Origin of the sequence: Limnohabitans sp. 103DPR2, assembly GCF_001412575.1 — a bacterium.
Lineage (GTDB): Bacteria > Pseudomonadota > Gammaproteobacteria > Burkholderiales > Burkholderiaceae_C > Limnohabitans_A.
The window spans coordinates 1,128,889-1,241,585 of record NZ_CP011834.1 but is presented as its reverse complement, the minus strand read 5'-3'; the positions used below and the strand labels follow the sequence as shown (position 1 = coordinate 1,241,585).

Annotated in this window: 113 protein-coding genes and 1 tRNA gene (2 of these 114 only partly in view); 57 read left to right on the top strand and 57 right to left on the bottom strand. The window is 53.2% G+C overall.

Annotated features, from left to right (window positions below; genetic code table 11):
- From L103DPR2_RS06145 to L103DPR2_RS06110, 8 genes are all read right to left on the bottom strand, one after another.
- Nucleotides 1–160, bottom strand: partial view of a ZIP family metal transporter gene (locus tag L103DPR2_RS06145; RefSeq protein WP_055360222.1) — the start only. The gene continues 671 nt to the left of window position 1, outside the view; only the first 160 of its 831 coding nucleotides appear in the window; it begins with the start codon at nt 158–160; the stop codon falls past the left edge of the window.
- 64 nt (nt 161–224) lie between these two features.
- Nucleotides 225–2,642, bottom strand: coding sequence for a GcvT family protein (locus L103DPR2_RS06140; RefSeq protein ID WP_055360221.1), 2,418 nt, complete (start codon nt 2,640–2,642; stop codon nt 225–227).
- An 18-nt stretch (nt 2,643–2,660) separates the two neighbouring features.
- Nucleotides 2,661–3,497, bottom strand: a complete 837-nt coding sequence (locus tag L103DPR2_RS06135) for an EamA family transporter (RefSeq protein WP_055360220.1) — start codon at nt 3,495–3,497, stop codon at nt 2,661–2,663.
- Nucleotides 3,498–3,504: 7 nt separating this feature from the next.
- Entirely contained in the window at nt 3,505–4,056 is a 552-nt protein-coding gene (locus L103DPR2_RS06130; protein WP_055360219.1) for a phosphonate degradation HD-domain oxygenase, read from the bottom strand.
- Nucleotides 4,057–4,083: 27 nt separating this feature from the next.
- Entirely contained in the window at nt 4,084–5,739 is a 1,656-nt protein-coding gene (locus L103DPR2_RS06125) for a Na/Pi cotransporter family protein (RefSeq protein WP_055360218.1), read from the bottom strand.
- A gap of 4 nt (nt 5,740–5,743) precedes the next feature.
- A complete protein-coding gene (phnY, locus tag L103DPR2_RS06120) occupies nt 5,744–7,201 on the bottom strand; it encodes a phosphonoacetaldehyde dehydrogenase (RefSeq protein ID WP_055360217.1) in 1,458 nt (485 codons plus the stop codon).
- A gap of 19 nt (nt 7,202–7,220) precedes the next feature.
- Nucleotides 7,221–8,438: a phosphonoacetate hydrolase gene (phnA, locus tag L103DPR2_RS06115; protein ID WP_055360216.1), complete on the bottom strand. Its 1,218-nt coding sequence runs from the start codon at nt 8,436–8,438 to the stop codon at nt 7,221–7,223.
- Between the two features lie 11 nt (nt 8,439–8,449).
- Nucleotides 8,450–9,184, bottom strand: coding sequence for an FCD domain-containing protein (locus L103DPR2_RS06110; RefSeq protein ID WP_055360215.1), 735 nt, complete (start codon nt 9,182–9,184; stop codon nt 8,450–8,452).
- Nucleotides 9,185–9,341: 157 nt separating this feature from the next.
- Between L103DPR2_RS06110 and L103DPR2_RS06105 the strand changes: the two genes are divergently transcribed.
- The 9 genes from L103DPR2_RS06105 to L103DPR2_RS06065 are packed head-to-tail and all read left to right on the top strand — an operon-like array spanning nt 9,342 to nt 19,835.
- On the top strand, nt 9,342–10,373 hold the full coding sequence (locus tag L103DPR2_RS06105) for a putative 2-aminoethylphosphonate ABC transporter substrate-binding protein (RefSeq protein ID WP_055360214.1): 1,032 nt from the start codon (nt 9,342–9,344) through the stop codon (nt 10,371–10,373).
- Nucleotides 10,374–10,427: 54 nt separating this feature from the next.
- Complete coding sequence (locus tag L103DPR2_RS06100; protein WP_055360213.1) at nt 10,428–11,498, top strand: putative 2-aminoethylphosphonate ABC transporter ATP-binding protein; 1,071 nt, start codon at nt 10,428–10,430, stop codon at nt 11,496–11,498.
- Nucleotides 11,499–11,505: 7 nt separating this feature from the next.
- Nucleotides 11,506–13,203 (top strand): putative 2-aminoethylphosphonate ABC transporter permease subunit, encoded by a 1,698-nt coding sequence (locus L103DPR2_RS06095; protein ID WP_055360212.1) that lies wholly within the window; start codon nt 11,506–11,508, stop codon nt 13,201–13,203.
- 50 nt (nt 13,204–13,253) lie between these two features.
- Nucleotides 13,254–14,369 (top strand): 2-aminoethylphosphonate--pyruvate transaminase, encoded by a 1,116-nt coding sequence (locus L103DPR2_RS06090; protein ID WP_055360211.1) that lies wholly within the window; start codon nt 13,254–13,256, stop codon nt 14,367–14,369.
- 36 nt (nt 14,370–14,405) lie between these two features.
- Nucleotides 14,406–15,779, top strand: a complete 1,374-nt coding sequence (locus L103DPR2_RS06085; RefSeq protein ID WP_055360210.1) for a glutamine synthetase family protein — start codon at nt 14,406–14,408, stop codon at nt 15,777–15,779.
- Nucleotides 15,780–15,805: 26 nt separating this feature from the next.
- Nucleotides 15,806–16,939: an iron-containing alcohol dehydrogenase gene (locus tag L103DPR2_RS06080; RefSeq protein WP_055360209.1), complete on the top strand. Its 1,134-nt coding sequence runs from the start codon at nt 15,806–15,808 to the stop codon at nt 16,937–16,939.
- An 18-nt stretch (nt 16,940–16,957) separates the two neighbouring features.
- Complete coding sequence (locus L103DPR2_RS06075; RefSeq protein WP_055360208.1) at nt 16,958–17,743, top strand: gamma-glutamyl-gamma-aminobutyrate hydrolase family protein; 786 nt, start codon at nt 16,958–16,960, stop codon at nt 17,741–17,743.
- Nucleotides 17,744–17,788: 45 nt separating this feature from the next.
- Entirely contained in the window at nt 17,789–19,174 is a 1,386-nt protein-coding gene (locus L103DPR2_RS06070) for an aldehyde dehydrogenase family protein (protein ID WP_055360207.1), read from the top strand.
- 1 nt (nt 19,175) lies between these two features.
- Entirely contained in the window at nt 19,176–19,835 is a 660-nt protein-coding gene (locus L103DPR2_RS06065) for an HAD family hydrolase (RefSeq protein ID WP_055360206.1), read from the top strand.
- A gap of 6 nt (nt 19,836–19,841) precedes the next feature.
- Here the strand turns inward: L103DPR2_RS06065 and L103DPR2_RS06060 are convergent, their stop codons facing one another.
- Nucleotides 19,842–20,057 carry a YgaP family membrane protein gene (locus L103DPR2_RS06060; RefSeq protein WP_055360205.1) on the bottom strand — a complete coding sequence of 72 codons (216 nt, stop codon included), beginning with the start codon at nt 20,055–20,057 and terminating at the stop codon, nt 19,842–19,844.
- Nucleotides 20,058–20,110: 53 nt separating this feature from the next.
- Entirely contained in the window at nt 20,111–20,563 is a 453-nt protein-coding gene (locus L103DPR2_RS06055) for an OsmC family protein (RefSeq protein ID WP_055360204.1), read from the bottom strand.
- Between the two features lie 176 nt (nt 20,564–20,739).
- Between L103DPR2_RS06055 and trxC the strand changes: the two genes are divergently transcribed.
- The 6 genes from trxC (at nt 20,740) to L103DPR2_RS06025 (ending at nt 24,378) form a co-directional block, all read left to right on the top strand.
- On the top strand, nt 20,740–21,174 hold the full coding sequence (gene trxC / locus L103DPR2_RS06050; protein WP_055360203.1) for a thioredoxin TrxC: 435 nt from the start codon (nt 20,740–20,742) through the stop codon (nt 21,172–21,174).
- An 89-nt stretch (nt 21,175–21,263) separates the two neighbouring features.
- On the top strand, nt 21,264–21,608 hold the full coding sequence (locus tag L103DPR2_RS06045; RefSeq protein ID WP_055360202.1) for an ArsR/SmtB family transcription factor: 345 nt from the start codon (nt 21,264–21,266) through the stop codon (nt 21,606–21,608).
- Between the two features lie 68 nt (nt 21,609–21,676).
- On the top strand, nt 21,677–22,102 hold the full coding sequence (locus tag L103DPR2_RS06040) for a DsrE family protein (RefSeq protein WP_055360201.1): 426 nt from the start codon (nt 21,677–21,679) through the stop codon (nt 22,100–22,102).
- Nucleotides 22,103–22,140: 38 nt separating this feature from the next.
- Nucleotides 22,141–22,464: a c-type cytochrome gene (locus L103DPR2_RS06035; RefSeq protein WP_231717696.1), complete on the top strand. Its 324-nt coding sequence runs from the start codon at nt 22,141–22,143 to the stop codon at nt 22,462–22,464.
- A gap of 9 nt (nt 22,465–22,473) precedes the next feature.
- A complete protein-coding gene (locus L103DPR2_RS06030) occupies nt 22,474–23,757 on the top strand; it encodes an NAD(P)/FAD-dependent oxidoreductase (RefSeq protein WP_055360199.1) in 1,284 nt (427 codons plus the stop codon).
- Nucleotides 23,758–23,766: 9 nt separating this feature from the next.
- Nucleotides 23,767–24,378 (top strand): c-type cytochrome, encoded by a 612-nt coding sequence (locus tag L103DPR2_RS06025; protein WP_055360198.1) that lies wholly within the window; start codon nt 23,767–23,769, stop codon nt 24,376–24,378.
- Between the two features lie 9 nt (nt 24,379–24,387).
- On the opposite strand, the gene L103DPR2_RS06020 is transcribed toward L103DPR2_RS06025, so the two are convergent.
- On the bottom strand, nt 24,388–25,461 hold the full coding sequence (locus L103DPR2_RS06020; protein ID WP_231717695.1) for a YeeE/YedE family protein: 1,074 nt from the start codon (nt 25,459–25,461) through the stop codon (nt 24,388–24,390).
- 104 nt (nt 25,462–25,565) lie between these two features.
- Nucleotides 25,566–26,627, bottom strand: coding sequence for a YeeE/YedE family protein (locus L103DPR2_RS06015; RefSeq protein ID WP_231717694.1), 1,062 nt, complete (start codon nt 26,625–26,627; stop codon nt 25,566–25,568).
- A gap of 127 nt (nt 26,628–26,754) precedes the next feature.
- On the opposite strand from L103DPR2_RS06015, the gene L103DPR2_RS06010 reads away from it, so the two are divergent.
- From L103DPR2_RS06010 to L103DPR2_RS05945, 14 genes are all read left to right on the top strand, one after another.
- Complete coding sequence (locus L103DPR2_RS06010; protein ID WP_231717693.1) at nt 26,755–27,264, top strand: thioredoxin fold domain-containing protein; 510 nt, start codon at nt 26,755–26,757, stop codon at nt 27,262–27,264.
- 137 nt (nt 27,265–27,401) lie between these two features.
- Nucleotides 27,402–27,716, top strand: coding sequence for a hypothetical protein (locus L103DPR2_RS06005; protein ID WP_055360197.1), 315 nt, complete (start codon nt 27,402–27,404; stop codon nt 27,714–27,716).
- A 144-nt stretch (nt 27,717–27,860) separates the two neighbouring features.
- Nucleotides 27,861–28,436: a DUF302 domain-containing protein gene (locus L103DPR2_RS06000; protein WP_055360196.1), complete on the top strand. Its 576-nt coding sequence runs from the start codon at nt 27,861–27,863 to the stop codon at nt 28,434–28,436.
- Nucleotides 28,437–28,454: 18 nt separating this feature from the next.
- On the top strand, nt 28,455–29,777 hold the full coding sequence (locus L103DPR2_RS05995; RefSeq protein ID WP_055360195.1) for an OmpP1/FadL family transporter: 1,323 nt from the start codon (nt 28,455–28,457) through the stop codon (nt 29,775–29,777).
- 185 nt (nt 29,778–29,962) lie between these two features.
- Nucleotides 29,963–31,351 (top strand): sulfite dehydrogenase, encoded by a 1,389-nt coding sequence (gene soxC / locus L103DPR2_RS05990; RefSeq protein WP_055361890.1) that lies wholly within the window; start codon nt 29,963–29,965, stop codon nt 31,349–31,351.
- The gene (locus L103DPR2_RS05985) at nt 31,335–32,429 is read left to right on the top strand and encodes a c-type cytochrome (protein WP_055360194.1); all 1,095 of its coding nucleotides are present in this window, start codon (nt 31,335–31,337) and stop codon (nt 32,427–32,429) included. Before soxC ends, L103DPR2_RS05985 begins: the two co-directional genes overlap by 17 nt.
- A gap of 85 nt (nt 32,430–32,514) precedes the next feature.
- On the top strand, nt 32,515–32,970 hold the full coding sequence (gene soxY, locus L103DPR2_RS05980) for a thiosulfate oxidation carrier protein SoxY (RefSeq protein WP_055360193.1): 456 nt from the start codon (nt 32,515–32,517) through the stop codon (nt 32,968–32,970).
- Nucleotides 32,971–33,013: 43 nt separating this feature from the next.
- The gene (gene soxZ / locus L103DPR2_RS05975) at nt 33,014–33,325 is read left to right on the top strand and encodes a thiosulfate oxidation carrier complex protein SoxZ (protein ID WP_197274912.1); all 312 of its coding nucleotides are present in this window, start codon (nt 33,014–33,016) and stop codon (nt 33,323–33,325) included.
- 78 nt (nt 33,326–33,403) lie between these two features.
- Nucleotides 33,404–34,207 carry a sulfur oxidation c-type cytochrome SoxA gene (soxA, locus tag L103DPR2_RS05970; RefSeq protein WP_055360192.1) on the top strand — a complete coding sequence of 268 codons (804 nt, stop codon included), beginning with the start codon at nt 33,404–33,406 and terminating at the stop codon, nt 34,205–34,207.
- Between the two features lie 15 nt (nt 34,208–34,222).
- Nucleotides 34,223–34,888 (top strand): sulfur oxidation c-type cytochrome SoxX, encoded by a 666-nt coding sequence (gene soxX, locus L103DPR2_RS05965; protein WP_055360191.1) that lies wholly within the window; start codon nt 34,223–34,225, stop codon nt 34,886–34,888.
- Nucleotides 34,889–34,952: 64 nt separating this feature from the next.
- On the top strand, nt 34,953–36,689 hold the full coding sequence (gene soxB, locus L103DPR2_RS05960; protein WP_055360190.1) for a thiosulfohydrolase SoxB: 1,737 nt from the start codon (nt 34,953–34,955) through the stop codon (nt 36,687–36,689).
- 13 nt (nt 36,690–36,702) lie between these two features.
- Nucleotides 36,703–37,743 (top strand): MBL fold metallo-hydrolase, encoded by a 1,041-nt coding sequence (locus L103DPR2_RS05955; protein WP_055360189.1) that lies wholly within the window; start codon nt 36,703–36,705, stop codon nt 37,741–37,743.
- Between the two features lie 75 nt (nt 37,744–37,818).
- The gene (locus L103DPR2_RS05950) at nt 37,819–38,166 is read left to right on the top strand and encodes a rhodanese-like domain-containing protein (protein WP_082466736.1); all 348 of its coding nucleotides are present in this window, start codon (nt 37,819–37,821) and stop codon (nt 38,164–38,166) included.
- Nucleotides 38,163–38,786: a class I SAM-dependent methyltransferase gene (locus L103DPR2_RS05945; RefSeq protein ID WP_055360188.1), complete on the top strand. Its 624-nt coding sequence runs from the start codon at nt 38,163–38,165 to the stop codon at nt 38,784–38,786. The genes L103DPR2_RS05950 and L103DPR2_RS05945 overlap by 4 nt, the downstream gene beginning before the upstream one ends.
- Before the next feature lie 2 nt (nt 38,787–38,788).
- On the opposite strand, the gene L103DPR2_RS05940 is transcribed toward L103DPR2_RS05945, so the two are convergent.
- Nucleotides 38,789–39,133: a carboxymuconolactone decarboxylase family protein gene (locus L103DPR2_RS05940; RefSeq protein WP_055360187.1), complete on the bottom strand. Its 345-nt coding sequence runs from the start codon at nt 39,131–39,133 to the stop codon at nt 38,789–38,791.
- 23 nt (nt 39,134–39,156) lie between these two features.
- Nucleotides 39,157–39,537 carry a rhodanese-like domain-containing protein gene (locus L103DPR2_RS05935; RefSeq protein WP_055360186.1) on the bottom strand — a complete coding sequence of 127 codons (381 nt, stop codon included), beginning with the start codon at nt 39,535–39,537 and terminating at the stop codon, nt 39,157–39,159.
- Between the two features lie 183 nt (nt 39,538–39,720).
- On the opposite strand from L103DPR2_RS05935, the gene L103DPR2_RS14210 reads away from it, so the two are divergent.
- Entirely contained in the window at nt 39,721–39,849 is a 129-nt protein-coding gene (locus L103DPR2_RS14210) for a DUF3149 domain-containing protein (RefSeq protein WP_082466735.1), read from the top strand.
- Nucleotides 39,850–39,861: 12 nt separating this feature from the next.
- Here the strand turns inward: L103DPR2_RS14210 and L103DPR2_RS05930 are convergent, their stop codons facing one another.
- The 4 genes from L103DPR2_RS05930 to polA are packed head-to-tail and all read right to left on the bottom strand — an operon-like array spanning nt 39,862 to nt 45,031.
- On the bottom strand, nt 39,862–40,566 hold the full coding sequence (locus L103DPR2_RS05930) for a Crp/Fnr family transcriptional regulator (protein ID WP_055360185.1): 705 nt from the start codon (nt 40,564–40,566) through the stop codon (nt 39,862–39,864).
- Nucleotides 40,567–40,587: 21 nt separating this feature from the next.
- A complete protein-coding gene (locus L103DPR2_RS05925; RefSeq protein ID WP_055360184.1) occupies nt 40,588–41,328 on the bottom strand; it encodes a sulfite exporter TauE/SafE family protein in 741 nt (246 codons plus the stop codon).
- A 32-nt stretch (nt 41,329–41,360) separates the two neighbouring features.
- Nucleotides 41,361–42,245, bottom strand: a complete 885-nt coding sequence (locus tag L103DPR2_RS05920; RefSeq protein ID WP_055360183.1) for an NUDIX hydrolase — start codon at nt 42,243–42,245, stop codon at nt 41,361–41,363.
- A complete protein-coding gene (gene polA / locus L103DPR2_RS05915; RefSeq protein WP_055360182.1) occupies nt 42,245–45,031 on the bottom strand; it encodes a DNA polymerase I in 2,787 nt (928 codons plus the stop codon). Before polA ends, L103DPR2_RS05920 begins: the two co-directional genes overlap by 1 nt.
- A 139-nt stretch (nt 45,032–45,170) precedes the next feature.
- Between polA and L103DPR2_RS05910 the strand changes: the two genes are divergently transcribed.
- Both L103DPR2_RS05910 and L103DPR2_RS05905 read left to right on the top strand, forming a co-directional pair.
- Nucleotides 45,171–46,127, top strand: coding sequence for a homoserine kinase (locus tag L103DPR2_RS05910; protein WP_055360181.1), 957 nt, complete (start codon nt 45,171–45,173; stop codon nt 46,125–46,127).
- Nucleotides 46,124–46,912, top strand: a complete 789-nt coding sequence (locus L103DPR2_RS05905; protein ID WP_055360180.1) for a BPSS1780 family membrane protein — start codon at nt 46,124–46,126, stop codon at nt 46,910–46,912. Before L103DPR2_RS05910 ends, L103DPR2_RS05905 begins: the two co-directional genes overlap by 4 nt.
- Nucleotides 46,913–46,955: 43 nt before the next feature.
- On the opposite strand, the gene L103DPR2_RS05900 is transcribed toward L103DPR2_RS05905, so the two are convergent.
- Nucleotides 46,956–47,432, bottom strand: a complete 477-nt coding sequence (locus L103DPR2_RS05900; RefSeq protein WP_055360179.1) for an FKBP-type peptidyl-prolyl cis-trans isomerase — start codon at nt 47,430–47,432, stop codon at nt 46,956–46,958.
- Nucleotides 47,433–47,456: 24 nt separating this feature from the next.
- Nucleotides 47,457–49,754, bottom strand: a complete 2,298-nt coding sequence (locus tag L103DPR2_RS05895; protein ID WP_055360178.1) for a UvrD-helicase domain-containing protein — start codon at nt 49,752–49,754, stop codon at nt 47,457–47,459.
- 179 nt (nt 49,755–49,933) lie between these two features.
- Between L103DPR2_RS05895 and L103DPR2_RS05890 the strand changes: the two genes are divergently transcribed.
- Together L103DPR2_RS05890 and L103DPR2_RS05885 are read left to right on the top strand one after the other, a co-directional pair.
- Nucleotides 49,934–50,911 (top strand): GMP reductase, encoded by a 978-nt coding sequence (locus L103DPR2_RS05890; RefSeq protein ID WP_055360177.1) that lies wholly within the window; start codon nt 49,934–49,936, stop codon nt 50,909–50,911.
- A gap of 142 nt (nt 50,912–51,053) precedes the next feature.
- Nucleotides 51,054–52,025, top strand: a complete 972-nt coding sequence (locus tag L103DPR2_RS05885; RefSeq protein WP_055360176.1) for a Bug family tripartite tricarboxylate transporter substrate binding protein — start codon at nt 51,054–51,056, stop codon at nt 52,023–52,025.
- A gap of 33 nt (nt 52,026–52,058) precedes the next feature.
- Here L103DPR2_RS05885 and L103DPR2_RS05880 read toward each other — a convergent pair whose 3' ends face one another.
- From L103DPR2_RS05880 to dcd, 4 genes are all read right to left on the bottom strand, one after another.
- On the bottom strand, nt 52,059–52,925 hold the full coding sequence (locus tag L103DPR2_RS05880; protein WP_055360175.1) for an alpha/beta hydrolase: 867 nt from the start codon (nt 52,923–52,925) through the stop codon (nt 52,059–52,061).
- A 12-nt stretch (nt 52,926–52,937) separates the two neighbouring features.
- The gene (locus L103DPR2_RS05875) at nt 52,938–55,136 is read right to left on the bottom strand and encodes a TonB-dependent receptor plug domain-containing protein (RefSeq protein WP_055360174.1); all 2,199 of its coding nucleotides are present in this window, start codon (nt 55,134–55,136) and stop codon (nt 52,938–52,940) included.
- Nucleotides 55,137–55,227: 91 nt separating this feature from the next.
- A complete protein-coding gene (locus L103DPR2_RS05870) occupies nt 55,228–56,709 on the bottom strand; it encodes a DEAD/DEAH box helicase (protein ID WP_055360173.1) in 1,482 nt (493 codons plus the stop codon).
- Between the two features lie 20 nt (nt 56,710–56,729).
- Nucleotides 56,730–57,299, bottom strand: coding sequence for a dCTP deaminase (gene dcd / locus L103DPR2_RS05865; RefSeq protein ID WP_055360172.1), 570 nt, complete (start codon nt 57,297–57,299; stop codon nt 56,730–56,732).
- Between the two features lie 187 nt (nt 57,300–57,486).
- On the opposite strand from dcd, the gene L103DPR2_RS05860 reads away from it, so the two are divergent.
- Nucleotides 57,487–58,458 (top strand): Bug family tripartite tricarboxylate transporter substrate binding protein, encoded by a 972-nt coding sequence (locus L103DPR2_RS05860; RefSeq protein ID WP_055360171.1) that lies wholly within the window; start codon nt 57,487–57,489, stop codon nt 58,456–58,458.
- 7 nt (nt 58,459–58,465) lie between these two features.
- On the opposite strand, the gene L103DPR2_RS05855 is transcribed toward L103DPR2_RS05860, so the two are convergent.
- On the bottom strand, nt 58,466–59,578 hold the full coding sequence (locus L103DPR2_RS05855) for a BMP family ABC transporter substrate-binding protein (protein ID WP_055360170.1): 1,113 nt from the start codon (nt 59,576–59,578) through the stop codon (nt 58,466–58,468).
- A 156-nt stretch (nt 59,579–59,734) separates the two neighbouring features.
- On the opposite strand from L103DPR2_RS05855, the gene L103DPR2_RS05850 reads away from it, so the two are divergent.
- Entirely contained in the window at nt 59,735–62,500 is a 2,766-nt protein-coding gene (locus tag L103DPR2_RS05850; protein WP_055361887.1) for a M16 family metallopeptidase, read from the top strand.
- A gap of 60 nt (nt 62,501–62,560) precedes the next feature.
- Here the strand turns inward: L103DPR2_RS05850 and L103DPR2_RS14520 are convergent, their stop codons facing one another.
- The 12 genes from L103DPR2_RS14520 to L103DPR2_RS05790 form a co-directional block, all read right to left on the bottom strand.
- On the bottom strand, nt 62,561–63,388 hold the full coding sequence (locus tag L103DPR2_RS14520) for a calcium-binding protein (protein WP_055360169.1): 828 nt from the start codon (nt 63,386–63,388) through the stop codon (nt 62,561–62,563).
- Between the two features lie 72 nt (nt 63,389–63,460).
- A complete protein-coding gene (locus L103DPR2_RS05840; RefSeq protein ID WP_197274911.1) occupies nt 63,461–64,816 on the bottom strand; it encodes an ATP-binding protein in 1,356 nt (451 codons plus the stop codon).
- A gap of 18 nt (nt 64,817–64,834) precedes the next feature.
- Entirely contained in the window at nt 64,835–65,491 is a 657-nt protein-coding gene (locus L103DPR2_RS05835; RefSeq protein WP_055360167.1) for a response regulator, read from the bottom strand.
- A 14-nt stretch (nt 65,492–65,505) separates the two neighbouring features.
- Complete coding sequence (locus tag L103DPR2_RS05830) at nt 65,506–66,183, bottom strand: cytochrome b/b6 domain-containing protein (RefSeq protein WP_055360166.1); 678 nt, start codon at nt 66,181–66,183, stop codon at nt 65,506–65,508.
- Nucleotides 66,184–66,217: 34 nt separating this feature from the next.
- Nucleotides 66,218–66,694, bottom strand: coding sequence for a diheme cytochrome c (locus L103DPR2_RS05825; RefSeq protein WP_055360165.1), 477 nt, complete (start codon nt 66,692–66,694; stop codon nt 66,218–66,220).
- On the bottom strand, nt 66,691–67,107 hold the full coding sequence (locus L103DPR2_RS05820) for a DUF1924 domain-containing protein (RefSeq protein ID WP_055360164.1): 417 nt from the start codon (nt 67,105–67,107) through the stop codon (nt 66,691–66,693). The genes L103DPR2_RS05825 and L103DPR2_RS05820 overlap by 4 nt, the downstream gene beginning before the upstream one ends.
- Before the next feature lie 123 nt (nt 67,108–67,230).
- Nucleotides 67,231–68,352 carry a BMP family ABC transporter substrate-binding protein gene (locus L103DPR2_RS05815; RefSeq protein ID WP_055360163.1) on the bottom strand — a complete coding sequence of 374 codons (1,122 nt, stop codon included), beginning with the start codon at nt 68,350–68,352 and terminating at the stop codon, nt 67,231–67,233.
- A gap of 43 nt (nt 68,353–68,395) precedes the next feature.
- Entirely contained in the window at nt 68,396–69,316 is a 921-nt protein-coding gene (locus L103DPR2_RS05810; protein ID WP_055360162.1) for an ABC transporter permease, read from the bottom strand.
- On the bottom strand, nt 69,316–70,380 hold the full coding sequence (locus L103DPR2_RS05805; RefSeq protein ID WP_055360161.1) for an ABC transporter permease: 1,065 nt from the start codon (nt 70,378–70,380) through the stop codon (nt 69,316–69,318). Before L103DPR2_RS05805 ends, L103DPR2_RS05810 begins: the two co-directional genes overlap by 1 nt.
- Entirely contained in the window at nt 70,367–71,887 is a 1,521-nt protein-coding gene (locus tag L103DPR2_RS05800; RefSeq protein WP_055360160.1) for an ABC transporter ATP-binding protein, read from the bottom strand. The genes L103DPR2_RS05805 and L103DPR2_RS05800 overlap by 14 nt, the downstream gene beginning before the upstream one ends.
- Before the next feature lie 70 nt (nt 71,888–71,957).
- Nucleotides 71,958–72,584: a Crp/Fnr family transcriptional regulator gene (locus tag L103DPR2_RS05795; RefSeq protein ID WP_055361886.1), complete on the bottom strand. Its 627-nt coding sequence runs from the start codon at nt 72,582–72,584 to the stop codon at nt 71,958–71,960.
- 55 nt (nt 72,585–72,639) lie between these two features.
- The gene (locus L103DPR2_RS05790) at nt 72,640–73,983 is read right to left on the bottom strand and encodes a glycerate kinase type-2 family protein (protein ID WP_055360159.1); all 1,344 of its coding nucleotides are present in this window, start codon (nt 73,981–73,983) and stop codon (nt 72,640–72,642) included.
- 59 nt (nt 73,984–74,042) lie between these two features.
- Here L103DPR2_RS05790 and L103DPR2_RS05785 point away from each other — a divergent pair, with 59 nt between their 5' ends.
- On the top strand, nt 74,043–75,458 hold the full coding sequence (locus tag L103DPR2_RS05785) for an 8-oxoguanine deaminase (RefSeq protein ID WP_055360158.1): 1,416 nt from the start codon (nt 74,043–74,045) through the stop codon (nt 75,456–75,458).
- Nucleotides 75,459–75,495: 37 nt separating this feature from the next.
- Here L103DPR2_RS05785 and L103DPR2_RS05780 read toward each other — a convergent pair whose 3' ends face one another.
- Together L103DPR2_RS05780 and xdhC are read right to left on the bottom strand one after the other, a co-directional pair.
- Nucleotides 75,496–76,716: a urate hydroxylase PuuD gene (locus L103DPR2_RS05780; RefSeq protein WP_055360157.1), complete on the bottom strand. Its 1,221-nt coding sequence runs from the start codon at nt 76,714–76,716 to the stop codon at nt 75,496–75,498.
- A gap of 40 nt (nt 76,717–76,756) precedes the next feature.
- Entirely contained in the window at nt 76,757–77,575 is an 819-nt protein-coding gene (gene xdhC, locus L103DPR2_RS05775; protein WP_055360156.1) for a xanthine dehydrogenase accessory protein XdhC, read from the bottom strand.
- Between the two features lie 85 nt (nt 77,576–77,660).
- Here xdhC and L103DPR2_RS05770 point away from each other — a divergent pair, with 85 nt between their 5' ends.
- Nucleotides 77,661–78,176, top strand: coding sequence for a hypothetical protein (locus tag L103DPR2_RS05770; protein ID WP_055360155.1), 516 nt, complete (start codon nt 77,661–77,663; stop codon nt 78,174–78,176).
- A gap of 6 nt (nt 78,177–78,182) precedes the next feature.
- Here the strand turns inward: L103DPR2_RS05770 and xdhB are convergent, their stop codons facing one another.
- The 3 genes from xdhB to uraH form a co-directional block, all read right to left on the bottom strand.
- A complete protein-coding gene (gene xdhB / locus L103DPR2_RS05765; protein WP_055360154.1) occupies nt 78,183–80,537 on the bottom strand; it encodes a xanthine dehydrogenase molybdopterin binding subunit in 2,355 nt (784 codons plus the stop codon).
- On the bottom strand, nt 80,538–82,013 hold the full coding sequence (gene xdhA / locus L103DPR2_RS05760) for a xanthine dehydrogenase small subunit (RefSeq protein WP_055360153.1): 1,476 nt from the start codon (nt 82,011–82,013) through the stop codon (nt 80,538–80,540).
- A 91-nt stretch (nt 82,014–82,104) separates the two neighbouring features.
- A complete protein-coding gene (gene uraH / locus L103DPR2_RS05755) occupies nt 82,105–82,458 on the bottom strand; it encodes a hydroxyisourate hydrolase (protein ID WP_055360152.1) in 354 nt (117 codons plus the stop codon).
- Between the two features lie 62 nt (nt 82,459–82,520).
- Between uraH and L103DPR2_RS05750 the strand changes: the two genes are divergently transcribed.
- The 10 genes from L103DPR2_RS05750 (at nt 82,521) to L103DPR2_RS05705 (ending at nt 93,207) form a co-directional block, all read left to right on the top strand.
- The gene (locus L103DPR2_RS05750) at nt 82,521–83,195 is read left to right on the top strand and encodes a GntR family transcriptional regulator (RefSeq protein WP_055360151.1); all 675 of its coding nucleotides are present in this window, start codon (nt 82,521–82,523) and stop codon (nt 83,193–83,195) included.
- The gene (puuE, locus tag L103DPR2_RS05745; RefSeq protein ID WP_055360150.1) at nt 83,192–84,148 is read left to right on the top strand and encodes an allantoinase PuuE; all 957 of its coding nucleotides are present in this window, start codon (nt 83,192–83,194) and stop codon (nt 84,146–84,148) included. Before L103DPR2_RS05750 ends, puuE begins: the two co-directional genes overlap by 4 nt.
- On the top strand, nt 84,145–85,908 hold the full coding sequence (gene uraD / locus L103DPR2_RS05740; RefSeq protein ID WP_055360149.1) for a 2-oxo-4-hydroxy-4-carboxy-5-ureidoimidazoline decarboxylase: 1,764 nt from the start codon (nt 84,145–84,147) through the stop codon (nt 85,906–85,908). Before puuE ends, uraD begins: the two co-directional genes overlap by 4 nt.
- 15 nt (nt 85,909–85,923) lie before the next feature.
- On the top strand, nt 85,924–87,198 hold the full coding sequence (locus tag L103DPR2_RS05735) for a M20 family metallopeptidase (protein WP_055360148.1): 1,275 nt from the start codon (nt 85,924–85,926) through the stop codon (nt 87,196–87,198).
- Between the two features lie 155 nt (nt 87,199–87,353).
- On the top strand, nt 87,354–88,388 hold the full coding sequence (locus tag L103DPR2_RS05730) for an ABC transporter substrate-binding protein (protein ID WP_055360147.1): 1,035 nt from the start codon (nt 87,354–87,356) through the stop codon (nt 88,386–88,388).
- Between the two features lie 34 nt (nt 88,389–88,422).
- Nucleotides 88,423–89,241, top strand: a complete 819-nt coding sequence (locus L103DPR2_RS05725) for an ABC transporter ATP-binding protein (RefSeq protein ID WP_055360146.1) — start codon at nt 88,423–88,425, stop codon at nt 89,239–89,241.
- An 11-nt stretch (nt 89,242–89,252) separates the two neighbouring features.
- Nucleotides 89,253–90,020, top strand: a complete 768-nt coding sequence (locus tag L103DPR2_RS05720; protein ID WP_055360145.1) for an ABC transporter permease — start codon at nt 89,253–89,255, stop codon at nt 90,018–90,020.
- A 137-nt stretch (nt 90,021–90,157) separates the two neighbouring features.
- Nucleotides 90,158–90,727: a hypothetical protein gene (locus L103DPR2_RS05715; protein WP_055360144.1), complete on the top strand. Its 570-nt coding sequence runs from the start codon at nt 90,158–90,160 to the stop codon at nt 90,725–90,727.
- Between the two features lie 11 nt (nt 90,728–90,738).
- Nucleotides 90,739–92,364 carry an ion transporter gene (locus tag L103DPR2_RS05710; RefSeq protein WP_055360143.1) on the top strand — a complete coding sequence of 542 codons (1,626 nt, stop codon included), beginning with the start codon at nt 90,739–90,741 and terminating at the stop codon, nt 92,362–92,364.
- Nucleotides 92,365–92,376: 12 nt separating this feature from the next.
- Nucleotides 92,377–93,207, top strand: coding sequence for an urease accessory protein UreD (locus L103DPR2_RS05705; protein ID WP_055360142.1), 831 nt, complete (start codon nt 92,377–92,379; stop codon nt 93,205–93,207).
- Here the strand turns inward: L103DPR2_RS05705 and urtE are convergent.
- The 5 genes from urtE to urtA form a co-directional block, all read right to left on the bottom strand.
- Nucleotides 93,204–93,911, bottom strand: coding sequence for an urea ABC transporter ATP-binding subunit UrtE (gene urtE / locus L103DPR2_RS05700; protein WP_055360141.1), 708 nt, complete (start codon nt 93,909–93,911; stop codon nt 93,204–93,206). The two genes, L103DPR2_RS05705 and urtE, sit on opposite strands and share 4 nt — an antisense overlap.
- 11 nt (nt 93,912–93,922) lie before the next feature.
- On the bottom strand, nt 93,923–94,801 hold the full coding sequence (gene urtD, locus L103DPR2_RS05695; RefSeq protein WP_055360140.1) for an urea ABC transporter ATP-binding protein UrtD: 879 nt from the start codon (nt 94,799–94,801) through the stop codon (nt 93,923–93,925).
- Nucleotides 94,798–95,916, bottom strand: coding sequence for an urea ABC transporter permease subunit UrtC (urtC, locus tag L103DPR2_RS05690; protein ID WP_055360139.1), 1,119 nt, complete (start codon nt 95,914–95,916; stop codon nt 94,798–94,800). Before urtC ends, urtD begins: the two co-directional genes overlap by 4 nt.
- Before the next feature lies 1 nt (nt 95,917).
- Nucleotides 95,918–97,465 carry an urea ABC transporter permease subunit UrtB gene (gene urtB / locus L103DPR2_RS05685; protein ID WP_156339862.1) on the bottom strand — a complete coding sequence of 516 codons (1,548 nt, stop codon included), beginning with the start codon at nt 97,463–97,465 and terminating at the stop codon, nt 95,918–95,920.
- 135 nt (nt 97,466–97,600) lie between these two features.
- Nucleotides 97,601–98,872, bottom strand: coding sequence for an urea ABC transporter substrate-binding protein (urtA, locus tag L103DPR2_RS05680; protein WP_055361884.1), 1,272 nt, complete (start codon nt 98,870–98,872; stop codon nt 97,601–97,603).
- A gap of 336 nt (nt 98,873–99,208) precedes the next feature.
- Between urtA and ureA the strand changes: the two genes are divergently transcribed.
- The 8 genes from ureA (at nt 99,209) to L103DPR2_RS05640 (ending at nt 104,721) form a co-directional block, all read left to right on the top strand.
- Nucleotides 99,209–99,511: an urease subunit gamma gene (gene ureA, locus L103DPR2_RS05675; RefSeq protein ID WP_055360138.1), complete on the top strand. Its 303-nt coding sequence runs from the start codon at nt 99,209–99,211 to the stop codon at nt 99,509–99,511.
- Between the two features lie 10 nt (nt 99,512–99,521).
- Complete coding sequence (locus L103DPR2_RS05670; protein WP_055360137.1) at nt 99,522–99,845, top strand: urease subunit beta; 324 nt, start codon at nt 99,522–99,524, stop codon at nt 99,843–99,845.
- 2 nt (nt 99,846–99,847) lie between these two features.
- On the top strand, nt 99,848–101,590 hold the full coding sequence (gene ureC / locus L103DPR2_RS05665; RefSeq protein WP_055360136.1) for an urease subunit alpha: 1,743 nt from the start codon (nt 99,848–99,850) through the stop codon (nt 101,588–101,590).
- Between the two features lie 19 nt (nt 101,591–101,609).
- Nucleotides 101,610–102,161: an urease accessory protein UreE gene (ureE, locus tag L103DPR2_RS05660; RefSeq protein ID WP_055360135.1), complete on the top strand. Its 552-nt coding sequence runs from the start codon at nt 101,610–101,612 to the stop codon at nt 102,159–102,161.
- Nucleotides 102,118–102,825 carry an urease accessory protein UreF gene (locus L103DPR2_RS05655; RefSeq protein ID WP_082466860.1) on the top strand — a complete coding sequence of 236 codons (708 nt, stop codon included), beginning with the start codon at nt 102,118–102,120 and terminating at the stop codon, nt 102,823–102,825. The genes ureE and L103DPR2_RS05655 overlap by 44 nt, the downstream gene beginning before the upstream one ends.
- Nucleotides 102,819–103,475: an urease accessory protein UreG gene (gene ureG / locus L103DPR2_RS05650; protein ID WP_055361883.1), complete on the top strand. Its 657-nt coding sequence runs from the start codon at nt 102,819–102,821 to the stop codon at nt 103,473–103,475. The genes L103DPR2_RS05655 and ureG overlap by 7 nt, the downstream gene beginning before the upstream one ends.
- 91 nt (nt 103,476–103,566) lie before the next feature.
- Nucleotides 103,567–103,654, top strand: a tRNA-Ser gene (locus L103DPR2_RS05645).
- Nucleotides 103,655–103,737: 83 nt separating this feature from the next.
- Nucleotides 103,738–104,721: a Bug family tripartite tricarboxylate transporter substrate binding protein gene (locus tag L103DPR2_RS05640; RefSeq protein WP_082466859.1), complete on the top strand. Its 984-nt coding sequence runs from the start codon at nt 103,738–103,740 to the stop codon at nt 104,719–104,721.
- A 25-nt stretch (nt 104,722–104,746) separates the two neighbouring features.
- On the opposite strand, the gene ccmI is transcribed toward L103DPR2_RS05640, so the two are convergent.
- The 10 genes from ccmI to L103DPR2_RS05590 form a co-directional block, all read right to left on the bottom strand.
- Nucleotides 104,747–106,030 carry a c-type cytochrome biogenesis protein CcmI gene (ccmI, locus tag L103DPR2_RS05635; RefSeq protein ID WP_055360133.1) on the bottom strand — a complete coding sequence of 428 codons (1,284 nt, stop codon included), beginning with the start codon at nt 106,028–106,030 and terminating at the stop codon, nt 104,747–104,749.
- A complete protein-coding gene (locus tag L103DPR2_RS05630; protein WP_231717692.1) occupies nt 106,027–106,518 on the bottom strand; it encodes a cytochrome c-type biogenesis protein in 492 nt (163 codons plus the stop codon). Before L103DPR2_RS05630 ends, ccmI begins: the two co-directional genes overlap by 4 nt.
- Before the next feature lie 18 nt (nt 106,519–106,536).
- Nucleotides 106,537–107,124 carry a DsbE family thiol:disulfide interchange protein gene (locus L103DPR2_RS05625; RefSeq protein WP_055360132.1) on the bottom strand — a complete coding sequence of 196 codons (588 nt, stop codon included), beginning with the start codon at nt 107,122–107,124 and terminating at the stop codon, nt 106,537–106,539.
- A gap of 18 nt (nt 107,125–107,142) precedes the next feature.
- On the bottom strand, nt 107,143–109,068 hold the full coding sequence (locus L103DPR2_RS05620; protein ID WP_055360131.1) for a heme lyase CcmF/NrfE family subunit: 1,926 nt from the start codon (nt 109,066–109,068) through the stop codon (nt 107,143–107,145).
- A gap of 65 nt (nt 109,069–109,133) precedes the next feature.
- Nucleotides 109,134–109,580 carry a cytochrome c maturation protein CcmE gene (gene ccmE / locus L103DPR2_RS05615; protein WP_055360130.1) on the bottom strand — a complete coding sequence of 149 codons (447 nt, stop codon included), beginning with the start codon at nt 109,578–109,580 and terminating at the stop codon, nt 109,134–109,136.
- A complete protein-coding gene (gene ccmD / locus L103DPR2_RS05610) occupies nt 109,577–109,771 on the bottom strand; it encodes a heme exporter protein CcmD (RefSeq protein ID WP_055360129.1) in 195 nt (64 codons plus the stop codon). Before ccmD ends, ccmE begins: the two co-directional genes overlap by 4 nt.
- The gene (gene ccmC, locus L103DPR2_RS05605; RefSeq protein ID WP_055361880.1) at nt 109,768–110,526 is read right to left on the bottom strand and encodes a heme ABC transporter permease CcmC; all 759 of its coding nucleotides are present in this window, start codon (nt 110,524–110,526) and stop codon (nt 109,768–109,770) included. Before ccmC ends, ccmD begins: the two co-directional genes overlap by 4 nt.
- Before the next feature lie 18 nt (nt 110,527–110,544).
- Nucleotides 110,545–111,213, bottom strand: coding sequence for a heme exporter protein CcmB (gene ccmB, locus L103DPR2_RS05600; protein WP_055360128.1), 669 nt, complete (start codon nt 111,211–111,213; stop codon nt 110,545–110,547).
- A complete protein-coding gene (gene ccmA, locus L103DPR2_RS05595; protein WP_055360127.1) occupies nt 111,210–111,824 on the bottom strand; it encodes a cytochrome c biogenesis heme-transporting ATPase CcmA in 615 nt (204 codons plus the stop codon). Before ccmA ends, ccmB begins: the two co-directional genes overlap by 4 nt.
- A gap of 81 nt (nt 111,825–111,905) precedes the next feature.
- Nucleotides 111,906–112,388, bottom strand: coding sequence for a hypothetical protein (locus tag L103DPR2_RS05590; RefSeq protein WP_055360126.1), 483 nt, complete (start codon nt 112,386–112,388; stop codon nt 111,906–111,908).
- Between the two features lie 136 nt (nt 112,389–112,524).
- On the opposite strand from L103DPR2_RS05590, the gene L103DPR2_RS05585 reads away from it, so the two are divergent.
- A protein-coding gene (locus L103DPR2_RS05585) for a xanthine dehydrogenase family protein molybdopterin-binding subunit (RefSeq protein WP_055360125.1) crosses the window boundary here: on the top strand, nt 112,525–112,697 show its 5' end (the start). The gene runs 2,167 nt beyond the window's last position; 173 of the gene's 2,340 nt are visible here — the first part of the coding sequence; the start codon lies at nt 112,525–112,527; the stop codon falls past the right edge of the window.

The window sequence follows — 112,697 nt, the reverse complement described above, 5'->3', positions numbered from 1 at the left end:
GCAACAGGTGCAAAAAGGCTGTGGCGAGCAAAGCGCCTGCAGCCAAACTGAGCATGTGCTGCGTGTAGCGGCTCACAATGCCAAAGCTGAGCCACGCCGCAAGCCACACACTGCCAATGCCAGCGGCCAAGGTGCCCAACAAAATCGCCAATAAAGTCATTCAAATTCCTACGCCCAAACATCCACAGGGGCACAGGTCAAATTATGCCTGCCCGCAACAGGCTTTAGTTGGCTTCATGAATCACCACATCAATGGGGACACCCCACAACTCGGCTTGCGCCTGCAATTGGTCAATGGGTTGGCGGGCCCAATCACCTCGGATGTAACCCAAAGCCACCATGGCCCCAGCTTCATAGCCCCAACCTGCTGAGGTAATTTCACCGACAAACTTCCCCTTCACGTTCAGGGGCTCACCACCCCATAAGTAATGTTCAGGTGATTTGGCGACGATCTTCACCAACTTCTTGTCCAAAGTTGAGTTTCCTTGTGTTTTGCGTGCAAGCAATGCTTGCTTGCCTTTGAAATCAGACATCTTGTCCAATTTGACGCCGGCCCACAAGCCAGCTTCAAAAGGCGTTTCATCAGGACCCATTTCCGCGCCCCAGGCCCTTCGCTGCCTTTCGATGCGCAACGCATCGAGGGCGTAATAACCCGCGTCACGCAAACCCAAATCGACACCTGCGCCTTGCAAGGTCAAATAAACGTGGCGCGTCATTTCAACAGGGACGTACAACTCATAACCCGGTCCGCCCACATAACTCATGCGCGCTGCGCGAACTTTGGCATGGCCCACATCCACTTCGCGTGTGTGTGCAAAAGGCAAGCTGGCTGGCGACAAATCGTCGGGGCACACACGCGCCATCAAGGCGGTCGAGTTGGGCCCCATCAAAGACAGCACGCAATACTGCGCCGACACATCATTGATGTAGACGCGCATGTCCTGTGTGACGTGGCGTTGCAGCCAATCCAAATCACGCGTGGTTTGCCCTGAACCTGTGACAACCATGAACCGGTCGGTGGTCAAACGAATCACTGTCAGATCGCTTTCAAAACCACCCCGATCGTTCAGCAAAGGGGTGTAAACCATTTTGCCGATGGCAACATCCATGTCGTTGGCACACATGTGCTGCAAGAAACTCAAAGCATCAGGGCCTTGCACCCATAACTTGGAGAAGGAGCTCTGATCGTAGAGTGCCACAGCTTCCCGTGTGGCCCTCTGCTCAGCTTGCATCCATGGCAACCAATCTGGCGTGTCCAACGTATCGCGTGCTGGTGCAGCGCCTGCAGGACGGAAATAGTTCACACGTTCCCAACCATTCTTGCTGCCAAATACAGCACCTTTTGCCGCCAAAATGTCATAAAGAGGCGAACAACGCAAAGGCCGAACTGTCTCTAACTCTTGGCGCGGCCAACGCATCGCGTAATGCAGCCCCAAAGTTTCTGCCGTTCTTTCAGACAATGCTTTTCGGTTGCCTGTGAACGGACCAAACCGCCTTACATCCACATCCCACAAGTCAACACTGGGCTCGCCGCCCACAATCCATTCAGCCATCAAACGTCCTGCACCGCCTGAGTTGGCAATGCCCGCAGAGTTGAAGCCAGCGCACACAAAATAATTGCGTACTTCAGGCGCTTCGCCCAAAATGAAATTGCCATCGGGCGTGAAGCTCTCTGGGCCATTTAGCAACATTTTGACCTTGGCTGTTTCCAGACAAGGTGTTCGCTGAATGGCGTTTTCCATCAAGATTTGAAACTGATCCCAGTCTTCACCCAACAGTTCAAATTGGAAAGTGGAAGGAATGGGGTGCACGTTCCAAGGCTTGGCCACAGGCTCAAAGCCACCCATGACCAAGCCCCCCACTTCTTCTTTGTAATAAATGTAGCCATCGGGGTCGCGCACCACCGGCCACATCGGGTGAATGCCTTCAATTTTGTCGGTGACGATGTAGAAATGTTCGGCGGAATACAAGGGCACGTTGACGCCTGCCAGTTGCCCAAATTGACGTGCCCACTGGCCAGCGCAATTCACCAAGAAGTCACACTGAATATCGCCTTGTTTGGTTTTGACACCTTTGACTTGTCCGTTGTGCAAATCAACACCCGTCACTTCAATGTCTTCAAAAATCTTCACACCCTTTAGGCGCGCACCCTTGGCCAAAGACATGCAAAGGTCAGCGGGATTGGCCTTGCCATCGCCAGGAATCCAAATGCCGCCCACCAAATCATCGGTGCGTAACAAAGGCGCACGCTCTCCCACTTCATGTGGCGTGATTTCGTGCACTTCAACTCCAAAGCTACGGGCCAATGCAATTTGCTTGCGCAACACTTTCATGCGCTCAGGGGTACGGGCCACGTTGACACTGCCACATTGCTTCCAGCCTGTGGCCAAGCCTGTTTCCGCTTCTAAAGTTGAGTAAAGGTCAATGCCGTATTTACTCATTCGGGTCATGTTGCGGTTCGGCCGCATTTGCCCCACCAGACCGGCAGCATGCCAGGTCGTGCCACTGGTCAACTTGCCTTGCTCCAACAAAACCACATCGGTTTGGCCCAACTTGGCCAGGTGGTAAGCCACCGAGCATCCGGCAATACCACCGCCCACAATCACAATTTTGGCTTGCGTAGGAAACTCTTGTGTTGCCATGATGAAATCCTGATTGAATTAACCTAAACGAAGCGCAGCCACCCCAGACAAGATGGCTACAGTGCCGACAACCCTCTGCCGTGTCCAAACCTCATTCAAGAACCACGCCCCAATGAGGGCTGCAAAAAATACAGAGGTTTCGCGCAACGCTGCCACCATGGCAACCGGCGCAACCGTCATGGCCCATAGGGCAATGGCGTACGAGCCAATCGATGCGCATGCGCCGCCCATGGCCACCGGCCAGCGAGTTCGCACATACGGCCAAACTTGGCCCTTGCGTTGCATGAAGACCAAGGCAGCAAAGGGCCAACCATCCAGCACAAACAACATGCAGATGTATTGCGCAACATGGCCCGAGTTGCGCGCACCTTTGGCATCGATCACGGTGTAGATGGCAATCAAGACGGCGTTGCTGAGCGCAAACACAATGGCCTTGCGATGCGACCACCAAGCCCTCGTAAAGCCCAACATCAACACGCCACCACAAATGCAGGCAACGCCCATCCATGCCAAGGGAGACAAGGCTTCATCTATCAAAGCAAAAGATGCAATGGCCACCAACATGGGTGCGGTGCCTCGCATCAAGGGATAGGTCAACCCCAAATCACCATGTTTGTAGGCCCCAGCCAATGCAAAGTAGTAACCCACATGCACCACCAAAGAACCCAAGATATAAGGCCAGGATTCAGGCGACGGTGGGCCTACATACAAACACACAGGGAGTGCCAAAATGGAGCAAAGCACATGGATCAGGGCTGTGTCCAAGGTTTTGTCAGTGCTGGATTTCACCAGTGCATTCCAACTTGCGTGCAGCAATGCACCCAACAACACCAAAAACAAAACAGACCAGGTCATGTCCGGCTTAGGCTTTTAAAGCGCAGCGTCTTGCAATCTGCATGTAATGTGAAAGTCCTGGTGTTTGAAGCGCAGGTTGCTTGGCCAAGTCGTCCCACAAACGCAAGCGCACAGCATCAGGCGCACCTGGCTCCGAAATGAACTTGTCTGCTTCTTCTTTTGAAAAGATACCGCCTTGCAACTTCAAACTGCGCTGAGAATCCTCTGACAAAGCATCGTGATATTCCGGTCGCGTCGCACACAGATAACGTTTGGCATCGACGTGCCGCTGAATGGCATCAATGACCGCATCTGAAAACAAGCCGCGTAAAAATGGCACCACACGGTACTGATGCACATCATCGACGCCATGCATGCTGGGGGTGTCGCCCAAGTCGTGCAACAAATGGCCCAAGTCGTGTAAAAAAGCTGCTGTCACCAACTCATCACTGGCGCCCTCTTGTTCGCCCAAATAAGCTGACTGCAATGCATGCTGCAACATGGTGACAGGTTCGCCGGTGTATTGCTCATGGCCCTTCTGTTCAAACAATTTTTCAATGTCATTTAAGCTTAAAGCCATGTGCGTCTCAACAAATAAAAGTAAACATCAGTCAGACAAAAGATCTGGCTGCTTCAGGCGTGTATGAGTCAATGCACCCGCCTGCTCCAAGATGGGATAAGCAATGGAGCAAATGTGCGAGTTGATGCGTTTCAAGTCGCTGATCAAATCAATGTGCAAAGAACTTGTGCCAATGCTTTGCGGTGTGTTCTCCTGCAAACGCGCCAAGTGGCGGCTGGCATACTCATGCTCCAAATTGCGAAACTGAACCTTTTGCTCCAGCAATGTTTGCGCATTGCGTACGCCACCGTCTAAGAACACACTCATACCCAATTGCAAGTTGGCAACCAAGCGTTGGTGCAAATCCTCGATTTCTGACAAACCTGCTTCTGAAAACTTGCGTCCTTTGGCAATTTTTTTATCTTCAATGTCTTGCAGAACCCGCTCAATGATGTCGCCAACTTGTTCCATGTTGATGGCAAAGGACATGATGTCAGCCCAGCGCTGCCCCTCACGTTGTGACAAGGCCTCGCGCGAAATTTGCGTCAAATAAAACTTGATGGCGGAATACAAATCGTCAACGCCATCGTCCATCTCTCGGAGTTTGGCAGCCAGCACTGCGTCGTCGTTTCGAATCACAGGCACAATGCCGCGCAACATCGCCTCCACGACATCGGCCTGATGCAGAGCCTCGCGGGCGGCACACGCAATGGCCAATGAGGGCGTCGTGAGTGCCGTAGGATCCAAATACTTGGGTTGAACTTTGTTGCTGTCAATTTGCGAAGAGGGCAAATACTGCGTGAGCCAATCGCCCAATTTGCCCGTCAACATCAACATGCAAACCGACAACAAGACATTGAACAAAAAATGGAAGCTAACGACCGCATCAAAACCCCAAGCCTGAATGTCATCGGCAACAGGCAAGTAAAAGCCTAAAAATGGCACCGCCAAAGCACATCCAATGGCCTTGAACATCAAATTGCCCAAAGGCACCCTGCGCACTTCGGCAGGTGACTTGGACATCGTGAAGAATGCCAACAAACCACTGCCCAAGTTGGCGCCAAGCACCAAGCCTAAAGCCATGGGCAAAGAAACCACTTGGGTTTGACACAAGGTGGCCGTTAACAAAACCATGGCCAAACTGGAGTAGGAAATGACGGTCAGCAAGGCCCCAATCAAAATCAAAATCACGGGGTCGTTGGGCAACACACTGAGCAGCACATGCATGCCATTGGATTGTGTGATGGGCTTGGTGGCCTCCACAATCAGGTGGAGCGCCAAGGTCATCAAGCCCAGCCCGATGGCCACACGGCCCCATCGGCCCAAAGTGTTGTTTTGATTAACCACAAACACCACCACCCCCACCACAATCAGCAATGGCGACAACCAACTCAGATCAAATGAGAACATCAGCGCCATCAGGCTAGTGCCCACATCGGCACCCAGCATCATGATCAGGGCTGTTGACGTCAGAAAAATACCTTGCCCCACAAAGGAACTCACGATGAGGCAAGTGGCGGTACTGGACTGCAGCAAACTGCTCACGCCCACGCCAGACACAAAAGCCCAGAGCGGCTTTTTGACACTGCTGGCCAGCACTTCACGCAGCGATGCCCCCAGAACACGCAAGATGCCAGTTCGCACGGTATGGGTGCCCCACACCAACAATGCAATTGCCGCCAGCAGGTTCAGAAGGTTGTGCATGCGCTCAAGCCCAAGGCATTGAATACGTTTTGATGTTGGTAAAGCTCTTCATCGCTTCTTGAACGCCTTCTTTGTAGCCCAGACCAGAATCTTTGATGCCACCAAACGGTGTGAGCTCTAAGCGATACCCAGGTACCTCTCGAACATTGACACTGCCCATTTGCAACTCATTCACAAAGCGCACAATGTAGTCCATGCGATTGGTGCAGACCCCGCTCGACAAACCATAGACAGTGCCATTGGCAATTTGAATGGCTTCGTCAATGTCTTTGAATTGAATGATGGGTGACACAGGACCAAAAGTTTCCTCTTTCACCAACAACATCTCTGGTCGCACTTGGTCCACCACGGTGGGTGAGTAAAGGGCGCCCCGTCGTTGATTGCCCACCAACAAACGAGCGCCGTGGGCGACAGCTTCGTTCACGCGTGCTTCAAAAAACTTGGCCGCTGCCTCGTCAATCACAGTGCCCATCAAATTGTCTTTGTCCGATGGATCGCCATACGTCCATGCTTTGGTTTTTTGCACCACCAAGTCGGTAAAGTCTTTGGCAACAGCTTGATGCACCAGCATGCGCTTGACGGCTGTACAACGCTGTCCCGAATTTTTGTAAGAACCTTGAACGGCCAAATTGGCGGCCTCTTCCAGGTCGGCATCTTCCATCACGATGAGCGGATCGTTGCCACCCAACTCCAACACAATGCGTCGGTAGCCCGCTTTGTCAGCAATGTATTTGCCAATGGCCACGCCGCCTGTAAAGGTGATCAAATCCACCGCTGGGTGCGTGAGCATTTCATCGGCAATCTCACGCGGGTCACCTGTGATCACACTCAACATCTCTGGCGGCAAGCCAGCTTCGTACAACAGGTCTGCAAAGTAAATCGCCGAATAAGGCACCTTCTCAGAGGGCTTGAGTACCATGCGGTTGTTGGTGGCCACACTGGGAATGACTTTGTGGGCCACTTGGTTCATGGGGTGGTTGAACGGCGTGATGGCCGTGATCACGCCCAACAAGGGCGCGCGCTGTGTGTAAACACGGCGCTGCTTGCCGTGGTGCGTCAAATCGCAACTGAAAATCTGACCATCGTCTTTCAGCACCTCTTGTGCGCCAAACAACAAGACATCGCTGACACGCCCGGCTTCGTAAACGGCATCTTTCCAGCACAAGCCAGCTTCAGCAGAAATCAAGTTTGCGATGTCGTCCAAACGATCTCTCACCAATGCTGCTGCTTTGTTCAAAATGGCTGCGCGGTCAAAACGTGACAACTTGGGCTTGTAGGCATGCGCAATGGCATAGGCTTCGCGCACTTCCTCCAAGGTGGCTTTAGGAACCGTCCCCAAGCGTTGCTCGGTGAAAGGGTTGAACACTTCGATGAAACGATCGCGTCCGACGCCCACCTTTTTGCCGCCAATGCGCATGGCATCGAGTTGATGGTCTTGGATGAATTGTTCGACTTGACTCATGGCCCTGGCCTTTTGAAATTTAAGCGGTTTGTCCAAAATTCAAGGCCAGATCAAACGCATCAAAATTGCGCCAGCGACGTTGACGGTCCAAGTTGGGCACAGCACGGTTCATGATCAAGGGCACGCGCTGTTCACTGATGCCACCGTGCGATCGCAAGGGCACATCAAGACCTGACAAATCGTGCTTCGATTTGGCGGTGCCCAGCACCGTGTCGTAATCGGACACCACCACCAAATCTCCCAATCGATCTGCTGGCAATTCAAATTTTTCAGCCGCTTGCTCGCGTGTCAACACCACCTCAATGCCCTGTTCGGCTTGCAATTTTTCACAAGCCTTCAGCGGATCTGTGCCTGCTGGCAAATAAATGGTCGCAAAAGAACCCAAAGCACCATGGTGCACCACATAGGGGTCGGTGATCGGCAGAATGACACGCACAGCGCCGGCACCCAACCAAGAATCAAACCAGTCTTGCAAATAGATCACCTTGGGTTGACCGTCCATACCCACCTTGGCATTCATGCCATGGTCTGCCGTCAACACCACAACGCATCCCATGGCATCGAGTTGCGCCATGTAACTGTCCATCATGGCGTAAAACGAATTGGCGCCATCGGTGCCAGGGGCAAACTTGTGTTGGATGTAATCGGTGGTCGACAAATACATCACATCGGGGCGTTGGTTTTTCATCAGCCACACACCGGCCGCAAACACAAACTCAGACAAGTCTGCGCTGTAGACGCTAGGCAAAGACTTGCCCACTTTGTTGAGCACATCGTCAATGCCATGCTCTGCCACTGTGGCTTTGTCGGCCTTCTCTGCAGAGAAGCAAATGCCCTTCATGTTGTGGCCCAACAATTGGCGTAACTTGTCTTTGGCAGTGACCACCGCCATCTTGCAGCCTGCATCAGCCAAAGCAGCCAACAAAGAAGGCGCACGCAACCACTTGGGATCGTTCATCATCACCTCAACGTTGTTGGCACTGTCGTACAGATAATTGCCACAGATGCCATGCACACTGGGCGGCACACCTGTCACGATCGACAAATTGTTCGGATTGGTGAAACTGGGCACCACACAATCGGCATGCAAACCCGTGCCTTGCGCCAGTACTTTTTTCATCCAAGGCATGTGACCGCCTGCCACGGCTTGGCCCAAATAGTCGGGCTCACAACCGTCCACACACACCACCACCACAGGCTGTTTGGGCAATTGATAAGTGCGATTGTTCACTTGCATGATTTTTCCTTTTAAGGCGCTTTGCGCTCAGAATATTTAACGTAATTGCGTATCGTTCTTTCGCGGCTCATCAGGACGTGCTGTCGCAGTGCTTCTGCAGATTTGGCTGCGTTGCGAGAACCGATGGCATCCAAGATGTCGCGGTGTTCATTCACTGAGGTCACCAACAAGGCATGATCTGAGAAATTGCGCCGTCGAAACAGACTCAACTCGCGTGTGAGTTTGCGGTACATCGCAATGAGTTTCTTATTGCCTGCATAGGCCACCATGGCTTCATGGAATTCCACATTCAAGCGGTAATAAGTGGCCTCGTCTTCCACCTTGACCGCCTGCTCCATTTGGGTCACCAAGGTTCGCAAACTTAACAACTGTTCTTCCGTGGCGTTGGCCGCCAAGGTGCTGCCCACGTGCGCTTCAATCATGGCGCGCAGGTCAAAAATCTCAAGGGCTTCTTCCAATGGAATTTGCCTGACATACACGCCTCGATTTTTCTCAAGTTGAACCAAGCCCACCTCTTCCAACACTCGGAAGGCTTCTCGCACGGGCCCTCTCGACACGCCGAGACGCTCTGCGAGGGAAGCTTCCGTGAGTTTGTCGCCAGGGCCCAACTCGCCCTCATTGATCAAGCGCTCAATCTCCTGTTGCACCGCACCCGTCAGCGAGTGTTTTTGCAACAGGGAGATGGTGGCATTGGCCTCACTGACGCTTGAAAGCGGTGCAGGCGAGAGAACAGTTTCGTTCGGCATGCACCGAATTTGATCACAACTTAGTCAATTGTCAACAATTTACAAAAAACAATTGACATGCTTTAAATCTTCGATTCCAATGATTTTCACGGGCTTGTCACAGCGCTGTCACAGCGTGCGTGGAAAGTAGTTGGTTTTAACTTGATAAGGATGACGTATGCGCGCACTTTACAAATCAGCCCTTCTTGTGGGCGGTCTGTTGCTAGGCTCTATGGCCTGGGCTCAAAAAACCCAACTGCTGGTCTATACAGCGTTGGAGGTTGACCAATTGAAAGCCTATCAAGAAGGCTTTAACAAGGTCTACCCAGACATTGAGCTCAAATGGGTGCGCGACTCAACAGGGGTGATCACCGCCAAACTGCTGGCCGAAAAAGCCAACCCCCAAGCGGATGCCGTGATGGGCGTCGCTGCCACCAGCCTCGAGTTGATGAACAAAAACGGCATGCTCGAGCCCTACGCCCCCCTCAACTTGGACGCCATCATGCCGCAGTATCGCGACAAGGCCAACCCACCTGCTTGGTGGGGTATGGACGTCTGGGGCGCCACCATTTGCTTCAACACCATTGAAGCCAAAAAACGCAACATTCCAAAACCTGAAACTTGGAAAGACCTGACCAAACCTATCTACAAAGGTCAGGTTGTCATGCCCAACCCCGCTTCAAGCGGCACCGGTTACTTTGACGTCATTGCATGGCTGACTTTGTTTGGCGACCAAAACGGTAAAGGCGGCGGCTGGAAGTACATGGACGCATTGCACGAAAACATTGCGCAGTACACACACTCTGGCTCCAAGCCTTGCAACATGGCGTCTAGTGGCGAATACGTGGTGGGCATTGCCTTTGAATACCGCGCGAACGCCAACAAAGCCAAAGGCGCCCCCATCGACTTGGTCTTCCCCAAAGAAGGCTTGGGCTGGGACTTGGAATCTTTTGCCATTCACAAAGGCACCAAGAAATTGGACGCTGCCAAGAAATTGGCAGACTGGGCCTCTAGCAAAGATGCCATGAAACTCTACGGCAAAAACTTTGCCATCACAGCACACCCCGGTGTGGCAGACCCTTTGCCCAATGTGCCCAAAGATTACGAGTCACGCTTGGTCAAGCTGGACTTCAAATACGCCGCAGAGCAACGTGAACGCATCCTGAACGAGTGGAATGCACGTTACAACGGTAAATCTGAAAAGCGTTAATTTTTACCAAATGGCCGCCTGGCCTTGCCAAGGCGGCCTTTTTGTTGGTCACTCATGTCTGCAAGTCCTTATCTTTCTCTTCAACACCTACACAAAGCCTTTGGCAACTTTGTTGCCTTGCAAGACATCAACTTGGACATCGTTCCAGGTGAGTTGGTTTGCTTTTTAGGCCCCTCAGGCTGCGGCAAAACCACTCTGCTTCGGATCATTGCAGGACTTGAAGTCCAATCGCGTGGTGTGATTTTCCAAGATGGCAAAAATATTTCGAGCGCCCATCCCGCCGAGCGAGATTACGGCATCGTGTTTCAAAGCTACGCCTTGTTTCCCAACCTTAGCATTGCCGACAACGTCGCCTACGGCTTGGTGAATCGCAAAGTGGCACGCGACGTCGTTCACCAACGCGTTCAAGAATTATTGAAGTTGGTAGGCCTGCCAGGCAGCGGTACCAAATATCCCAGCCAACTGTCTGGCGGGCAACAACAGCGCATTGCGTTAGCGCGTGCCTTGGCCACTTCACCTGGCTTGTTGCTGCTAGACGAACCTTTATCAGCCCTAGACGCTTTAGAGCGCGTTCGACTGCGCGAAGAAATCAGATCTTTGCAACAAAGCTTGGGCGTGACGACCATCATGGTGACGCACGATCAAGAGGAAGCCCTGAGCATGGCCGATCGCATCGTGGTCATGAACCACGGTTGCATTGAACAAGTGGGCACACCCACCGAAATTTACAGAGAGCCTGCCAGCGCTTTTGTGGCAGATTTTGTGGGCCAAGTGAATGTCTTGGATGGCACAGTTTCAGGTCAAGCATTGCAACTGGGCGACATGCGAATTCCACTGGCTGAAATCCCTGCAAATCAGCATCCAGAAGGCCCTATCAAAGTGTATTTACGTCCAGAAGATGTTTTGGCACGCCCCATCTTGGCAGGAGATGCATGCGTCTTTCAGGCAAGCATCCATGAGATTGAATTCTTAGGCGCGTTTTGCCATGTGCATGTGATGGCACCTGCTATCACGCCAAAACCACTCACCGTTTATTTGTCACTGAACTTTCTTGCAGAACAAAACTTGCAAGCTGGATCAACAATTCCTCTCAAACTGATGCCAGAGCGCATCAAATTGTTTTAAACCAGGCATGACTCTCGCACTGACTCACGTCAAACAACGCACGCATTGGAGTGAGTGGTTTGGCTTTGCTGGACTTGCCCTGGTCCTGCTCATTCTCCTGGCCTTCTTGGCAGCACCGTTGCTTGCCATCTTGCAACAGGCAGCACAAGATGATCAAGGACAGTTTGTGGGGCTGCGTAACTTTATAGGCTACCTGCAAACGCCATCCCTACTAGACAGCTTGTGGAACAGCGTGTGGGTGTCGCTTTTGGTGACCTTCATTGTGGTGCCCCTGGCATTTGTGTTTGCTTATGCACTAACGCGAAGTTGCATGCCAGGCAAAACTTTGTTCAGATCCATCAGCCTGATTCCATTGCTGGCACCCTCCTTGTTGTCTGCCATTTCCCTCATTTATTGGTTTGGCAACCAGGGCGTTTTGAAAGATGCCATGCAAGCCGTTGGCATTTCTCAAATCTATGGTCCTGCAGGCGTGGTGATTGCAGAATGTTTTGCAGCGTTTCCTCATGTTTTGATGATCTTGGTCACAGCACTTGCACTGGCCGATGCGCGCTTGTACGAAGCGGCCGATGCACTGGGCACCAGCACCCAACGCAAGTTCTTCACTATCACCTTGCCTGGCGCCAAGTATGGCTTGATCTCTGCCGCCTTGGTTAGCTTCACCTTGGTGATGACCGACTTTGGCATTCCTAAAGTCATTGGCGGCAATTTCAACATGATGGCCACCGATATTTTCAAATTGGTGATTGGCCAACAAGATTTTTCCAAAGGTTCAGTGGTGGCTTTGTTGCTGCTCTCTCCTGCAGTCTTGAGCTTCGCCGTTGACCGCTATGTCAGCGCACGACAGACCGCCATGCTGAGTGCCCGCGCAGTCGCTTATCAGCCCAAACCCAATGCGCGGCACGATGCCATCATGCTGGTTTATTGCACCTTCATTGCCATCCTGATGCTGGCCATGTTGGGCATGGCTGTGTTTGCTTCCTTTGCCAGCTTCTGGCCCTATGACCTGAGCCCTAGCCTGCGTCACTACACCTTGGGTTTGGTGGATGGCGAAGTAGGTGAAGGCTTTGTCAACAGCCTGAAGATGGCCAGCGGCACTGCATTCTTTGGCACCTTGCTTGTGTTTGTCACTGCTTACCTGCTTGAAAAAACAAAAGGCATGAATGCCGTGCGCGCACCGCTTCAATTGCTGGCAGTCATCCCAATGGCTGTGCCTGGTTTGGTTTTGGGCTTGGGTTATATCTTTTTCTTCAACATGCCAAACAACCCTTTGCATGGCATGTACCAAAGCATGGCCTTGCTCACGCTTTGCACCATTGTTCACTTCTACACCACTGGACACCTCACGGCCACCACCGCTTTGAAATCTTTGGATGCCGAATTTGAATCAGTCAGTGCCTCGCTCAAAGTGCCGTTTTACAAAACTTTTTGGCGCGTCACCTTGCCTATCTGCACGCCAGCCATGGTGGACATTGCGCGCTACTTTTTCATCAATGCCATGACCACCATCTCGGCAGTGGTGTTTTTGTATTCACCCGAAACCAAAGTAGCCTCCATTGCCATCTTGAATTTGGATGAGGCCGGCGATATTGGCGCCGCAGCCGCCATGGCGGTGCTCATTGGATTAATTTCCACCGTGGCCACTTTGTTGTTTGCGCTATTAAGCTGGTTTGTTGACAAGCGAACTCAAGCTTGGCGCGTTCGATAATTGTTCAATTTAATCTCACGCATCCATTTAACGACAGAGACATTTCCATCATGCAACGCGAAGCCATTCTCCTCACCCCCGGCCCCCTCACCACCACCTTGCGAACCAAATTGGCCATGCTGCGAGATTGGGGCTCTTGGGACAGCGACTTCATTGCCGTGACAGCACGAGTGCGCAAGAGTTTGCTGAATGTAATTCAGGGGCAAGAGACTCATGTGGTGGTGCCCTTACAAGGCAGCGGCACTTTCAGCGTTGAAGCTGCAGTGGCCACAGTGGTCCCACCCAGCGGTCATATTTTGGTGTTGGACAACGGCGCCTATTGCAAACGTGCGGCCAAAATTTCCACCATGATGGGGCGCAAAACCACATTGGTACCCACACCCGAAGACAAAGCTGTCTCTCCCATTGAACTTGAAGCTTTGCTCGTCAAAGATCCCAGCATCACGCATGTGGTCTTGATTCACTGCGAAACAGGGGCCGGTGTTTTGAACCCTTTGCACGAAGTGGCCAAGGTTTGCGAAAAGCACAACAAGGGCTTGATTGTCGATGCCATGAGCTCGTTTGCTGCCATTGAAATTGATGCCCGCAGCACCCGCTTCGATGCCCTCATTGCAGCCAGTGGCAAATGCCTGGAAGGCGTTCCTGGCATGGGCTTTGTGTTCATTCGCAAAGCCATTTTGGACAACTGCGCAGGCAACAACACCTCGCTGGCCATGGACTTGCACGATCAATATGTGTACATGGAGAAAACGGGCCAGTGGCGCTTCACACCCCCCACCCATGTGATGGTCGCTTTGGCGGAAGCCATTCAGCAGTTTGAAGACGAAGGCGGCCAACCTGCCCGCCTGAAACGCTATCAGCGCAATTACCAAACCTTGATCGAGGGCATGGCAGCACTGGGCTTCAAACCTTATCTTGACCCTTCTGTGCAAGCACCCATCATTGTCACTTTCCATGCGCCCGCGCATGCCAACTACGAATTCAGAAAATTCTACGAAGCTGCCAAAAAGCATGGCTTCATTTTGTACCCTGGCAAGCTGACTGAAATTGAAACATTCCGTGTGGGTTGCATTGGCGCCATTGGCCCCATTGAAATGCAACAAGCCGTGCATGCCGTGGCACTCACATTGAAAGAATTGGGCATTGCCAGCGGCGCACCCGCTTGATGCTTGTTATCGCATTGAATTTGTAAAGGACAAACCATGGCCACCTCCAAAGTACACCCCGCACTCAAAGCGGTTGAAAAAAGCGGTGCTCAAAAAGTCAAAGTGGCTGTGAGTGACATCGACGGCATTTTGCGTGGCAAGTACTTGCACATCGACAAATTCAAAGGCGCAGCAGAACCCTACCCTGCGGGTGGCTTTGGCTTTTGTGACGTGGTGTTTGGTTGGGACTCGTCCGATCAGTGCTACGACAACACCTCCGTCACGGGCTGGCAACATGGCTTCCCAGATGCACTGGCGCGCCTGGACTTGAACACGGCGCGCAATGTCCCCTGGGACAACAACGTGCCCTTCTTCATTGGCGAGTTTGTGAACAGCGATGGCACACCCCATCCCCTGTGCCCTCGCCAAACATTGAAGAAAGTCCTGAAGCGCGCCGAAAAATTAGGGGTGAGCCCCATGTGCGGCATGGAATTTGAATGGTTCAACTTCTTAGAAGACTCGCATTCATGGCAGCACAAAAAGGGGGTCGACCCTACTCCTTTGACACCCGGCATGTTTGGTTACTCTTTGCTGCGCATGAATCAAAACCGCGAGTTTTTCAACGCCATTCAAGATGAAATGCTTCAATTTGGCGTGCCCATTGAAGGCTTGCACACCGAAACAGGCCCAGGTGTTTACGAAGCCGCCATTGCCTTCAGCGATGCGCTGACACAAGCCGACCGAGCCATCTTGTTCAAAACAGGCACCAAAGAAATTGGCGCACGCTTTGGCATCATGCCCAGTTTCATGGCCAAGTGGAACGCCGCACTTCCGGGCTGCAGCGGCCACATTCACCAAAGCCTGAGCGATGGCAAAATGAATTTGTTTGCCGACGCCAAAGGCCGTCATGGCATGAGCAAAGTGTTTGAAAGTTACTTGGCAGGGCAAGTTGCGCACTTGATGGAATTTGCCCCCATGTTCTGGCCCACCATCAACAGCTACAAGCGCTTGGTGGATGGTTTCTGGGCACCTGTGAAGCCCACTTGGGGCATCGACAACCGAACGGCCAGCTTCCGCGTCATTTCTGGCTCGCCCAAATCGACTCGCCTCGAAACACGTTGCCCTGGCGCCGACGTCAACCCTTACCTGGCCATGGCAGCCGTCATTGCTGCCGGTTTGGACGGCGTGGAAAAAGGCATGAAGCTCACCGCGCCGGCCATTCATGGCACCAACGGTGGTGCCGAGAACATTCCCCGTGCACCCCGCACACTGATCGAAACCACCCGCAATTTCCAACAGTCCAAAGTAGCACGCGATTGGTTAGGCGATACATTTGTGGATCACTTTGCGGCCACCCGAGAATGGGAGTGGCGCCAATGGCTCGATGGCGTGACCGATTGGGAACTCAAGCGCTATTTCGAAATCATTTAATTTTTCAGACCCAACTGGACACCTTCATGAGCATTGATAAATTCTCCTTCCCCACCCCCATCCACTTTGGCGTGGGCGCCCGCAAGTTGGTGGGCAAACACCTCCAAGATTTAGGCTACAAGCGCCCTCTCATCGTGACCGACAAAGCCATGGCAGACCTGCCCCTCATGGCCGAATTCATCAGCCACTTGGCTGGCTTAGATGTCGCCGTTTATGCCGGTGTGCATGGCAACCCCACCGCCTCACAAGTGACAGCAGGCGGCGTGGCTTTCAATGCCCACAAGGCCGATTGCGTGATTGGCTTGGGTGGCGGTGCCTCATTGGATGTGGCCAAAGTGGTGGGCTTGTCGGCCACCCATGACGGCCCCATCTTGGAATACGCATGGGACCATCCCAAGGTGCGCAGCATCTCAGGTGCCCTGCCTTACTTTGTGGCCTTGCCCACCACCTCTGGCACTGGCTCAGAAGTGGGTCGCTCTAGCGTGGTCAGCGAGGACGACACACACCAAAAGCGCGTGATCTTCCATCCCAAGTTGTTGGCACAAACGGTTTTTGCAGATCCAGAATTGACCGTGGGCTTGCCCGGCAAAATTACCGCAGCCACCGGCATGGATGCGCTGACGCACAACATTGAAAGCTACTTGTCACCTGCCTACCACCCCTTGTGCGATGGCATCGCTTTAGAAGGCACTCGCATTGGCGCGGCAGCGCTGCACACTGCGGTCCACGAGCCTAGCAACCTCAAAGCCCGCAGCGACATGATGATGTCGTCCATGATGGGCGCCATTGCGTTCCAAAAAGATTTGGGGGCGGTGCACTCTTGCGCACATGCATTGGGTGCGGTGGTCGATATGCACCACGGCTTGGCCAATGCGCTCATGATCGATGTGGTCATGGCTTGGAACTACGAAGCCGTGCCCGAAAAATTCAACGAACTGGCCCATGTTTGCAATGTCAAAGGCGGCGGCAGTGCCTTCGTGACATGGCTCAAAGAATTGAAAGCGTCCATCGGCATCACAGGCAGCTTGTCCACTCATGGCGTGAAGCCAGAACACATGGCGCGCCTGGTTGAAATTGCCACCGCCGACATCTGCCATCAAACCAACCCACGTCCTTGCACTGCAGCCGATTTTGAGAAGCTGTTCAAGGCTGCCATGTAATTGAAGGCTTGCGCGTTCATGTCCTCCAATACCAAACGTCTCAAAATTGGCATCTCGGCTTGCTTTTTCCACCCAGACAACGAGCGTCCTATTTTCAAAGGCAAGACGCTTCAATACATAGAACAATCAGTGGCCCACTGGGTCATGTCGCAAGGTGATCTGGCGGTCATGATTCCTTCGCCTGAAGGCGATACGCAAGTGGGTGATGCGCAAATGACCGATTACGCCGACTGGTTAGATGGCGTCGTGCTGATGGGCGGCAGCGATGTGTGGCCAGGCAGTTACGGTGAAGAGGTGATGGACCCGCGCTGGACGGGCGACCGTGTGCGTGATGCCTATGAAAAGAAATTGATTGAAGCCTTTGTCGCCGCAGGTAAACCTGTATTGGGTGTATGCCGCGGCATGCAAATGATCAACGTGGCGTTTGGTGGCACCCTGTACCAAGACATTGCCACACAAAGGCCTGAAGCCTTGATGCACCGTGACGGCGTGCAATACGACCTCAACATGCACGAAGTTGCCTTCGATCCCAACAGCAAATTATCGAAACTACTAGGCGGCACCCAAAAGGCCAAGGTCAACAGCATTCACCACCAAGGTGTGAAAGATCTGGCGCCCAACTTTGTGGTGGAAGCCTACTGTCCGCACGACCGCATTCCAGAAGCCATTCGGCATGAAGGCAAAGCTTATGTGGCTGCTGTTCAGTGGCATCCAGAATTTCACAAACCTGCATTGGGGACCTTGGACGACAGCCCTATCCTGACCGATTTTTTGAATGCAGCCCGCCACAAGCCTACAGCTTGAGCAAGCCGCATTGGCCAACACAGACATTGAACCCATTGGACTCCTATGAAACTGCTTGACGTCATCAACCCCGCCACCGAAGAACTGATCACCCAACTGCCCATTGACGACGGTGCTGCGGTGGCCATCAAAGCGCAAAAAGCGCGCAATGCACAAGCTGCTTGGGCGGCCACACCTTTGTCAGAGCGAATGGCCTGCATCCAACGTTTCCGTGGATTGGTCGAGACGCAACTGGACGACCTTGCCAAAATCATGACGCAGGAAACCGGTAAACCCTTGGGTCATTCACGCAATGAACTGAATGGCTTCTTAGGTCGTGTTGATTTCTTTTTGGCTGAAGCTGAGGGCATTCTCAAAACTGTAACTGTCTTCAACCAAGATGGTATGTGCGAGCAAATTCAACACATTCCGCTCGGTTTGATTGGCAACATTTCTGCGTGGAACTATCCCTGGTTTGTGGGAGGTAACGTGTTTGTGCCAGGCTTGCTCATGGGCAATGCTATTTTGTACAAGCCCTCCGAATTCGCAGCCATGAGTGGTCTGGCCATGAGCCGTTTGCTCCACGAAGCAGGTATTCCTGCAGACGTGTTTGCCACCCTGATTGGCGCGGCAGACACAGGCAATTCTTTGCTGGCTCAAAAACTCGATGGCATGTTTTTCACAGGCTCTTTGGCCACAGGCCAGCACATTGCCAACGTGATGGGCCCTCGCATGACCAAATTGCAATTGGAATTGGGCGGCAAAGATCCCACCTATGTTTGCGCAGATGCAGACCCCGTGGCAGCTGCGCAATCACTGGCTGATGGCGCCATGTACAACGCCGGCCAAAGCTGCTGTTCGGTCGAACGCATTTATGTGCACGCCAGCATTCACGATCAGTTTGTACAAGCCTTGGTCGACACCGTCCGCACGTTCAAAATGGGCGATCCCTTGGCCGCTGATACCTACCTGGGCCCTCTCACGCGAACGCCCCAAATTAAAGTGTTGGAAGCACAAATTGCAGATGCCAAAGCCAAAGGTGCACGTTGCCTGCTGGGCGGTCAACGCAGCAAAGGCCCCATGGGCGGCAAAGGGAATTGGTTTGAAGCCACCGTGTTTGACAACGTCAACCACAGCATGACTCTGATGCGAGACGAAAGCTTTGGCCCCATCATTGGCATCCAAAAAGTGAACGACGATGCAGAAGCGGTTCAACTCATGAACGACACCCAGTACGGCCTCACCGCTGGCGTCTACACCCCCAACGAACAACACGCACGCGCTGTTCTGTCACAAGTTCGCGCGGGCACCGTCTACTGGAACTGCTGCGACCGCGTCAGCCCTCGACTGCCTTGGAGCGGCTACGGTCACTCGGGTGTAGGCCTTACCCTGTCCCGCGAAGGCTTGGCTACTTTCACGCGTCCCAAAGCTTGGCACCTGCGCAGCAACTGACATGCGCCTAGCCCTGTTTGATCTAGACCACACACTGCTGGATGGCGACAGCGATCAGCTGTGGTGTGACTTTCTCATTGACAAAGGATTGCTAGACAAAGCCATCTTCTCGGCCAAGAACGAGGCCATGGCGCGCGATTACAAATCGGGTGCCGTGGATGTGCAGGCATTTTGTGAGTTCTACATTGGCACTCTCACACTAAAGTCACCGCAAGAATGGGAACCCCTGCGCCAAGAATTTTTACAGGCGTGGGTGATACCGCGTTTGTGCGCGGACGGCAAAGCGCAAATCAAAGCGCATCAGACCAAAGGGGACCGCGTGGTCATGACCACAGCCACCAACCGTTTCATCACGGAGCTCACGGCAACACACTTGGGCATTCAAAATTTGATTGCCACAGAAGCCGAAGTCAAAGACGGCTTGTTCACAGGGCGTACGCAAGGCGTGCTGAACATGCGCGAAGGTAAAGTGGCACGGCTCAAGACTTGGTGCACAGAACAAGGCCTTGCTTGGGAACAATTGGAATCGTGGGGTTACAGCGACTCCATCAACGACCTCCCCTTGTTAGCCGCCGTGACCCATGCAACGGTTACACAAGGCGATGTCAAACTGCGCGCCGAAGCAGCCAAGCGCGGCTGGCCGCAGATTGAGTGGTTTTAAGCGATCTCAAGGTGAAGCATTTGGCGTTTGATCTTTGGGCATTGGACAGGTGCTGAATCCAAACAAGGTATACGCGCCACAAAAGCTGAACAAGCCTGTGGCCAACACCACAATGCCCACCCAACCCCAAGGACCCACTTGGCCTGTTGCAGCCAAAGCCATCAATGCAAGTCCCGCCACAATTCGCAAGATGCGATCAATTCCGCCGACATTTTTGAGCATCACAATTCTCCTTAGAAGCGAATGGATTCATTTTGCGCCGATTGATTGAAACGTCAAGGGCCTTTCAAAATGACACCCTTCGAATCCAAAACACGCGTGTGAATGGGAATGCCCTGCCCCACACTTTGCGTCACAGTACAAAAATCTTCGAATTGCGACAAGACCCGATCCAGGTACTCAAGCTGGTGTGCCTCCAAGCCCAAATGCAATTTGGCCTCGATGCGCAGAACACGCATGCGCCCTTCTGCATTGCGCCCCACCTCTGCATGCACCACCGTATGAATGGGTTCTGGCGATTGCTTGAACTTGGCCAGCGCAAAATACAAAGCATCACTCAGGCAATTGCCAACAGCAGCGGCCAGTAAATGAACAGGTGTTGGCCCCTTGCCTTCACCCAAGGGTGCCGGCTCATCGGTCATCAACTGCGGCATGCCTTCACTGAATTCAATGTCAAATTGGTATTTTGAGCGTTGACGAAGTTCAACGGTAATGGTTTTTTCTGACATGGTTGAAGCCCTCTAATTTTCTCGGGTGAGTCCACGAAGCACAACGCCAATATGAGGGATTCCATCCGCCTCGGACTTAACTTAGATCAATTCATTTCAAATACCGTAGGTCATGATGCGCTTGAAATACAAAAAACAATCGCTACTTGTCCTAGACGACCTTGAAAGGAACTCACATGAAAACACATTTGGTTTGCCCCCACTGCAACAGCACCAACCGTGTTGCCACAGCGCAATTGGAAGCTGAGTTGTCTTGCGGCAGTTGTCACAAGCCGCTTTTTGACAAGCACCCCTCCAGCCTCACAGCCACGGGTTTGGAAGCACAAATTGCAAAAAGCGAAGTCCCTGTGGTCGTCGACTTCTGGGCACCTTGGTGTGGCCCTTGTCGCATGATGGCACCCGAATATGAAAAAGCGTGCGCCATGCTGGAGCCACATGCTCGTTTCGTCAAAGTAGACACTGAGGCGCACCAAGAGGTGGGGGCCAAACACAACATTCGCAGCATTCCCACATTGGCAATTTTCAAAGGGGGCAAGGAAGTGGCCAGAATTTCTGGGGCTAGATCGGCTGCAGATTTGGCCAAATGGGTTCGGACGGAAATTGGAAAATAAGCTGACTCTATCCGTCTCTCGCTGGTCCTAGCCCTTTGTTGGCTCGCAAGGGGCTACAGAGAGATGGTTTTCAAGCTATATTTCGGTTCATGCGAACCAGCAAAATCAAAAACATTCAATTCGAAAAACTCGAAAAAGACGACGCCACTTTCAACCGTGCCGCTGAAATCTTTCGCGTGATGTCGGCACCCATGCGTTTGCGAATCATGAGTTGCTTGTGTGCTGGTGAAAAAAATGTCAGCGAGTTGTTAGAAGAAGTCGACACCACGCAATCCAACATGTCTCAGCATTTAAGTACCTTGTTCCAAGCCGGAATTCTTCAAAAACGCCGCGATGGCGTACAAATTTATTACAGCATCGCCAACCCAGGCTTTGTAGACCTGTGCCGCGCGGTCTGCACCCAAATCGCCACTGAAAGTCTCGAGTCAGTTTGAAGTCGGGTTAGTACTGTGCCCATGCAGCTTCGTGCCAGATTAACATCTAGATAAATTAGGAGTGGCTAATGAATACATTGTCTTGGGTTCGCACATGCGGACTGTCTCTGGCTTTGTGCTTCGCTGCAGCAGCACATGCCCAAACCAAAGTGGTTTACCACCTCAACGAAGGCTTGGCGCAAGCAGCTCGCGCCATGGGCAACATTCGCAATCACTTGGCCGCCGACCCCAACGCCAAAATTACGGTGGTCACGCACGGTCCTGGCATTGATTTTTTATTGGAGGGCGCCATGACACCGTCAGGTCAACCCTTTGCAGGCACCATTGGCGACCTGGCCTCCAAAGGCGTGAAGTTCGATGTCTGCAACAACACGCTTGAAACTCGCAAAATTCCAAAAGAAAAAGTGGTGATGGAAGCTTCTGTTGTGCCCTCTGGCGTTGCCGAGGTTGCCAACCTGCAATCCAAGTCTGGCTTTGTGTACATCCGTCCTTGAACCTTCAGTTGAACCGTTCATTTTTAACTTCTTCAAACATGTCAAAAATTATGAAAAACTGGCTTTACTTCGGCGCAGCGCTTGTTTGCCTTGCCACCAGCGCTCAGGCGCAAACCAATGCCCCCGACCCCATGCAAGTTCGCAGCTGGGCAGCTGGTTGTTCTAACTGCCATGGCACCAATGGTCGTGCCGAGTCTGGCAATGAAGCTTTGGCAGGCGCCAACAAAGACGACATCGTCAAGAAAATGATGGATTTCAAAGCAGGCCGCAAGCCTGCCACCATCATGCATCAGTTGGCCAAAGGTTACAGCGACGAGCAAATTGTTGCCATTGCTGGCTACTTTGCAGCACAGAAAAAATAAGGAGTTGTCATGAAACGTCGTCAATTTATTCAAAGCGCTTCTGCAACTTCAGCATTGGGCGCCATGGGCCTCATGAGTGGCTGCGCAACCACGGGCGGTGCCAATGGCCCCAAGGTGGTGGTCGTGGGCGGTGGCTATGGCGGTGCCACCGCTGCCAAATATGTCCGCATGTGGTCTGACTACGGCATTCAAGTCACCTTGATTGAACCCAATGCCAGCTTCATCTCCTGCCCTATTTCCAACTTGGTCATTGGTGGCAGCAAAACCATGGCCGACATCACCACGTCTTACGACAATTTGGTCAAACGTCATGGCGTGAATTTGGTCAAAGATTACGTTACACAAATCGATCCCGACAAACGCATCGTCAAATTGGCGGGTGGCTCTGAAGTGCCCTACGACCGATTGATTCTGTCGCCTGGCGTTGACTTCATGTTTGATGCAATCCCTGGCCTGAACAAAGCGGGTGCGCAAGACAAAGTGTTGCACGCTTGGAAAGCAGGCGCTCAAACGGTGGCATTGCGCAAACAATTGGAAGCCATGCCCGATGGCGGTGTCTACGCCTTGTCCATTCCCTTGGCACCCTACCGCTGCCCGCCTGGCCCTTACGAGCGTGCCTGCCAAGTGGCCGAGTACTTCAGCAAAGCCAAGCCTAAAAGCAAGGTCCTCATTTTGGATGCCAACGAAGATGTCACGTCCAAAGGCCCGTTGTTCAAAAAAGCTTGGGCTGAACGTTACAAAGGTATTGTGGAGTACCGCGGCAAGCACAACGCCATCGATGTTGATGCCGCTACCAATACTTTGAAATTTGAATTCAACGACGACGTCAAAGCCAATGTGCTGAACGTGATTCCGCCCATGCGCGCCGGCGAAATTGCAGTCAAATCCGGCTTGGCCACGGCCAACAAACGCTGGTGCGAAGTCGACTTCCTCACCTTTGAATCGAAGGCTGCCAAAAACATTCACGTGTTGGGCGACTCTATTCAAATTGCACCCGCCATGCCCAAATCAGGCCACATGGCCAACCAACACGGCAAAACTTGTGCAGCAGCAGTGGTTGCCTTGTTGAGCGGCAAAACGCCCAACAACATGCCCATCTACAACAACACCTGCTACAGCTTTGTCAGCTCTGAAGATGTGGTTCACGTGGCCAGCGTACATGCTTACGACGCAGACAAGAAAACCATGTTGGCAGTCCCAGGTTCCGGTGGTGTGTCTAGCGCGGCCAACGAATTGGAAGGCCGCTATGCCATGGCCTGGGCTCGCAACATTTGGGCAGACACATTGGCGTAAGCATTGGGCATGAAGAAGACTGCACTGACAAAAGCGCTGGCCATTGCATGGTTGGCGTTGGGCGCCTGCTCAATTGCATGGGGACAAGCTGACGAAGCACGCGCCAAAAAAATCATTTCTGGCTCATGCTTTTTGTGCCATGGTGCACAGGGTGACTCGTCCAGCGAGGTCTTTCCTCGACTGGCGGGACAACACTCTGAATACATTGCCAAACAACTGTCTAACTTTAAAAGCGGTGCACGTAAAAGCACTGCCATGCGCGACATGGTGGCCAAGCTCACACCAGATGAAATGTTGGCCATTGGCAAGTTTTTTGAAAAACAAAGTGTGCCCGTAGAAGCGCCCAAAGATGCAGGCTTGGCTGCAGTTGGCAACTATGTTTTTCACAATGGCAACAAGTTCAGTGGTGTGCCAGCATGCGCCAGCTGTCACGGCGCTGAAGCCAATGGCACGGCGACATTGCCACGCTTGGCCAGTCAATATGCTGTTTACATTGAAACGCAATTGAAGCAATTCAACACGCGTGAGCGCAACAACGACAACGCTGTGATGCACGCCATCGTGGCCAAAATGACGCCACTTGAAATGGCCGCGGTTGCGGAATACCTCAGCGGCAAATAAGCCAATCGCCTAAGGGTGCCGGTGGTTGGCGGGAGAATCCAACCACCGATCGGTGAGGCCAGCACCCAACCACATGCCCACCAAGGTGACCCATGCGGTCAGCGCAAAAATGGCACCGCCTGTTACGCCTGCCCCAATGGCACAACCGCCGGCCAACATCGACCCAAATCCCATCAAGACGGCACCCGCAATGTAGCGACGCATGCTGTAACCATCTTTGAAGCCTTCCAGTTTGAATTCGCTGCCTGCCATGGCACCCAAAAAAGAACCCAAGAAAACACCCGGCAACAAGCCAAATTCAAAGCCAATTTTGGGCGCAGGCGATTGCAACACCCGCATCAACCATTCAGCGGAGGGGCCACTGAAGGTCAGTCCTTGAATTTGAATCGGTTCAAATGAATTTTTGGCCACCCATTGCGTGAAGCCCCATGCAGCAGCCACTGACAAACCTGTGCCAATGCCGCCCACCCATAACATCACAGGCTTGCTGGTGCTGCGGCTGACAAAATATATGGCCATGACCAAACACAAAACGCCAATGGCCAAGCCAGTGGCATGACCTACGCCTGCCATGGCCAACAGGTCACGGCCTGGTCCGCCGTCCAAGGTTGACCATTCACTGATGGCTAGCCTTGCGGGCATGAGTGCCCCCGACAAACTCGACTGCGCAACCACGGCAAAAATCAATCCAGAGAGTAAGGCGCGTAAATTGCCATTGGCCGACAAAATGAGCAAGCGACTGGCACAACCCCTTGTCAAGATCATGCCCACGCCAAACATCAAGCCCCCCACCATGGCACCCGACAAACTGCCACGCGCTGCAATTTGACGCGCACCACTGCTGTCCAAGCCACCCCACAACACCAAAGCTTGTGTGCCGATGACGGCAGCAGAAAATGCCAGCAACCAAATGGACAGTTTGTCTTTGAAATGCCCATGCCAAAAATCAATGACGGCAGCGCGCAAACAAAACTTGGACCGTTGTGCAAAGAATCCGAAGAGCATACCGATGACGGCGCCGCCGATGGCTAGGACGGTACCTTCGCCATAAATTTCAATCACTTCATTCAGTGCAAAGCTCACGGGCAACCCTCTTCAAATCAGCATGGACTGATCAAGATGCTATCAACAAGTTGCCAGTTTGAATTGACATGCGTCAATGGCCCAACTGACTTTGCAGGGCGTGTTTATGTCGGTGCACCAATCGACTTGAGAAAGCGATAGGTCAAGGCGGCACCCGCCATGATGGACAGCAGTGTCAACCATGCCGTGTTTGAAAACACCACGCCACCTGACATACCTGCACCCACCGTACACCCGCCGGCCAACACAGCGCCAAAGCCCATCAACACAGCACCCGTGAGGTAGTGACCCAATTTGTTTTCGGTTTGAAAGCCTTCAAATTTGAACTCGCCAAACAAGAAAGCAGCAATGAAAGAGCCCACAAAAACACTGGGCAACAGGCCTGCGTCAAAGCCAAATCGTGGGGCTGTGTCTGTGTAAAGCACACGGGTTAACCACTCGGCTGAAGCGCTGCTGAAGGAAAGACTTTGAAGCGGAATCGGTTCAAAAGACGCACTGGCAATCCATTGCGTGAAAAACCAACCCAGTGCAATGGCCACGCCAACAAATACGTTACCCCATACCAAGGGTTTGGTCCCGCCCGAAACACGGAAACGCCAAATGGCGGTGCCCAAAAAGAGCAAGCCAATGGCCAACCCCATCCAAGAGTTTGTGCCCAATGCATTGAGCATATTGCGCTGGGGTCCCCCATCAACCGTCCACCAAGACGCCATGAATTGGCGAGCTGGTGCCAAGGCCCCAGAGATGGTGGCTTGGACAGTTACTGCAAACACCAATCCTGAAAGCAACGCACGTAAATTGCCGTTGCCCGAAAGAATGATCAACCGGCTTGCACAACCGCGCGTCATGATCATGCCCATGCCAAACATGAGGCCGCCCAACACCGCGCCAGAGATGCTGCCTTGTGAACCCAAGTGTCTGGAACTTTCAGGTTTCAATAAACCCAATGTGATGGCCAATTGAACCATCAGCATGGCCACAGCAAATGCCAACAGCCATCCTGCAAATTTTTGCCGCCACTGCCCCTCACAGCATTCAATAACTGCAGCCCTAGCGCAGAATTTAGAGCGTTGTGCACTGAAGCCAAACAACAGTCCAATTACAGCGCCACCCATGGCCAAGATCCAATGATCACCGTAGGTTTCCAAAAGACTTGCGAGATTCACAAAGTTCCCCAATAATTCATCACTTACTGATATATCTAAAGACGCACTCTCCAACACAAGTGACACCTGGTTCCGCTTCCTGCAGCGAAAAACCACCGATTGTCCCTTTTTTTCACGCTCATTGCCCATGTCCCAACTCAACGCCGTTACTCAAGACCTGATGACACGCAGAACGTATGTGTCACGCCTTGGTTTGAGCCTGACCGGCGCCCTTGTTGGCCTTCCCCTCCTAAGCCAAGCTGCACCGGCCATACTGCCTGCTGCCACGTCCCTGCCGGATGAACTTGAAAAGGCCCTGAAAGCCAAAGAGCCCTTGATCGTGATGGTCAGCTTAGCGGGTTGCCCGTTTTGCAAAATGGCCAGAGAAAGCCACCTCAGCCCCATGCAAAAACAAGGATTTCCCATTGTTCAAGTGGACATGAGAAGTGAGCTTCCAGTCAAAGGCTTCAACGGTCAAATGCAAACGCATGACCAATGTGTCAAGCAATGGCGTGTCAGCATTGCCCCTACCCTGATCTTCCTAGGTCCAAAAGGACAAGAGTTGGTTGAGCGCATGGAAGGTGGTTACTTGCCAGACTTTTATGGTGCCTATTTGGATGAACGCATCGCATTGGCCAGAAAATCCTTGCGCAGCTAAACCCCAGGCTTCAAACAAAGAATTCTTCTTTGCACGAGGGAAAGCACCTAGCAAAGTGTGGCCATCTGACAGCTTATGCCTCAGCCATCATCCGTTAAATTAGTCACGGGTTATCTATTTCACAAGCAAAGATTGACATGAAACTTCAAACATTCGCATTGGCCGCATTTCTGTTGAGCAACGTTGCCATGGCTCAGCCTGTCCTCTTCAAAGATGCCGACTTGAAATTGGGTGCACAGCTCATCGCCCAGAACAACTGCGACAGCTGCCATCAAAAACGTGTAGGCGGTAATGGCAGCGCCATCTACAAGCCACAAGGCCGAATCAACACTCCAGGATTTTTAAGGGGCATGGTGGAGCAGTGCAACACCGAACTCAACTTGGGATTTTTCCCCGAAGAAGTCACCGCAGTTGCCGCTGTACTGAACCGTGATCATTACAAATTCAAATAAAGGCTGACGCCTGGCTTACCTTACCCCCTAGGGTATATTCCAATACCCCCCTGGGTTATTTTCCAAGATGATCGCTGCATCACTGAAGATTTGCGAATACACGCAAATCTTGACAGTTCGATGTGATCAAACAGGAGAACCCCCATGCGCTTTGGATTAAAGTCAGCCACTTTGGCGACGGCACTAACAGCAACCCTGATGCTGACGGGCTGCGGCACGATCAGTACCATGGCAAAACTTGAAAGTGGCGCAGGCGCTGAAGCCAGCCGCATGTGGGATCGTTGGGTTGAAGGCAATGGCGACATTGCCATTGCAACAACCTGGGAACGCAAAGTTGCCAAGGGCGTGACCCCCAACGACATCGAACAAATCCTGAAGCAGGTCGCCACTGAGCGCAACATGAAAGACGTCGGCACCTTGCCCTTGTCAAAAGAACTTGAAGCACGAACAGGCCAAAAGCAGAAGTTACTCACCGTCTATTCTTTCTGCACCCCCACAACTGCCCGCCGCATGGTGGACTTCAGCCCCCACATGGCGGCCTACCTGCCCTGCCGCGTCACCGTGGTTGAAAAAGAAGATGGCCTGTGGCTCTACACCCTCAACATGGACATGATGGTCAAGATGGGCCGCAAATTGCCCTCCCCCTTGAAAGAAGAAGCCAATGCCGTCAGAGACACCATCTGGGAAATGATGGAACGTGCCTCTAAAGGCGAAATTTAATATTCAGGAGGAGACAACATGCACATTCAATTTAAAAAACAAACCACTGCCATTGCTGCCGCCATCTTGATGACGGGCTCGTCTGCTTGGGCCACCAACGGCATGATTTTGGAAGGCTATGGCCCTGTGGCGCTGGCCATGGGCGGCGCAGCAACTGCCATTGAAAATGGTACTGCTGCCATGATGAACAACCCAGCCACCTTGCAAATGGGTCCTGATGGCACCCGCTTCGATTTGGCCGTAGGTGTTTTAGGCCCCAAAGTGAGCACAGCCATTCCCGGCTTTCCCACGGCCAACTCTGGCGGAACTTCTTATGTCATGCCCGCCTTTGGCTGGGTTCGCAAAGCGGGTACCCTAAGCTATGGCGTTGGCATGTTTGGTCAAGGCGGCATGGGCACAGAATACGCCGCAAACTCTGCCTTGGCCATGGGCTCTGGCGCTGATGTTCGCTCGGAACTCAGCGTGGGACGTGTGCTGTTTCCTGTTGCCATGCAAGTCAACGACAAGTTGAATGTGGGTGCGACACTGGATTTTGCTTGGTCCAATCTGGACATGAAAATGGCGGCCACAGGTGCACAACTGGGTGGCATGGTCAATGGCATGCCCTCTGGCAATCTAGGCATGGCTTTGCCCCAACTTGCACAGTCACCTTGGGCACGGATTGATTTTTCAAACAACAGCGATTTCAGCGGCGCAGCAAAGGCAACGGGCTGGACTGGCAAATTGGGCATGACATACCAAGCAACGCCTGACTTGACTGTGGGTGCAAGTTACCACCTTAAAACGGCTCAAGGCGACATGAAAACTTCTGCCAAAGGCGCAAGCATGAGCGCACCAGGCGGCTTTGCCGATGTGGGGCAACTCAAGGTCTTGAACTTCCAAATGCCCGCCACACTGGCCATCGGCATGGCTTTCAAATCAAGCCCTGCATTGACCCTGGCAGCAGATGTCAAACGGGTTGAATGGTCCAAGGTGATGAAGCAGTTCTCCATGAACTACACCAGTGCAGGCATGGGTGGCAGCGTCAGCTTTGCAATGCCACAAAACTGGGCGGATCAAACAGTTGTTTCTTTGGGCGCAGCCTATCGCATGAACGATGTTCTGACATTGCGCGGCGGTTTGAATTTGGCCAGCAACCCCATTCCGAAAGATATGACCAACCCCTTGTTCCCAGCCATTGTGGAAAACCACGTGACATTGGGTGCAGCCTATCAGCTCAGCAAGCAATGGCAGTTAGATGCCGCCATGTCGCATGCAGGCAAAGTGACCGTGGCAACACCTGGCGCCAGCATCTCACACAACCAAAACAATTGGCAACTGTTGGCAAGCTATCGTTATTGAGCACTTTTTACGTTGCACAGAGGAATTGATTTAAATCAATTCCTCTGTGCGCATGTCAATCACAATCAGACACAAACTTTTTGTAATTTTGAGTTCAGCCACACAGCTGAGAATCACGCCGTATAAATAAGCATTGGCTTATATAAACCAACAATGTGATTGCCAATGCTGACCAAGGAGATAACGTGACAGAGCGATTCAATTCCTCAGGACGGGTCCAAAAAGCCCCTGAAAATTTCTTAACCCCAGCTGGTGTCAAAACGGTTTTTGCTGAAGGCAAACAAGGTCGACGTGACTTCATTCGTCGTGCTTTTGCAGCAGCCTCTACAGCAACAGCGGCAGGTGTTGCAGCAGTTGCAGCGCCCGCCAATGCCTGGGCCCAAGGCAACCCCATCCCTACTGAGGGTGGTGACCCCAACATTTTGAATTTGCCCGCACACGCCACTGGACTTGGCCAGGGTGTTGCCACAGAGGGTTACGGCAAACCCTCCAAGTACGAATCCAATTTGCAACGACGCCAAAGCCCTGGTTTGACACAAACCACACAGGCATCCGTTTCTTTTGCACCCTTGCAATCTTTGTTTGGCATCGTCACGCCCAGCGGCCTGCACTTTGAGCGTCACCATCAAGGCTGGTGGGACATCGACCCCTCCAAACATCGCTTCATGATCAACGGCATGGTGAAAAACCCCAAGGTTTTTACCATGGACGAAATCATGCGCTTGCCATCCGTATCACGTTTTCACTTCATTGAATGCGGCGCCAATACGGCGGTTGATTGGGGCAATGTGGCGGTGCCCACAGTGCAATACACACACGGCATGTTGTCTTGCAGTGAATTCACAGGCGTTCCGCTCATCACCCTGCTTGAATTGGCGGGTGCCGATTTGAAAAATGGCAAGTTCGTATTGGCCGAAGGCGGCGACGGCTCAGCCATGACTCGTACCATTCCCATGAGCCTGATCACATCAGGTGAAGTGTTGGTGGCCTATGGCCAAAACGGCGAAATGCTGCGTCCAGAAAACGGCTACCCCTTGCGCTTGGTTGTGCCGGGTGTTCAAGGTGTCAGTTGGGTCAAATACCTGCGACGCGTTGAAGTGGGTGATCAGCCATACGCAGCCAAAGACGAAGCCATTCATTACATCGATTTACAACCCAGTGGACTGCACCGTCAATACACCAACATTCAAGAATGCAAGAGCGTGGTCACCACACCCTCCGGCGGTCAAGTTTTGTTGGACAAAGGTTTTTACAACATCACCGGCTTGGCTTGGTCAGGTAAAGGCAAGATCAAACGCGTCGACGTGTCAACTGATGGCGGCCGCAATTGGCGTCAAGCAAGGCTCGAAACACCCGTACTGTCAAAAGCGCTCACCCGCTTCAATTTGGATTGGGTCTGGGATGGCAAACCCGCCATCATCCAAAGCCGCGCACAAGACGAAACTGGGTACGTTCAACCCATGTACAAGCAACTGCGCGATGTTCGCGGTACACGTTCTATTTATCACAACAATGCCATTCAGTCATGGTTGGTGCAAGAAAATGGCGAGGTGAAAAATGTTCAAGTTTCCTAAGATTGTTCTGGCCATCGCCATCGGCCTGTCCTTTGCATCTGCCTTTGCACAAAGCACCAAATATCCAGGCGTAGGACGAGACGCCACCCCCAAAGAAGTGGCAGCTTGGGACATTGATGTTCGTCCCGACTTTAAAGGCTTGCCTGTAGGCTCTGGTTCTGTGGCCAAAGGCCAAGATGTTTGGGAAGCCAAATGTGCGCAATGTCACGGTATTTTTGGTGAATCCAATGAGGTCTTCAGCCCATTGATTGGTGGCACCACTGCCGAAGACATCAAAACCGGCCGTGTGGCCAACCTCACGCGCACAGACTTCCCCGGACGCACCACCATCATGAAGGTGGCCACGGTGTCAACCTTGTGGGACTACATCAACCGTGCCATGCCTTGGACCAATCCCAAGACACTCACCACAGAAGAAGTCTACGCAGTGACAGGTTTCTTATTGAACTTGGCTGGCGTGGTGCCCGATGACTATGTGCTGTCAAACAAAAATATTGCCGAGGTGCAAAAACGGATGCCCAACCGCAATGGCATGACCACCGCACACGCCATGTGGCCAGGCAAAGAATTTGGTGGTACCAGCAAACCCGATACGCAAAACACGATTTGCATGAAGGATTGCAAACCCGAAGCCAAAGTGGCCTCTTTCTTGCCCGACTTTGCACGCAATGCCCATGGCAACTTGAGTGAACAAAATCGCATGGTCGGTCAGCAAAAAGGCGTCGACACCACCAAGCCAGAAGGCAGTACTGGCAAAACAAGTACAAGCGCTCCTGCGACCAGTACAGCGCCAGCCACACCCGCCAAAGCGGCAGATGGCAAAGCTGACAACAAAGCTGTCATGGCCCTGTTGAGCAAAAACGTCTGTACGGCATGCCACGGTATCGACAAGAAAATAGTGGGTCCAGGCTTTAACGACATTGCGAAAAAATATCCAGGCAAAGTTGATTACATTGCAGGCAAAATCAAGTCAGGCGGTTCAGGTGTGTGGGGTGCCATCCCCATGCCTGCACAAAACTTAAGCGATGCAGACGCGAAGCTCATTGCTGAGTGGATTGCCAACGGCAGCCAAAAGTAAAAAAAAGGTCAAAGTTCATCAGGTTTAACTGAATTGACTTTGACGCAGATTTCAATAGCATCAACTTATTCACAAGGAGAATCAGATGCAAACTCGTCGCGAGACAATCAAACAGAGCATGGTGGTTGCAGGCTTGCTGGCTTCTGCTGGCTTCCCTCAATTTGCTCACGCAGCCTTTAACAAAACCGGCTTCGATGCCAAGTCGGTTCAAGACGCAGTGAAGGCCTACGGCGGTGGCGCCATTGCTGAAAGCAAAGATGTTTCCATCACAGGTCCTGACATTGCAGAAAATGGCGCTGTGGTTCCTTTGGGTGCCAGCACCACATTGCCAGGTGTCAAGCAAATGTTGGTCTTGGTCGAAAAGAACCCCGCAGCATTGGTGGCCATGTTCCACGTAAGCGATGCTGTCGAAGCCAATTTCTCTACACGTGCCAAGATGGGCCAATCATCTGATGTCTACGCTGTGGCCATCATGGCTGACGGCAAGGCTTTGTTCGCCAAGAAAGAAGTCAAAGTCACTTTGGGTGGGTGCGGCGGTTAAGCCCTTCACACCTTAGTTCATTTACATATATCAGGAGAAAAAAATGGCAGATCCAATGCGCATTCGCGCCCAAGCCTCTGGTGATAAAGCAACTGTTCGTGTTCTGATGAGTCACGAAATGGAATCCGGTCAGCGCAAAGATGCGGCTGGCAAAACAGTACCTGCATGGTTCATTCAAGAAGTTACTGCGACACACAACGGCAAACCCGTTTTGGCCGCTGAATGGGGACCCGCTGTATCCAAAAATCCATTTTTGCAATTTGCAGTCAAAGGCGCTAAAGCCGGTGACAAAATTGCAGTCACATGGAAAGACAGCAAGGGTGACACCCGCACCGACGAAGCCACGGTGTCCTAAGTCACCAAGTTGCACATCAAGGGTGAAGCGCAATCTTCACCCTTTTTCAGTTTTTGAAGTTGACACATTGAGGCGCACATGAAGCAAAAACTCTCCTTCTTTTTGGCTGCAGGTTTAATGGCCCTCAGTCTCAGCAGCTTGGCTCAAAAAACCGCCAGTCAAGGCATTGACGAATACCGCGCCATGTTGCAAGACGGCAACCCCGCCGACTTGTTCGAAGCCAAAGGCGAAGGTTTGTGGACTCAAAAACGCGGCCCCAAAAATGCCTCGCTTGAAAAATGTGATTTAGGCAAAGGCCCCGGTGTCTACAAAGGCGTCTTTGTCGAGTTGCCCAAATATTTTGCGGACACTGGGCGTGTGCAAGATATGGAGTCGAGGCTGCTCACCTGCATGGAAACCTTGCAGGGCTTCAATGCCGCCGAAATTGCCAAGACGCCCTTTGGCAAAGGCGAACAAGTCAATGTCACGGCCTTGGCCACTTGGTTGGCAGCCGAATCCAAAGGCATGAAATTCAACCTGTCGCAAGCCCATGCGTCAGAGAAAACTTTTTACGAAGTCGGTAAGCGCTTGTTCTTCCAACGCGGTGGACCGCATGACTTCGCCTGTGCCTCTTGCCATGCAGAAGATGGCAAACGCATTCGCCTGCAGGACCTGCCCAACCTCACCAAAAATCCGGGTGATGGCATTGGCTTTGCCGCATGGCCGGCCTATCGTGTCTCGAATGGACAGATGTGGGGCATGCAGCAACGCCTCAACGATTGCTACCGTCAGCAGCGCTTCCCCTACCCTGGTTTTGGCAGTGATGCCACCATTGCCTTGGGCGTTTACTTGGGCGTGAATTCTCAAGGCTCTGCGTCCATTGCCCCCGCCATCAAGCGCTAAATCGGAGTCCATGCCATGAAAAAAATGAATTCAAAACTTCGTACCAGCCTGGCCCTCGCAGCTGTAGCGTTGCTGGCTGTTGGTTGCGCATCTGTGCCCAGTGCCTCTGACCTGAAGGCGCTCACACAGCAGATAATGAAAGCCTCATTCCGCGATCAAGGCATTGTCAAAGCCAGCATCTTGTCCAACATCGATGAAACCAATCAGGCTTGCAGCGAAGCCGATGCCAGCGGCAAACCTCTGGATGAGAAAACGGCTCAAGCCCTAGAAGCGGCCAACTTAAAAACCATCAAGTGGCCCAGTAACGGCAAGTTCCTGGGCGATTGGAAAGAAGGCGAAAAAATCGCTCAAAACGGTCGCGGCCTCACCTTCACGGATGATGCCAAAACGGTCAGTGGTGGCAACTGCTACAACTGCCACAAAATGGACCCCAAAGAAATTTCCTACGGCACCATTGGCCCCAGCCTCTACAACTACGGAAAAATTCGCAGCGTCAGCAATCCCGATAGCCCAGATGTCAAACTGATTGTGGAATACACCTGGGGCAAAATTTGGAATTCCAAAGCCTACAACGCTTGCTCCAACATGCCACGTGCGGGTCACAACGGCATCTTGTCCGAAGATCAAGTGCGTCACTTGGTGGCATTGCTGCTGGACCCTCAATCTCCCGTCAACAAATAAAGCCGTTTTAAAACCCGGTCGATCCGGGTTTTAAAAGCCCATATATATTAGCAAAGACAGAAGTATGAACCTCTCTAAACGTGAATTTATGCAGGTCATGGGCGCAGGCACCATGGCCGGTTTGGGCATGGGCACCTATGCTAACGCCGATGCAGCCACAGCGGCCAATGGTTTGTACGACATTCCCAAGTTTGGCAATGTGTCCTTCTTGCACATGACCGATTGCCACGCACAGCTCAAGCCCATTTATTTCCGCGAACCCAGCATCAATCTGGGTTTGGGCAGCATGAAGGGCAACTTGCCCCACTTGGTGGGCGAGCATTTGCTCAAGTTTGCCAACATCCGGCCTGGCACTTCCGAAGCCCATGCCCTCACCTATCTGAACTACGAAAAAGCGGCAGCACGCTATGGCAAGGTCGGTGGCTTTGCACACTTGGCCACCTTGGTCAAGCGCATGAAAGCCAGCCGACCAGGCGCCCTGTTGCTCGATGGCGGTGACACATGGCAAGGTTCAGGCACATGCCTTTGGACCAACGGCCAAGACATGGTGGACGCCTGCAAATTATTGGGCGTAGACGTGATGACGGGCCACTGGGAATTCACACTGGGCATGGACCGCGTGAAAGAAATTGTTGAAAAAGATTTTGCCGGCAAAGTTGAGTTTGTGGCGCAAAACATCAAGACCCAAGACTTTGGCGACCCCGTCTTCAAGCCCTACGTCATCAAAGAAATCAATGGTGTGCAGTGCGCCATCATTGGCCAAGCCTTCCCCTACACCCCCATTGCCAACCCACGCTACATGGTGGCCGATTGGGCCTTTGGCATTCAAGACGAAAACATGCAAGCCATGGTGAACGAAGCCCGTGGCAAAGGTGCGCAGGTGGTGGTAGTGCTCAGCCACAACGGCATGGACGTTGACCTCAAGATGGCCAGCCGCGTAAGTGGCATCGACGCCATCATGGGCGGCCACACACACGACGGCATGCCCGTGGCCACCTTGGTCAGCAACAAAGGCGGCAAAACCATCGTCACCAACGCGGGCTCCAACGGCAAGTTCTTGGGCGTGCTCGACTTTGAAGTCAAAGAAAAACGCGTCACCGATTTTCGTTACAAATTGCTGCCAGTGTTTTCCAACATGCTGCCCGCCGACAAAGAGATGGATGCGCTGATTACCAAAATTCGCGCGCCCTACGAGAGCAAACTGAACGAAAAACTGGGCATCTCTGAAGGCCTCTTGTATCGACGCGGCAACTTCAATGGCACGGGCGACCAACTGTTGGTCGATGCTTTGATGGATGTTCAAGGTGCCGAAATCGCCTTCTCGCCAGGTTTCCGTTGGGGCACCACTCTTTTGCCTGGCCAAGCCATCACGAGGGAATGGTTGTTGGACATGACAGCCACCACTTACTCTTACGCCACGGTCACTGAAATGACCGGGGAAACCATCAAGACGGTGCTTGAAGACGTTTGCGACAACCTGTTCAACCCAGACCCCTACTACCAACAAGGTGGCGACATGGTGCGTGTGGGCGGCTTGCAATACCACTGCAACCCCACCGCAGGCATGGGCAAGCGCATCGAAGAAATGCGCCTGAACGGCAAGCTCATTGAGTCTGGCAAAAAATACAAAGTGGCTGGATGGGCTCCCGTTGCCGAAGAAGCCCGCACGCAAGGCAACAAGCAAGTGTGGGAAGTGGTGGAGCAATGGCTCAAAACCCAACCCAACGGCCGCATCAAGCCCCGTCAACTGAATGCACCCAAGATCACGGGCGGCTTGCCCAACCCAGGGTACGTGGCCTAACAGGAGTCTTCTCATGACCCACTTCAAAACGAAACAGCACGCAACGCCGGTCTTACCACGTCGCACTTTTTTGGGGGCATCCGCCATCGGCGCGGGGCTGGTGGGCATGTGGCCAGAGCTGCAAACTTTTGCAGCTGATGTGCAAGACTTTTTGGTGGGCCCACCTGTTAAAGACATTCCGCCCATCCAACTGTCCAAACATGTGTGGATGATCTTTGCACCCGATGGATTTCCCACGCCCGAAAATCGCGGCATGATGTCCAACGTCACCTTTGTGGTCACCACTGCGGGCGTCATCATTTTGGATTCCGGCAGCTCTTTACAAATTGGCCAGATGGCCATTCGCATGATCAAAAAAGTGACGCCTTTGCCTGTGGTAGCCGTGTTCAACAGCCACTTCCATGGCGACCATTGGTTGGGCAATCATGCCTTTGCTGAAGAGTACGGCACACAGTTGCCCATCTACGCTTTGGCCAAGACACAAGAAACCATCAAGGGCATCGAAGGCAATACTTGGCGTGTTTTGATGGAGCGTTGGACCAATCAGTCTTCGGCTGGCACCAAGGCTGTGCCGCCCAACAAGGTGGTCACCCACGGCCAAAAGTTCAAATTTGGCGACGTCGATTTGGTCATGCATCACTATGGCCGCGCCCACACCGACGCCGACTTGTGTGTTGAAGTGGTTCAAGACAAAGTCACCAGCGTGGGCGACATTGCCATGGCCAACCGCATTGCCAACATCGATGACGGCTCTTACCCTGGCACCTTCAAGTATTTCAAAGCGCTCAGCGACAACGCAGGCCAGCAATTATGGCTGCCGGGTCATGGTCAACCTGCTAAAAATTTACTCGAGACCTATGGCCAGTTTTTGGCGGGCATTTGGGAGCCCTGCTTACAGGCCGTCAAAGATGGCAAGTCAGAGGCTGAAGCCAAACAGATGGTTCTCAATGACCCGCGCGTGAAAAAACGTGCCACAGACATGCAGGGCTTTGAGAACAACATTGGCAAGTACACCAGCCTTGCATATTTAGAAGCTGAAAAAGAAGCTTTCTAAACAGAATGGTCACATATCGGCTGCTGACAGATTGAATGAGTCACAACGGATTGCGAATAAGTTAGAAAGTAATCGATGCAACAATTGATCAAAGAGTATTGGCCGTTTGTACTCTTAATTCTGTGGTGGACTTACAAATGGTGGCGCGCCAAACAAGTGAAGTCAGAGCTTCCAGTTCTGAAGAGTGCAGGCGCCACACTTGTCGATGTTCGCTCCGTAGGCGAGTTTGCCAATGCCAATGCAGCGGGCACTGTCAACATCCCTCTGTCTGAATTAAGCAGCCGATTGAACGAAATACCCAAAGACAAGCCAGTGGTGGTGTGCTGTGCCAGCGGCACCCGCAGCGGCATGGCTAAACTTCTGCTGCTCAAAAACGGATACCGCCAAGTTCACAACATAGGCAATTGGAGCAACCTGGCATGACTCAATTTTCTAACCCATTGGCGCGTTGGAATGAACGCTTCTCCACGGACGATTACCTTTTTGGTGAAAAACCCAATCAATACTTGGCTGACAAAACACCCTTGCTTCAAAGAGGCAAGGCCTTGTGCATTGCCGATGGTGAAGGCCGTAACAGCGTTTGGCTTGCATCGCAAGGTTATGACGTTGATGCATTCGACTTCTCACCCATTGCCATTGCAAAAGCTAAGCAATTGGCTGCCAAACATCAGGTAGCGGTCAACTTTCATTGCAGCGACTGGCAAAGTTTTGATTGGCAAGCCAACCAGTACGACACCATTGCAGGTATCTTTTTTCAATTTGCCGATCCAGAAGCACGTACAGAAATATTTACAAAATTAAACTCTGCACTTAAGCCTGGCGGCACTCTGATCATTCAAGGATATGGCAAAGACCAGATGCAATACAAAACAGGTGGGCCTGGCATTCTCGAAAACCTGTACGACGAAGACTTGCTGCTGAGCGCTTTCAAAGGCTACAAGGTCCTGGACATCAAAACCTATCTGGAAGAAGTCGATGAAGGTCCGGGGCACAGTGGTATGTCGGCACTGGTGGGCTACATCGGGCAAAAACCTAACCCATAGGTTTAAGCAGAAAAGGTTTCCCAAGCTTTGAGCGCTTCTGCAGCGTACATCAATGCAGGGCCACCGCCCATGTAGACGCACACGGCCAGCATCTCTTCAAGCTCTTGGCGTGTACAACCCAACTTCAATAGTGCTTTCACATGAAAGCCGATGCAGCCAGAGCAATGCTGCGTGATACCAATGGCCAAAGCAATCAATTCCTTGTGCTTGGTACTGACTTCACCTTCCGCCATGGCGCTGCGTGCCAATTGCCCAAAACCTTGCATGACATCGGGCTGAGATTGACGAAAAGGTGTGAGGCTTGCATTGATGTTTTGAATCAGCTCAGCATGCTCAAAGGTACTCATGAGATCAGTCTTTCTATCAAGTCTTAGTCAAAGGATGGGGCAACTGGTTTTTCAACATGAAAGCCTGCTGCTTGCCATGCATCAAAACCACCTGCGATAGAACTCACATGTGAATAGCCCATTTCTTTCAATGACTGAGCACACAGTGCAGCCCTGCCACTGGTTTTGCAATACAGAGTGATTTTGAGATCGCGCGATTGATATTGCGGATTGGCTGCAAGCTTGAACTCCAACATGCCGCGTGACATGTGAATAGCACCAGGTAGATGACCAGACTGAAACTCCTCAGCCTCACGAACGTCAATTAACACGTCATTTTGAGCAATCACAGCAGGCGCTTTGTCAATTGGAATTTCAAGAACCGTTTGTTTTGCGGCCAATACCAAGTCGTGAGGTGTTTTCATTTTTCACTTCGCTTTAATCAATTCAAGTGCTTTCAAATATACCCCCTTAGGTATTTGCGTGTCCAGCATTTTTGCGAATTAAATGTCTACAAAACTTAACGCAGATCAAAGAGGACTGATGACCGTCCTAGCAAGATGGACACATTGACATTGCTATTTCAAAACACTCTGAAGGAGAAAAAAATGAAATTGTTACACGACTTGTTTTTCACAGACTACGGCCTGATGAGCTTCATCGGCATCGTGTTTATGATGGGCATGGCGGTATTTTTTCTAAGGCTGTTTTTGTCAGGAACACCCCCCAAATCCTGATCACTTTTGCAATCAGGCAGTTTGAAGTGCTTGTTCGTTTTGGATGCGATACAGCCGTCCCGATTTGTCCAATGGTTCTATCACTTGCTCGCGAACAAGACCACTCACTTCACGGCTGACGGTTTCTAATTTGAGGTCCATCATGGCGCCCATGTCTTCACGAGAGAACATGCTGCTTTGGTTTGGCAAATCATCATGGCGCATTTTCAGAATGAATTTTGAAACCCTTTGGCGCGCAGTTCCAAAGTTCAAATCGGCCAACCAATCGTCTGCCCCTTTTAACGCTTGCTGCCATTTCTGCATCAATCGGTTGTGAAGTCTGGGTGACTGCGTGCTAAGTTTGTGCATCACGCCCAACGGAATTCGACAGACTTTGACATCATTGAGTGCCACGGCCTCTGAATCGTATTGCCCCGTGGCCAATGCCTCAATGCCCACCACATCACCCGCACGCAACACGCGAATGATGCGCTCTCTGCCATCGGCTGTGGAGCGAACCAACTTGACCATGCCTTGGCGCAGCGTGAACACGCCCAAGGCTTTGTCGCCTTCTGAATAAAGCAGCCCTCCAACCGGATAGGCCATGTCATCAATGGGCGCGTGAATGAGCCCAAAATCATCCTCATTCAAATCGGCAAACAAAACCAGATCGCGAATGCCGCATGAACGGCAATCGGAAGTACCTTTCCAAGCTGATTCAACATGAATGGGGATCATTTGATTTTCTCAATTCACAAGTCATGAATATAACCCTCGCAAAGCCCTGGCGCACAGCACAAAGCCACTCAAGCACAAGAAGCCATAAATAAAGGGTCGAAGCACAGCCGCAGAAATTCGCTTAGAAACCCAATGTCCAAGTCCAACACCCAACAATGCAAACGGCATCAAACTTGCCAACACTGTCCAGAGCGATACCTCCGCCAAGCCGCCTGTTGCGCCTACCATGCCAAGCGCGATGGAGGACAAACCAATGATGGTCATGGGCATGGTCGCGCGGATTAGAAACGGATCGGCCACGCGCTGCGACAACCACGACATGACCACAGGCCCTGCCGTTCCAAACATGGTTTCCACCAAACCCATGGCAAATCCTGCAAAGTGCAAGCCAGATGAACTCACGCGAACAGCTGTTGCCGCGCCGCTCAAGCCTTTCCAACCGATAAAGATGACATAGCCGCCCAAGATCAACAAAAGCCACTCACCCTGAGTCCAGCGAATTAACCCAATGCCCGCCAAGGCACCGACCACCACCGAAGGCAGCAAAGGCGGCAACTCACGCCACATCACCTGCTTGAAATTCAGACCCGTGTGCAAAACCGCTGCAGGCACATCGATCAACAATACCAAGGGCACCACAAATGCCAGCGGCCAATGCCATGCCAACAAAGGCACAATGATCAATGCTGAACCGAAGCCAGCCGTGCCCAGAACAAAATAGCCTGCAAAAATCACGGCCACGGAATAGAGGCTGATGTCCATGACTTTAGCTTTAAGAAAATTTGCGTTGACGCTCAAGCATGCGCAATTGCGTGCAACACCGCATGCGCAATCACGCAAGACGCATCGACGGTCATGCTTTTGGAAGCGATGGCCTGAACCACTTGCTGCGGTGCCAGTAAATTGAACTCCGCCACTTCACCATCTTGGTTAACCGGCTGAACATCGGCAGGCACCACCAAGTTGTAGACCCACAATGTTTCGTGATGCCAACCCCTGGCCACCGAGCGGCAGGTGGTCACCTGGCCATTGGCAACAGCCGTCGAGGCTAGCGCCTCCGACAAACCAGCCTCTTCTGCCATTTCTCGAACACAGCACAGCTGCAAGGACTCGCCCACGGGCAAACCGCCTGCCGCAATGTTGTCAAGCATGCCGGGATCCGTTGGTTTGGTGAGAGAGCGCCGACCACACCACACAAAACCGTCTTCGGTGAATCCATTGACATGCACCGCATGGCTGCGCAAACCAAAGAACCGATAGGCTGCGCGCTCCATTTCGAATGCAGCTTGGTGTGCATTTGTTGGCTCGATACATTGGCCATTGAACATGATTTCTGAATCGGGCCAGAAACTGAATTTTTCATTGCGCCAGCCGGTAACATGTCCGAGGTCACGCAACTCAATCGCCAAACTTTGCAAAGCTGCGCTTCGAGTAGCATGCGTATGCTCTGGCGTATCCCACACCAAGCCATGCGGCACACTTGTCCAGTCTTTGCGAATGGACAGAATCACTTTGGCATGGGCCGGTGTGAGATAACCCGCAGGAGAATGTGCGCTGCCCAAATACCAAGGCATGGCATCCTCTGGCAAGGGCTGTTTGGCCTGCTGCAGACATTGCTGCAGCACCTGCCGATCAGCATCTCCCAAAGCTTGCAGAAATTTTTGAATGCAGCTTTTCATCAGTGCGCTTGATCCCAATTCAGGCCCACACCCACTTCAGCGAGCAATGGCACCTTGAGAACGGCTACATCCGCCATCCATTTCGGCACGGCCACTTTGAGCCATTCCACCTCGTCCTCTGGCACTTCAAACACCAATTCATCGTGCACTTGCATGATCACTTTGGTTTTGCGTTGCTCACGGTCTATGCCCTCTTGTACAGCGATCATCGATAGCTTGATCAAGTCAGCGGCCGTGCCTTGCATGGGCGCATTGATGGCTGCGCGCTCGGCACCCGCACGCCTTGGACCGTTGGGCGAATTGATTTCAGGCAAATACAAGCGACGGCCAAACACCGTTTCAACGTAGCCTTGGGATTTGGCCTGCTCGCGCGTCTCGTCCATGTAGCGCTTTACGCCTGCAAAGCGCTGGAAGTAACGTTCGATGTAATTTTTGGCAGCCCCATTGTCGATGCCCAGCGCCTTGGCCAAGCCAAATGCACTCATGCCGTAAATCAATCCGAAGTTGATGGTTTTGGCATAGCGGCGTTGCTCGCTCGATACTTGGTCGGGCGTTAAACCGAACACTTCTGCTGCAGTGGCTTTGTGCACGTCCAAGCCTTGATGAAACGCTCTCAGCAAGGCTTCATCGCCACTGAGGTGCGCCATGATGCGCAATTCAATTTGCGAGTAATCGGCACTGGCGATCAAGCTGCCGGCGGGTGCCACAAATGCTTCGCGCACTTTGCGGCCTTCGGCTGTGCGAATGGGAATGTTTTGCAAGTTGGGATCGTTGCTAGACAAACGTCCTGTGACCGCAACGGCTTGCGCATAGTGCGTGTGGACCCTGCCCGTTCTAGGTAAGGCCATCTGCGCCAGCTTGTCGGTGTAAGTGCCTTTGAGTTTGGACAGGCTGCGGTGTTCCAAGATGCGTGCAGGCAAGGGATAGTCCTCGGCCAATTTCTCCAGCACTTCTTCATCGGTGCTGCGGGCACCAGTGGCCGTTTTTTTGATCACTGGCAAACCCAGCTTGTCAAAAAAGATTTCACCCAACTGCTTAGGGCTGCTCAAGTTGAAGGGTTGCCCTGCAATTTCGTACGCCTCTGTTTCGAGTTGCAGAATGCGCTGGCCCAAAGCTTGGCTTTGCGCAGCCAGCGTGGGGCCATCAATCAACACGCCATTGCGTTCAATGCGAAACAAAGCTTCGCTGGTGGCAATTTCAATGTCGTAGATGGCGCGTAATTTGGCATCGGCTTGAATACGCGGCCAAAGCACACCATGCACATCCAAACACTGGTCTGAATCTTCACAAGAATACTCAGAAGCTTTTTCCACATCGACTTGTGCAAATGAAATTTGGTGCGCGCCTTTGCCGCACAAATCTTCGTAAGTGATGCCCGTTCTGCCAACATGTCGCAACGCCAAACTGGTCAAGCTGTGAGGCTTGTGCACTTCAAGCACATAACTTTGCAACATGGTGTCATGGGCATAGCCATGCACTTCAATGCCCACGTTGGCAAACACATGGCGGTCGTATTTGATGTGCTGACCCACCTTGAGTTTGAGGGGATTTTCTAGCCAGGGCTTGAGCTTGGCCAGTACGTCGTTCAGAGGCAATTGCACGGGTGCATCTGGGCCGTCATGGCGCAAGGGCAAGTACGCAGCTTCGCCAGGCTTCACGCTCCAACTGATGCCCACCAAGTCTGCACGCATGGCATCTAGGGACGTGGTTTCCGTGTCAATGGCCACCACCTCTGCCGCCTCTAACTTCGGTAGCCATGCGTTGAATTGGTCCCAAGTCAAAATAGTTTCGTATTGTTTTTCACCCGTCACTGTCACCACTGGCTCGGGCTCTGCGAACAAATCATCCTGTGGCACAAATGCAGCCTTGATTGGCTTGCTTGCACCGGAGGATTCAGGTGCGCCTGCACCCCGGCTTCTAACCAAACCTTTGAATCCATACTTTTCATAGAAAGCCAACAAATCCGCTTCGTTGGGCTCCCCCAAACGAATGGTTTCCAGCGATGGCAACTCGGGCACATAGCCGTTCAAATCGCAATCGGTGCGAATTTTCAAAAGCTGACGACCGGTCGGCAACCAATCGACGGCCTTGCGCAGGTTCTCACCCACCACACCCTTCACTTCATCGGCATGCGCCATCAAGTTGTCGAGCGAACCGTATTCCAGCAACAATTTGGCGGCTGTTTTAGGACCCACCTTTTGCACACCCGGCACGTTGTCCACGGTGTCTCCTACCAAAATTTGATAGTCCAGCATGAGGCTAGCAGGGACACCAAACTCTTCTTGCACCCCAGCCAGGTCTCGGCGCTTGCCGTTCATGGTGTCGATGATGGTGATGTGCTCGTTGACCAACTGGGCCAAGTCTTTGTCACCGCTGGACACAATCACTTCGATGCCGTGTGAAGCACCTACAGCGGCCAAAGTACCAATCACGTCATCGGCTTCAACGCCCGGTACATCCAGCACTTTCCAACCCATCAAGCGAACCAATTCATGGATGGGTTCAATTTGCGAGCGCAAATCGTCTGGCATGGGGCTGCGGTTTTGCTTGTACTCGGGGTAAATCTCGTCGCGAAAGGTGGGGCCCTTGGCATCGAACACACACACCGCATACTCGGCAGGGATGTCTTTGCGCAAACGCTCCATCATGTTGATCATGCCGCGAATGGCGCCGGTGGCAGGACTGGCAGGGTCGCCAGGAACTGCACGCAAATCGGGCATGGCATGGAAGGCACGGTACAGATAGCTGGAGCCATCGACCAACAGCAGGGTTTTCTTGTCGCTCATGCCCCAATTGTGCCTGTCCTCGGTGGGTTTTGCCGAGGCCTTTGGGGTCAAATTTGGGGTCAACAGCCCCTACAATCTGAGCATGCGTTTCGCAATGCCTTCGGGCCCCTGTTTCACCCTTTTGACCCACCCATAAGCCATGGCTGTTTTTACGCCCGTTACTGAAGAACAAGCCGCCGAGCTCATGTCCCAACTGGGACTTGGCACACTGACCGAGTTAAGAGGCATTGAGGGTGGCATTGAAAACACCAATTACTTCGCCACCACCGACCTCGGTGACTACGTGCTCACGCTTTTCGAGCGCCTGAACCACGAGCAGCTGCCCTTCTATTTGTTTCTGATGAAACACCTGGCCGAAAAAGGCATCCCTGTGCCCAATCCTGCAGCCAACAGCGATGGCGACATTTTGCATACCGTTTGCGACAAACCCGCCGCAGTGGTCAATCGCTTGGAAGGCAAAAGTCAGTTGGCGCCCGAAGCCATTCATTGCGCTGCCGTCGGCGACATGCTGGCCCGCATGCACTTGGCAGGCGAAGATTACAACCGCAGCCAACCCAACCTGCGAGGTTTGACTTGGTGGAATGAAACGGTGCCAGTGGTCTTGCCGTATTTGGACAAGGCTCAAGCTGGCTTGTTGCAAAGCGAGCTGGCCTACCAAAATCACATCGCCCAGAGCGCAGCCTACCAAGCTTTGCCCAAAGGCCCTGTGCACGCCGATCTGTTTCGCGACAACGTGATGTTTGACGGCGAGAAGCTCACCGGCTTTTTTGATTTCTATTTTGCGGGCGTAGACACTTGGCTGTTTGATTTGTCGGTTTGCCTGAACGATTGGTGCATCGACTTGCCCACCGGTGAGCATCATGCCGAGCGCGCACAAGCCATGTTGAATGCCTACCAAGCGGTGCGCCCTTTGCGGGCCGCAGAGCGACAGTTGCTTCCCGCCATGCTCCGCGCGGGTGCTCTGCGTTTCTGGATTTCTCGCCTCTGGGATTTCCATTTGCCCCGCGATGCCGCCATGCTCAAACCGCATGATCCCACCCATTTCGAACGGGTATTGCGTGCCCGTTTGGCATCACCGCTTAAGCTCTGGGCATGAAGCTTCACATCGTTCCAGCCAAACAAGGCTTGGCTTGGGTTCAACAAGGCATTCGCACTTTTTGGCGTCAGCCCTTGGCCTTCACGGGCTTGTTCTTTTTGTTCATGGCTTGGGTCTCTGTGCTGTCCATGATCCCGGTCATTGGCGCTGCCCTGGCCTTGGTCATCCTGCCAGCTGCCACATTGGGTCTGATGGTGGCCACCGAGCAAGCGGCTTCTGGCAAATTCCCCATGCCCATGGTGCTCATGATTGCCTTTCGCGCAGGTCAACAACGACTCAAGGCCATGCTCATTTTGGGGCTGCTTTATGCAGCAAGTTTTTTAGCGGTCATGCTCATTTCGGCCATGGTCGATGGCGGTGGTTTTGCCAAGGTCTATTTGGCCAATTCACCCATCACACCCGAAGTTGTCAATGCTTCTGATTTTCAAATGGCCATGTGGTTGGCCACCGTGCTCTACATCCCTTTGTCCATGATGTTTTGGCACGCCCCTGCCCTGGTGCATTGGCACGGCGTTCCGCCGGTTAAAAGCATGTTCTTCAGTGCTGTTGCCTGCTGGCGCAACTTGGGTGCATTTGCCGTTTACCTGTTGGCATGGATTGTGGTTTTCGTGGCAGGTGCAACCGTCATCTTGATGGTGAGCAGTGCCTTAGGGGGCAACGATCTATCGGGCGCTGTCTTAATGCCTGGCGCTTTGCTCATGGCCGCCATGTTTTTCACATCGGTCTACTTCAGTGTCAAAGATTGCTTTGATCTGCCATCCCCCGGCAGCGAAACACAAGCCTAAAAAAAGCCTGCAACAGCAGGCTTTTTTAATGCGAAGCATTCAATCAATGGTGGTGTCCATGCGCACCATGGACGTGACGGTGTTCAATCTCTTCTTGAATGGCCGCGCGCACGTCAATCACGTTCAATTGGAATCGCAGAGTTTGGCCAGCCCATGGGTGATTGCCATCGAGCATGACCGTATCGCCTTTGATTTTGACGACATTGAAAATGGCTTCACGGCCATCAGGCGTGCGCCCGCGCAATTGACCGCCCACTTTCACGCCAGGTGGAAAATCTTTTTTGGGCATGGTTTGCAGCAGGCTTTCGTCGCGCTCACCAAATGAATCGGCCGCCGACAAAACCAAGGTGGTTTGGTAACCCTTTTCTTGGCCATCCAAAGCTTCTTCAATTTTGGGCAAGGTGTTTTCGTAGCCGCCATGCAAATAGGCCATAGGCTCTTCGGCGGCTTCTAACAATTTACCTTGTGCATCGGACACTTTGTATTTCAAGGTCACGACGGTGTCTTTTTCAATTTTCATGTTGTCTTCTTCCTAAAATTCAATTCATTCAACGGGCGTCAACTTGGCCACCGACAAGGCCAACCACTTGACCCCATGACGTGGGAAATTCACTTGGGCCCGCGCATCAGCGCCAGCGCCCTCCACGGCCAACACCTTGCCTTCACCAAACTTGGTGTGAAACACTTTCATGTTCGCTTTGATGCCATGCGAAGGCTCTGATTTTTGCACAGGCACGGGCGGGCTTTTGTAAGTCTCGGCCGAGCCCAAACTGCTGTGGCCCCAAGCAGGTTTAGCCTGGAAGGCCTGGGCAGGCGAAGCCCAGCCCCCTCCCAAACCCGTTGCAAAGCCTGGATTCTTGGGCGTGATCCACTTCAAGCAGTCTTCTGGCAGTTCGTCTAAAAAGCGGCTTTTCAGGTTGTAACGCGTTTGGCCATGCAGCATGCGCGTTTGCGAATGGCTGAGGTACAAGCGTTTGCGGGCACGTGTAATGGCCACGTACATCAGCCTTCGCTCTTCCTCCAAACCGTCGTAATCGTTCATCGAATTTTCATGAGGGAACAAGCCCTCTTCCAAACCGCTGATGAACACCGCATCAAATTCCAGGCCCTTGCTGGCATGAACAGTCATGAGTTGGATGGCATCTTCGCCCGCTTGCGCTTGGTTGTCACCGGCTTCCAGGGCTGCATGCGTTAAGAAGGCCGCCAAGGGTGACATCACTTCGCCATCTTCCGCGTTGGGCGCCATGTCTTGGGCCGTGGCTTCGGCATCGCGGCCAAAGCCTTCTTGTGTCACAAAACTCTCTGCCGCATTGACCAACTCTTCCAAGTTTTCTACGCGGTCGGCACCTTCTTTTTCTGTCTTGTAATGCTCAATCAAGCCCGTTTTGTCCAACACCAATTCAATGATCTCTCGCAATGTCATGCCAGGCGTTTGCTCCCGCATCACATCGATCATGGCCACAAAACTGGCCAACTTGGCACCAGCTTTGCCTGCAGTGGTACTGACCGCGTCGTGCAGGGAGCAGCCCAAGCCTTTGGCCGCATCTTGCAATTGCTCCACACTGCGCGCGCCAATGCCGCGCGGCGGAAAATTCACGATGCGCAAGAAACTGGTGTCGTCGTTGGGGTTCTCCAAAATGCGCAAGTAGGCCAAAGCATGTTTGATTTCGGCACGTTCAAAGAAGCGCAGACCGCCATAAACTTTGTAGGGCACACCCGCATTGAACAAGGCCGTTTCCATCACGCGGCTTTGGGCATTGCTGCGATACAAAACCGCCACTTCTTTGCGCGTAAAGCCATCGCCTTTGACCAGTTGTCTGATCTCATCGACCAACCACTGCGCTTCTGCAAAGTCGCTGGTGGACTCGTACACCCGCACTGGCTCGCCGGCGCCTTGATCGGTGCGCAAGTTTTTGCCCAAGCGATTTTTGTTGTTGCCAATGAGCGCATTGGCTGAATCCAAAATATTGCTGTAGCTGCGATAGTTTTGTTCCAGCTTGATTTGATGCTGCACACCAAATTCACGCACAAAGTCGGCCATGTTGCCCACACGCGCACCGCGGAAAGCGTAAATGCTTTGGTCATCGTCACCCACTGCCAGCACCGCGCTGCCATGCTCTGCGGGCAAGCCTGCAATCATTTTGATCCAGGCGTATTGCAACTTGTTAGTGTCTTGAAACTCATCAATCAACACGTGTTTGAAGCGCGCACGATAATGCATGCGTATAGCTTCGTTGTCGCGCAGGAGCTCGTACGACCGCAGCATCAATTCGCCAAAATCCACCACGCCTTCTCGCTGGCACTGGTCTTCGTAGAGTTGGTAGATCTCGACTTTGCGGCGGGTTTCATCGTCTCGTACATCCACATCTTTGGGGCGCAGTCCATCCTCTTTGCAGCCTGCAATGAACCACTGCAATTGCTTGGGCGGAAAACGTTCATCGTCGACGCCATGCTGTTTGCACAAACGTTTGATGGCCGACAACTGGTCTTGCGTGTCCAAAATTTGGAAGGTTTGCGGCAAGTTGGCCATTTTGTAATGGGCCCGCAAAAACCGATTGCACAGGCCGTGGAATGTGCCAATCCACATGCCCCGAACGTTGACGGGCAGCATGGCTTGCAAGCGGAGCATCATCTCTTTGGCGGCCTTGTTGGTAAAGGTCACGGCCAAAATGCCGCCCGAGCCCACCTGCGAGGTCTGCAATAACCAAGCGATTCGAGTGGTCAATACCCGGGTTTTGCCTGAACCGGCCCCCGCCAGAATGAGGGCCGACTCCGAAGGCAGGGTGACAGCCCGCAATTGCTCGGGGTTCAGGTTGTTCAACAGGGGCGTTTGGTCATACATCCCCCAATTGTAGAAACTCTTGAAGCCTTGTTGGCAAAAAGCAAAACAAAACGAGTAGAATCAGACACCGGGCCCAAGATTCTTGCGCCCGGTTTTTTTTGTTCAAAAAAGGGACAGACCAAACCGGCCAAGCCAAGCGCTCACTCGTTCTTTCAACGATCCTTTTGGAGCTTGGTTAAATGGAAATTTTTGATTACGACAATATCTTGTTGCTTCCTCGCAAATGCCGCGTGGAAAGCCGTTCTGAGTGCGACGCAGGCGTAGAGCTGGGTGGCCGCAAATTCCGTCTGCCGGTGGTACCGGCCAACATGAAGACGGTGGTGAACGAAGAGATTTGCGCATGGATGGCGCAAAACGGTTACTTTTATGTCATGCACCGCTTCGACTTGGACAATGTCAAATTTGTTCGCGACATGCATGCCAAGGGTCTTTTCGCCTCCATTTCTTTAGGCGTGAAAGCACCCGACTACGACACCGTGAATCAATTGGTGGCCGAAGGTCTCACGCCCGAGTACATCACCATCGACATTGCACACGGCCATGCCGACAGCGTGCAAAAGATGATTCACACCCTGAAAGAAAAGCTGCCCAAGTCTTTCATCATTGCTGGCAACGTGGGCACGCCCGAAGCCATCATTGATTTGGAAAACTGGGGTGCAGATGCCACCAAAGTGGGCATTGGCCCTGGCAAGGTTTGCATCACCAAACTCAAAACAGGTTTTGGTACAGGCGGTTGGCAGCTGTCAGCCCTCAAATGGTGTGCTCGCGTGGCCACCAAGCCCATCATTGCTGACGGCGGCATTCGTGAGCACGGCGACATTGCCAAGAGCATTCGCTTTGGCGCCACCATGATCATGATCGGCTCCATGTTGGCAGGCCACGAAGAGTCGCCTGGCGCCACCGTGGAAGTGGACGGCAAGCTGTACAAAGAGTACTACGGCTCGGCTTCCGACTTCAACAAGGGCGAGTACAAGCACGTGGAAGGCAAGCGCATTTTGGAGCCCATCAAGGGCAAACTGGCCAACACCCTGATCGAGATGGAACAAGACACCCAAAGCTCCATCAGCTATTCAGGCGGCACCAAGCTCATGGACATTCGCAAAGTGAACTACGTGATTTTGGGCGGCGACAACGCAGGCGAACACCTGCTGATGTAAGTGCAAGCCTGGGGATGTCCAATCCCACATTGCAAAAGGGGCTTAGGCCCCTTATTTCATTGAGGAGAACACCTAGTTGAATCTCAGCGCAATCAAGGCACAATCCAGATTCTTATCTTCTTTACAACCATAGGTGTCATTCATGAAACGTCGTGAACTCCTGCAAGCGGCTGGCAGTGCTGCTTTGCTTCCAAGCTTGGCCCAGGCCCAAGATAAATACCCCAGCAAACCCATCACATGGATTTGTCCTTATGCAGCAGGCGGCAATGCCGACTCTCGATCACGTCAAGTGGCCAAAGCCATGGGCGCCATCTTGAATCAAACCATCATCATCGACAACAAAGCCGGTGCGGGTGGCAACATTGGTACAGAGGCCATCGCACGTGGCAAGCCTGATGGCTACACCATTGGCATGGGCAACTTTGCCCCCTTGGCGGTGAATCATGCGTTGTTCAAAAAACTCAACTTCGACCCTTTCAATGACATCGTGCCAATTGGCTTGATCGAAAAAGGCCCCCTGATTTTGATGGTGCGCAACGACTCACCCTACAAATCTGTCAAAGACATCGTTGCTGCAGCCAAAGCCAATCCAGGCAAGCTCAGCTACGCCTCAGGTGGCATTGGTGGCTCTCACCACCTCAGCGGTGCCTTGCTCGAACACGCCGCTGGCATCGACATGATTCATGCGCCCTACAAGAGCGGTTCCGCCGGCGCCACCGATTTGATGGGCGGCCAGGTCAACATGATGTTTGAGCAGATGTACTCTGCCATGCCCGCCATCAAAGGCGGCCGTCTGCGCGCATTGGCCATTACCAGCAAAAACCGCTCTCCCCTGTTACCCGATCTGCCCACCATGGCGGAGCAGGGTTACGCAGAAGTGGAAGTGCAAAACTGGCAAGGTTTGGTTGGCCCCAAAGGCATGCCTGCCGATTTGGTCAAGTTGCTCAACGCCACATTGAACAAAGCCCTGCAAGACCCCGAAGTGAAAGAGAAGATCTTGAGCCAAGGCAATGAAATGGGCGGCGGTACCCCCGAGCAATTCGCAGCTTTGATCAAAGCCGAAGCGCCACGTTGGGGCAAAGTGGTTCGTGACGCCAAAATCGAACCCGAATAAAGCCTGTTGTCTTCAGGCCCTGTGTTTGAACACTCAGGCCTGAAGCAGCTGCTTCATCAAGGCACTCAGTCGAGTGCCTTTTTTTGTGAGGTCCGTCACGATGCTGAAGTGATTCAAGCCGGCCAAGTCCTCACATACCGGCACAGTTTTGGGACCCCAGGTTTGATGGATCAAACGGTTGTGTCGCAAAAACTCAGCACTCTCGTCACCGCCTGCTACGGTATACAACACGCCTTCCTTGGGTCGTGGCCACAAGGCTGGACTGGCCATTCGAGCATGTTTGGTGGTGAGCTTCAAAGAATCTTGCAAAAAGGGTGTTTTGCGAAGTGGCGTCAGGTCGTACAAACCTGAAATAGACAATGCTTTTTGAATCCAATGCTCAGGGATGCTTTTGTCCACCTGCTTCCAATTGCAAGCAAGCACCATGGCTGCTAAATGTCCGCCAGCAGAATGGCCTGCCACCACAACGTGATGTGGATTGCCACCGTGTTTGGCAATGTTGTGCCAAGTCCAAGCCAAAGCTTTGACCATTTGTTGCGCAATGTCGGGAATGGTGACCGGTGCCTCTGGCGTGCCTGGGCACAGCGCATAGTTCACCACCACGACACAGGCGCCCATGGCGTGCAATGGCGGCGCGACAAACGAGTGATCGGCTTTGTCGAGGCTGCGCCAATAGCCACCGTGAATGAACACCACCACAGGCGCGTTAGCTTGCTTGGCTGGAAAGATGTCGAGCGTTTCATTGGGACCATCGCCATACGCAATGTCCAAAGTGCGTTGGAGGGAGGCACGCGCATCGGCTGAGGTCTGAGCCCAATTCGCAAAGTGTGCCGCATGGTCGGGCACCAGCGCACGGTTGTTGTACATGCTGTCATACCAAGCGGCTGTTGGGGTACTCATGAGATTCCTGGTTTAAATTTTCATTTCCATGCGCACTTGAACATTCTGCCAATTGCGCGTGTTGGTATTGGCTGTCTCAGAGAAGCCACTGCCGATGTAGGTGGTGCCCGTCAAATAATCGCGAGGCGTCAAGTTGCTGATCGTGACACGCAGGGCTGTGGCTGGATTGAATTTCCAGAGGCCATACACATCAACCACACGTTTAGAGCCTTGATAAACCCATTGCTCTTGCGTGCGACGGGTGGTGTAGTCAGGGTTGATGTTGATGTTGCCGCCCACGGTCAGAGGGAAGGCTCGAATGCGGTAGTCACTGCCCAAATTGGCGGTCATCTTAGGTTGCTGGTCCAAACGGTTGTTGGGGCCTAAAACATCCAACACACGGGAGTTAAAGAAACTCAAATTGCTTCGAATGTCCACAGGGGGCACAGCGGTCCACACTTGGTCCAAGCGAAACTTGGCTTCTAACTCGATGCCCTGTGTGATGGCATCTCCCACGTTTTGCGGACTCGACACAAAGCGCCTCTGTCCGGGCGCCCAAACCGTGTCGTAGCGCTCGCTGGTGACATATCGAATCAGGTCACTGATGTTGCGTCTGAACACATTGGCACTCAAGACACCACCATCTGCCAAATAGCGCTCAACGGCCACATCAATGCCGGTTGCCAGCTCGGGCTTTAGGCCAGGATTGCCAATGCGGTCTGGTCGTGTGGGGCTGTTGGTCTCGCGAGACAAAGCCGTGCGCGCCACCAAATTGAACAAGGTGGGCGTTTTGTAACTGCGCGTGAGACTCATTCGAACCTGATCGCGACTTTCGGGCACAGGCTTCCAAACCGCATGCAACAAGGGCGTCAGCACGCCACTCTTGTTGCGCTTCTCCCCTTCTTCATTCACACCTTCAGTCAAGATGCTTTCGTAGCGCAGACCTGCATGTGCGCTCCAATTAGAGTTGATTGACCACTCGTCTTGCGTATAGAGCGCCCATCGCTGGGTTCGTGCGCGCATGTTGCCTGCATCGTCGGCAACTTCAGCCACAGCATCTTCACTTCGACGCACACCTTCCAACTCAACACCACTCACAAGTTGATGACCATTGCTCAAAACTTGTGTGAGTTTGCCATTCCAAGACTGCGACAAATCTTTGAAACTTTGCGTCTCTTGCATCGTGTTCAGCAAGCCCGTAGAACCCAACTCAAATTGATTGAATTGCGATTTGTAATGCGACTCACCTAAACCAAATTTGAATTCAAAACGCGTGTCTGCAGAAAAGCGCTGATTCCATTGACCGTTTAAGCGGGTCATCACAAATCGATTGTTGTTGGAGGTGTTGGCACTGTCATATGCAACAGGCTGAACCATTCCGCCGATCGTTTTGTTTTCCAACAAATCGACACGGCCCAAACTGTTGAACTCCGAATAAACCATGAAAGGCATCAGCACCAACGTTTTGCCCTGCTCGCCACGCCACATCAAACGCGCATTGGCATTCAGACTTTGTCGTTGGCCTAAGCTTTCTGCGTTGCGCTCCCGGTGAGAAGACCATGCAGGCATTCTGCCCAAAGCATCGACATCGGTGTCGGTCAGGGTGGTGCTCTGTTCCGGGCGCCAATTGTTGAGGGCCGATACCGTGAAAGTACCATTCAAGGCTTCTGATTTGATGTTGTGAACCCAGTTCAAACCTTCTGAGCGATGTCCATTTTCAAAACCCGCACCCACTTTCAAATCATCCGGATTGGCACGCAGACCTTCACGCAAAACGATGTTGATGGTGCCCGCAATGGCGCGTGCACCGGTTTCGGCGGTCGGTGCGCGAAGGATTTCAACTTTTTCAATCATCTCGGGCGTGAGCGAGTCAATTGAAAAGCCGGGCGGAACCCGCTGACCATCCATCAAAATTTGGGTATAGCCACCGCCCAAACCCCGCATGCGAATGGCGCCGCCGCGTCCAGGTGCACCTTGAATGGTGACACCCGGTAAGCGTTTGAGTACCTCGCCCAACGTGCCATCGCCTTGCTTGTCGAGCTCCTCGCGCCCAATCACAATCTTGGCCGCAGTCGATTGACGGCGCTCTTCGGTATCGTTGTCGCGGTTGCTTTTGATCTCAACGCGGCCCATGTCTTGGACAGGCGTGTTGGGTGGGGGCGTTTGCTGCGCCCAGCCCCAAGAAGACGTTAAAGAAACGAGGGCCAGGACGGCAGGTTGTTTGAAATTCATCCCCCCATTTTGACAGGGGAATGTAAAGGATTTATTTCGGGAAAACCTCACCCAAGGCTTGTGGGGTGAATGGCGCGATTAGATGACGAGATTACTCGCCAGACTTGAACAAAGCAGCAACTTTGCGCTTGGGTTTGATGTTGGCAGACAAGCCGGGGCGTGCTGCCACTGATTTGGGTGTGGCTTCCCAAGAGGCAGGGCCACTTTGCGCCAAAGCAGGCTCTTGCGCCTCATAGGGCTTTTCAAAGAACGGGTCTCTGGAAACCTGAGCGGGACGGAAGCTGCTACGGCGATCGCCCTCTTCTTCACGACGACGCTCGAACCCGCGTTCTGGGCGGCGATCTTCTCGGCGCTCATCTCGGCGCTCGCCACGACCTTCGGGTCGGCGCTCATCACGGCGGCCTTCACCGAAGTGGTTGCGAGAACCCTCATTTTCCAAGGGGTAGGTTTCAACTTCCAACTTGTTCTTGATCAGCTTCTCGATGTCGGCCACCAAACGCATGTCGGACGGCGACACCAAGGTGACGGCCAAACCGGATGCACCTGCACGGCCCGTACGGCCAATGCGGTGGACGTAATCTTCTGCATTGAACGGCACATCAAAGTTGAACACAGCGGGCACATCTTTGATGTCCAAACCACGCGCAGCCACATCGGTACAGACCAATAAATCAACTTCGCCTTTTTTGAAAGCCTCGAGGGCTTTCAATCGCTCGTCCTGTGATTTGTCACCGTGCAATGCAGCGGTTTTGAGACCCTCACGTTCGAGTGATCGCGCCAAGCGACCACAACCCAATTTGCTGTTCACAAAAATGAAGGCTTGCTTGATGCCGCGCTGATTCAAAACTGCTTTAACGACACGACGTTTGTCATCGTCTTGGGCTGCGTAAAAACGCTGCTCGACGGTCGATGCTGTTTCGTTGGGACGGGCGACCTCAATGGTGATGGGGTCCTGCAGGTAGCTGCCGGCCAAGCGCTTGATTTCGGGCGAGAACGTGGCCGAGAACAACAGCGTGGTGCGCTGCTTGGGCAAGAAACTCAAGATGCGTTGCAGGTCTGGCAAGAAGCCAATGTCGAGCATACGGTCGGCTTCATCGAGCACCACATATTCAACTTGATTGAGCACCGCGTTTTTGGCTTCGATGTGATCGAGCAATCGGCCTGGTGTGGCCACCAAAATCTCAACGCCTTTTTTAAGCTCGAGGGTTTGGGGCTTCATGTCCATGCCGCCGAACACCACAGCGCTGCGCATCTGTGTGTACTTGGCGTACATCTTAATTTGTTGCGCCACCTGATCGGCCAATTCGCGCGTGGGCAAGAGTACCAAGGCGCGCACAGGGTGACGTGCGGGCGAGGTGGATGTGTTTTCGTGCTTGAGCAAACGCTGAAGCAGCGGCAGCGAAAAAGCAGCGGTTTTACCGGTACCTGTTTGCGCAGCGCCCATCACGTCTTTCCCAGTCAAAACCACAGGAATGGCCTGAGCTTGAATGGGGGTCATGGATTCGTAGCCCATTTCGGCTACGGCACGTGCCAGCGGTTCAGCCAGCGATAGATTTGAAAAAGATGCGGTCATTAACCCGCTATTGTCGCACTTTAAGTCTTGGGCAGGGTGACGCCCACTTGACCTTGGTATTTTCCGCCCCGATCTTTGTAGCTGGTCTCGCAAACCTCGTCGCTTTCAAAGAACAAAACCTGGGCACAGCCCTCTCCCGCGTAGATCTTGGCTGGCAGGGGGGTGGTGTTGCTGAATTCAAGGGTCACATAGCCTTCCCACTCGGGCTCAAAAGGGGTGACATTGACGATGATGCCGCAACGCGCATAAGTGCTTTTGCCCAAACAGATGGTCAGCACGTTGCGAGGAATACGAAAGTACTCCATTGTGCGAGCCAAAGCAAAACTGTTGGGCGGAATGACGCAAACATCGGAATGGATGTCGACAAAGCTTTTTTCGTCAAAGTTTTTGGGGTCGACCACCGTGCTGTAGATGTTGGTGAAAACCTTGAACTCGGGCGCGCATCGAATGTCATAGCCATAACTGCTGGTGCCATAGCTCACGATTTTTTCGCCAGCGGCGTTTTTTCTCACTTGGCCCGGCTCGAAAGGCTCGATCATGCCGTGCTCTTCAGCCATGCGGCGAATCCATTTGTCGCTTTTGATGCTCATCGCTCAGTCTTTCCAACAGTCTTTGAATGCAAGTTCGCATTGTAAAGTGCTATGGCCGTGCAGTGTAGACCCGTTGAAACGTGAGCAGATTTCAGACCCTGTGTGCCCTGAAATCGAGAAGGGATACAGGGGGTGGGATAAACTTTGGAGTTCACATTGAGCAATATCTCACCACCGAGAGCACCCCATGAAAAGACGCACCCTCCTCCAAGCCAGTCCATTTTTGCTGGGCTTGCCCGCCGCAAGCGAAGCGCAAACGGCCTACCCCAACAAGCCCATTCGCTACATCGTGCCCGTGGCCGCTGGCGGTGGCTCTGACATGGTGGGACGCGCTCTTTGCGAGCGTTGGGCCAAAGTTTTGGGGCAGTCTGTGGTGGTGGACAACATCGGCGGCGGCGGCGGCGTCATTGCCTCGCAAAACACAGCTCGCTCTGCCGCCGACGGCTACACTTTGATGCAAGGCTACGTGGCAACTCATGGCACCTCCCCCGCCACCCGTAAACTGCCCTACGACGCAGAAAAAGATTTCACGCCCATTGGCATGATCGGCTCTACGCCCAATGTCCTGTGTGTCAATACCAATTTGCCACCGCAAAACATCAAGGCTTTTTTAGAATACGTCAAACAAAACCCCGGTCGCCTTTCTTATGGTTCTGCAGGCGCGGGCTCTTTGACGCACTTGACGGCTGAGTTGTTCAAACTGCAAACCAACAGCTTCATGGTGCACATTCCTTATCGCGGCATTGCACCGGCCATCACCGACCTCTTTGGTGGCCAAACACAAATGATGTTCCCAGGTTTGGCAGCAGCCTTGCCGCATATTCGCAGTGGCCGCATCCGTGCACTTGCCGTCACAGGCACCAAGCGTCACCCTCAAGTCAAAGACATTCCCACGCTGGAAGAGGCGGGTCTCAAAGGCTTTGATGCCCAGCAATGGTATGGCGTGGTAGGCCCTGCCAACATGCCAGCGCCCATAGTTAAAGTACTCAACGATGCCATGTTGAATGTGCTGTCACAACCAGACTTCAAAGAGAAATTAAGTTCAGAGGCCGTTGAATTGATGCCCATGAAGCCAGCCGAGTTTGCAGCCTACATGAAGGCCGACTTGGCCCGTTGGACGCAACTGGCCAAAGCTCGCAACATTCAATTGGACAGTTAAGTGTCCCTTACGGCGTGACCTTGCCCACCACGCCTTCAACCAAATAATTCATGTTCAGAATTTGCACTGGTGTCAAAGCTTGACCTGCGGCCACCACGGGCTTGCCTTCGTTGTCCTTGATGGGTCCTTGGAAAATCTGACGCTTCCCCATCACGATGTCTTTTTGAATTTGCTGAATTTCATTGCGCACTGAGTTGGACATCTTGGGGCCAAAATCGCCGACGCGAATCATGCCCTCCTTCAAGCCACCACTCGCATTGCCCGTGCGCCATTGCCCACTCTGGACATCTTGCACACGCTGCGTGTAGTAGTTGCCCCACTCATGCATCACAGCCATCAGTTGCGCATCGGGCGCCACTTTGCGCATGTCGGAGTGGTAGGCAATCGCCATCTTGCCGCGTTCTTGCGCGGCCACCATCACTGCGTTGGTAGCGGTGTGAAATGTGATCACGTCGACCGACTGATTGAACAAGGTCATGGCCGCATCTCGCTCTTTGGCAGGATCAAACCAGGCATTCAGCCAAACCACTTTGACTTGCGCTTGGGGGTTCACAGAGCGCATGCCCAAAGTGAAGGCATTCAAACCTTGCAGCACTTCAGGAATGGGGAAACCTGCCACATAACCCGCCACATTGGACTTGGTCAGGCGACCGGCCGCCACACCCGCTAGATAACGACCCTCGTAGTAACGAGCGTTGGCCACGGCCACATTCACGTCAGTTTTGTATCCCGTGATTGATTCAAACTTCACATTGGGAAATTCTTTCGCCACTTTCAGCGTTGGTTCCATGTAGCCAAAGCTGGTGGTGAAAATGATGTCATGGCCTTGCTGTGCCAAGTCGCGCACCACACGCTCCGAGTCCGCGCCTTCGGCGACGTTTTCGACCACGGTGGTTTTGACTGAGTTGCCCAATGACTGTTCAACCGCCTTGCGGCCTTCGTCATGTTGGTGAGTCCAACCGGCCTCAAAGACAGGTGTCACGTAAACAAAGGCTGCTTTGACAGGCTTGTTGCCAGACGAGGCTGAGGCCTGTGCAGGCTGTGCCGCAGTGGCAGTTAAAGGGAAAAAGGGGGATAAAAAGCAGGCGGCCGCGATCACGGCAGCGAGGTTTTTGTACATGGTAGTCCTCTACATGGCTTCGGTTGAACAACATCAATGGCCGCCGAAGCGCAGACATTGAAACATCAAAAACACTTGCAAACCCTTGCAAATGCAGGCTGTATTCTAATGCAGGTGTATAAAGTTCAATTTTGTTTTGCAAAGTGTGGGTTCGACATGCATGTTCGTTTGATTCCTAGCGCCTTCCTCGCCGCTTGCCTTGTTTCACCCGCTGCCACATGGGCGCAAACGCCCGCCAGCACCTCTAGCACCGCCGTCACTCCCATCAGCGCACTGAAAGCAACAGCTCAGGTTGAAGGCATTACCGAATACCGACTGCCCAACGGCTTGCGCGTGTTGTTGGCCCCCGATGCTTCCAAGCCCACCACCACCGTCAATGTCACCTACTTGGTGGGCAGCCGTCACGAAAACTATGGCGAGACGGGCATGGCCCATTTGCTTGAACACATGGTGTTCAAAGGCACGCCCAAGTTTGGCAATCTGTTGCAAGAGCTCGCCAAGCGCGGCATGGATTTCAATGGCAGCACTTATTTCGACCGCACCAATTACTACCAAACGTTTTCTGCCAACCCAGACAATTTGAAATGGGCCATCGAAATGGAAGCCGACCGCATGGTCAACTGCTTCATTGCCCGCAAAGACTTGGACTCCGAGTTTTCTGTGGTCCGCAACGAAATGGAAAGCGGCGAGAACAGCCCCTTCATGTCGCTCTGGCGAAGCATGGCGGCCACTGCCTTCGATTGGCACAACTACGGCAAAGCCACCATTGGCGCGCGCTCTGACGTTGAAAACGTCAAGATTGAAAACCTGCAAAACTTTTACCGCAAGTACTACCAGCCCGACAATGCCGTGTTGTTGGTCGCCGGCAAATTTGACCCTGACGCCACCTTGGCACTCATTCAAAAAGAATTCGGCGCCATCCCCAAACCCACGCGCATCTTAGAGCCCACCTACACCCAAGACCCCGTTCAAGATGGCGAGCGCGAAGTCACGGTTCGGCGTACGGGCGACACCCAACTTTCTGCCGTGCTTTATCACACCGCACCCGGAAGTCACATCGATTCAGCGGCGCTCGCGGCACTCTTTGAGGTGCTGGCCGACACGCCCAATGGTCGACTGCACAAATCTCTGGTTGAGAAAAAACTGGCAGTCAGCGTCAACGCCATGAACTTTGATTTGGCCGAACGTGGCTACGTGGTTTTGATGGCAGAGCTCAGCAAAACGCAAAGTTTGAACAATGCCCGAAAAGCATTGCTCAGTGAACTCGAGGGCATTGCCCAAAAGCCGATCACCGAAGCGGAATTGAAACGCGCCAAGGCCAGCCTGCTGAGTGCCATCGACAAAACCATCAATGATCCCCAAATGTTGGCTGTGCAACTCTCCGAGTCCATTGCCAATGGCGATTGGCGCTTGTTCTTTTTGCAACGAGACCGCATAGAAAACTTGACAGTGCCCCAGCTTCAAGCCGCGGCGCTCAATTATTTCAAAGCCAGCAATCGCACCTTAGGCCAATTCATTCCCACCAACGCCCCTGATCGCGTCAAAGTTCCCGAGACAGTAGACGTGGCCAAACTGGTCGCTGACTACAAAGGCAAAACAGCCGCCAGTGAAGGTGAAGTGTTTGATGTTGCCCCCGCCAACATTGAAAAACGCACACAGCGCTTGGCACTTGCCAACGGCATGAAACTCATCCTCACACCCAAGAAAACCCGAGGCGAAACAGTCAGCGGCTATTTCACTTTGCGTTTTGGTGACGAGAAGTCTTTGTTCAATCAAGCCACCACCGCCAACCTCACAGCCCACATGCTGACGCGCGGTACGGCACAACTGCAACGCGCAGAGATTGCAGCCAAATTGGATGAACTCAAAACACAATTGGAAGTGACGGGTGGCGGTCAAACAGTCAGCGTTCGGTTCGACACCCTTCGCAAGAACTTGCCGGCCGTTTTGAGTTTGGTCAAAGACATCCTTCGTGCACCCAGCTTTCCCGCCAAAGAGTTTGAATTGTTGGTGGACGAAAGCACGGCCAGCTTAGAAAGCCAACGCAGTCAACCCAATGCCAAAGGTTCACTGGCCATGGCATTGGCCTTGGAGGTCTATCCTCAAGGCGACATCCGTGCCACACGCAGTTTGGACGAATCCATTGCCGCACTCAAAGCCGCAAAGCTGGCGCAAGTGAAGCAATTTCACAGTCAGTTTTACGGCGCTAACAACAGCGAATTTGCGCTGGTAGGCGACTTTGACAGCGAAGCCGTCAAAGCCCAACTCCAGCAATACTTTGGCAATTGGAAAAGCGCCAAAAGCTACACCCGCTTAAAAGCCTTACCTAAGCCCGTCAAAGCGCAAACCATCCAACTTGAAGCACCCGATAAAGCCAATGCTTTTTTCATTGCAGGCCTGCCCTTGTTGTTGCAAGACACCGACCCCGACTTTATCCCCCTGCAATTAGCAAATCGAATTTTGGGCGGTGGCACCAAGTCTCGACTCATGGACCGTCTGCGACAAAAAGACGGCATCAGCTACGGCGCCGCCAGCCAACTCAGTGTCAGCGCGTTTGAACGCTCTGCGATGTGGGTGCTTTACGCTATCTATGCCCCCCAAAACTTGGGCAAACTCAAAAGCAGTGTTCAAGAAGAATTGACCCAATTTGCCAAAGAGGGTGTGACGGCTGAAGAGCTGGTCGATGCTAAAAAAGCTTGGCTAGAGGAACGCAAAATTGGCCGCGCACAAGACGCTTCATTGGCAGCAGGTCATGTGGCGCAAACTGCCGCTAAACGCACCATGGCCTTTGTTGAAAAGAACGATGCGCGCATCGAATCAAGCACCTTGGACGAGGTCAACTCGGCCATTCGCAAACACCTTGAGCCCAACAAGTTCTTGAATGTTTATGCGGGTGATTTTGTCAAGCAAGGCAACAAATAAAACAGTTTTTAAACAAAAAAACCGCTGCTACAGCAGCGGTTTTGGCAAAGCCAGGCTTCATTACAAAACCAAGTCCGTCATACTGAGTTGGATCAGGCCGACCAACTCAATTTGAAATTCAGCAGCTGTGTCACGATCAGTGCTACCGTACAAAATGCCATTTTCAAACCAGAGTGCGCCGTTTGCGTTGGCAGATGTCACATTGGACGCAGCGCCCACATAGGTAAATGCGTCATTGCTCCAATTGCCAGAGCGTGCATCGATGCCAGACAAATCAATTTTGTCGCCGGCCGAAAAATCATGAATACGATCTCGAGTGGTACTGGTTAAACCCGACTCAAGCACGTTGGAATACTTGAATGTATCGTTACCCAAACCACCATACAAATCGTCAGAGCCAGCACCGCCAACCAAGACATCCTCACCGTCTCCGCCATACAAAACGTCTGCACCTTGATCGCCATTCAAACGATCGTTACCCGCACCACCCCTCAAATCATCGTTGCCATTACCGCCGCTCAATTGATCATTGCCTTGCCCACCGTCGTAGTGATCGTCGTAGGAGCTGCCACGCCACAGATCATCGCTGTCGGAACCTGAAGTCGAATGAGTGGATGAGTTGACTGTTGTATTAGAAGTGACAGCAGCAGTGCCATAAGTCTTGGACATTTTGGCAAAAATACCATCACCATCGATGTCGCTGAAAATTGTAGTTTCAATACGGCCATGTTCTGTTTCAGTTTTAACGATGTTATTGCCATCGACTGACCAGCTTTCATCGTGGTCTATTTTTTCAAATTTTGCGCGGCCGTTTTTAATTTCGTATACGGCCGTAACTGCGCCGTTGACAACTGTAAATTGATAACCCTTGTTTGCGTCGTTGCTCATATTGTTCCCTTTGATTGCAATGAAATTGCGTTGCTGAGAACTGAAATTTAACGAGGCCAGATGAAGCCAAGCTTAAGAGACAACTTTGCAATCTTTGGGCCAAACCATGACCACCTGCAATCCGCCAAAATTGGGACTGGTACCCAATTGAACTTTGATTCGGTTCAATTGTGCAATTCTGCGAACAATCGACCAGCCTAGGCCACTGCCTGTGGCCTCGGTGCCAAGCACTCTGAAAAAGCGATCACCCAACCGCACGCGATCAGACGCCGACATGCCAGGGCCACTGTCTTCCACCGTCAGCATGGGTTCGGGGCCGTCCTGCCAAGTGACTTGTAATTGGGCACCCTCGGGGCTGTAACGGCTTGCATTGTCAACCAAGTTGCGAACCACAATCGACAACCATTCGGGTTTGACATTCAGTAATAACTTATCTGGCGCTTCAAAATTCAAGCTTTGGTGCTTGGCAATCCAAGCGTGTCCCGACTCGGCCAATTGCTGGCGTGTTAGTGCAATCGCATCGACGGCCTGCAGACTGAGCGAATCCTCATATCGTTCTGCAGCATCTAAACGAGAAAGCTCTAACAGTTGTGAAATGAGTCGGGTCGCACGGTCACAGCCATCCATGAGTGCTTGCAATGCTTGCTTTTGAGCGTCTGCTTCTGTAGCGCCCATGGCCACTTGCGCTTGCATGCGAATTGCAGCTACAGGCGTTCGCAATTCATGGGCTGCATCTGAAGTGAACTGACGTTCGTTGGCCATTTGAACCTCAACCCGCTTGAACAATTGGTTCAAAGCTTGCACCAAGGGTTGGACCTCTTTGACCGCCTTTTTTTCTTCAAGTGCTTGCAAGGAAGAAGCTTTGCGCAAGCTAATTTCTTGACCCAAATGCCGAAGGGGGCCTAGCGAAACGCGAATAGACCACCAGATGAACAAAGCCATTAAGGGAAAGACCAAGAGCAAGGGCACGATGGCACTTTCTAAGCCGGCATACAAAATATCTTGACGGTATTTGCCAAGCTCGGCAACATGGATCCACACGTCTTTTTCTTGCCCCTGCGTACTGAAAATTCGCCAGACTTCGCCATCGACCTTGCGATCAATGAGGCCACTCTCGCCCGCTTGTCGAAAAGGAGCTGTGGGGGCTTTTTCCGAACGCGCCACAAGCTGACCTTCATGCCAAACTTGATAGGCCACACGAGGCTGGTATTTGTGCAGGGTGGGACTGGTGGTGAAGTCCCTGTCATTTTCGTGGCCATCACCCGACTGAACAACGAGAAAAGAAGCTGTTTGAGCCAGATGGGCATCGAGCAATTCATTGAGTTCGTGATCGGTTTCATACCAAGTCAGGCCCAAGACCAATAACCATGCAGCAGCCGAGACCAACAACAAAGATGCCAGGAGACGAGATTGCAGCGAAGGACGCATGTCAGTTGAGTGCATGACCTATTTTGGCATGACGTAACCCACGCCACGAATGGTTTGAATGAGGTCATTGCCCAACTTGCGCCGCAAATGATAGATGTGCACCTCAACCGTATTGCTGCTAACTTCGGTGCCCCAACTGTAGAGGTGTTTTTCCAATTGCTCACGGGTTAAGACATGACCGGCGTGCATCATGAAGGTGAACAACAGGTCAAACTCTCGAGCGGACACATCAACTGGCTGGCCCTTTAGACTGACGACCCGCGCTGTCGAATTGAGTTGGACATCCTTGACACTGATGGTGCTTTGAATTTCACCATGGGAACGTCTGACCAATGCACGCAATCTTGCAGCCAACTCTAACAAGTCGACAGGCTTGATCAAATAATCGTCAGCGCCAGCGTCCAGCGCTTCAATGCGATAAGACACCGCATCTTGCGCCGTCAAGATCAGGACGGGTGTTTTGATTTTCTTTTGACGAACTTTTTGGAGGCACATCAAGCCATCTTGGCGCGGCATACCCATGTCCAAAATAACCGCCTCGTGCACCTGTGTCATCATTTCTCGCTCGGCAGCCACACCATCACGCACCCAGTCCACCTGAAAGCCGTGCTGCCCCAGGCCCGTTTTGAGGCCTGAACCCAGTGTTTCATCGTCTTCTGCCAACAATACACGCATGGTGTGGATTTGCCTCAGGTCAATTGAAAAAACAAGAACGACACGACTGCCATGCCAAGCAAGACGGCCACCCACACATGATTGCCTTGGGCCACATCGGGACCCGCGCCTTCGCGGCGGCCCGACCACATGGGGCGCAATCCTTGTGATTTTTTGCAAAGCACCAAGAGCATGACCAAAGCGATGTGCAAGAGTACAGCCATTAGTAAAAAATTGCCAAAAAACTCGTGGATTTCAGACATCCAATCGCCAGTGATTTCATTGTAGATCGCATAACCCGAAAGCGTGATGAAAATAGAAATCAGGAATGTACTGAAAGCGGCAAGCGTTAACACAAGGGAAGACCACTTGCGAAAAGTTTGGGCGTTCCACTTCAACACGGCCTCTGGCAAATTCTGAAAGTCATTTTTGAGTTCCTTCAGTGCTTCCAGCTTTCGCCAAGCAACGCTGAGCCTAGATTGACGGGGACCGAACATTCCCCACAGCAAACGAAACACAACCAAGCCAAACAAGGTGTAGCCCAAGCTCACGTGGAGTAATCGGAAACGCTCGCTTTCAGCCGTGAGGTAAGCCCCCAAAAAAGAGAGTGCCATCAAGGTATGAAACAAACGCATGGGCATTTCAACAATGCGCCTACTGGGTGTGCAGGTCTTGGCAGATGGCGCCAACGAATTCAAGGCGTGATGAGTCATGGTGATTACTTGTTCTGAGAAATTGGGAGGTCATTCAAAGCGGAATGCGGACACGGTCGTCTTCAAAGTCGCCCATGTCTGCGCCTTGGTGGCATGCTTGACATTGCGCTTTGCCATTGATTGACTTGCGCGTCCAAACGGCTTTGTCGATCTTGCGGTGCTTCTTTTCAAACCATGTGGTGGTGGTCAACCTGTCGCCGGGTGATGAAGCCTCAACTCGCTTGTAGGTACCGCCTTGCGCTTGCAGCCAAGCGCCAATTTGACGTTCTGTTGCTTTGTCTAAGGATGCATCGGTGCCGTAATGCTTGTCTAAACCGCCCATGATGCGTTGCCATGACGGTTTAGACAGCATTGCTGGGGGATAAGCCATGTGACAAGATGCGCATTCAGTTTTGTAGGCTGGCAACACGTAGGCGGGCATGAGGGGTTTGTCAGCCATGGCCAAAGGCAACCCGCCAAACACCAAGGCGGCACAAAGGCAGACTCGCTGGGTCCAATTGTGAAAAGTCATTTCAAGTCCTTCAGGTAAGCCACAACATCTGCCTTTTCCAACGGCGTGCATTCTCGGCTCAGCACGTCCTTGCAGTTTCTGCGGAACCACTTTTCAACTTTGGCCGAATCAGATAATCGCTCAGCGTTGACCATGGGCGCCAACGGCAAAATGGGTTTGCCTGTGCTGGCATGTCGACCAGGCAACAAGGGCGACGCGCCGTGGCAAGAAGCACAGCTCAATTCATTGACCGACTTGGCATTGAAAAAATGTTGCCCACGCAGGCGGTCAGCCTTTTGTCCAGCCGCTTGCTGATACTGCGTTAAGAGCGCATCAGGATTGGTATCGCCTGCAATTGCTGAACTGATCCAGAACACAGCAACGACAACAGCCCATAAGCTGCGACGTAGATACAAGGTAGGTGATGAAGTCATGACGTGATGTTGACCACGTCATCTGAAGCCATTCTTAAGAGCTCATCAGAATTGAAGGCTGCAGACCATGAAAAAAGCCGCGCTTCTTGCGAAACGCGGCTTTTTTGTTGAGGACTGATTGGATCAGTTTGGCACTTTGCCTTCCACGCCTTTGACGTAGAACTTGATACCGCCCAAGAACTTGTCGTCAGCCACAGCGTCTTTGGCCAACACTTCTTTGCCGTCCTGGCCCACGATAGGACCCTTCCAGATGGCGAAGCTGCCGTCTTTCAGACCGGCTTTGATTTCTTCCACTTTCTTCTTGGCATCTTCAGGCACGTCGGCTGCCACAGACACCATGTCGATGGCGCCTTCTTTCACGCCCCACCAGCTTTGGCCAGTAGCCCATTTGCCTTCAAGGGCTTCACCCACGGCCTTGATGTAGTAAGGTGCCCAGTTGATGACCGCAGAACCCAAGTGAGCCTTGGGGCCGTAGGCTGTCATGTCGGAATCCCAACCAAAAGCACGCTTGCCCATTTTTTCGGCAGTTTGCAACACAGCAGGTGAATCGGTGTTTTGCATCAACACGTCAGCGCCGCCGTTGATCAAAGCGGTTGCGGCTTCTGTTTCTTTTGGTGGATTGAACCAGTCGTTCACCCACACCACTTTGGTCTTCACTTTGGGATTGACTGACTGTGCACCCATTGTGAAGGAGTTGATGTTGCGAATCACTTCAGGAATTGGGATAGAGGCCACAACGCCCAAGGTGTTGGTCTTGGTCATCTTGCCTGCAATCACGCCAGCCATGTAAGCACCTTCGTAGGTGCGGCTGTCGTAGGTGCGCATGTTGTCGGCAGTTTTGTAGCCGGTGGCATGTTCAAACTTGATTTCTTTGTTGTCTGCGGCGACTTTCAACATGGGTTCCATGTAACCGAAAGTGGTACCGAAAATGAGTTTGTTGCCTTGACCGGCCAAGTCGCGGAAGACGCGCTCTGCGTCAGCGCTTTCTGGCACTTTCTCAACAAAGCTGGTGACGATTTTGTCGCCGAATTGTTTTTCAACGGCCTTGCGCGCGTTGTCGTGTGCAAATGTCCAACCACCGTCGCCCACAGGGCCAACGTAGGCAAACGCCACTTTCAGGGGTTCAGCCTTGGCTGCAGCGGCAGGCTTGGCCTCTTCTTTTTTGCCGCAAGCTACCAAAGCAGCTGCTGCAACGAGGGAGATCGCGGCGATTTTAAGAACCGATCGCTTGTTCAGTACTGTCATGAAATTTCCTTTATGGATGAACAGGGTTGCACGAGAAAAAACATTATGAACCGGGATGGAAGGGTTTGCCTAGTGAAGCTGGCATGTTGATGCGAATCCAAGCCGGATTTCGTGAGATCAGCGCCAGCACCACAATGGTGGCAATGTACGGCAAAGCCGTCAGCCACTGGCTGGGCACTTGCACGCCCAAACCTTGCAAGTGGAACTGAAGCATGGTGACCCCACCAAACAAATAAGCACCAAGCAAAATCCGAGCCGGTCGCCAGGTTGCAAAGGTGGTCAAGGCCAAAGCAATCCAGCCCTTGCCGGCCACCATGCCCTCAACCCAAAGAGGCGTATAGGCAATCGAGATGTAGGCACCTGACAAACCGCACAAAGCGCCACCAGCCACCACCGCATAAAAACGAATGCGACGCACCGAATAGCCCAGTGCATGCGCCGATTCGGGGGATTCGCCCACCGATCTGAGCACCAAACCTGTGCGGGTTTTGTAGAAGAACCACATCAACCCAAAGACGAAAGCAATCACGCCATAGACCAGGGGGTGCTGCTTGAAGAAGGCAGAACCCATGAGGGGAATGTCCGCCAAAAATGGGATTTCAAAGCTGGGGCGCTGAGGTAACTTTTCTTGGACATAGCCAATGCCCACAAACGCAGAAAAGCCCACACCAAACAAACTTAGCGCCAAGCCTGTGGCGTATTGGTTGGTGCTAAGGTAAATCACCAAGACACCAAAGACAGCGGCCAACACAGCCCCCGCACCCATGCCCGCCAAAAAACCTAGCCAATCACTTCCGGTGTGCACCACGGTTGCAAAGCCTGCAATGGCCGCACACAACATCATGCCCTCGGCACCCAGGTTGACCACCCCCGCTCTTTCGTTGATCAGCAAACCCAGGGCAGCAATGGCCAAGACCGTGCCTGCATTCAATGTGGCCGCCACCAACAATGCGTACGATTCCATCACACCCTCCTGCTCTGCCAACGCAGGCGATAGGCCACCAGCGTGTCACACGCCAACAGACTGAACAACAACAAGCCTTGGAACACGCCTGTGATGGACTTGGGCAATCCCATGCGCGACTGCGCCAGTTCACCGCCAATGTAGAACATGCTCATGAGCACTGCCGAAAACACCATGCCCACAGGATGCAAGCGCCCCACATAGGCCACGATGATGGCGGCAAAGCCATAGCCTGCTGGCACATAAGGCGTTAATTGGCCTAAAGGGCCCGCTACTTCAAGGGCACCGGCCAAACCGGCGGCACCGCCCGATACCAACAAGGCGGTCCACAACGCCCTGCGAGAAGAAAAGCCAGCATAGCGTGCAGCGGCTGGCGCCAACCCGCCCACTTGCTGCGCAAAACCTGCACGCGTTCTGAACAAAAAGATCCAGACGGCTGCCACACCGATCAGCGCCAAAATGAGGCCCACACTGACGCGAGAGCCCGACATCAGGCGAGGAATTTGGGTGACCGCTTCAAAGGTTTTGGTTTGCGGAAAGTTGTAACCCGCGGGGTCTTTCCAAGGACCATAGACCAAGTAACCCAACACCATGTCGGCCACATACACCAGCATCAAGCTGACCAAAATTTCGTTGGCGTGAAACTTGTCCTTGAGCCAAGCGGTGATCGAGGCCCAAAACATGCCGCCCGCAACACCTGCCAGAACAACGGCCACCACAATCCAACGGCCTGTTTCTTTGTCGGCCAGCATGGCCACACCACCAGCGGCCACAGCGCCCATGACAAACTGGCCTTCAGCGCCAATGTTCCAAACATTGGAGCGATAACAAACTGCCAAGCCCAAAGCAATGACCAACAAGGGCGTGGCTTTGACCATCAATTCGCCCAAGGCATAGGCCGACTTGAGGGGCTCCCAAAAAAACATTTGCAGGCCACGCACGGGATCTTTGCCCAGCAGCACGAACAAACCAATGCCCAAGGCCACTGTGATGGCCAAGGCCAACAAAGGGGAGGCATAACGCCACACCTTGGAGTCCTGAGGACGCAACTCAAGCTTGAGCATGGGCCTCCCACAAACCACTCATCCACTCACCAATTTGCGCAACGGTGGCATCTTTTCGGTCAATCGAGGGAGACAACTTGCCATTGGCCATGACATACAAGCGGTCAGAAATCTCAAACAGCTCATCCAACTCTTCACTGACCACCAACACCGCACAACCGGCATCGCGAAGCGCCAGCAACTCACCGCGAATTTGCGCAGCTGCGCCAACGTCCACACCCCAAGTGGGTTGCGACACCAACAGCACTTTGGGGTTGGCGTCGATCTCTCGGCCCACTATGAATTTTTGCAAATTACCGCCCGACAAAGACTGCGCGGCAGCTTGTGTGCCATTGGCTTTGACGTTGAACCGGTCGATGATATTTTGGGCTTGTGTTTGCAGCACTTGCGTGTGAATCCAGCCACTCTGGGCAATGGCCTCACCGCGTGTGAGCAGCATGTTTTGCGACAAACTCAGCGAAGGCACAGCACCGCGGCCGAGGCGCTCTTCTGGCACAAAATGCAAACCCGCTTGGCGGCGCTCGTCGGGTCCTGAATGGCCAACTGCTTGCCCTTGCAATTGAATCTCTTGGGCTTGTGCACGCGTATCCTCACCCGACAAGGCATACAACAATTCACGTTGACCATTGCCAGAGACGCCGGCAATGCCCACCACCTCACCGGCACGAACCTGCAAACTGACTTGCGACAAATCGACGCCGAATTGGTCCTCCTTGGGCAAAGACAAATTCTTCACTTCAAACAACACAGCGCCAGGCTGTCGGTCTTGGTAAGTAAGGGCTGGTGGTTCTGCGCCAATCATCAAGCGACTGAGCGACGCATTGGATTCTTCACGAGGATCGCAGACACCCGTCACTTGGCCGGCTCGAAGCACCGTACAGGCGGTGCACAGTTCTCGGATTTCATGCAATTTGTGGCTGATGTAGAGCAAGCTGCAGCCTTGGCTGACCAATTTTTTAAGCACCACAAACAGCTTGTCCACCGCTTGGGGCGTGAGTACCGAGGTGGGCTCATCCAAGATCAGCAACAGCGGCTCGGTGAGCAAGGCCCGAATGATTTCAACCCGCTGCATTTCGCCAACGCTTAAGGTGTGGACTGGACGGGAAGGGTCAATGTCCAATCCGTATTCGGCCGCTTTCAAACTGATGCGGGCCGTAACTTCTGAGAGCTTGAGCGACTTGTCCAAACCCAGCCAGACATTTTCAGCCACGCTGAGGGTGTCAAACAAACTGAAATGTTGAAACACCATGCTGATGCCCAAAGCACGGGCTTGCTGGGGATTGCGAATGTGAACGGACTGGCCGTTGTATTGAATTTCACCTTCATCCGGCTTGACAGAGCCGTAGATGATCTTCATGAGGGTCGATTTGCCAGCGCCGTTCTCGCCTAAAACGGCATGCGCTTCACCCGGTCTAACCGACAAGGACACCGAGCGATTGGCGACCACGCCGGGGTACCGCTTGGTGATGTTGGACAGTGACAGTCGCGCTGGCTCAGGGGAATGCATGGAATTCTCAAAGTTCGATAAATTCTATCGATCTTTGAGACCCCAACCCTAGCAACTGGGGTGAATCTTTTTAAATACCTGCCAAGGACTGCAAACCTGTGGGATCGAGCAAGTTCAGCACCCTGCCGCCGCCACTGATGAGCTTGCGCTCCCTCAAATGCTTGAGCAGCCGTGAGAAAGTTTCAGGGGCAATGCCCAGTTGTGCGGCAATGAGTCGTTTGCGATCTCGCAAGATGACCGCCATGCTGCCCTGTGCATCGGTAGGTTCGGCGTGCCGCAGCAGCCATTCGGCAAAACGGGCATCGGCATCCTTGGCCAAACGGCTCACAGCCACCTCGATCTGCTGCCTTTGGGCTTTGGCCAAATCCAGCATGAGGGTGTGCACCGGTTCGGGCAAGTTCTTCAAATAACTTTTGAATTGCCCCAAAGGCATGGCCTGGAGGGTCACAGGACTTTCGGCCAGCGCATCGACAGCGTGCGGCAGTCCCAACATAGTAGCCGCAGCCTCCAGCCAAAAGGGACCTTCCACCACGCCCAGTTGATGCACCATTTCACCGTTCTCAATCACCCCGAAGGCAACACGGCCACTGAGCAAATGCAAAGCCTTGCTGGCCGCTTGACCCCGTCGCAACAAGACCGTGCCAACTGGCAGGTCTTCAGCCGGAGTGGGGATGATGGTGAGAACGCGATTCAACATGCGCCGAATTTGCCAGAGCCTTGGCTCGGGCGTGTTGACGCACATCAATCATTTGTCACAACACCAAAATGGCGCGGAAGTCGTTCACATTGGTGTGCGTGGGCCCCGAAAACACCAAATCGTTTAGTGCCTGGAAATAACCGTAGGCGTCGTTGCAGCCCAAATGCTCGTCCAAATTGACGCCCGCCTGCTGCGCCCTAAGCAAGGTGTCTGGGGTCACCATGGCGCCAGCGTTGTCTTCAACCCCGTCAATGCCGTCGGTGTCTGCAGCCAAAGCCCACACACCAGCTTGCGCTTGCAGTCCCTGTGCCAAACCCATGCAAAACTCGCCAGCGCGTCCGCCGCGCCCTTCTCGTGGCTTGGCCCCGCCTTTGCTGGCGTTGTTGCGAACTGTGACAGTGGTTTCGCCACCGCTCAAAATGACACAGGGCTTGACGAAGGGACTTTTGCCATGTGCACTGGCGCGCGCCAAGGCTGCATGAACTTTGCCCACTTCACGCGATTCACCTTCAATTTCGTCGCTCAACACATAGGCCCGCAAACCTTTGGACTCTGCCAAGGCAGCGGCGGCCATCAAAGATTGTTGAGGCGTTGCAATGAGGTGAACCGAGGTGTTGGCAAACATGGCATCACCTGGCTTGGGAGATTCCCAGGCACCACTTTCCAAAGCCTGTTTCACCGCAACTGAAATCTCGATGTTGTAGCGCTGCAAAATGTCGAGGGCATCTTGACACGTGGTGACATCGGGCACCGTGGGGCCACTGGCAATCACGGAAGGATCGTCGCCTGGCACATCGCTGATGGCCAAGGTGACTACCTTGGCAGGTGCGCAGGCTGCAGCCAAACGCCCCCCTTTGATGCGGGACAAGTGTTTGCGGACACAGTTCATTTCGCCAATGTTGGCACCGCTTTTCAACAGCCCCTGATTGATGCTTTGTTTTTCAGCCAGGCTTAAGCCTTCGGCCGGCAAAGTGAGCAAAGCAGAGCCCCCGCCAGAGATCAAAAACAAGACCAAGTCATCCTTCGTCAAACCTTTTGTCAGCGCCAAAATTTCTTCGGCTGCAGCCAGTCCTGCGGCATCGGGCACGGGGTGTGAGGCTTCGACCACTTTCAAGCGGGGCGCCACGCCTTCAGGGCGTTGGGGGGAATGACCGTAACGGGTGACCACCATGCCCGACAAAGGCGCATCTTGGGGCCACAAGGCTTCGACGGCATGGGCCATGGCACCGGCCGCTTTGCCTGCGCCCAAAACCAGGGTACGACCTTTGGGTGCAGCAGGCAAGAACGCAGGCGTGTTTTCCAAAGGCAGCGCCCTGGTCACGGCGGCATCAAACAATTGGCGCAAAAAAGTGCGGGGACTTGACGCAATGTCGGGGTGAATTGAAATGGGATCACTCATGCAGCAGAGTGTAGTGTCTGAGTTGAGTCCGATCAATTTCTTCGTGCAAAATCATTGCCATGACCACCTTGCTCATCCACAACGCTCACACCATCGCCACGCTCAACGACGCGGGCGATGAACTTCGCAACGCCTCCCTCTTTGTCAGAGACAACTGCATCGAAGCGATTGGCCCTGCCGACAGCTTGCCCCAAACGGCTGACAAAGTGATCGATGCCCAGCACCATGTGGTGATTCCCGGCATGGTGAACACACACCACCACATGTGTCAAAGTTTGACGCGGGCCATTCCAGCGGTCCAAAACGCCGAGTTGTTCAGCTGGCTCACAGGCTTGTATCCCATTTGGGCAGGTCTGCAGCCCGAGATGATTTACGCCAGCACGCAAACTGCCATGGCCGAATTGCTGCTGTCGGGTTGCACCACCAGCAGTGATCATTTGTACATCTACCCCAATGGCGTGAAGTTGGACGATTGCATTGCCGCTGCCCAAGAAATTGGGATGCGTTTTGTCGCCACCCGCGGCAGCATGAGTGTGGGCCAATCCAAAGGCGGCCTGCCACCCGACCGTGTGGTGGAACAAGAAGACGCCATCTTGAAAGACACGCAACGCCTCATCGAAACTTATCACGATGCCTCACATGGCGCCATGACACAAGTCGCTGTGGCACCCTGCTCGCCTTTCAGCGTCAGCCAAGACCTCATGCGATTGTCGGCAGAGATGGCACGCCACTATGGCGTTCGCCTGCACACGCACTTGGCCGAAAACGACCATGACATTGCCTACAGCCTCGAGAAGTTCAATCGCACACCCACGCAATATGCCGAAGACCTCGGTTGGTTGGGCGACGATGTGTGGCATGCCCACTGCGTCAAACTCGACGACGAAGGCATCTCACTCTTTGCCGCTACGCGCACCGGTATTGCACACTGCCCATGCAGCAACATGCGCTTGGCCAGCGGCATTGCCCCTATTCGCAAAATGATCGAAGCCGGCGTACCCGTGGGCTTAGGCGTTGACGGTAGCGCCAGCAACGATGCGGCGCACATGGTGAATGAAGCACGACAAGCCATGTTGTTGGCCAGACTGCGCAAGTCGCTTGAAGCCCCGCAAGTCAATGCCGAAGGCAAAACCATTTTTGGCTGCGACACCGCCCCCATGGAAATGACGGCGCGCGACGCACTGCGCTTGGCCACGCGCGGTGGCGCCGAGGTCTTAGGCCGCAAGGACATTGGGCAGTTGACGGTGGGTTACTGTGCCGACATGGCCTTGTTTGATTTGCGCAGCCTCAGTTTTGCTGGAGGCGCCGTCCATGATGCCATTGGCAGTTTGATGTTGTGTGCCAGTGCGCCTGCCGCCTACACGGTGGTCAATGGCCAAGTGGTGGTGAGCGAGGGTCAACTCACGCGCGTTGAATTAGGTCGAGTGATTGAGCGGCACAACCAATTTGCTGTGCAATTGGCGGCAGGTCACTGACCTGCAATTGCCAGGCTTTCTCGTACAAGCTTTCGCTTCAGTCCAGTTTGGCGCCAGCCAAGTACCAAGACGCGATGGTGTCACGTTCTTCTTGCGTGATGCCCGTGGCATTGTTCATCGGCATTTGCTTGGTCACGCTCACCTGTTGGTAAACGTTTTGCGCGTTCAACTGAATGCCTTCAAGCGAATCTAAGCGCACATTTTTCATTTGCACTTGGGCGCCGTGGCAGCTGAGGCATCGCTGATCAATGACGGATTTGACTTGGGCAAATGTGGCGGGCTTGGCTTGCGCATTCGCAGGCGCGCTGGATGACGAGCCCCAAGGTGCCATGGCCAAGATCACAGCCACAATCAAAGCCACACCCACTGCCGCAAAGGGCCATGGATTTTTGGCACGGCCCAAATGGTAGCCGTGGCGCTGGACGAAGAACTGACGAATCAAAGCGCCTGCAAACATCAGCACAAACAAAATCAACCAACGCTGGGGGTGCGTGTACAAAAAGCTGTAGTGATTGCTCAACATGGCAAAGATCACGGGCAGCGTGAAATACGTGTTGTGCACACTGCGCTGCTTGCCGCGTTTGCCGTGAATGGCCAAGGCCATGGCGTCGTATTTTTCGCCGGAGGTCATGGCGGCCACCACTTTGCGCTGACCTGGAATGATCCACACAAACACATTGGCACTCATGGCCGTGGCAATCATGGCGCCCACCAACAAGAAGGCGGCGCGTCCCGCAAACAATTGACAGGCCAACCACGATGCAAAGGCCACCACGCAAAGCATCAAGCCGGCAACGATCAGTTCACCATTCTTTTTAAAACCGAACAGGCGGCAGACCGTGTCGTAAACAAACCAAAACGCCACCAAGAAACCCAGCGCGGCTGAAATGGCCATGGCGGGCGACCAGTCCATCAGGGACTTGTCGATCAAATAGGTGCTGGCGTTCCACAAATACAAAACCGTGAAAAGCGCAAAACCAGACAACCAAGACGAATAGCTTTCCCAATAAAACCAATGCAACTTGGTGTGAATTTTCTTGGGCGCCACCATGTACTTCTGCGGGTTGTAAAAACCGCCACCATGCACGGCCCACATGGCACCGTCCACGCCTTTTTCAAGCAAATCGGGTGAGTTGGGTTTCAGCAGATTGTTGTCGAGGAAGACGAAGTAAAACGACGACCCAATCCATGCGATCACGGTGATCACATGCACCCATCGCAACAGCAAATTAAGCCAGTCCAGTAAATAGGCGTCCATGTTCAATTTCCAAATTGTTTACCGAAGTGTATACAATTTTTCAGGCTTGCAACAGCTGTGCCGCCACCGCCACTGCAATCACTTCAGGTTCTTTGCCTGTGATACCGGGTACACCGATGGGGCAAGTGACCTGCTGGCACTCTTCTTCTGTAAAGCCTCGCTCGACCAAGCGGCGCTTGAAGGTTGCCCATTTGGTGGCGCTGCCAATGAGGCCAATGAAGGCCAAGTCCTTGTGCTGGCGCTGGCGCTGCAAACAGGCGGCCACCACATCCAAGTCTTCGGCGTGGCTGAAACTCATGATCAAGACACGGCTTTGCGGTGCCAATTCAGGCACGGCAGCCTGCACCGGATTGGAGTGCTCACAGACCACCTGTCCTGGCACATCCGCAGGAAAAATTTCATCGCGGCTGTCGATCCACCGAACATGAAATGGCAATGGCGCCAGCACCTGAACCAGTGCTTTGCCAACGTGTCCGCCACCAAACAAGGCCAGTGGCCGAAATCGCTCAGCAGCTTGCGCTTGCATGAGTGCTTGCAAACGCGGAGCGTCCTTGATTGTCACCCCTTCAAACTTCAAGACCAAAGCACCGCCGCAGCATTGGCCCAAACTGGGGCCTAAAGCAAAGCGTTTTTCAAACGGCAACAGACCCTGAGCATGGGACGCTTGCAGGCATCGACGAGCCTCTGCAATGGCTTCAAACTCCAAATGACCACCGCCAATGGTGCCCAAAAAATCATCTCCAAAAACGGCCATGACAGTGCCTGCACCGCGTGGCACAGAGCCTTGCGCTTGCAAGACCGTGATCCACACGGCAGGGGCATGTGCCAATTTCTCAAGAAGCGCGGGAATCCAATGCACGGGAAACGACTTTCAATTTGGGACTGTTCAAACCACACTGTACAGTGACAGAATGGGCAATTGCGATAGAGGGGACAAATTTCAAATGACATTCACCGAAGCGGCACGCCATTCTCTTTTTTACCGCGGCCTCGGCTGCGCATTCATTGCAGCTTGGTTGGTGGGTTGCAGCACCCCACCACCGCCGCCTCAAGATTCGGCACCGCCACCGGCCCCCGTCGTCATCAAGCCCATCGAGCCTGCCAAGCCACAATTACCCACCTCCAACGCGCGCAATGCCCATGAGTACCGCGTTGATGCGGCCAAGCATCTCTACCAACTCAATGGCGCACGCATCTTCAAAGGTCGCATGCCGCCCATGCTCTATGCCGTCGGTGTACTGGACGTCGAGGTCGACAAGCAAGGGCAAGTCACGCGCACCTATTGGGTGAGAGCGCCAGGCCATGCCCCCGAGGTCATGAAAGAAATTGAAAAGACGGTGCGTCAAGCAGCCCCCTACCCTGTTCCGGCGCACCTGAACAAGGTGGTCTATTCAGACGTTTGGCTCTGGCACAAAAGCGGTAAGTTTCAGCTTGACACGCTCACAGAGGGTCAAGACTGAAACGGTTTAAACAGCCGCTTTGGCTTTCTCGCAAGTCATCAAAATCTTCTCGGGTGTTGCAGGCGCGCTCATGTGAACCACGGTTTTGTGGTCGGCACTGGCGCTCACAGCATCACGCAAGGCAAAGAAAGTTGACAAGGCCAGCATCAAGGGTGGCTCACCTACAGCTTTCGAATTGAAAGGCGTAGGCTTCAAATTGCTGCCGTCAAACAAGGTCACATTGAAGTGCTCTGGAATGTCGCCAGCCACTGGGATTTTGTAAGTACTGGGGCCATGCGTCAGGAACTTGCCCTTCTTGTCCCAAATGCACTCTTCCATGGTAAGCCAGCCCATGCCTTGCACGTAGCCGCCTTCAATCTGGCCTTTGTCGATGGCGGGGTTGATGCTCTTGCCAGCGTCGTGCACGATGTCCACGGCTTTGATCCAATATTCACCTGTGCGGGTGTCAATTTCAACTTCACTGACAGAGGCGCCGTAGCAGTAGTAATAGAACGCGTGGCCTGTGAGGGTTGCAAAGTCGTATTTGATTTCGGGCGTCATGTAAAAACCAGTGACCGACAAGCCGACACGGTCTAACCATGCTTGCTTGGCCACAGCCGTCCACTCCACAGACTTGCCACCACCGTGTGCCATGCTGTTGGCAAAGCTCACATCGGATTCCTTGCAGCCCAACATGTTGGCGGCCACTGGCGCCAAGCGCGCGCGCATTTGCGCCGTGGCATTCATGATGGCTGCGCCATTGATGTCTGCGCCGCTGGAAGCAGATGTTGCAGAAGCGTTGGGCACCTTTTGTGTATCGGTGCCAGTGACTCGCACGTATTTGATGTCGATGCCCAAACCATCGGCGCACACTTGCGCCATCTTGGTGTTGAGGCCCTGGCCCATTTCAGTACCGCCATGGTTGCAGCTGACCGAGCCGTCCATGTAGATGTTGAGCAAGGCGCCGCCTTGGTTCAACATGGTGGCCGTGAAGCTGATGCCAAATTTCAAGGGCACCAAAGCCAAGCCACGTTTGCGGCGCTTGTTCACTTTGTTGAACGCATTGACGCTGTCGCGGCGTTCACGGTACTTGGCTTCTGTGGCCACTTGGTCAATCACCTTGTCGCCCACCCAATCGGCAATGGTCTGACCGTATTGCGTCACCATGGTGGCAGGGTTGCCCGAAACTGCGGGGTCTTTGTAGATGTTGAGCAAGCGCACATCTAAAGGATCTTTGCCGATGTCATTGGCAATTTGCTCAATGACAGTCTCAATGCCAAACATGCCCTGAGGACCACCGAAACCACGGAAAGCGGTGGCGCTTTGCGTGTTGGTTTTGCAGCGGTGGCTGATCAGTTTCAAATTGGGAATGTAGTAGCAATTGTCGATGTGCAAGCAAGCACGATCGTTGACAGGACCAGAATAGTCGGTGCTGTATCCGCAGCGTGACATGAGGGTGATGTCAGCACCCAAGATGCGGCCTTCGTCGTCATAACCCACTTCGTAGTCAATGCGGAAGTCGTGACGCTTGCCCGTGATCATCATGTCGTCGTCGCGGTTCACGCGCAACTTCACAGGACGCTGCAATTTGAACGCGGCCAAGGCGGCACTCTGGCTGAAAATGCTGGCATTGCCCTCTTTGCCGCCAAAGCCACCGCCCATGCGGCGGCAAATCACTTCCACGTCGTTGGTGCTGAGGTTCAAGGCCGATGCGGCTTCTCGCTGATTGCCATCAGGGTGCTGCGTAGAACAGTACAAGGTGAGTTGACCATCTTCACGCGGCACGGCGTATGTAATTTGGCCTTCCATGTAAAACTGTTCTTGCTGACCGGTTTCGGTGCTGCCCTTGACTTTCCGAGGTGCTTTGGCAATGGCTTCGGATGCATTGCCGCGCGTGATGCCTTTGGCGGGCATGACAAAACTTTGCGCTGCCATGGCTTCGTCAATGGTCAAAATGGGCTTGAGTTCTTTCACCAACACTTTGGCGTTGTGCGCAGCTTCGCGGGCATAGAGCATTTCTCGTGCGACCACCACGGCGACAGCTTGTCCGATGAACTCGACTTTGCCTACAGCCAGGAAAGGATCGTCGTGAATGATGGGGCCGCAATTGTTTTCACCAGGGATGTCTTTGGCGGTGTAAACAGCCACCACACCATGCGCTTTCAAAATGGCTTCGCGGTCAATGCCGTCGCCAATCAATTCGCCATGGGCCACCGGTGATTTGATGATGGCGGCATACAAGGTGCCAGCCAATTCAGGCATGTCATCGGTAAAGGTGGCACCACCCGTCACGTGCAAATGCGCAGACTCATGAATGACATCGGTGCCTTGTTGCAAACCAGACACGGGCAATAAATTGTGCAAAGAAATGGGCGCGTTCATTTAAGCCACCTCAGTCGTTTGTTGTTCAATGAAATCGATCACCAAGTTGCGGGCGACCAATGAGCGGTAAGCCCAGGTAGCGCGCAAACCATCGCGTGCCACAAAACTGGCAGCAATGGCCGCATCCAAGTCAGACTCTTTCACATCGGCAGGCGCTTTGCCTTCCAACACGGCTTCCAACTTGGGCGCACGGCAAGGTGATGGTGCCAAGCCGTTGTAGGCCAACTTCACGTTGCTCAACTTGCCACCCTTCAAGGTGTAAGTGATGGCAGCACAAGTGGCCGAGATGTCTTGCTCAAAACGCTTGCTGACTTTGTGGGCACGGAAGACTTGACCGGCTTGAGGCTTGGGCAAAACCACAGCTTCAATGAACTCGCCAGCTTGCAAAACCGTTTGTTTTTGGCCAGTGTAGAACTGGTCCAAAGACACTGTGCGAGTTTTGTCGCCACGGCGCAAGGTGAGCGTGGTGCCCAAGGCCATTAGGCAGGGCATGGAATCACCAATGGGTGAACCATTGGCAATGTTGCCTGCCAAGGTGGCTGTTGAGCGAATGGGGGGCGAGCCAAAACGGCGCAGCACTTCGGCAAAGTCTGGGTAAGCCTTGGCCACCAAGCCCTCCACTTCTGTGAGCGAGACCACCGCACCAATGTGCCAAGCTTGTGGCGTGTCTTTCACCTGCTTGAGTTCGGCCACGTTGCCCAAGTACACGATGTGATCTGGGCGTGAGAATTGTTTGTTCACTTGTAAGCCCACTTCGGTGCTGCCTGCAAGCAAGGTGGCGGTAGGGTGTTTGACCAAGTAGTCGGCCACTTCGGCCAATGTGGCAGGTGAGACAAACTCATTGCCTTTGCGTGTGCGAACCACGGGCTGAACAATGATGTCGCCCTCCAAACTCAAAGTAGGCGTGGAAGCACGTTGAATCTCTTTGAGCAACGGCAGGTCGGCTGAATCGTCTAGCTTCAATGCAGCCTTGTTACCACAGGCTTTGGAAGCCGCTTCCAAAATGGGCGCATAGCCAGTGCAACGGCACAAATTGCCGCTAAGCGCATCGCTCACTTCTTGACGCTTGGGCGAAGGGTTGACTTGCACCAAATTCACCAAGCTCATCACGATGCCTGGGGTGCAGAAACCGCATTGGGAGCCATGGCAATCGACCATGGCTTTTTGCACAGGATGCAAACTGCCGTCGGGTTTTTTGAGGCTCTCCACTGTTTTGATGGACTTGCCATCCAAGGAGGGCAGCAATTGGATGCAGCTGTTAACGGCTTTGTAGTTGACCGCATTGCCGCTGTCATTCAAATCACCCACCATCACCACACAGGCGCCGCAATCACCTTCTGCACATCCCTCCTTGGTGCCAGTGCGATGCAATTGTTCGCGCAGGTAATCTAAGACGGTGGTGGTGCGGCGCACGCCTTGGGCTTCGACGATTTGGCCGTCAAGCACGAAACGCACAGTGTTGGTCACTTGGCTCATGGTGGAAAAGTTTGGGGGTTGATTCAAAACAAGTTTGATTTTAGGGAGTTCACCCCGTTCTCGGGCGAAATCGACCAGAAATAATTGCGATTTAAGAGCCGCGGTAGGTCGAGTAACTCCAAGGGCTGACCAAAAGGGGCACGTGGTAGTGCTCAGCCACATGGGCCACCCCAAAATCGAGCGTCACCAGGTTCAAAAAGGACGGCTCAGGGAGCTGAACACCTTTGGCCTTGAAATAAGAGGCCACGTCAAACACCAAGCGGTAGGTGCCCTTTTGCAAACTGGCGTTGTCGTACAGCGGCCCGTCTGGATTGCGGCCATCGGCATTCAGGTGAAAGGTCTTGACCAAGGTGGCAAATTGGCCCTCGGTGGTGTAGAGGCTGACCTGCATGCCTGCTGCGGGGCAGCCGTGCATGGTGTCTAAAACGTGTGTACTCAAACCCATGATGTGTCTTTCCTAAAACTTGTCGACTGAAAGTGTATACACTTTTGGCTTTTGAAGCTATCATGACTTTCATGGAAACCTCATCGACCCACGCCATTGTCAGTGCGCTGACCAAAGCCATTGTCGAGCATCGCCTGATGCCAGGCTCCAAATTGGCGGAGCAAAAACTGGCCACCCATTTTGGGGTGTCCCGAACCTTGGTGCGCCAAGCCCTGTTCCAGCTGTCCCAAAATCGCCTCATTCGCATGGAGCCAGCGCGCGGCGCTTTTGTGGCCGCCCCGTCCGCCGACGAAGCCAAACAAGTGTTTGCGGTTCGCAGAATGCTGGAGATTCAAATGACGCGCGAATTTGTGCGCGACATCACGCCGGCCAAAATTCGCGCCCTGAAGGCCCACACCAAACAAGAGAAAGAAGCTGTGGCGCAAGAGGATGTGCACGGCCGCACCGAATTGCTGGGCGATTTTCACGTGCGCATTGCCGAACTCATGGGCAACCATGTGTTGGCGCAAATTCTGGGCGAACTCATTTCTCGCTGTGCGCTGATCACACTGATGTACCAAACGCTGAATGCCGCACAGCACTCCGCACACGAACACGAAGCCATAGTGGAAGCCATGGCCAAAAAAGATGTGGAGCTGTCTGCAAAGCTCATGGAAGAACATTTGATTTTTGTTGAGAACAGCCTCAGTTTCGACAAAAAAATTCCCACCCACGACATTTCGCTGGCCCTGTCATGACCTATTCCGCTTACGACTCTACGGCGCCCTACCCGCGCGATCTTCAAGGTTACGGCCGCACACCACCCCACGCACAGTGGCCTGGTCAAGCGCGCATTGCCGTGCAGTTCGTTTTGAATTACGAAGAAGGTGGCGAAAACTCTGTGTTGCACGGCGATGCAGGCTCCGAACAATTTTTGTCAGAAATGTTCAACCCTGCCAGTTTTCCAGAGCGCCACATCAGCATGGAAGGCATTTACGAATACGGCTCGCGAGCCGGTGTCTGGCGCTTGTTGCGTGAATTTGAAAAACGCAAACTACCTCTCACGGTTTTCGGTGTTGCCACTGCGCTGCAAAAACACCCCGACGTGTTGGCAGCTTTTCAAGAATTGGGCTACGACATTGCTTGTCATGGCTTGAAATGGATTCACTACCAAAACATTGACGAGGCCACTGAACGTGCGCACATGGCCGAGGCCATGGACATTTTGCAAAAGCTCAGCGGAGAGCGTCCGCTGGGTTGGTACACCGGCCGCGACAGCCCCCGCACGCGACGCTTGGTAGCCGACTACGGCGGCTTTGAATACGACAGCGATTACTACGGTGACGACCTGCCCTTTTGGATGAAGGTTGAAAAAAGCGATGGCCAAGTTGCACCGCAATTGATCGTGCCCTACACCTTGGACTGCAACGACATGCGCTTTGCATTGCCCCAAGGTTATTCACATGCAGACCCCTTCTTTCAGTACATGAAAGACACGTTTGATGCGCTCTACAAAGAAGGCGATCCTCAAGGTTTGAACCGCCCCAAGATGATGAGCATTGGCATGCATTGCAGGCTCTTGGGCCGCCCAGGTCGCATCACCGCTTTGCAACGATTTTTGGACCACATTCAAGCCCATGACCATGTGTGGGTATGCCGACGCCTGGACATTGCGCGTCATTGGAAAACAACCCACCCCTATACACCATGACGCTTCAATTAGAACAACTCAACAAAGCCTCCAACGAAGAAGCTTTGCAACTGCTTGACGGTTTGTACGAGCACTCGCCCTGGATTGCTGAAGGCGCGCTCAAAATGCGACCCTTCGCCTCTTGGGCTCATCTGAAACATTGCATGGCGCAAGTGCTCAGCGATGCCGGTCGCGAAGCCCAAATTGGGTTGATCCGCGCTCACCCCGAACTGGCTGGCAAGGCCATGGTGCGCAAAGAACTGACTGCGGAATCTACCAACGAACAAACCAAGGCCGGCTTGACGGAATGCACCGCAGAAGAGTTTGAAAAAATTCACGCACTGAATGCAGCCTACAAGCAAAAATTTGGCTGGCCTTTCATTCTGGCGGTGCGAGGCCCTCGTGGTGTCGGTTTGAACAAACATCAAATCATCGCAAGCTTTGAGCGACGCCTGCACGGCCATCCCGATTTTGAATTGGCCGAGTGCTTGCGCAACATTCACCGCATTGTTGAAATTCGCTTGAACGACAAAACCGGCTGTCACCCTGACCAAGGCGATGAAGTGTGGGACTGGCACGAAGCATTGGCACAGCACAGCGACCCAGGTTTCAAAGAGAACGGCCAACTGACCGTGACTTACCTCACCCAGGCCCACCTGGCTTGTAGCGCCAGCATTCAGAGCACCATGAAATCTGCGGGTTTTGATGAGGTGTATGTGGACGCAGTGGGCAACGTGGTGGGGCGTTATCACCCTGCACAAGATGGCGCCAAGTACTTGCTCACAGGCAGCCATTACGACACCGTGCGCAACGGCGGCAAATACGATGGCAGATTGGGCATTTATGTGCCGATTGCCTGCGTCAAGAAATTAGCTTCAACAAAATCTCGTCTGAAATTTGGCATTGAAGTGGTGGCCTTTGCAGAAGAAGAAGGCCAACGCTACAAGGCCACCTTCTTGGGCTCGGGCGCCTTGGTGGGTCAATTCAACCCCGCTTGGCTGGACCAAATGGACGTCGATGGCGTGTCCATGCGAGAGGCCATGAAGCAAGCAGGTTTGAATGAACACGACATTCCCAAAATTCAACGCAATCCAGCAGATTACCTAGGCTTCATCGAAGTTCACATTGAGCAAGGCCCTGTGCTGAACGAGATGAACTTGCCCTTGGGCGTGGTCAGCTCCATCAATGGCAGCGTGCGCTATTTGTGCGAAATGATAGGCACTGCCAGCCATGCAGGCACCACCCCCATGGACCGCCGCCGAGATGCGGCCGCAGCGGTTGCTGAACTGGCGCTGTTCATGGAAAAGCGCGCCGCTCAAGATGGTGACTCGGTTGCCACGATTGGCCAACTCCAAGTGCCCAATGGCTCGATCAACGTGGTGCCTGGCAAATGCCTTTTCTCGATGGACATGCGCGCGCCCACCGACCCACAACGGGACGCGCTTGAACGCGATGTCTTGCAAGCCTTGGACGACATTTGCGAACGTCGCGGTTTGGTCTGCAAACGCGAAGCAACCTTGCGTGCCCCGGCCGCACCTAGCGCACCCGAATGGCAAAAGCGTTGGGAGAATGCGCTGAAAGACTTGGGCGTGCCCTTGTTTGTGATGCCAAGCGGTGCCGGCCACGACGCCATGAAGTTGCATGAGGTGATGCCCCAAGCCATGTTGTTCGTGCGCGGCGAAAACAGCGGCATCAGCCACAACCCTCTGGAATCCACCACCACAGATGACATGCAGTTGTGCATCGATGCCTTTGCCCATGTCCTGCACCACCTCGCTTAACATTTTCAAAATCACATGACTGCCTCCACCCAACAATACGCTCAACTCGATCAATGGATCGATGCCCACTTTGATGAGCAAGTGAAATTTCTGCAAGCCTTGGTTCAAGTGCCCACAGACACACCGCCTGGCAACAATGCACCGCATGCAGCCAAGACCACCGAACTCTTGAAAAGCTTGGGTTATGTGGCTGAGCAATTTCCAGTCCCTGAAGCAGAGGTCAAAGCCTACGGCTTAACCTCACTCACCAATCTGATTGTTCGCAGACCCTTTGGTGCAGGCGGCAAAACCATTGCTCTGAATGCACACGGCGATGTGGTGCCTCCCGGTGAAGGATGGACCCATCCTCCCTACGGTGCTGAAATTGAAAATGGCCACATGTATGGCCGCGCCACAGCGGTCAGCAAATGCGACTTCTCTACCTTCACCTACGCACTTCGCGCGGTTGAAGCCTTGCGCGATCAACAGCAGTTGGCACTCAAGGGCAATGTGGAATTGCACTTCACTTACGACGAAGAATTTGGTGGTGAAAAAGGCCCGGGTTGGTTGCTAGACAAGGGCGTCACAAAACCTGATTTGATGATTGCGGCTGGGTTCAGCTATCAAGTGGTCACGGCCCACAATGGCTGCTTGCAAATGGAAGTGACGGTTCACGGCAAGATGGCTCACGCAGCCATTCCGGAAACAGGCGTGGATGCTTTGCAAGCGGCGGTTCACATTCTGAACAAGCTCTACGCGCAAAACAAACGCTACCAACAAATCACATCCAAAGTTGAAGGCATCAACCACCCCTACTTGAATGTGGGCCGCATTGAAGGCGGCACCAATACCAATGTGGTGCCCGGCACGGTCAGCTTCAAACTCGACCGCCGCATGATTCCAGAAGAAAACCCTCAAGAGGTGGAAGCCAACATTCGCGATGTGATTGCGCAAGCTGTAACGGAATTCAACCAAGGCCGCGCTCAAGATGCGCAAGTCCGCATCGACATCAAACGCTTGCTCATGGCGCACGCCATGAAGCCGCTGGCAGGCAATGCGCCTTTGGTCCAGGCCATCCAACAACATGGAAGCGACATCTTTGGCGAACCCATTCCTGCCATGGGTACCCCCCTCTACACCGACGTGCGCTTGTACGTGGAAAAAGGCATTCCTGGCGTGATCTACGGTGCAGGCCCCCGAACCGTGCTGGAATCCCACGCCAAACGCGCCGACGAGCGCCTGAATTTGGAAGATTTGCGCAAAGCAACCAAAGTGATCTCACGCACCCTTTTGGACTTGCTTCAGGGCTGAAGAACCAACTTAGGGCGTTTGCGACAACTTTTTAACCGATCTACGTCAAAAATCGTATACATTTTGGAACACAAACGCCCTTCGAACCCCCCTCATAATGGCATTGATATTGCTTGTTGTTTTGCAATCTTTTGTCATACCCTTTTGGAGCTTTCATGAAAAAACGTTTCTTGCTTAAAACTACTGCAGCCTTGTTGGCTGCCTGCACATTGGGCTTGGCCCAAGCTCAAACAACGCCCATCAAGTTCCAATTGGACTGGCGCTTCGAAGGTCCTGCGGCCTTTTTCTTGACACCCGTCGCCAAGGGTTATTTCAAAGATGCGAAATTGGATGTCACAGTTGACGCAGGCAACGGTTCTGGCGGTGCGGTGACACGTGTGGCCTCTGGTAGCTACGACATTGGCTTTGCCGACTTGGCCGCGCTGATGGAATTCCACGCCAACAACCCCGACGTGCCCAACAAGCCTGTGGCCATCATGATGGTCTACAACAACACGCCTGCTTCTGTCATGGCGCTGAAAAAATCTGGCATCAAAACACCCGCCGATTTGGCTGGCAAGAAATTGGGCGCACCTGTGTTTGATGCAGGACGCCGTGCATTCCCCATCTTCCAAAAAGCCAACAACATTGGCAACGTGGCATGGACAGCCATGGACCCCCCATTGCGTGAAACCATGTTGGTTCGCGGCGATGTCGATGCCATCACAGGCTTCACCTTCACCTCTTTGCTCAACATTGAAGCACGCGGTGTGAAGGCCGATGATGTGGTGGTCATGCAATACCCCGATTTCGGCGTGAAGCTCTACGGCAACGTGATCATTGCCTCACCCAAAATCATGAAAGAAAATCCAGCCGCTGTGAAGGCCTTCCTGTCTGCTTTCACCAAAGGTGCGAAAGACGTGATTGCCAACCCTGCAGCCGCCATTGCGGATGTCAAAGCACGTGACGGCATCATCAACGTGGAATTGGAAACTCGCCGTTTGCAATTGGCCATCGACACCGTGATCAACAGCCCCTCTGCGCGCGAAGAAGGCTTTGGTCAAGTCAAGGGCCCTCGTTTGGCTTTGATGGCATCCCAAGTTTCAGATGCCTTCAATACCAAAACCCGCATCAAGCCAGACGATGTCTGGAACGGTTCTTTCTTGCCTAGCACCAAAGAACTCGACATCTTGCCTAAGCCCAAGAAATAAATTCTGATTTCCTGATTGAACAAGGCGGCCTGTTTTGAGCACTCCCAATTTCGTTGATTTTCAAAATGTTTGGTTGGCCTACAACGACGAGTTGTTGGCCCAAAATCACTTTGCAGTTGAAGACATCAATTTGCAAGTCAAACAAGGCGAATTCATTGCCATTGTGGGTCCATCGGGCTGCGGCAAGTCCACCTTCATGAAGCTCACCACGGGTTTGAAAAAACCCAGCAAGGGGCAAATCATGGTGGACGGCCAGCCCGTCACAGGCCCCTTGAAAATCAGCGGCATGGCTTTTCAGGCACCTTCTTTGTTGCCTTGGCGAACCACCCTCGACAACGTCTTGTTGCCTCTGGAAATTGTGGAGCCTTATCGCTCGCAATTCAAACAACGCAAGCCAGAGTTTGTCGAGCGCGCTCGCAAGTTGCTGCAAACCGTTGGCTTAGCGGGTTACGAAGACAAGTTTCCTTGGCAACTGTCGGGCGGCATGCAACAACGCGCCAGCATTTGCCGCGCTTTGATTCATGAGCCCAAGATGCTGCTGCTCGACGAGCCCTTTGGCGCCCTCGACGCCTTCACACGCGAAGAGCTGTGGTGCATCTTGCGCGATCTGTGGACCGAACAAAAATTCAACGTCATTTTGGTCACCCACGATTTGCGCGAGTCGGTCTTCTTGGCTGACACCGTTTACGTGATGAGCAAAAGTCCAGGGCGTTTTGTGGTCAAGCGAGAAATTGATTTGCCACGTCCACGCGATTTAGAAGTGACGTACACCCCTGAATTCACCAGCATCGTTCACGATTTGCGCGGCCACATTGGTGCCATTCGCAAAGCCGGTGCGGTCATCAACCAATAAGCAGGTGATTTGTGAACAAGAAAACGCTCGAAACATCTGCACCTTGGATTTTGTTGGTGCTCACGCTGCTCATTTGGCAAGGCCTCTGCAGTTTCTTCAACGTCTCGGAATTCATTTTCCCCAGCCCCTACCGCATTGCGCAGCAAACCATCGAGTTCCGTGATGTGATTGCCGCCCATGCATGGCGCACCTATTGGGTCACCATGGCGGGCTTTGGCATTGCCATCGTGGTGGGCGTCTTGTTGGGCTTTGTCATTGGCAGCTCGCGTTTGGCCTATGCTGCGGTCTACCCGCTCATGACCGCCTTCAATGCATTGCCCAAGGCAGCCTTCGTGCCCATCTTGGTGGTTTGGTTTGGCATTGGCATTGGTCCCGCCATCCTCACAGCCTTCTTGATCAGCTTCTTCCCCATCATGGTCAACATCGCCACCGGCTTGGCCACTCTTGAGCCTGAACTCGAAGACGTGCTCCGCGTGTTGGGCGCCAAACGTTGGGACGTCTTGGTCAAAGTAGGCCTGCCCCGCTCCATGCCTTACTTCTATGGCTCCTTGAAGGTGGCCATCACATTGGCCTTTGTGGGCACCACGGTTTCCGAAATGACAGCGGCCAACGAAGGCATCGGGTATCTACTGATCTCAGCAGGTTCTGCCATGCAAATGGGCTTGGCCTTCTCGGGTTTGGTGGTGGTGGGCGCCATGGCCATGGTGATGTACGAGCTTTTTAGTTACATTGAGAAGCACACCACCGGATGGGCCCACCGCGGCTCACACAACGAATAAAGCCAAAGCTTTCGGCCTTATTTTCAGATCGGCTCTAAAGGCTTGACCTTTCGAGCCGATTCCCTACGATGCACCGTTAAATCGCCAAGCCAGTTCGGCTTGGTCTTAACGCATCCTTGCAGCAGGGAGTTTCTTTCATGAGCCAAACAGACGCGCCGACAGATCAGGCCAAGCCGGCACCCGCAGTCTCGGGTTACCCGAACTTTTGGGACATTTTGTTTCTGATTTTTCTAACTTTCGCCTTGGTTTGCGTTGCCTGGGTGGGTGTGTTGTCCCATGAAGAAGGCAACAAGAATGAAGTCACGAAACAAAATGGCGAAGCTTGGGTGAAATGGCTCAAGGACAACAGCGAACCCCGCATGCAAGAAGACTTTGCCATCGAAAGTTGCGCCTCTAGCGCCATGGAACGCAGACGTTGGGGTGATTGTTACAACGACGTCCTTGAGAATGTCAAAGAACTGAAAGGCTTGACCAACGCTTTTACAGGCGAGCCCTTGACCTTCATTGCCAAATGCGACCCCAAAGACAAAACAACCGTTGGCAACATCATCTTAGAAAAGATCGTGCCTACACCGCCGGGTTCTGCCATCCCAACTGTTGCGTCCCAATTGGTCGAAATGGATGCCATCGATACCAAAATCGCACTGAAAGTCACAGTTTGCGACAAAGGTGGCTATCCCATCAAAGTTGATGAGTTTGAGTTTTAAGGGGTTTCAACATGGCAACCAAAAACATTGAAGCCCAACTGCTGTCTCACGAAGCAGAGATTTCGAGCGACCTGCCATTCCGCAAATGGCTATACGCATGGCTCTTAGACCCTCACATTGAGGGCAACTATCACAAGACCATTGAGCATTGGATCGGCTTACTGATCGTAGCCAACTTGTTTGCATTGGTGTTCGAGCATCTGCCTGCCGTTTATGAACCCAATCAAATTTGGTTTCATTACTTCGATGTGGCTTCCGTCATCATCTTTTCCATCGAATACGTCCTGCGACTTTATTTAGCACCAGAAGACGACGAATTTAAAAAACACCGTTTCTCACGCTTGCGATATGTCAGCAGTCCCTTCGCGGTGATTGACCTGATTGCCATCTTGCCTTTCTTTTTGCAAGCCTTCATCTCGATTGATTTGCGCTTCTTACGGTTCTTGCGTTTGCTGCGTATTTTGAAACTCTTCCGAGTTTTGATTCCGGCTGTGAAAGAATTTGTCGCGATCAACAAAGGCAGAACCTTCCGCCAAAAAGTACACGCCTTGGTTTTCCCCAGCGAGTACGGTGGCGAACTTCACCACATGTTCGACACCTTCATTGTCATTTGGGTGGTGATTTCGGTCATCGCTGTGGTGTTGGAGTCAGTTCAAAGCATTCACTATTTGTTGAATCTTGAATTTCTGATTCTGGATGCCATTGCGGTCAGTGTCTTCACGCTCGAATACTGCCTGCGCTTGTATTGTTGTGTGGAAGAACCGGGCTATCAAAAAGCCATTACTGGCCGACTGAAGCTGGCCAAGTCGACCTCCTCTGTCATTGACCTGTTGGCCATCGCCCCCTTCTTCCTAGAAGTCTTTTTGCATCACTTGTTTGACTTGCGCTTCATGCGGGTATTCCGTTTGCTGCGCTTGCTCAAATTGACGAGATACACAGGTGCAACGCAATCGCTCTCCAAAGTGATTGCACGTGAATGGCCTGTCATGGCAGCTTCAGCCTTCATCATGTTGCTGCTGGTGGTGATGACCGCCAGCTTAGGTTATTTGTTTGAACACGAGGCTCAGCCTGATAAGTTTGAAAACATTCCTCAATCTATTTACTGGGCTGTTGTGACTTTGGCATCGGTGGGTTATGGTGACATTTCCCCCATCACACCAGCTGGTCGCGCCATGACCATCGTTTTGGCCTTGATTGGCATCGGTATTTTTGCCATCCCTGCTGCCTTGTTGTCTGCAGCGTTTGCCGACCAACTGAAATCCGATCGCGAAGCCTTGGTCAACACCATCTACGAAATGCTGGCAGACGGCGTCATTGACGATGATGAAGCACACTTTATCAAAACAGAAAGCAAACGCCTTCACCTGACCGATGACGATTTGCGGCGCTTGGTCGATAAAGCTAAAAAAGAGCGTGAGTTGATGGACGACGTGTCGATCTTGCCTTTGCATAAAATAGCATCGAATCCCGAACACACCATTGAGCACTTCAAATATCTGCTGGGTCAAATCAGGCAACTGAATTTGCTGGCCGACCAAGAACAACTCAACGAAACCTTGGACAAGCCTGACCGCTTGACCTCTTCCGATAAACAACTGTGGCGCTTGATCAACCGTCAAGAAGCGCCACCCACCTGAAGACAAGCATGTATGGCATGGCGCGCTGAACTCCAATTGGATTACACACTCGAGTCTCAGCGCACCGTTGCCAGACATTCGCATCAGGGTCCGCTGCGCATCCTCAAAAGCCTTTACCCCGAAGGCGACGCCATTTGCCACAACGTCTTGGTACACCCACCCGGGGGTTTGGTTGGCGGCGACACCATTGACATTCAAATCTCAGTTGCTTCTGGTGCCCATGGTTTGGTCAGTACGCCAGGCGCCACGCGGTTTTACAAATCAGGCGGCCATCCGGCCTTGCAACAAGTGGTTGCCCATGTTGCCGATCAAGCCCGGCTTGAATGGTTGCCCTTAGAGGCCATTGCCTACAACGACTGCGAAGGCACCAACCGAGCTGTATTCAACTTGGCGCCAGGCGCTGAATTAATCACATGGGATGTGACCGCACTGGGTCTGCCCACCTCGGACCAAGCTTTCAAGCAAGGCCATTTTCAACAGCACCTGGAAATTCCAGGGGTTTGGTTGGAACGTGGCGACATTCAAGGCACCGATGCGCGATGGCTCAACAGCCCACTGGGTTTGGCCGGACAAAAATGTTTGGCCAACTTGGTCTTTACGTGTGGATCGCCCATTGCCGCTGAACGCGCAGAACGCGCCTTAGAGGCCGCACGGCTGGTGATAGAGGCTCACCCCTTGAAACTGCAGGCAGGCATCACCTGTGCTCACCCGCAGGTCATTGTGCTGCGTGTCATGTCGCCTTTGGTAGAACCCACCATGGATTTGCTGAAGCAAGTCTGGGCAATTTGGCGCCACACCCTGTGGAAACTGCCCAGCGTGCCGCCCAGAATTTGGAGCGTTTAAATGGCCACCAACTGTCGAATGCCCTTGGCCTGCATTTCATGGCCCGGGCCTTTGGCAATCACTTCGCCGCGTTCCATGACCAAGTAAGCATCGGCCAGTTCTTCGGCAAAGTCGTAGTACTGCTCGCACAGCAACACGGCCATGCGTTGGCCTTGCATGCCTTCATCCGCCAGCTTTCGTATCACTCGGCCAATGTCCTTGATGATGCTGGGCTGAATGCCTTCTGTGGGCTCATCCAAAATCAGCAACTTGGGCTTGGCGGCCAAAGCGCGTGCAATGGCCAGCTGCTGTTGCTGTCCGCCCGACAGGTCACCGCCACGGCGGTGCAGCATTTGTTTCAAGACAGGAAATAGTTCAAACAATTCCGCGGGAATGGGCGTGCCGCCAGGCTGAGTGGCCAGACCCATCATGAGGTTTTCTTCAACCGTCAGCCGTGCAAAGATCTCGCGACCTTGCGGCACATACCCCACACCCGCACGAGCGCGCTCGTAGGGCGTCGCCTTGGTGAGGTCTTGCCCACCTAAAACCACCGCGCCACTTTTGATGGGCACCACACCCATCAAGGACTTGAGCAAAGTGGTTTTACCAACGCCATTGCGCCCTAATAGCACTGTCACTTCGCCCTGCTTGGCTTCCAAACTCACATCGCGCAAGATGTGCGAACCACCGTAGTACTGCTGAATGTTGTTGACCGTTAAATTCATATCACCTCGCCTCAACGGCCCAAATAAACTTCAATCACACGCTCGTCCGCTTGCACTTGGTCCAGGGTGCCTTGTGCCAGCACAGAACCATCGCACAACACAGTGACGATGTCAGAGATCGTTTTGATAAAGCCCATGTCGTGCTCCACCACCATCAAAGAATGCTTGCCTTTCAAGGTCAAGAACAACTCGGCTGTTCTTTCGGTTTCGTGATCGGTCATGCCGGCCACGGGTTCGTCCAACAACAAGAGCTTGGGGTCTTGCATCAGCAACATGCCAATCTCGAGCCATTGTTTCTGACCGTGACTTAGATTGCCCGCTTGCGTCAACACACTGTCGGCCAAATGAATGGTGTGCAAGACCTCCGCCAATCGGTCGGATTGCATCGAGTCCAACTTGAAGAACATGGACGCTTTCACACCCTTGGGTGTTTTGAGCGCCAGCTCCAAGTTTTCGAAAACGCTGAGTTGCTCAAACACGGTGGGCTTTTGAAACTTGCGGCCAATGCCTAACTGCGCAATCTCGGGTTCGTTGTGGCGCAGCAAGTCGATGGTGCTGCCAAAGAACACTTGGCCTTCATCAGGACGGGTTTTACCCGTGATGATGTCCATCATGGTGGTTTTGCCAGCGCCATTGGGGCCAATGATGCAGCGCAACTCACCAGGGGCAATGTCCAAGGACAATTTGTTGATGGCTTTGAAACCATCGAAGCTGACGCTGACGTCTTCCAAATACAAAATGCGGCCGTGGGATACATCTACCTCGCCAGGCGTGTGGATGCGGCCATAGCTGGCATCACGTCCGCCCGATTCAGTGGCTGTTGAAGAATAGGCTTCTGGGGCATGCGCAGCGGCACGCTGCGCGCCTTGTTTCATGAGGTCAGGGTTCATGAACGGCCTCCTTTCAATCGCTGCACCAAGCCCACCACACCCTGTGGTAAGAACAAGGTCACGGCAATGAACAGAGCGCCTAAGAAATACAACCAAAACTCTGGTGCAGTGACTGTCAGCCAACTTTTGGCACCGTTGACCAAGAACGCACCCACCACAGGGCCAATCAGACTGCCACGGCCACCCACTGCAGCCCACACGGCAATTTCGATCGAATTGGCAGGGCTCATCTCACCCGGATTGATGATGCCCACTTGGGGCACATACAAGGCACCCGCGACACCGCACATGACAGCAGAGATCACCCAGATGCTGAGCTTGTAGGGCAAGGGTGAATAGCCAGAGAACATGACACGGGACTCCGCATCACGAATGGCTTGCAAAACGCGTCCAAATTTGCTGCGAATGAGCCACCGGGCCATCAAGAAAAAGCCCAGCAAGGTGATGCCGGTCAACACAAACAAAATCATGCGCATGTTGGGTGTGGCCAAAGGCAAATCCAAAATCCGTTTGAAATCGGTAAAGCCATTGTTGCCACCAAAACCGGTTTCATTGCGGAAGAACAACAGCATGGCGGCAAAGGTCATGGCCTGCGTGATGATGGAGAAGTACACGCCCTTGATGCGGGAGCGGAAGGCAAAGTAACCAAAGACGCCAGACACCACCGCTGGCACCAAGACGATCAACAAGAGTGTGGCCACAAAGCTGTCCGACAGCGCCCAGTGCCACGGCAACTCTTTCCAATCTAAGAACACCATGAAGTCGGGCAAGTTGCTTTTGTAATTGCCATCGGTGCCAATCTGGCGCATGAGGTACATGCCCATGGCATAGCCGCCAATGGCGAAAAACAAACCGTGGCCCAAAGACAAAATACCGGTGTAACCCCAGATCAAATCCATGGCCAAAGCGCAAATGGCGTAGCACATGATTTTGCCAACCAAGCTCACGGCGTAATCGCTGAAATGCAACCAGTGGCCTTGTGGCACCACCAGGTTCATCAAGGGAACGCACAGGCAAACAAACAACAATGCCACCCAGAAGGCTGTCCAGCCTTTGCCCGTGAACAAAGGTTCACGACCCGGCAATTCCATTTTTGAAATATTCAAGTTTGTCATCTCAAGCCTCCGCACTCCGACCCTTCATGGCAAAAATACCTTGCGGGCGTTTTTGGATGAAGATGATGATGAACACGAGGACACAAATTTTGGCCAACACGGCACCTGTCACACCTTCCAAGAGCTTGTTGACCAAGCCCAAACCAAGGGCAGCATACACAGTGCCAGCCAGTTGACCCACACCGCCCAACACAACCACCATGAAGGCATCGACGATGTAGTTCTGTCCTAAGTCAGGCCCCACATTGCCCACTTGACTGAGGGCACAGCCCGCCAGGCCAGCAATACCCGATCCCAAGGCAAACGCATACGTGTCTATGCGCGCCGTGTTCACGCCCATGCAGGACGCCATGGGACGGTTTTGCGTGACACCGCGAACAAACAGACCTAAACGTGTTTTGCCAATCACCAAAGACATGGCCAGCAGCACAGCCGCAGCAAAAGCAATGATCACCAAGCGGTTGTAAGGCAAGGTCAAATTGGACAAGACTTGAATGCCGCCACTCATCCAAGCGGGGTTTTCGACACCCACGTTTTGTGCGCCGAACAAAGAGCGGACCGCCTGCATCAAAATCAAACTGATGCCCCATGTGGCCAATAGAGACTCCAAAGGACGGCCATACAGATGACGCAAAACAGTGCGCTCTAAAAATGCACCCACCAAAGCAGATGCCAAGAAAGACAAAGGCACAGCCAGTAACAGGTAGGCATCAAAGTAACCTGGCAAATACTGACGGAAAAGCACTTGCACCACATAGGTGGCGTAGGCCCCAATCATCATCAGCTCGCCGTGGGCCATGTTGATCACACCCATCAAACCATAGGTGATGGCCAAGCCCAAAGCCACCAGCAACAATATAGATCCCAAGCTAGCGCCAGTGAAAAGCGCACCCAGGCGTTCACCATTTTTCAGGGCAGCCTCAATGGCTGTGAGAGATTTGCGCAGCTGTGCTTTCACTTGTGCATCGGTTTCTTCTGCCAAGCGCTGATTCAACAGGAGTTGCGTGTCAGGTGTTTGACTCTCAGCCAATCGCTGCGCTGAGGCCAAGCGAACGGCCGCGTCGGCATCGCCCAATTGGGCTGCCGCTTTGGCCAGCTGCAAAAGGTTTTTGAGGGCAGCGTGTTGTTCTTGTCCCAAGGCTTTGTTCAGCATAGGCAACTTGCTGGCATCAGGTTCTTTGAGCAAGGCCTTGATAGCCTGCTGACGCATGGCGGTGTCTGCACTGAACAATTTCAGCGCAGCCAATGCCGTTTCAATTTCGCCGCGAAAGCGGTTGTTGCTCACCACATCTTGTGCATCGGCGGGCAAGTCTTGTTTTTGCCCTGTGAGCGGATCAAGTGCTTTGCCAGCGCCAAAGCTGTCACGCACAATCCAAATTTTGTCGCCTGCCAATTTGACCGCATCGTCAGCCAACGCTTGCAGGAACACCAAGGTGTTCTCATCGCCCTGCGCCACCACTTTGTTCAGGGTTTCAATTCTTTGATCGGTCTCTCCGTCAACCAATCCTTTCATCTCTGCCAGGCTCATGGCCTTTACGGGGCTGGCCATGAAGGTCATTGCCAAAGATGAAACCAGGATAAAAATCACTGGCCAAGTTCTAAATCGAATCATGTTTCGTCTTTGCGAAATTCAAAAAAAAGAGGAAGGACGGCGTCGTCCTTCCTCTAGGACGAGCTTCAAAAATTACTTCTTGACAGGTTCGTCAGGCTTCACGTCGTTGCCAGGAATGTAGGGGCTCCATGGCTTGGCTTTCACAGGACCTGGTGTTTTCCAAACCACATTGAACTGGCCGTCGGCTTTGATTTCGCCAATGAACACAGACTTGTGCAAGTGGTGGTTTTTCTCATCCATCTTGGATGTGATGCCACTTGGCGCTGTGAAAGTTTGACCTGCCATGGCAGCAATCACTTTGTCTGTTTCAGTTGACTTGGCCTTCTCAACAGCTTGCTTCCACATGTTGATACCAATGTAGGTGGCTTCCATCGGGTCATTGGTCAAAGGCTTGTCTTTGTGACCAGCGATGTTTTTAGCCTTGGCGTATGCAGCCCACTTTTTGGTGAACTCGTCGTTGGCTGGGTTCTTGATGCTCATGAAATAGTTCCATGCAGCCAAGTGACCGACCAAAGGCTTGGTGTCCACACCACGCAGTTCTTCTTCACCCACAGAGAACGCAACCACAGGCACGTCTTTGGCCTTCAAGCCTGCATTGCCCAATTCTTTGTAGAAAGGCACGTTGGAGTCACCGTTGATGGTGGACACCACAGCTGTTTTACCGCCAGCTGAGAATTTCTTGATATCAGCCACGATGGTTTGGTAGTCAGAGTGACCGAAGGGCGTGTATTTTTCGTCGATGTCAGACTCTTTCACGCCTTTGCTCTTCAAGTAAGCGCGCAAAATTTTGTTGGTGGTACGGGGGTACACATAGTCAGTGCCAAGCAAGACCCAACGCTTGGCAGCGCCGCCGTCTTTGCTCATCAAATAGTCAACAGCTGGAATGGCTTGCTGGTTGGGTGCAGCGCCTGTATAGAACACATTCTTTGACAACTCTTCACCTTCGTACTGCACGGGGTAGAACAGCAAGCCGTTCATTTCTTCAACCACGGGCAACACAGATTTACGTGACACAGAAGTCCAGCAACCAAAGATCACGGACACTTTGTCTTGACCCAAGAGCTGCTTTGTTTTTTCTGCAAACAAAGGCCAGTTAGAAGCAGGGTCAACCACCACGGGTTCCAATTTCTTACCCAACACACCGCCTTTGGCGTTGATTTCATCGATGGCCATCAACACGGTGTCTTTCAACACGGTTTCAGAAATGGCCATGGTGCCAGACAAGCTGTGCAAGATGCCCACTTTGATGGTGTTAGAGGTTTGAGCCTGAACTGAGAAAGACAAGCCACCAGCCACAAGCGCAGAAGCCAGGGCCAAGGCTTTGAGATTGCCACGACGATTCAACATAAGAGCACTCCAATCAGAAAAAGAAGGTTGGTAAACAAGCGAAGAACTGCAACGCTGTGTCACCTTCTGCAAGGGCTGTGCCAACCCATTGGTTTTCCCTTGGTTTCAGAGGGAACAAAAATGAATCATGTGAAATTTCTTAAACTTAATGCCTAGAGGTCATGCAGCGACATGCACGCGACATCGGGCCGAATGAACCAATTTTGTGCATCACAAACAAAATCGCACCAAAAACAACTCGCACAGTTGCGGTGCAAGACTTGGATTCAGAATTTCTTGGGGCATGCTAGTTGCTTGAGTTAAGCTTGAATCTGATTTTCTTAAGAGTGCACCATGGAACTCACACCTCGCGAAAAAGACAAACTCCTGATATTCACGGCCGGCCTTCTGGCTGAAAGGCGAAAAGCCCGTGGCCTCAAACTCAACTACCCCGAAGCTGTGGCCTACATCAGCGCAGCCGTCATGGAAGGCGCCCGCGATGGCAAAACTGTGGCGCAGTTGATGAGTGAGGGCCGCACCCTGCTCACCCGCGCAGACGTGATGGACGGCATTGCCGAGATGATCCCCGACATCCAGGTGGAAGCCACCTTCCCCGACGGCACCAAACTGGTGACGGTGCATCAACCCATTGTTTAAGGACGACACCATGATTCCCGGTGAACTGATCACAGACGACGGCGTGCACACCCTCAATCCAGGCCGCAGAACCCTCACGCTGGTGGTGCAAAACGGTGGCGATCGCCCCATTCAAGTGGGATCGCACTACCACTTTGCTGAAACCAATGGTGCCTTGGTCTTCGATCGCACGGCCGCCCAAGGCATGCGCTTGAACATTGCAGCAGGTACAGCGGTCCGGTTTGAACCCGGCCAGCAACGCACGGTTGAATTGGTGGACTACAGCGGACATCGCGAGGTCTATGGCTTTAGAGCATTGGTAAACGGCGCATTGCCTGCCGCAAAAGGAAATTGATCATGGCGACCATTGGCAAACGCGCTTACGCAGAAATGTTTGGCCCCACCGTGGGTGACCGAGTTCGCTTGGCCGACACAGACTTGTTGATCGAAGTTGAAAAAGACTTCACCTTGTTGGCGGGCGGTTACGGTGAAGAAGCCAAATTTGGCGGCGGCAAAACCATCCGCGACGGCATGTCGCAATCACAACGAACACGCGATGGCACGGGCACAGGCCCGCAAGCGGGCGGCGCTGTCGACACCGTCATGACCAATGCCTTGATCATCGATCACTGGGGCATTGTGAAGGCCGACATTGGTCTCAAAGGCGGCCGCATTGTGGCCATTGGCAAAGCAGGCAACCCCGATACGCAACCCGGCATTGACATCATCATTGGCCCCGGCACCGAGGTCATCAGCTGCGAAGGCAACATCGTCACGGCTGGCGGTATCGACACGCACATTCACTTCATTGCCCCTCAGCAAATTGAAGAGGCCTTGGCCAGCGGCGTCACCACCATGATCGGTGGCGGCACGGGCCCAGCCACTGGCACCTTTGCCACAACCTGCACACCCGGCGCATGGAACATCGAGCGCATGATGCAAGCGGCTGATGCCTTTCCCATGAATTTGGGATTTCTCGGCAAAGGCAATGCGGCATTGCCCGGCTCACTGCATGAACAAATCAATGCAGGCGCCATTGGCCTGAAACTTCACGAAGACTGGGGCACCACACCTGCCGCCATCGACAACTGTTTGAACGTGGCCGAAGAAACCGACACACAGGTTGCCATTCACACAGACACCCTGAACGAATCTGGTTTTGTGGAAGACACCGTGGCAGCCTTTAAAGGGCGCACCATTCACACCTTCCACACTGAAGGTGCAGGCGGCGGTCATGCCCCCGACATTTTGAAAGTGGTGGGCGAAGCCAATGTGCTGCCTTCCTCTACCAACCCAACGCGACCCTACACCATCAACACCCTCGATGAACACGTGGACATGCTGATGGTTTGCCATCACTTGGACCCGTCCATTGCCGAGGACTTGGCGTTTGCCGAAAGCCGCATCCGCAAAGAAACCATTGCTGCCGAAGACATCTTGCATGACTTGGGTGCCATCAGCATGTTCAGCTCCGACAGCCAGGCCATGGGCCGCGTGGGTGAGGTGATTTTGCGTTGCTGGCAAACGGCTCACAAAATGAAAATGCAGCGCGGCAAGTTGCCGGGCGACACGGATCGCAACGACAACTCGCGCGTCAAGCGCTACATCGCCAAGCTTTGCATCAACCCCGCCATTGCGCACGGCATCAGCCACGAAGTGGGCAGCATTGAAGTGGGCAAGTGGGCCGATTTGGTGGTCTGGAGACCTGCATTCTTTGGCGTCAAGCCTGCGCTCATTCTGAAAGGCGGCTTCATTGCCATGGCGGCCATGGGCGACCCCAATGCCTCCATCCCAACGCCTCAGCCTGTGCACTACCGCCCCATGTTTGGCAGCTATGGGGGTGCGTTGGCTCGCGGGTCACTCACTTTCGTTTCGCAGGCCGGTCTTGCTGCTGGCGTGGATCAAAAGTATGGTTTGCAAAAAACCTTGTCTGCCGTGAAAGGTATTCGCGGTGTGGGCAAGCGCCACATGATTAACAACGACTACGCCCCCAAAATGGAAGTGGATGCGCAAACCTATGCGGTGCGCGCCGATGGTTTGTTGCTCACGTGTGACCCAGCCGTGAGCTTGCCCATGACGCAGCGTTACTTCTTGTTCTGATCAGGCGCCCTGTCTTTCCATGCTCACCTGCTCAAAAGTAATTGCACAAGGTCAAGGCTTGGCGCAGGCGCTGATCAAGCGCGCGCCAACGGTGTCTTTAGATTGGGACGTTCGACAAAAGAGCCGTTTTCAAACAGAAGACTCCACGGGTCGCGTGCTGTCGGTGTTTTTGCAACGCGGCCATGTGGTGCGCGGCGGTGATGTGTTGGTGGCAGACGATGGCAGTTTGATCAAGGTGGAAGCAGCGCCGCAAACTTTGATGCGCATCACGGCCTGCACGGCACATGGCTCTCCCTTTGATCTCACACGCGCGGCCTATCACTTGGGCAATCGCCATGTGCCCATTGAACTTCAACCCAATCACCTCCAAATTGAACCCGACAACGTGTTGGCAGAAATGCTTCGCGCCATGCATTTGATTGTGAACACTGTAGAAGAAGCATTTGAGCCCGAAGGCGGCGCTTACGGTTCGCATCATGGCGGGTCAGGTCACAGCCACAGTGACGAAGCAGCGCACGGTCATGGACATGACCACGCTCACGGCCATTCACATCACGACCATGGCCACTGAACTTCTCCAACTCATTTGGTTGGCTTCGCCTGCTTTGCCGGTGGGCGGCTTCTCTTATTCTGAAGCCTTAGAAGCTGCCATCGATCACGAGCACGTCCATGACGAAGCCTCCTGTGCAGATTGGCTGGCCGATCAACTGCATCTGTCGCAGGCCCGAGGTGACATGGCCCTGATGGCGCAAGCCATTCCCGCTTGGCAAGCCATGAACACCGATCGATTGAAAGATTTAAGCCAGTGGGTTCACACCACTCGCGAAACGCACGAAATGCGTTTGCAAACCGAGCAAATGGGCAGGTCCCTGTTGGACTGGCTGCGTATTCAAAACAAAGCCACAGAGACCGCATTAAAGCTGTGCAGCGAAATGCGCCCCACCTACCCCATGGCCATGTCTTTGGCCTTGTCGCTGGCCAATGCCCCGCTAGATCAAGCGCTTCAAGCCTATGCCTTTGGCTGGGCCGAAAACATGACGCAAGCCGCACTCAAAGCAGTTCCCTTGGGCCAGGTATCTGGCCAAAAAATACTGGCCCGACTGGCCCAAGAAATTCCCGATGCTGTGCAACACGCCATCGCTTTAAGCGATGACCAACGCCAAGCTTTTTGTCCCATGCTGGCCGTGATGTCGGCCAGACACGAAACCCAATACTCCAGACTCTTTCGATCATGACCGCACTGCACCACATTCCCAACCGCACCAAAAAACTGCCACCGCTTCGCGTGGGCATTGGTGGCCCCGTGGGTTCCGGCAAAACCACCCTCTTGGAAATGCTCTGCAAAAGCATGCGCCAAAAATGGGACTTGGTGGCCATCACCAACGACATTTACACCAAAGAAGACCAACGCTTGCTCACCGTCAGTGGCGCGCTGGATGCCGATCGCATCATGGGCGTTGAAACTGGCGGCTGCCCGCACACCGCCATTCGCGAAGACGCGTCCATCAACCTTGAAGCCATCGACCGCATGCTGAAAAAATTTCCGAACGCCGACGTGGTGTTCGTGGAAAGCGGTGGCGACAACTTGGCCGCCACATTCAGCCCCGAACTGTCCGACCTCACCATCTACGTGATTGACGTGGCCGCCGGCGAAAAAATCCCCCGCAAAGGCGGCCCTGGTATTACCAAGAGCGACCTCTTCGTCATCAACAAAACCGACCTGGCCCCCTACGTCGGCGCCGACCTCGACGTGATGCATGCCGACACCACCCGCATGCGCACCACTGCCAAAGGCCTCAAACCCTTCGTCATGACCAACCTCAAAACCCAAACCGGCCTGGCCGACGTCATCGCTTACATCGAAACCCAAGGCATGCTCGTTTAATTTAAATGGGGTCAGATCAACATTAATTTTCGCCCTTCCTGCCTGAAACGCCCCAATTTGAGCCTAGAACAAGGTTACAATTCCCCCCGCTGGAAGTGTGGCAGAGTGGTCGATTGCACCGGTCTTGAAAACCGGCGGCTCGAAAGGGTCCGTGAGTTCGAATCTCACCGCTTCCGCCAGTTACAAACCCTAAGCAATTGATTTGCTTAGGGTTTTTTTGTATCTGTGCGATTTGTGCACAATGCAGTTCAAGGAGAAACACATGCTGAAACGACACCTGAACCAAATCACTGTGGCGCTCGCCTTGGCCGCCACCTTGCCGCTGAGCTTTGCGCAAAGCGCAGCGCCTTCTTGGCCCTCCAAACCCATCAAGTTGATAGTGCCCTACGCTGCTGGCGGTCCAGCCGATGTGGTTGCACGTGAGTTGGCATTGGTCCTCACCGCAGATTTGAAACAACCCGTCACCGTCGAAAACCAAGGCGGCGGCATGGGCGTGCCGGCCTTGGGCGTTGTGACACGTGCAGAACCCGATGGACACACCTTGCTGTTGGCCGCGTTTGGCAACATGGTGCTGCAACCTATGTTGAGCAAAAAAGGCGGCGCAGATTTGGTCGCCAAACTCAAACCTGTGTCGACCATCTCTACAGGCCCTCACGTGTTGGTGGTCTCAGCCAAGCTGCCCGTTAAAAACATGCCCGAATTGATCGACTACGCGCGCGCCAACCCAGGCAAAGTGAGTTTTGCATCGGCGGGCACTGGTGGCACCGCGCACTTGGGCATGGAAATGTTCAAAGCACTTTCCAAAACGGATGTGATCCATGTGCCCTATAAAGGCAGCGCAGGCGCCGTGAACGATTTGATTTCCGGCGAAGTCAGCGCCATGTTCAGCAGCTTGCCTTCTCTTCAAGGTTTGGCCGACAAAGGCTTGGTCAAAGTGTTGGCAGCCACGGCACCCAGCAAATCCAACGCCACCAAATCCTTGCCCCTCATTGGTTCGGCATTGCCTGGCTTTGACTACACCACGTGGTACGCCATGTACGCACCACTGGCCACCTCCAAGCCTGTGGTCGATGCCATCAACAGCGCCCTTACCAAGGCTTTGAAAACGCCCGCCTTGGTGGCCAAAATTGAAGCTGCCGGCACTGAACTGCAAGCAGGCTCACCCGAAGAAGTGCAAGCCTGGACTCAGCGGGACACCGAGAAGTGGTCGCGCGTCATTCGCGATGCCAAGATCGCCATTGAATAAAGTGCAAGGGCATTGATCCAGGAGATCAAGGAATCTGATCCTTGATTTCCAGCTTCAAGCCTTTAGAGCCCACTTTCACTGGACCTAAAGTACCCGCCAAATCGCCCGACTGTGGCATGGCGTTGCCCGACTTAGAGACACGCACCTTGACCAACACTTCACCAGCGCCCGAGAGTTTTCGCTCGGGTGTCATGGCGGTGGAATCGTCTAATGTGAATGCCAAAGGCAGTTGGGCTACTGTGGTTTTGAAGATGGCCAAAGGCATGCGCTCACCATTGGCTGGTGTGGCATAAATGAATACCACATCCGAAGGCTTCACCTTGCCCTTGAGTGCTTCCGCTATGGCAACTTGACCCGACACAGTCAAGCCAGTGCTTGCGGCACCGGAAGTGTTAGCAGAAGGTGATGCGGCAGGCGTCTGCGCGGCATTCATCTGAGCCGAAGGGCCCTTGGCAACTTGAGCGGGCATGCCCAGTTTTTTCTGCACTGAGGCAATGGCCTCGTCTAAGCCAGGCACATCAGGGTTGTCGGCTGCCAAGGGCTTGCGGGCTTGTTGCCAATACTTCAAAGCATCGGCATATTTTTCGTGCGAGTAAGAGGCACTTCCCGCCATCAACAAGGCACCATAGTTTTGCGGGTCGCGTTGCAAAATATCACGAATCACAGTCCAAGGCTCACCTTCAAAGTTGCCTTGTGATTTCATGGCCAATACTTCCACGCGCTCGAGCTTCAAATCGTCATCAGCAGACAACTTCAAAGCGCGGTCGTAGGCTTGCACAGAAGCATCAAACTTCTCGAGAGTGCGGTAGGTTCGGCCCAACATCACCCAACCCTGAAGGTTGTCGGGCTTGTCGTTTAATTTTTGGGCCAAGCTTTCGGCCATTTGGAGCAATTGGGTGGGATCAACCTTGTCGTTGGATTGAACGGCCATGGGATTGAGTGCATCGGGCTCACCTACCCACATGTACATGCCCACCGCTGACAAAGGCAAGGCCACGGCCACCAACACAGCAGTCCACAAGGCCGGCTTTTCTTGTTTTGCGACAGGATCGTCTTGTGCGGAAGTGTCCTCCAACAAGCGCATGCTTAATTCATCGCGTGACTGTTGCCACTCGGCATCGCTGATGTGGCCACTCTCATGCTCGCGGTCAAGGTCCGCAATTTGATCTCGGTACACCTTTGCATTGGCTTTGGCCTGACTGGCATGCGTCACCACGGGACGTTGACGCAGCAAGACCCACATCAAAACGCCAGCCACACACAACACCATGCCCAGCGCCAACACAACAAACAACACATTGGCACTCATGATGCGTCTCCAGACTTCAGAATTTCTTGAACCTTGCGTCGATCTTCTTCGCTCAGTTCTTGTTGAAGGGGCTTCTCCGTTTGGCGTTGACGCAAGTAAAGGGCCATGCCCACAACACCGAGGACCAATAGCAGAAAGGGGCCAAACCACAAGACCCATGTGAGGGGTTTCACTTCTGGGCGATACAGGACAAAGTCACCGTAGCGCGTCACCAGATATTCTTTGATTTGCGTATCGCTTTTGTTGTCCCGAATGAGTTTCCTCACCTCTTCGCGCAAATCGTTGGCCAACTCAGCACGTGAGGATGCCAAGGACTCGTTTTGACACACCAGGCAACGCAACTCTTCAGAAATGTGAATCAAACGTTTTTCAACCAGTGGATCTTCTGCCAAGGGCGCGGCTTCTTTGGCTTGCACAGCGGAAAACGCAGTGACCATGGCAAAGGCCATGACTGCCAACAGCTTGAAACAGGGGGCATTCAATGTCATGAGAGCTTTCACAATGCTTTAGGAAGCATTCAATTTCTGCACCAAGGGCATGATGGTGGATTGCAGTAAATCCGGTGTGACTACGCCAACGCGCTTGTAACGAATGACGCCTTCTTTGTCGATCACATAAGTCTCTGGCACACCGTAGACACCATAGTCAATGCCGACACGGCCATCCAAATCCAGGACGGACAATGCATAAGGATTGCCATGGCGGCTGAGCCACAACTGACTGCGCTCACGTGCAAGTTTGAGTTTTTCTTCAGGCGTGAATTTGCGACCTGCAGGCTCGTCTTGCGCTTGCACTTCTTTGTAGCTCAAGCCAACGATGGGCAATTGATTGGCCTTGGAAAACGCCACCAACACAGGATGCTCTTCGCGGCAAGCCACACACCAAGTGGCCCACACATTCATCATCCAAACTTTGCCCTTCATGTCTGCCGGACCAAATTTGGGTGCGTTGGCATCCAAGGTATAGAGCTCAAAAGCAGGCGCAGGCTTGCCGACCAAGGGGGATGGAATTTCACGCGGATCGCGGTTCAGACCAACCGCCAGAAAGGCGACCAATCCAAAAAAGAGCACCAAGGGAATTAAAAACTTTTTCACAACATGCCTCCAGGCGGCTTAGCTCAAACTGTCAGCCGATTTGCGATAGCGTCGATCACTGACGGCCAACAAGCCACCCAAGACCATCAAGATGGCGCCGTACCAGAGCCAGGACACAAAGGGCTTGTAAAACACCCGCACGCTCCACTGCGGTTTGTCGCCTTCAATCGATTCACCCAAGGACACATAAAGGTCGCGGAACAAACCGGAGTCGATGGCCGCCTCGGTCATGGGCATGGCTGATGAGAAATACTTGCGCTTCTCGGGATGCAACACTTCCAGGAATTGATTGTCTTTGCTAACCTTGATTTCACCGCGAATAGCTTTGTAATTCGGGCCATCCACATTGGAAACGCCCACCAATTCAAAGTCGTAGTTCTCGATGGTCACGGTGTCGTTCAAACCCATGCGAACATCACGCTCCACCTCGTAGCCTTTGACCAAGGTGACACCCACCACCACCACCGCAATGCCCAAGTGTGCCAAATGCATGCCCCAGAACGAGGGCGGTATGCGGCCTGGTTTTTTGACGCGCTCCACAATTTGCAGGATCAAGCCCACAAACACCCAAGTGGCCAAGGCCATGCCCATGGCACTCAGCCAATTGCCTTTTTCAGTAAAGCCCCAAATAAAGACAGCGACCAGCACGGCTGCCAACGCAGGAATGCGCATGGCAAGACCCAAGGTTTTCCAACGAGCCTCACGCCAGTGTGCAATGCCGCCTGGCACCATCAGAAACACCACGGGCACCATCAAGGGCACAAACACCGCATTGAAATATGGCGCGCCCACCGACAACTTGCCCAAGTTCAAAGCATCCACGATGAGCGGGTAAACCGTACCCAACAAGACCGCGCCCGTGGCAACCACCAACAACACACTGTTGGTGAGCAGCATGGACTCACGCGATACCAAACCAATCTTGCCACCCAATGTCGCTTTGGGTGCACGCCAGGCAAACAGCGTGAGTGAGATGCCCACCACCAAAGCCAGGAAGATCAAGATGAACACACCGCGGCGAGGATCTGCGGCAAATGCGTGAACCGATGTCAACACACCGGAGCGAACCAAAAATGTGCCGAGCAATGACAATGAAAATGCACCAATGGCCAACAGCACCGACCAAGCTTTGAAACCACCGCGCTTGTCGGTCACCATCAAAGCGTGAATGAGGGCAGTGCCAAACAACCATGGCATGAGCGAGGCGTTTTCAACAGGGTCCCAGAACCACCATCCGCCCCAACCCAACTCGTAATAGGCCCACCAGGAGCCCAGCGCAATGCCGGCTGTCATGAAGACCCACGCCACCACCGTCCAAGGACGTGACCAACGCGCCCATGCTGCATCCATGCGACCGGACAACAAAGCGGACAAGGCAAATGCAAATGCGACCGAGAAGCCCACATAGCCCATGTACAACATCGGCGGGTGAATGACCAAACCGGGGTCTTGCAACAAGGGGTTCAAATCACGACCATCTGGCGCGGCGGGCAGCAAACGCTCAAATGGACTGGAGGTGGTCAAGATGAACATCAAAAAGCCGGTCGACACCCAACCCAAAATGCCTATGACGCGTGCCACCATCGCCAAGGGCAAGCTGCGAGAAAACAATGCAACAGCCAGCGTCCAGCCTGCCAACATCAAAACCCACAACAGCAAAGACCCTTCGTGGCCACCCCAGACCGATGCAAACTTATATTGCGAAGGCAGCAAGGAGTTGGAGTGCTCGGCAATGTACTTGATTGAAAAGTCATCGGTCAGTGCGCCGTGTGCCAACACACCAAATGAAAATGCGATCAACAAAAACTGCAAGACTGCAGCAGGCCTTGCCAAGGCTTGCCAACGCTGATGGTCGTTGACCGTTCCGGCCAACGGCAAGAGACCTTGAATCAGCGCCACGCATGCTGCCAAGATCAAGGCAAAGTGGCCAATTTCTACAATCATTCCAGACTCTTTTCTATGGGTGCACTAAGACTTCACAAGAACAGCTTCATGTGAAGTCTTCAAATTCAGGGTTTAACGGATTCTGCTGCTTTCGCAGCTGCAGCTTTGTCCAAAGCATGTTTGGCTTCAGGCGGCATGTAGTTCTCATCGTGCTTGGCCAAGACCTCAGAGGCCGTGAATTGCTTGTCGTCCGACAATTTACCTTGCGCCACGACGCCCTTGCCTTCTTTGAACAAATCGGGCAACAAACCTTTGTAGGACACAGGCACATCGTGCGCAAAATCGGTCACCACAAACTGCACGTTTTCGCCATCTTTTTTCAAACTGCCTTCCTTCACCATGCCGCCCACTCGAAAGGCTCGGCCTTGGGGTGCCTCTCCTTGAGACACTTGGGTTGGCGTGAAGAAGAACACCAAATTGCTTTGAAATGCATTCAAGACAAACATGCCTGCGATGGCCAACGCTGCGACAGCCGCAGTGATGAGCAAAAATCGTTGATGCCGCGGTTTCATCTCTGCCAATCCTTTCCTTGCGTTTGTGCAGCAGCCAGCTCTTGTGCCACTTGCGACAGCGCCTTGGCGCGTGCCTGCTGAACCCACCACATCTCAATGAGGATGAGCGCTGCGGTCACGCCAAAACTTCCCCAGACATACACGCCATAGCCACCCATGGCCCAAAAGTCTGACCAACTGTTCCAAATCATGATTGCGCCTCCATGGCCTTGGCTTTGACTTCAGGCAAATCGGCCACCCACTGCGCATGACGCTCCCGAATCAAGATGATGCTTCGGACACGGTACAAAGCCATGGCAATGGCGTACATCCAAAATGCAACACCCATGATCAACATGGCTTCCAACATGATTTGCGCCATGCTGGAGCCTTTGGTCAGTGACACAGAAGCACCCTGATGAAGCGTATTCCACCACTTCACAGAAAAATAAATCACGGGCACATTGAGAGCCCCTACCAAAGCCAAGATACCGCCTGCTTTGTCTGCACGGCGCGGATCGTCAATGGCACTGGTTAAGGCGATGTAGCCCAGATACAAAAAGAACAAAATCAACTCAGACGTCAAGCGAGCGTCCCAAACCCACCAGGCACCCCACATGGGTTTGCCCCAAAGCGCGCCAGTCCACAGCGACAAAAATGCAAAGATGGCGCCTGTGGGCGCGAGTGCGCGGCCCATCATGCCGGACAAGCGGGTGTTGAAAGTCAAACCCAACAATGCCCAAAAAGCCATGGCCAAGTAAATCACCATGGACATCCATGACGCGGGCACATGCACAAAGATGATTCGATAGCCCTCACCTTGTTGAAAATCAGTAGGCGCCACAAACATGCCCAGCCACAAACCCCACACCGTTAAACCCGTGGCCAACAAAGCAAACACTGGCCACAACTTTCCCGCTAGCGGATAGAAGTTTTGAGGCGAAGCGTAATGAAAAAGTTTTTGCATCATTGGGTTAACCCATTCTTATGATTCAAGTGCAATTCGAAGTGATGCTGCGCTGGCCCAGGGGCAGAACACAGCGGCCACTAGAGCCATGGCCGCCAAGATGGACAAGTGCGCTGAAGCACCCAAACCACTGATCTCAGCTTGAACAGCACCTGCACCAAATACCAAGGCAGGCACATACAAAGGCAAGACCAACAGAGACAACAACACATCGCCACCGCGAACACCCAGCGTGAGCGCAGCGCCAATGGCTCCGATGAGCGACAAAATGGGCGTCCCCAACAACAAGCTGAGCGTCAAAATCCAAAGGGCATTGGCCGACAAGTCAAATTGCAAACCCAAAACAGGCGCCAACAGCACCAGCGGCAGTCCCGACAGCAACCAATGCGCCAAAATTTTAGCGGCCACCAACATCGACAAACTGTTGGGCGACAGGGCCATTTGCTCCAGCGTGCCATCGGCATGGTCGGCGGCAAACATGCGCCCCAGAGACAGCATGCTGGCCAACAGCGCACCCACCCACAAAATGCCAGGCGCCACCAAGCGCAAAGTGTTCATTTCGGGACCAATTCCCAGTGGGAACAAAGCGGCCACCACCACAAAGAAAAACACGGAGGTGATGACTTCGTTCTTGCGCCGAAGGGCCAAGGTGAGATCGCGTCGAACGATGGCAACAAAGGCGCTCATGCCGTCAACCTGTAGCTAAAGCCCACGCCGCCCAAGCTCACGGCCTGGTGGCTGGTGAATAACACCAGACCCTGATGGGCCAAATGGCTGTTGATGACCTGCGTCAACGCGTTCTGAGCAGCGGCGTCCAAGGCCACAAAAGGTTCATCCAAGATCCACAGCTTGGCAGAACTGACCAGCAAGCGTGCCAGCGCCGTACGCCTTTTTTGACCTTGTGACAACACCCGCACAGGCAAATGCTCTCTGCCGCGCAAGCCCAACTGCGCCAGGGCTTTCAAGGCATCCTCAGGCTTGAGGGGGCGGCCTGCGACGGCCGCATCGGCGCGCAGGTTTTCCATGGGGGTCAGATCTTCTTTAAGGGCCAATTGGTGACCCAAATAAGCCAAATCGGCACGAAAAGCCTCTGGATTTTGAACCACAGGCTGGTGATTCCAAGAGATTTCGCCCTCTTCAAGGGCACTCAGGCCGCATGCCAAACGCAGCAGGCTGGTTTTACCAACCCCATTGTCACCTTCGAGGTGCAGCCACTGGCCGGGTTGGAGGGTGAATGAAACGCCTGAAAACAGCCGTTTGTCACCCTTTGAGCAGGAAAGATTGGAAACACTGAGCATGTGGCTGAATCATCGCAGAACAAGACCATTCAGAATTGATTCAGGTCAAAAATAAAGGGTCAATTGACTAAGCCTTTGATTTTAACTGCCCGCGTTGTTGCCTGAGTTGTTGCCTGCGTCGGTTCCTGCATTCGCAGCCAACTCCCTTGCCTGCTTTTCGGCCTCAGCCTTTCGATACAAACTCAACACGTTGGGCAGGCGTTCCAGCATTTCAACCCACTCATATTCGTAGGGTAATCCGATCCAATCGCCATTGGCCTTCAAGCCTGCAATGCACGCTTTGATTTTGTGGCGCGCCACATCAAAGCTTTGCAACTCTGCCTCGGTCAAAGATTCTCGTTTGTTTTTCGAAATCTCAGCTTCCAACAACACCAGCACATCGTGCTGAACGGCCAGATCATGCTTGAGAGACTCTGAAGAACGGGGACCGGTATGGGGGTGCTGTATTTCCTCGAGTTTTTCTGTAATTTCTTTGAAGTTTTGTTGCGTCTGAAAGTAAAAAATCAAAAAACCAGCGAGCAAGATGAACAGCACGCACAAAACCAACAACAAAAAATTGTCCATACAGGACCTCACTTCATAGATTGGGTTTCATCCTACTCAAGAGTTTGGCTTGGGGCAACTTGGCCGATGTCCTGAATTCCCCTAGCTGCAAAAGTGCGGCTTCAAAGCTACACTGCAGCGCAAGGAGTACCTGTTTGTGAACCACCCCACCCCCCACCTCTCTTCAGAACAAGAAATCGCCCGCTTTGGCAGCGGCAAGGCCGTCCAACGACTTGAAGATCAGCAATTGCTGCTAGGTGCCGGGGTGTATGCCAACGACGTCAGCCTGCCCAACCAATCCCATTTGGTCTTTTTGCGCTCGCCCTACCC

What these genes read in the sequence shown, in the direction of transcription:
- L103DPR2_RS06140 (WP_055360221.1), bottom strand. Translation starts at nt 2,642, where the DNA reads ATGGCAACACAAGAGTTTCCTACGCAAGCCAAAATTGTGATTGTGGGC.
- L103DPR2_RS06135 (WP_055360220.1), bottom strand. Translation starts at nt 3,497, where the DNA reads ATGACCTGGTCTGTTTTGTTTTTGGTGTTGTTGGGTGCATTGCTGCAC.
- L103DPR2_RS06130 (WP_055360219.1), bottom strand. Translation starts at nt 4,056, where the DNA reads ATGGCTTTAAGCTTAAATGACATTGAAAAATTGTTTGAACAGAAGGGC.
- L103DPR2_RS06125 (WP_055360218.1), bottom strand. Translation starts at nt 5,739, where the DNA reads ATGCACAACCTTCTGAACCTGCTGGCGGCAATTGCATTGTTGGTGTGG.
- phnY (WP_055360217.1), bottom strand. Translation starts at nt 7,201, where the DNA reads ATGAGTCAAGTCGAACAATTCATCCAAGACCATCAACTCGATGCCATG.
- phnA (WP_055360216.1), bottom strand. Translation starts at nt 8,438, where the DNA reads ATGCAAGTGAACAATCGCACTTATCAATTGCCCAAACAGCCTGTGGTG.
- L103DPR2_RS06110 (WP_055360215.1), bottom strand. Translation starts at nt 9,184, where the DNA reads ATGCCGAACGAAACTGTTCTCTCGCCTGCACCGCTTTCAAGCGTCAGT.
- L103DPR2_RS06105 (WP_055360214.1), top strand. Translation starts at nt 9,342, where the DNA reads ATGCGCGCACTTTACAAATCAGCCCTTCTTGTGGGCGGTCTGTTGCTA.
- L103DPR2_RS06100 (WP_055360213.1), top strand. Translation starts at nt 10,428, where the DNA reads ATGTCTGCAAGTCCTTATCTTTCTCTTCAACACCTACACAAAGCCTTT.
- L103DPR2_RS06095 (WP_055360212.1), top strand. Translation starts at nt 11,506, where the DNA reads ATGACTCTCGCACTGACTCACGTCAAACAACGCACGCATTGGAGTGAG.
- L103DPR2_RS06090 (WP_055360211.1), top strand. Translation starts at nt 13,254, where the DNA reads ATGCAACGCGAAGCCATTCTCCTCACCCCCGGCCCCCTCACCACCACC.
- L103DPR2_RS06085 (WP_055360210.1), top strand. Translation starts at nt 14,406, where the DNA reads ATGGCCACCTCCAAAGTACACCCCGCACTCAAAGCGGTTGAAAAAAGC.
- L103DPR2_RS06080 (WP_055360209.1), top strand. Translation starts at nt 15,806, where the DNA reads ATGAGCATTGATAAATTCTCCTTCCCCACCCCCATCCACTTTGGCGTG.
- L103DPR2_RS06075 (WP_055360208.1), top strand. Translation starts at nt 16,958, where the DNA reads ATGTCCTCCAATACCAAACGTCTCAAAATTGGCATCTCGGCTTGCTTT.
- L103DPR2_RS06070 (WP_055360207.1), top strand. Translation starts at nt 17,789, where the DNA reads ATGAAACTGCTTGACGTCATCAACCCCGCCACCGAAGAACTGATCACC.
- L103DPR2_RS06065 (WP_055360206.1), top strand. Translation starts at nt 19,176, where the DNA reads ATGCGCCTAGCCCTGTTTGATCTAGACCACACACTGCTGGATGGCGAC.
- L103DPR2_RS06060 (WP_055360205.1), bottom strand. Translation starts at nt 20,057, where the DNA reads ATGCTCAAAAATGTCGGCGGAATTGATCGCATCTTGCGAATTGTGGCG.
- L103DPR2_RS06055 (WP_055360204.1), bottom strand. Translation starts at nt 20,563, where the DNA reads ATGTCAGAAAAAACCATTACCGTTGAACTTCGTCAACGCTCAAAATAC.
- trxC (WP_055360203.1), top strand. Translation starts at nt 20,740, where the DNA reads ATGAAAACACATTTGGTTTGCCCCCACTGCAACAGCACCAACCGTGTT.
- L103DPR2_RS06045 (WP_055360202.1), top strand. Translation starts at nt 21,264, where the DNA reads ATGCGAACCAGCAAAATCAAAAACATTCAATTCGAAAAACTCGAAAAA.
- L103DPR2_RS06040 (WP_055360201.1), top strand. Translation starts at nt 21,677, where the DNA reads ATGAATACATTGTCTTGGGTTCGCACATGCGGACTGTCTCTGGCTTTG.
- L103DPR2_RS06035 (WP_231717696.1), top strand. Translation starts at nt 22,141, where the DNA reads ATGTCAAAAATTATGAAAAACTGGCTTTACTTCGGCGCAGCGCTTGTT.
- L103DPR2_RS06030 (WP_055360199.1), top strand. Translation starts at nt 22,474, where the DNA reads ATGAAACGTCGTCAATTTATTCAAAGCGCTTCTGCAACTTCAGCATTG.
- L103DPR2_RS06025 (WP_055360198.1), top strand. Translation starts at nt 23,767, where the DNA reads ATGAAGAAGACTGCACTGACAAAAGCGCTGGCCATTGCATGGTTGGCG.
- L103DPR2_RS06010 (WP_231717693.1), top strand. Translation starts at nt 26,755, where the DNA reads ATGTCCCAACTCAACGCCGTTACTCAAGACCTGATGACACGCAGAACG.
- L103DPR2_RS06005 (WP_055360197.1), top strand. Translation starts at nt 27,402, where the DNA reads ATGAAACTTCAAACATTCGCATTGGCCGCATTTCTGTTGAGCAACGTT.
- L103DPR2_RS06000 (WP_055360196.1), top strand. Translation starts at nt 27,861, where the DNA reads ATGCGCTTTGGATTAAAGTCAGCCACTTTGGCGACGGCACTAACAGCA.
- L103DPR2_RS05995 (WP_055360195.1), top strand. Translation starts at nt 28,455, where the DNA reads ATGCACATTCAATTTAAAAAACAAACCACTGCCATTGCTGCCGCCATC.
- L103DPR2_RS05985 (WP_055360194.1), top strand. Translation starts at nt 31,335, where the DNA reads ATGTTCAAGTTTCCTAAGATTGTTCTGGCCATCGCCATCGGCCTGTCC.
- soxY (WP_055360193.1), top strand. Translation starts at nt 32,515, where the DNA reads ATGCAAACTCGTCGCGAGACAATCAAACAGAGCATGGTGGTTGCAGGC.
- soxZ (WP_197274912.1), top strand. Translation starts at nt 33,014, where the DNA reads ATGGCAGATCCAATGCGCATTCGCGCCCAAGCCTCTGGTGATAAAGCA.
- soxA (WP_055360192.1), top strand. Translation starts at nt 33,404, where the DNA reads ATGAAGCAAAAACTCTCCTTCTTTTTGGCTGCAGGTTTAATGGCCCTC.
- soxX (WP_055360191.1), top strand. Translation starts at nt 34,223, where the DNA reads ATGAAAAAAATGAATTCAAAACTTCGTACCAGCCTGGCCCTCGCAGCT.
- soxB (WP_055360190.1), top strand. Translation starts at nt 34,953, where the DNA reads ATGAACCTCTCTAAACGTGAATTTATGCAGGTCATGGGCGCAGGCACC.
- L103DPR2_RS05955 (WP_055360189.1), top strand. Translation starts at nt 36,703, where the DNA reads ATGACCCACTTCAAAACGAAACAGCACGCAACGCCGGTCTTACCACGT.
- L103DPR2_RS05950 (WP_082466736.1), top strand. Translation starts at nt 37,819, where the DNA reads ATGCAACAATTGATCAAAGAGTATTGGCCGTTTGTACTCTTAATTCTG.
- L103DPR2_RS05945 (WP_055360188.1), top strand. Translation starts at nt 38,163, where the DNA reads ATGACTCAATTTTCTAACCCATTGGCGCGTTGGAATGAACGCTTCTCC.
- L103DPR2_RS05940 (WP_055360187.1), bottom strand. Translation starts at nt 39,133, where the DNA reads ATGAGTACCTTTGAGCATGCTGAGCTGATTCAAAACATCAATGCAAGC.
- L103DPR2_RS05935 (WP_055360186.1), bottom strand. Translation starts at nt 39,537, where the DNA reads ATGAAAACACCTCACGACTTGGTATTGGCCGCAAAACAAACGGTTCTT.
- L103DPR2_RS14210 (WP_082466735.1), top strand. Translation starts at nt 39,721, where the DNA reads ATGAAATTGTTACACGACTTGTTTTTCACAGACTACGGCCTGATGAGC.
- L103DPR2_RS05930 (WP_055360185.1), bottom strand. Translation starts at nt 40,566, where the DNA reads ATGATCCCCATTCATGTTGAATCAGCTTGGAAAGGTACTTCCGATTGC.
- L103DPR2_RS05925 (WP_055360184.1), bottom strand. Translation starts at nt 41,328, where the DNA reads ATGGACATCAGCCTCTATTCCGTGGCCGTGATTTTTGCAGGCTATTTT.
- L103DPR2_RS05920 (WP_055360183.1), bottom strand. Translation starts at nt 42,245, where the DNA reads ATGAAAAGCTGCATTCAAAAATTTCTGCAAGCTTTGGGAGATGCTGAT.
- polA (WP_055360182.1), bottom strand. Translation starts at nt 45,031, where the DNA reads ATGAGCGACAAGAAAACCCTGCTGTTGGTCGATGGCTCCAGCTATCTG.
- L103DPR2_RS05910 (WP_055360181.1), top strand. Translation starts at nt 45,171, where the DNA reads ATGGCTGTTTTTACGCCCGTTACTGAAGAACAAGCCGCCGAGCTCATG.
- L103DPR2_RS05905 (WP_055360180.1), top strand. Translation starts at nt 46,124, where the DNA reads ATGAAGCTTCACATCGTTCCAGCCAAACAAGGCTTGGCTTGGGTTCAA.
- L103DPR2_RS05900 (WP_055360179.1), bottom strand. Translation starts at nt 47,432, where the DNA reads ATGAAAATTGAAAAAGACACCGTCGTGACCTTGAAATACAAAGTGTCC.
- L103DPR2_RS05895 (WP_055360178.1), bottom strand. Translation starts at nt 49,754, where the DNA reads ATGTATGACCAAACGCCCCTGTTGAACAACCTGAACCCCGAGCAATTG.
- L103DPR2_RS05890 (WP_055360177.1), top strand. Translation starts at nt 49,934, where the DNA reads ATGGAAATTTTTGATTACGACAATATCTTGTTGCTTCCTCGCAAATGC.
- L103DPR2_RS05885 (WP_055360176.1), top strand. Translation starts at nt 51,054, where the DNA reads ATGAAACGTCGTGAACTCCTGCAAGCGGCTGGCAGTGCTGCTTTGCTT.
- L103DPR2_RS05880 (WP_055360175.1), bottom strand. Translation starts at nt 52,925, where the DNA reads ATGAGTACCCCAACAGCCGCTTGGTATGACAGCATGTACAACAACCGT.
- L103DPR2_RS05875 (WP_055360174.1), bottom strand. Translation starts at nt 55,136, where the DNA reads ATGAATTTCAAACAACCTGCCGTCCTGGCCCTCGTTTCTTTAACGTCT.
- L103DPR2_RS05870 (WP_055360173.1), bottom strand. Translation starts at nt 56,709, where the DNA reads ATGACCGCATCTTTTTCAAATCTATCGCTGGCTGAACCGCTGGCACGT.
- dcd (WP_055360172.1), bottom strand. Translation starts at nt 57,299, where the DNA reads ATGAGCATCAAAAGCGACAAATGGATTCGCCGCATGGCTGAAGAGCAC.
- L103DPR2_RS05860 (WP_055360171.1), top strand. Translation starts at nt 57,487, where the DNA reads ATGAAAAGACGCACCCTCCTCCAAGCCAGTCCATTTTTGCTGGGCTTG.
- L103DPR2_RS05855 (WP_055360170.1), bottom strand. Translation starts at nt 59,578, where the DNA reads ATGTACAAAAACCTCGCTGCCGTGATCGCGGCCGCCTGCTTTTTATCC.
- L103DPR2_RS05850 (WP_055361887.1), top strand. Translation starts at nt 59,735, where the DNA reads ATGCATGTTCGTTTGATTCCTAGCGCCTTCCTCGCCGCTTGCCTTGTT.
- L103DPR2_RS14520 (WP_055360169.1), bottom strand. Translation starts at nt 63,388, where the DNA reads ATGAGCAACGACGCAAACAAGGGTTATCAATTTACAGTTGTCAACGGC.
- L103DPR2_RS05840 (WP_197274911.1), bottom strand. Translation starts at nt 64,816, where the DNA reads ATGCGTCCTTCGCTGCAATCTCGTCTCCTGGCATCTTTGTTGTTGGTC.
- L103DPR2_RS05835 (WP_055360167.1), bottom strand. Translation starts at nt 65,491, where the DNA reads ATGCGTGTATTGTTGGCAGAAGACGATGAAACACTGGGTTCAGGCCTC.
- L103DPR2_RS05830 (WP_055360166.1), bottom strand. Translation starts at nt 66,183, where the DNA reads ATGACTCATCACGCCTTGAATTCGTTGGCGCCATCTGCCAAGACCTGC.
- L103DPR2_RS05825 (WP_055360165.1), bottom strand. Translation starts at nt 66,694, where the DNA reads ATGACTTTTCACAATTGGACCCAGCGAGTCTGCCTTTGTGCCGCCTTG.
- L103DPR2_RS05820 (WP_055360164.1), bottom strand. Translation starts at nt 67,107, where the DNA reads ATGACTTCATCACCTACCTTGTATCTACGTCGCAGCTTATGGGCTGTT.
- L103DPR2_RS05815 (WP_055360163.1), bottom strand. Translation starts at nt 68,352, where the DNA reads ATGACAGTACTGAACAAGCGATCGGTTCTTAAAATCGCCGCGATCTCC.
- L103DPR2_RS05810 (WP_055360162.1), bottom strand. Translation starts at nt 69,316, where the DNA reads ATGGAATCGTACGCATTGTTGGTGGCGGCCACATTGAATGCAGGCACG.
- L103DPR2_RS05805 (WP_055360161.1), bottom strand. Translation starts at nt 70,380, where the DNA reads ATGCTCAAGCTTGAGTTGCGTCCTCAGGACTCCAAGGTGTGGCGTTAT.
- L103DPR2_RS05800 (WP_055360160.1), bottom strand. Translation starts at nt 71,887, where the DNA reads ATGCATTCCCCTGAGCCAGCGCGACTGTCACTGTCCAACATCACCAAG.
- L103DPR2_RS05795 (WP_055361886.1), bottom strand. Translation starts at nt 72,584, where the DNA reads ATGTTGAATCGCGTTCTCACCATCATCCCCACTCCGGCTGAAGACCTG.
- L103DPR2_RS05790 (WP_055360159.1), bottom strand. Translation starts at nt 73,983, where the DNA reads ATGAGTGATCCCATTTCAATTCACCCCGACATTGCGTCAAGTCCCCGC.
- L103DPR2_RS05785 (WP_055360158.1), top strand. Translation starts at nt 74,043, where the DNA reads ATGACCACCTTGCTCATCCACAACGCTCACACCATCGCCACGCTCAAC.
- L103DPR2_RS05780 (WP_055360157.1), bottom strand. Translation starts at nt 76,716, where the DNA reads ATGGACGCCTATTTACTGGACTGGCTTAATTTGCTGTTGCGATGGGTG.
- L103DPR2_RS05770 (WP_055360155.1), top strand. Translation starts at nt 77,661, where the DNA reads ATGACATTCACCGAAGCGGCACGCCATTCTCTTTTTTACCGCGGCCTC.
- xdhB (WP_055360154.1), bottom strand. Translation starts at nt 80,537, where the DNA reads ATGAACGCGCCCATTTCTTTGCACAATTTATTGCCCGTGTCTGGTTTG.
- xdhA (WP_055360153.1), bottom strand. Translation starts at nt 82,013, where the DNA reads ATGAGCCAAGTGACCAACACTGTGCGTTTCGTGCTTGACGGCCAAATC.
- uraH (WP_055360152.1), bottom strand. Translation starts at nt 82,458, where the DNA reads ATGGGTTTGAGTACACACGTTTTAGACACCATGCACGGCTGCCCCGCA.
- L103DPR2_RS05750 (WP_055360151.1), top strand. Translation starts at nt 82,521, where the DNA reads ATGACTTTCATGGAAACCTCATCGACCCACGCCATTGTCAGTGCGCTG.
- puuE (WP_055360150.1), top strand. Translation starts at nt 83,192, where the DNA reads ATGACCTATTCCGCTTACGACTCTACGGCGCCCTACCCGCGCGATCTT.
- uraD (WP_055360149.1), top strand. Translation starts at nt 84,145, where the DNA reads ATGACGCTTCAATTAGAACAACTCAACAAAGCCTCCAACGAAGAAGCT.
- L103DPR2_RS05735 (WP_055360148.1), top strand. Translation starts at nt 85,924, where the DNA reads ATGACTGCCTCCACCCAACAATACGCTCAACTCGATCAATGGATCGAT.
- L103DPR2_RS05730 (WP_055360147.1), top strand. Translation starts at nt 87,354, where the DNA reads ATGAAAAAACGTTTCTTGCTTAAAACTACTGCAGCCTTGTTGGCTGCC.
- L103DPR2_RS05715 (WP_055360144.1), top strand. Translation starts at nt 90,158, where the DNA reads ATGAGCCAAACAGACGCGCCGACAGATCAGGCCAAGCCGGCACCCGCA.
- L103DPR2_RS05710 (WP_055360143.1), top strand. Translation starts at nt 90,739, where the DNA reads ATGGCAACCAAAAACATTGAAGCCCAACTGCTGTCTCACGAAGCAGAG.
- L103DPR2_RS05705 (WP_055360142.1), top strand. Translation starts at nt 92,377, where the DNA reads ATGGCATGGCGCGCTGAACTCCAATTGGATTACACACTCGAGTCTCAG.
- urtE (WP_055360141.1), bottom strand. Translation starts at nt 93,911, where the DNA reads ATGAATTTAACGGTCAACAACATTCAGCAGTACTACGGTGGTTCGCAC.
- urtD (WP_055360140.1), bottom strand. Translation starts at nt 94,801, where the DNA reads ATGAACCCTGACCTCATGAAACAAGGCGCGCAGCGTGCCGCTGCGCAT.
- urtC (WP_055360139.1), bottom strand. Translation starts at nt 95,916, where the DNA reads ATGACAAACTTGAATATTTCAAAAATGGAATTGCCGGGTCGTGAACCT.
- urtB (WP_156339862.1), bottom strand. Translation starts at nt 97,465, where the DNA reads ATGGCCAGCCCCGTAAAGGCCATGAGCCTGGCAGAGATGAAAGGATTG.
- ureA (WP_055360138.1), top strand. Translation starts at nt 99,209, where the DNA reads ATGGAACTCACACCTCGCGAAAAAGACAAACTCCTGATATTCACGGCC.
- L103DPR2_RS05670 (WP_055360137.1), top strand. Translation starts at nt 99,522, where the DNA reads ATGATTCCCGGTGAACTGATCACAGACGACGGCGTGCACACCCTCAAT.
- ureC (WP_055360136.1), top strand. Translation starts at nt 99,848, where the DNA reads ATGGCGACCATTGGCAAACGCGCTTACGCAGAAATGTTTGGCCCCACC.
- ureE (WP_055360135.1), top strand. Translation starts at nt 101,610, where the DNA reads ATGCTCACCTGCTCAAAAGTAATTGCACAAGGTCAAGGCTTGGCGCAG.
- L103DPR2_RS05655 (WP_082466860.1), top strand. Translation starts at nt 102,118, where the DNA reads ATGACCACGCTCACGGCCATTCACATCACGACCATGGCCACTGAACTT.
- L103DPR2_RS05640 (WP_082466859.1), top strand. Translation starts at nt 103,738, where the DNA reads ATGCTGAAACGACACCTGAACCAAATCACTGTGGCGCTCGCCTTGGCC.
- ccmI (WP_055360133.1), bottom strand. Translation starts at nt 106,030, where the DNA reads ATGAGTGCCAATGTGTTGTTTGTTGTGTTGGCGCTGGGCATGGTGTTG.
- L103DPR2_RS05630 (WP_231717692.1), bottom strand. Translation starts at nt 106,518, where the DNA reads ATGACATTGAATGCCCCCTGTTTCAAGCTGTTGGCAGTCATGGCCTTT.
- L103DPR2_RS05620 (WP_055360131.1), bottom strand. Translation starts at nt 109,068, where the DNA reads ATGATTGTAGAAATTGGCCACTTTGCCTTGATCTTGGCAGCATGCGTG.
- ccmE (WP_055360130.1), bottom strand. Translation starts at nt 109,580, where the DNA reads ATGAAACCGCGGCATCAACGATTTTTGCTCATCACTGCGGCTGTCGCA.
- ccmD (WP_055360129.1), bottom strand. Translation starts at nt 109,771, where the DNA reads ATGATTTGGAACAGTTGGTCAGACTTTTGGGCCATGGGTGGCTATGGC.
- ccmC (WP_055361880.1), bottom strand. Translation starts at nt 110,526, where the DNA reads ATGCAAAAACTTTTTCATTACGCTTCGCCTCAAAACTTCTATCCGCTA.
- ccmB (WP_055360128.1), bottom strand. Translation starts at nt 111,213, where the DNA reads ATGAGCGCCTTTGTTGCCATCGTTCGACGCGATCTCACCTTGGCCCTT.
- ccmA (WP_055360127.1), bottom strand. Translation starts at nt 111,824, where the DNA reads ATGCTCAGTGTTTCCAATCTTTCCTGCTCAAAGGGTGACAAACGGCTG.
- L103DPR2_RS05590 (WP_055360126.1), bottom strand. Translation starts at nt 112,388, where the DNA reads ATGGACAATTTTTTGTTGTTGGTTTTGTGCGTGCTGTTCATCTTGCTC.